The 112,845-nt window shown below is 68.5% G+C and carries 111 protein-coding genes, 2 pseudogenes and 1 riboswitch (1 of these 114 running past the window's edge); of the genes and pseudogenes, 65 read left to right on the forward strand and 48 right to left on the reverse strand.

All coding sequences use genetic code 11. The annotated features are described in order from the left end of the window. Positions 1-310: 310 nt before the first annotated feature. The 5 genes from ACIA03_RS11125 (at position 311) to ACIA03_RS11145 (ending at position 6,489) form a co-directional block, all read left to right on the forward strand. A complete protein-coding gene (locus tag ACIA03_RS11125) occupies positions 311-526 on the forward strand; it encodes a transposase (protein ID WP_396982232.1) in 216 nt (71 codons plus the stop codon). 273 nt (positions 527-799) lie between these two features. Next, positions 800-2,257, forward strand: a complete 1,458-nt coding sequence (locus ACIA03_RS11130; RefSeq protein WP_396982234.1) for a class I adenylate-forming enzyme family protein — start codon at positions 800-802, stop codon at positions 2,255-2,257. Between the two features lie 76 nt (positions 2,258-2,333). Further along, positions 2,334-4,121 (forward strand): DUF3556 domain-containing protein, encoded by a 1,788-nt coding sequence (locus tag ACIA03_RS11135; RefSeq protein ID WP_396982236.1) that lies wholly within the window; start codon positions 2,334-2,336, stop codon positions 4,119-4,121. Beyond that, a complete protein-coding gene (locus tag ACIA03_RS11140) occupies positions 4,118-5,563 on the forward strand; it encodes a phytoene desaturase family protein (protein ID WP_396982238.1) in 1,446 nt (481 codons plus the stop codon). The genes ACIA03_RS11135 and ACIA03_RS11140 overlap by 4 nt, the downstream gene beginning before the upstream one ends. A gap of 59 nt (positions 5,564-5,622) precedes the next feature. Further along, positions 5,623-6,489, forward strand: a complete 867-nt coding sequence (locus tag ACIA03_RS11145) for an amidohydrolase family protein (protein WP_396982240.1) — start codon at positions 5,623-5,625, stop codon at positions 6,487-6,489. Positions 6,490-6,545: 56 nt separating this feature from the next. On the opposite strand, the gene ACIA03_RS11150 is transcribed toward ACIA03_RS11145, so the two are convergent. From ACIA03_RS11150 to ACIA03_RS11165, 4 genes are all read right to left on the reverse strand, one after another. After that, positions 6,546-7,679, reverse strand: coding sequence for an AraC family transcriptional regulator (locus ACIA03_RS11150; RefSeq protein ID WP_396982242.1), 1,134 nt, complete (start codon positions 7,677-7,679; stop codon positions 6,546-6,548). A gap of 455 nt (positions 7,680-8,134) precedes the next feature. Continuing rightward, positions 8,135-8,539 (reverse strand): iron-sulfur cluster assembly protein, encoded by a 405-nt coding sequence (locus ACIA03_RS11155; RefSeq protein WP_396982244.1) that lies wholly within the window; start codon positions 8,537-8,539, stop codon positions 8,135-8,137. Next, entirely contained in the window at positions 8,539-9,465 is a 927-nt protein-coding gene (locus ACIA03_RS11160; RefSeq protein WP_396982247.1) for a sugar phosphate isomerase/epimerase family protein, read from the reverse strand. Before ACIA03_RS11160 ends, ACIA03_RS11155 begins: the two co-directional genes overlap by 1 nt. Before the next feature lie 98 nt (positions 9,466-9,563). Continuing rightward, a complete protein-coding gene (locus ACIA03_RS11165; protein ID WP_396982249.1) occupies positions 9,564-10,367 on the reverse strand; it encodes an enoyl-CoA hydratase/isomerase family protein in 804 nt (267 codons plus the stop codon). Between the two features lie 170 nt (positions 10,368-10,537). On the opposite strand from ACIA03_RS11165, the gene ACIA03_RS11170 reads away from it, so the two are divergent. The 8 genes and pseudogenes from ACIA03_RS11170 to ACIA03_RS11205 all read left to right on the forward strand — a co-directional run bounded on the left by ACIA03_RS11170 (position 10,538) and on the right by ACIA03_RS11205 (position 20,153). Beyond that, positions 10,538-11,509, forward strand: a complete 972-nt coding sequence (locus ACIA03_RS11170; protein WP_396982251.1) for a zinc-binding dehydrogenase — start codon at positions 10,538-10,540, stop codon at positions 11,507-11,509. 19 nt (positions 11,510-11,528) lie between these two features. Continuing rightward, complete coding sequence (locus tag ACIA03_RS11175; protein WP_396982253.1) at positions 11,529-12,362, forward strand: alpha/beta fold hydrolase; 834 nt, start codon at positions 11,529-11,531, stop codon at positions 12,360-12,362. 248 nt (positions 12,363-12,610) lie between these two features. Further along, entirely contained in the window at positions 12,611-13,768 is a 1,158-nt protein-coding gene (locus ACIA03_RS11180; RefSeq protein ID WP_396982255.1) for a cupin domain-containing protein, read from the forward strand. Between the two features lie 2 nt (positions 13,769-13,770). Continuing rightward, positions 13,771-14,601 (forward strand): fumarylacetoacetate hydrolase family protein, encoded by an 831-nt coding sequence (locus ACIA03_RS11185; protein WP_396982257.1) that lies wholly within the window; start codon positions 13,771-13,773, stop codon positions 14,599-14,601. Positions 14,602-14,603: 2 nt separating this feature from the next. Further along, positions 14,604-15,239 (forward strand): maleylpyruvate isomerase N-terminal domain-containing protein, encoded by a 636-nt coding sequence (locus ACIA03_RS11190; RefSeq protein WP_396982259.1) that lies wholly within the window; start codon positions 14,604-14,606, stop codon positions 15,237-15,239. Positions 15,240-15,599: 360 nt separating this feature from the next. Then, a pseudogene (locus ACIA03_RS11195) lies at positions 15,600-16,001 on the forward strand (beta-ketoacyl synthase N-terminal-like domain-containing protein); the annotation flags it as partial. Positions 16,002-16,136: 135 nt separating this feature from the next. After that, complete coding sequence (locus ACIA03_RS11200) at positions 16,137-18,194, forward strand: thioredoxin domain-containing protein (RefSeq protein WP_396982261.1); 2,058 nt, start codon at positions 16,137-16,139, stop codon at positions 18,192-18,194. Positions 18,195-18,257: 63 nt separating this feature from the next. Further along, a complete protein-coding gene (locus tag ACIA03_RS11205) occupies positions 18,258-20,153 on the forward strand; it encodes a helix-turn-helix domain-containing protein (RefSeq protein ID WP_396982264.1) in 1,896 nt (631 codons plus the stop codon). Positions 20,154-20,159: 6 nt separating this feature from the next. Here ACIA03_RS11205 and ACIA03_RS11210 read toward each other — a convergent pair whose 3' ends face one another. From ACIA03_RS11210 to ACIA03_RS11230, 5 genes are read right to left on the reverse strand one after another with little or no spacing between them, the layout of a single operon-like run. Continuing rightward, on the reverse strand, positions 20,160-21,158 hold the full coding sequence (locus ACIA03_RS11210) for a branched-chain amino acid ABC transporter permease (RefSeq protein ID WP_396982266.1): 999 nt from the start codon (positions 21,156-21,158) through the stop codon (positions 20,160-20,162). After that, positions 21,155-22,027: a branched-chain amino acid ABC transporter permease gene (locus tag ACIA03_RS11215; protein WP_396982268.1), complete on the reverse strand. Its 873-nt coding sequence runs from the start codon at positions 22,025-22,027 to the stop codon at positions 21,155-21,157. Before ACIA03_RS11215 ends, ACIA03_RS11210 begins: the two co-directional genes overlap by 4 nt. Before the next feature lie 23 nt (positions 22,028-22,050). Further along, a complete protein-coding gene (locus tag ACIA03_RS11220; RefSeq protein WP_396982270.1) occupies positions 22,051-23,298 on the reverse strand; it encodes an ABC transporter substrate-binding protein in 1,248 nt (415 codons plus the stop codon). A gap of 46 nt (positions 23,299-23,344) precedes the next feature. Then, positions 23,345-24,037 carry an ABC transporter ATP-binding protein gene (locus ACIA03_RS11225; RefSeq protein WP_396982272.1) on the reverse strand — a complete coding sequence of 231 codons (693 nt, stop codon included), beginning with the start codon at positions 24,035-24,037 and terminating at the stop codon, positions 23,345-23,347. After that, positions 24,030-24,803 (reverse strand): ABC transporter ATP-binding protein, encoded by a 774-nt coding sequence (locus tag ACIA03_RS11230; protein ID WP_396982275.1) that lies wholly within the window; start codon positions 24,801-24,803, stop codon positions 24,030-24,032. Before ACIA03_RS11230 ends, ACIA03_RS11225 begins: the two co-directional genes overlap by 8 nt. A gap of 189 nt (positions 24,804-24,992) precedes the next feature. Between ACIA03_RS11230 and ACIA03_RS11235 the strand changes: the two genes are divergently transcribed. Both ACIA03_RS11235 and ACIA03_RS11240 read left to right on the forward strand, forming a co-directional pair. Then, the gene (locus tag ACIA03_RS11235) at positions 24,993-26,663 is read left to right on the forward strand and encodes a tannase/feruloyl esterase family alpha/beta hydrolase (protein WP_396982277.1); all 1,671 of its coding nucleotides are present in this window, start codon (positions 24,993-24,995) and stop codon (positions 26,661-26,663) included. Positions 26,664-26,718: 55 nt separating this feature from the next. Next, on the forward strand, positions 26,719-28,218 hold the full coding sequence (locus ACIA03_RS11240) for an amino acid permease (RefSeq protein ID WP_396982279.1): 1,500 nt from the start codon (positions 26,719-26,721) through the stop codon (positions 28,216-28,218). Between the two features lie 55 nt (positions 28,219-28,273). On the opposite strand, the gene ACIA03_RS11245 is transcribed toward ACIA03_RS11240, so the two are convergent. After that, positions 28,274-29,236, reverse strand: coding sequence for a DUF5937 family protein (locus tag ACIA03_RS11245; protein ID WP_396982281.1), 963 nt, complete (start codon positions 29,234-29,236; stop codon positions 28,274-28,276). Positions 29,237-29,292: 56 nt separating this feature from the next. Between ACIA03_RS11245 and ACIA03_RS11250 the strand changes: the two genes are divergently transcribed. After that, complete coding sequence (locus ACIA03_RS11250) at positions 29,293-30,564, forward strand: MFS transporter (RefSeq protein WP_396982283.1); 1,272 nt, start codon at positions 29,293-29,295, stop codon at positions 30,562-30,564. Here the strand turns inward: ACIA03_RS11250 and ACIA03_RS11255 are convergent. Then, on the reverse strand, positions 30,525-31,265 hold the full coding sequence (locus tag ACIA03_RS11255) for a hemolysin III family protein (protein WP_396982285.1): 741 nt from the start codon (positions 31,263-31,265) through the stop codon (positions 30,525-30,527). The two genes, ACIA03_RS11250 and ACIA03_RS11255, sit on opposite strands and share 40 nt — an antisense overlap. A gap of 88 nt (positions 31,266-31,353) precedes the next feature. On the opposite strand from ACIA03_RS11255, the gene ACIA03_RS11260 reads away from it, so the two are divergent. From ACIA03_RS11260 to ACIA03_RS11270, 3 genes are all read left to right on the forward strand, one after another. Further along, entirely contained in the window at positions 31,354-32,130 is a 777-nt protein-coding gene (locus ACIA03_RS11260; RefSeq protein WP_396982287.1) for an isoprenyl transferase, read from the forward strand. A gap of 300 nt (positions 32,131-32,430) precedes the next feature. Continuing rightward, the gene (locus ACIA03_RS11265; protein ID WP_396982289.1) at positions 32,431-33,822 is read left to right on the forward strand and encodes a PhoH family protein; all 1,392 of its coding nucleotides are present in this window, start codon (positions 32,431-32,433) and stop codon (positions 33,820-33,822) included. A gap of 196 nt (positions 33,823-34,018) precedes the next feature. Next, a complete protein-coding gene (locus tag ACIA03_RS11270; protein WP_396982291.1) occupies positions 34,019-34,729 on the forward strand; it encodes a lytic transglycosylase domain-containing protein in 711 nt (236 codons plus the stop codon). Positions 34,730-34,744: 15 nt separating this feature from the next. On the opposite strand, the gene ACIA03_RS11275 is transcribed toward ACIA03_RS11270, so the two are convergent. Together ACIA03_RS11275 and ACIA03_RS11280 are read right to left on the reverse strand one after the other, a co-directional pair. Then, complete coding sequence (locus ACIA03_RS11275; RefSeq protein ID WP_396982293.1) at positions 34,745-36,133, reverse strand: class II fumarate hydratase; 1,389 nt, start codon at positions 36,131-36,133, stop codon at positions 34,745-34,747. 18 nt (positions 36,134-36,151) lie between these two features. After that, positions 36,152-36,823, reverse strand: coding sequence for a spermidine synthase (locus ACIA03_RS11280; protein ID WP_396982295.1), 672 nt, complete (start codon positions 36,821-36,823; stop codon positions 36,152-36,154). A gap of 36 nt (positions 36,824-36,859) precedes the next feature. On the opposite strand from ACIA03_RS11280, the gene ACIA03_RS11285 reads away from it, so the two are divergent. The 4 genes from ACIA03_RS11285 to ACIA03_RS11300 are packed head-to-tail and all read left to right on the forward strand — an operon-like array spanning position 36,860 to position 39,759. Further along, positions 36,860-37,726 carry a glucose 1-dehydrogenase gene (locus tag ACIA03_RS11285; protein WP_396982297.1) on the forward strand — a complete coding sequence of 289 codons (867 nt, stop codon included), beginning with the start codon at positions 36,860-36,862 and terminating at the stop codon, positions 37,724-37,726. After that, a complete protein-coding gene (locus ACIA03_RS11290; RefSeq protein ID WP_396982299.1) occupies positions 37,726-38,208 on the forward strand; it encodes a DUF6328 family protein in 483 nt (160 codons plus the stop codon). The genes ACIA03_RS11285 and ACIA03_RS11290 overlap by 1 nt, the downstream gene beginning before the upstream one ends. 60 nt (positions 38,209-38,268) lie before the next feature. Beyond that, positions 38,269-38,715 carry an NfeD family protein gene (locus ACIA03_RS11295; protein ID WP_396982301.1) on the forward strand — a complete coding sequence of 149 codons (447 nt, stop codon included), beginning with the start codon at positions 38,269-38,271 and terminating at the stop codon, positions 38,713-38,715. 15 nt (positions 38,716-38,730) lie between these two features. Then, positions 38,731-39,759 (forward strand): SPFH domain-containing protein, encoded by a 1,029-nt coding sequence (locus ACIA03_RS11300; protein WP_396982303.1) that lies wholly within the window; start codon positions 38,731-38,733, stop codon positions 39,757-39,759. A gap of 97 nt (positions 39,760-39,856) precedes the next feature. Here the strand turns inward: ACIA03_RS11300 and ACIA03_RS11305 are convergent, their stop codons facing one another. Continuing rightward, positions 39,857-40,708: an endonuclease domain-containing protein gene (locus tag ACIA03_RS11305; protein ID WP_396982305.1), complete on the reverse strand. Its 852-nt coding sequence runs from the start codon at positions 40,706-40,708 to the stop codon at positions 39,857-39,859. A gap of 89 nt (positions 40,709-40,797) precedes the next feature. Between ACIA03_RS11305 and ACIA03_RS11310 the strand changes: the two genes are divergently transcribed. Further along, complete coding sequence (locus tag ACIA03_RS11310; protein WP_396982308.1) at positions 40,798-41,370, forward strand: GNAT family N-acetyltransferase; 573 nt, start codon at positions 40,798-40,800, stop codon at positions 41,368-41,370. Here ACIA03_RS11310 and ACIA03_RS11315 read toward each other — a convergent pair. Next, entirely contained in the window at positions 41,345-43,033 is a 1,689-nt protein-coding gene (locus ACIA03_RS11315; RefSeq protein ID WP_396982310.1) for a fumarate hydratase, read from the reverse strand. The genes ACIA03_RS11310 and ACIA03_RS11315 overlap by 26 nt on opposite strands. 87 nt (positions 43,034-43,120) lie before the next feature. Further along, positions 43,121-44,236, reverse strand: a complete 1,116-nt coding sequence (locus ACIA03_RS11320; protein ID WP_396982312.1) for an NDMA-dependent alcohol dehydrogenase — start codon at positions 44,234-44,236, stop codon at positions 43,121-43,123. 274 nt (positions 44,237-44,510) lie between these two features. Here ACIA03_RS11320 and ACIA03_RS11325 point away from each other — a divergent pair, with 274 nt between their 5' ends. The 8 genes from ACIA03_RS11325 to thiC all read left to right on the forward strand — a co-directional run bounded on the left by ACIA03_RS11325 (position 44,511) and on the right by thiC (position 51,896). Next, positions 44,511-46,055: a sigma-54-dependent Fis family transcriptional regulator gene (locus tag ACIA03_RS11325; RefSeq protein WP_396982314.1), complete on the forward strand. Its 1,545-nt coding sequence runs from the start codon at positions 44,511-44,513 to the stop codon at positions 46,053-46,055. A 59-nt stretch (positions 46,056-46,114) separates the two neighbouring features. Then, positions 46,115-46,224, forward strand: a riboswitch (TPP riboswitch). Continuing rightward, positions 46,218-46,823, forward strand: coding sequence for a thiamine phosphate synthase (locus ACIA03_RS11330; RefSeq protein ID WP_396982895.1), 606 nt, complete (start codon positions 46,218-46,220; stop codon positions 46,821-46,823). Its footprint overlaps the riboswitch before it by 7 nt. Then, positions 46,823-47,830 carry an FAD-dependent oxidoreductase gene (locus tag ACIA03_RS11335; protein WP_396982316.1) on the forward strand — a complete coding sequence of 336 codons (1,008 nt, stop codon included), beginning with the start codon at positions 46,823-46,825 and terminating at the stop codon, positions 47,828-47,830. The genes ACIA03_RS11330 and ACIA03_RS11335 overlap by 1 nt, the downstream gene beginning before the upstream one ends. After that, positions 47,827-48,027: a sulfur carrier protein ThiS gene (gene thiS, locus ACIA03_RS11340; protein WP_396982318.1), complete on the forward strand. Its 201-nt coding sequence runs from the start codon at positions 47,827-47,829 to the stop codon at positions 48,025-48,027. Before ACIA03_RS11335 ends, thiS begins: the two co-directional genes overlap by 4 nt. An 11-nt stretch (positions 48,028-48,038) precedes the next feature. Continuing rightward, positions 48,039-48,803: a thiazole synthase gene (locus ACIA03_RS11345; RefSeq protein ID WP_396982320.1), complete on the forward strand. Its 765-nt coding sequence runs from the start codon at positions 48,039-48,041 to the stop codon at positions 48,801-48,803. Next, positions 48,800-49,435, forward strand: coding sequence for a thiamine phosphate synthase (locus ACIA03_RS11350; protein WP_396982323.1), 636 nt, complete (start codon positions 48,800-48,802; stop codon positions 49,433-49,435). Before ACIA03_RS11345 ends, ACIA03_RS11350 begins: the two co-directional genes overlap by 4 nt. Beyond that, positions 49,432-50,211 carry a bifunctional hydroxymethylpyrimidine kinase/phosphomethylpyrimidine kinase gene (gene thiD / locus ACIA03_RS11355; protein WP_396982325.1) on the forward strand — a complete coding sequence of 260 codons (780 nt, stop codon included), beginning with the start codon at positions 49,432-49,434 and terminating at the stop codon, positions 50,209-50,211. The genes ACIA03_RS11350 and thiD overlap by 4 nt, the downstream gene beginning before the upstream one ends. Continuing rightward, the gene (thiC, locus tag ACIA03_RS11360) at positions 50,208-51,896 is read left to right on the forward strand and encodes a phosphomethylpyrimidine synthase ThiC (protein ID WP_396982327.1); all 1,689 of its coding nucleotides are present in this window, start codon (positions 50,208-50,210) and stop codon (positions 51,894-51,896) included. Before thiD ends, thiC begins: the two co-directional genes overlap by 4 nt. Before the next feature lie 59 nt (positions 51,897-51,955). On the opposite strand, the gene ACIA03_RS11365 is transcribed toward thiC, so the two are convergent. Next, positions 51,956-52,846 (reverse strand): NAD(P)-dependent oxidoreductase, encoded by an 891-nt coding sequence (locus tag ACIA03_RS11365; protein ID WP_396982329.1) that lies wholly within the window; start codon positions 52,844-52,846, stop codon positions 51,956-51,958. A gap of 145 nt (positions 52,847-52,991) precedes the next feature. Between ACIA03_RS11365 and ACIA03_RS11370 the strand changes: the two genes are divergently transcribed. The 4 genes from ACIA03_RS11370 (at position 52,992) to ACIA03_RS11385 (ending at position 57,422) form a co-directional block, all read left to right on the forward strand. Beyond that, on the forward strand, positions 52,992-53,660 hold the full coding sequence (locus ACIA03_RS11370) for a DUF1707 domain-containing protein (RefSeq protein WP_396982331.1): 669 nt from the start codon (positions 52,992-52,994) through the stop codon (positions 53,658-53,660). A gap of 55 nt (positions 53,661-53,715) precedes the next feature. Continuing rightward, entirely contained in the window at positions 53,716-54,402 is a 687-nt protein-coding gene (locus tag ACIA03_RS11375; protein WP_396982333.1) for a DUF1707 domain-containing protein, read from the forward strand. A 120-nt stretch (positions 54,403-54,522) separates the two neighbouring features. Beyond that, complete coding sequence (locus ACIA03_RS11380; RefSeq protein WP_396982335.1) at positions 54,523-56,247, forward strand: sulfatase-like hydrolase/transferase; 1,725 nt, start codon at positions 54,523-54,525, stop codon at positions 56,245-56,247. A gap of 104 nt (positions 56,248-56,351) precedes the next feature. Next, positions 56,352-57,422 (forward strand): ABC transporter ATP-binding protein, encoded by a 1,071-nt coding sequence (locus tag ACIA03_RS11385; RefSeq protein ID WP_396982337.1) that lies wholly within the window; start codon positions 56,352-56,354, stop codon positions 57,420-57,422. 16 nt (positions 57,423-57,438) lie between these two features. Here ACIA03_RS11385 and ACIA03_RS11390 read toward each other — a convergent pair whose 3' ends face one another. The 11 genes from ACIA03_RS11390 to ACIA03_RS11440 form a co-directional block, all read right to left on the reverse strand. Further along, a complete protein-coding gene (locus tag ACIA03_RS11390) occupies positions 57,439-58,416 on the reverse strand; it encodes a cytochrome c oxidase assembly protein (protein ID WP_396982339.1) in 978 nt (325 codons plus the stop codon). 45 nt (positions 58,417-58,461) lie between these two features. Further along, a complete protein-coding gene (locus tag ACIA03_RS11395) occupies positions 58,462-59,373 on the reverse strand; it encodes an alpha/beta fold hydrolase (protein WP_396982341.1) in 912 nt (303 codons plus the stop codon). A 17-nt stretch (positions 59,374-59,390) separates the two neighbouring features. Further along, positions 59,391-59,894 (reverse strand): hypothetical protein, encoded by a 504-nt coding sequence (locus tag ACIA03_RS11400; RefSeq protein WP_396982343.1) that lies wholly within the window; start codon positions 59,892-59,894, stop codon positions 59,391-59,393. Further along, positions 59,891-61,681, reverse strand: a complete 1,791-nt coding sequence (locus ACIA03_RS11405; RefSeq protein WP_396982345.1) for an alpha/beta hydrolase — start codon at positions 61,679-61,681, stop codon at positions 59,891-59,893. The genes ACIA03_RS11400 and ACIA03_RS11405 overlap by 4 nt, the downstream gene beginning before the upstream one ends. Beyond that, positions 61,678-61,983, reverse strand: a complete 306-nt coding sequence (locus tag ACIA03_RS11410; RefSeq protein WP_396982347.1) for a hypothetical protein — start codon at positions 61,981-61,983, stop codon at positions 61,678-61,680. Before ACIA03_RS11410 ends, ACIA03_RS11405 begins: the two co-directional genes overlap by 4 nt. Further along, the gene (locus ACIA03_RS11415; RefSeq protein ID WP_396982349.1) at positions 61,980-62,447 is read right to left on the reverse strand and encodes a hypothetical protein; all 468 of its coding nucleotides are present in this window, start codon (positions 62,445-62,447) and stop codon (positions 61,980-61,982) included. Before ACIA03_RS11415 ends, ACIA03_RS11410 begins: the two co-directional genes overlap by 4 nt. A gap of 189 nt (positions 62,448-62,636) precedes the next feature. Then, entirely contained in the window at positions 62,637-63,656 is a 1,020-nt protein-coding gene (gene glpX / locus ACIA03_RS11420) for a class II fructose-bisphosphatase (protein WP_396982351.1), read from the reverse strand. 43 nt (positions 63,657-63,699) lie between these two features. Next, entirely contained in the window at positions 63,700-64,398 is a 699-nt protein-coding gene (locus ACIA03_RS11425) for a sulfate/molybdate ABC transporter ATP-binding protein (protein ID WP_396982353.1), read from the reverse strand. Positions 64,399-64,477: 79 nt separating this feature from the next. Then, on the reverse strand, positions 64,478-65,239 hold the full coding sequence (locus ACIA03_RS11430) for an ABC transporter permease (protein WP_396982355.1): 762 nt from the start codon (positions 65,237-65,239) through the stop codon (positions 64,478-64,480). Positions 65,240-65,297: 58 nt separating this feature from the next. Beyond that, the gene (gene modA / locus ACIA03_RS11435) at positions 65,298-66,053 is read right to left on the reverse strand and encodes a molybdate ABC transporter substrate-binding protein (protein ID WP_396982357.1); all 756 of its coding nucleotides are present in this window, start codon (positions 66,051-66,053) and stop codon (positions 65,298-65,300) included. Continuing rightward, positions 66,050-66,439, reverse strand: a complete 390-nt coding sequence (locus ACIA03_RS11440; protein ID WP_350830385.1) for a helix-turn-helix transcriptional regulator — start codon at positions 66,437-66,439, stop codon at positions 66,050-66,052. The genes modA and ACIA03_RS11440 overlap by 4 nt, the downstream gene beginning before the upstream one ends. Before the next feature lie 130 nt (positions 66,440-66,569). On the opposite strand from ACIA03_RS11440, the gene ACIA03_RS11445 reads away from it, so the two are divergent. Continuing rightward, positions 66,570-67,190: a DUF4245 family protein gene (locus tag ACIA03_RS11445; RefSeq protein ID WP_396982360.1), complete on the forward strand. Its 621-nt coding sequence runs from the start codon at positions 66,570-66,572 to the stop codon at positions 67,188-67,190. Positions 67,191-67,325: 135 nt separating this feature from the next. On the opposite strand, the gene ACIA03_RS11450 is transcribed toward ACIA03_RS11445, so the two are convergent. Continuing rightward, on the reverse strand, positions 67,326-67,526 hold the full coding sequence (locus ACIA03_RS11450) for an exodeoxyribonuclease VII small subunit (protein WP_396982362.1): 201 nt from the start codon (positions 67,524-67,526) through the stop codon (positions 67,326-67,328). After that, on the reverse strand, positions 67,519-68,766 hold the full coding sequence (gene xseA, locus ACIA03_RS11455) for an exodeoxyribonuclease VII large subunit (RefSeq protein WP_396982364.1): 1,248 nt from the start codon (positions 68,764-68,766) through the stop codon (positions 67,519-67,521). The genes ACIA03_RS11450 and xseA overlap by 8 nt, the downstream gene beginning before the upstream one ends. 238 nt (positions 68,767-69,004) lie before the next feature. Between xseA and ACIA03_RS11460 the strand changes: the two genes are divergently transcribed. Continuing rightward, positions 69,005-70,003, forward strand: coding sequence for a 4-hydroxy-3-methylbut-2-enyl diphosphate reductase (locus ACIA03_RS11460; RefSeq protein WP_396982367.1), 999 nt, complete (start codon positions 69,005-69,007; stop codon positions 70,001-70,003). 33 nt (positions 70,004-70,036) lie between these two features. Continuing rightward, positions 70,037-70,666 (forward strand): L-threonylcarbamoyladenylate synthase, encoded by a 630-nt coding sequence (locus ACIA03_RS11465; RefSeq protein ID WP_396982369.1) that lies wholly within the window; start codon positions 70,037-70,039, stop codon positions 70,664-70,666. 18 nt (positions 70,667-70,684) lie between these two features. Here the strand turns inward: ACIA03_RS11465 and ACIA03_RS11470 are convergent, their stop codons facing one another. Both ACIA03_RS11470 and ACIA03_RS11475 read right to left on the reverse strand, forming a co-directional pair. Further along, entirely contained in the window at positions 70,685-71,128 is a 444-nt protein-coding gene (locus ACIA03_RS11470; RefSeq protein ID WP_396982371.1) for a DUF6542 domain-containing protein, read from the reverse strand. 162 nt (positions 71,129-71,290) lie between these two features. Next, complete coding sequence (locus ACIA03_RS11475; RefSeq protein WP_396982373.1) at positions 71,291-72,382, reverse strand: DNA recombination protein RmuC; 1,092 nt, start codon at positions 72,380-72,382, stop codon at positions 71,291-71,293. A 60-nt stretch (positions 72,383-72,442) separates the two neighbouring features. Between ACIA03_RS11475 and ACIA03_RS11480 the strand changes: the two genes are divergently transcribed. Then, positions 72,443-72,769 (forward strand): TfoX/Sxy family protein, encoded by a 327-nt coding sequence (locus ACIA03_RS11480; RefSeq protein ID WP_396982375.1) that lies wholly within the window; start codon positions 72,443-72,445, stop codon positions 72,767-72,769. A gap of 10 nt (positions 72,770-72,779) precedes the next feature. On the opposite strand, the gene ACIA03_RS11485 is transcribed toward ACIA03_RS11480, so the two are convergent. Further along, complete coding sequence (locus ACIA03_RS11485; RefSeq protein WP_396982377.1) at positions 72,780-73,562, reverse strand: exodeoxyribonuclease III; 783 nt, start codon at positions 73,560-73,562, stop codon at positions 72,780-72,782. A 45-nt stretch (positions 73,563-73,607) separates the two neighbouring features. Between ACIA03_RS11485 and ACIA03_RS11490 the strand changes: the two genes are divergently transcribed. From ACIA03_RS11490 to ACIA03_RS11500, 3 genes are read left to right on the forward strand one after another with little or no spacing between them, the layout of a single operon-like run. Further along, positions 73,608-74,414, forward strand: coding sequence for an ABC transporter ATP-binding protein (locus ACIA03_RS11490; RefSeq protein ID WP_396982379.1), 807 nt, complete (start codon positions 73,608-73,610; stop codon positions 74,412-74,414). After that, a complete protein-coding gene (locus tag ACIA03_RS11495) occupies positions 74,411-75,169 on the forward strand; it encodes an ABC transporter permease (protein ID WP_396982381.1) in 759 nt (252 codons plus the stop codon). The genes ACIA03_RS11490 and ACIA03_RS11495 overlap by 4 nt, the downstream gene beginning before the upstream one ends. A 21-nt stretch (positions 75,170-75,190) precedes the next feature. Further along, positions 75,191-76,279, forward strand: coding sequence for an ABC transporter substrate-binding protein (locus ACIA03_RS11500; RefSeq protein ID WP_396982383.1), 1,089 nt, complete (start codon positions 75,191-75,193; stop codon positions 76,277-76,279). A 131-nt stretch (positions 76,280-76,410) separates the two neighbouring features. Here the strand turns inward: ACIA03_RS11500 and ACIA03_RS11505 are convergent, their stop codons facing one another. Next, the gene (locus ACIA03_RS11505; protein WP_396982385.1) at positions 76,411-78,270 is read right to left on the reverse strand and encodes a glycoside hydrolase family 3 protein; all 1,860 of its coding nucleotides are present in this window, start codon (positions 78,268-78,270) and stop codon (positions 76,411-76,413) included. Positions 78,271-78,432: 162 nt separating this feature from the next. Between ACIA03_RS11505 and ACIA03_RS11510 the strand changes: the two genes are divergently transcribed. After that, on the forward strand, positions 78,433-79,485 hold the full coding sequence (locus tag ACIA03_RS11510) for a WD40/YVTN/BNR-like repeat-containing protein (RefSeq protein WP_396982387.1): 1,053 nt from the start codon (positions 78,433-78,435) through the stop codon (positions 79,483-79,485). Between the two features lie 3 nt (positions 79,486-79,488). Here ACIA03_RS11510 and ACIA03_RS11515 read toward each other — a convergent pair whose 3' ends face one another. From ACIA03_RS11515 to ACIA03_RS11525, 3 genes are read right to left on the reverse strand one after another with little or no spacing between them, the layout of a single operon-like run. Beyond that, positions 79,489-79,896, reverse strand: a complete 408-nt coding sequence (locus ACIA03_RS11515) for a VOC family protein (RefSeq protein ID WP_396982390.1) — start codon at positions 79,894-79,896, stop codon at positions 79,489-79,491. A gap of 39 nt (positions 79,897-79,935) precedes the next feature. Next, on the reverse strand, positions 79,936-81,522 hold the full coding sequence (locus ACIA03_RS11520) for a PH domain-containing protein (RefSeq protein WP_396982392.1): 1,587 nt from the start codon (positions 81,520-81,522) through the stop codon (positions 79,936-79,938). Beyond that, the gene (locus ACIA03_RS11525) at positions 81,519-82,037 is read right to left on the reverse strand and encodes a PH domain-containing protein (protein WP_396982394.1); all 519 of its coding nucleotides are present in this window, start codon (positions 82,035-82,037) and stop codon (positions 81,519-81,521) included. Before ACIA03_RS11525 ends, ACIA03_RS11520 begins: the two co-directional genes overlap by 4 nt. A gap of 131 nt (positions 82,038-82,168) precedes the next feature. Between ACIA03_RS11525 and ACIA03_RS11530 the strand changes: the two genes are divergently transcribed. Together ACIA03_RS11530 and ACIA03_RS11535 are read left to right on the forward strand one after the other, a co-directional pair. Further along, complete coding sequence (locus ACIA03_RS11530; RefSeq protein WP_396982396.1) at positions 82,169-82,528, forward strand: PadR family transcriptional regulator; 360 nt, start codon at positions 82,169-82,171, stop codon at positions 82,526-82,528. After that, positions 82,525-83,886 carry a permease prefix domain 1-containing protein gene (locus tag ACIA03_RS11535; protein WP_396982398.1) on the forward strand — a complete coding sequence of 454 codons (1,362 nt, stop codon included), beginning with the start codon at positions 82,525-82,527 and terminating at the stop codon, positions 83,884-83,886. The genes ACIA03_RS11530 and ACIA03_RS11535 overlap by 4 nt, the downstream gene beginning before the upstream one ends. Positions 83,887-83,898: 12 nt before the next feature. On the opposite strand, the gene ACIA03_RS11540 is transcribed toward ACIA03_RS11535, so the two are convergent. After that, positions 83,899-85,227 carry a GH1 family beta-glucosidase gene (locus tag ACIA03_RS11540; protein ID WP_396982400.1) on the reverse strand — a complete coding sequence of 443 codons (1,329 nt, stop codon included), beginning with the start codon at positions 85,225-85,227 and terminating at the stop codon, positions 83,899-83,901. Between the two features lie 79 nt (positions 85,228-85,306). Between ACIA03_RS11540 and ychF the strand changes: the two genes are divergently transcribed. Continuing rightward, the gene (gene ychF, locus ACIA03_RS11545) at positions 85,307-86,380 is read left to right on the forward strand and encodes a redox-regulated ATPase YchF (RefSeq protein ID WP_396982402.1); all 1,074 of its coding nucleotides are present in this window, start codon (positions 85,307-85,309) and stop codon (positions 86,378-86,380) included. A gap of 190 nt (positions 86,381-86,570) precedes the next feature. On the opposite strand, the gene ACIA03_RS11550 is transcribed toward ychF, so the two are convergent. Continuing rightward, the gene (locus ACIA03_RS11550) at positions 86,571-87,992 is read right to left on the reverse strand and encodes a ricin-type beta-trefoil lectin domain protein (RefSeq protein ID WP_396982404.1); all 1,422 of its coding nucleotides are present in this window, start codon (positions 87,990-87,992) and stop codon (positions 86,571-86,573) included. A gap of 747 nt (positions 87,993-88,739) precedes the next feature. Between ACIA03_RS11550 and ACIA03_RS11555 the strand changes: the two genes are divergently transcribed. Continuing rightward, the gene (locus tag ACIA03_RS11555) at positions 88,740-89,528 is read left to right on the forward strand and encodes a TIR domain-containing protein (RefSeq protein ID WP_396982406.1); all 789 of its coding nucleotides are present in this window, start codon (positions 88,740-88,742) and stop codon (positions 89,526-89,528) included. Between the two features lie 375 nt (positions 89,529-89,903). Here ACIA03_RS11555 and ACIA03_RS11560 read toward each other — a convergent pair whose 3' ends face one another. From ACIA03_RS11560 to ACIA03_RS11570, 3 genes are all read right to left on the reverse strand, one after another. After that, entirely contained in the window at positions 89,904-91,796 is a 1,893-nt protein-coding gene (locus ACIA03_RS11560) for a hypothetical protein (protein ID WP_396982409.1), read from the reverse strand. A 1,304-nt stretch (positions 91,797-93,100) separates the two neighbouring features. Next, positions 93,101-94,105, reverse strand: coding sequence for a phosphotransferase enzyme family protein (locus tag ACIA03_RS11565; RefSeq protein ID WP_396982411.1), 1,005 nt, complete (start codon positions 94,103-94,105; stop codon positions 93,101-93,103). Next, the gene (locus ACIA03_RS11570; protein ID WP_396982413.1) at positions 94,002-94,742 is read right to left on the reverse strand and encodes a TetR/AcrR family transcriptional regulator; all 741 of its coding nucleotides are present in this window, start codon (positions 94,740-94,742) and stop codon (positions 94,002-94,004) included. The genes ACIA03_RS11565 and ACIA03_RS11570 overlap by 104 nt, the downstream gene beginning before the upstream one ends. Positions 94,743-95,181: 439 nt before the next feature. On the opposite strand from ACIA03_RS11570, the gene ACIA03_RS11575 reads away from it, so the two are divergent. Continuing rightward, complete coding sequence (locus ACIA03_RS11575; RefSeq protein ID WP_396982897.1) at positions 95,182-96,306, forward strand: twin-arginine translocation signal domain-containing protein; 1,125 nt, start codon at positions 95,182-95,184, stop codon at positions 96,304-96,306. Further along, on the forward strand, positions 96,303-97,181 hold the full coding sequence (locus ACIA03_RS11580; protein ID WP_396982415.1) for an aminoglycoside phosphotransferase family protein: 879 nt from the start codon (positions 96,303-96,305) through the stop codon (positions 97,179-97,181). The genes ACIA03_RS11575 and ACIA03_RS11580 overlap by 4 nt, the downstream gene beginning before the upstream one ends. A gap of 354 nt (positions 97,182-97,535) precedes the next feature. Here ACIA03_RS11580 and ACIA03_RS11585 read toward each other — a convergent pair whose 3' ends face one another. After that, positions 97,536-98,558: a 1-aminocyclopropane-1-carboxylate deaminase gene (locus ACIA03_RS11585; protein WP_396982417.1), complete on the reverse strand. Its 1,023-nt coding sequence runs from the start codon at positions 98,556-98,558 to the stop codon at positions 97,536-97,538. Between the two features lie 18 nt (positions 98,559-98,576). Beyond that, complete coding sequence (locus tag ACIA03_RS11590) at positions 98,577-99,260, reverse strand: GntR family transcriptional regulator (protein WP_396982419.1); 684 nt, start codon at positions 99,258-99,260, stop codon at positions 98,577-98,579. Positions 99,261-99,451: 191 nt separating this feature from the next. Between ACIA03_RS11590 and ACIA03_RS11595 the strand changes: the two genes are divergently transcribed. From ACIA03_RS11595 to ACIA03_RS11605, 3 genes are read left to right on the forward strand one after another with little or no spacing between them, the layout of a single operon-like run. Continuing rightward, positions 99,452-99,946 carry an HIT family protein gene (locus ACIA03_RS11595; protein WP_396982421.1) on the forward strand — a complete coding sequence of 165 codons (495 nt, stop codon included), beginning with the start codon at positions 99,452-99,454 and terminating at the stop codon, positions 99,944-99,946. A 33-nt stretch (positions 99,947-99,979) separates the two neighbouring features. Further along, positions 99,980-100,261: a type II toxin-antitoxin system RelE/ParE family toxin gene (locus ACIA03_RS11600; RefSeq protein ID WP_396982423.1), complete on the forward strand. Its 282-nt coding sequence runs from the start codon at positions 99,980-99,982 to the stop codon at positions 100,259-100,261. Then, positions 100,236-100,550 carry a HigA family addiction module antitoxin gene (locus tag ACIA03_RS11605; RefSeq protein WP_396982425.1) on the forward strand — a complete coding sequence of 105 codons (315 nt, stop codon included), beginning with the start codon at positions 100,236-100,238 and terminating at the stop codon, positions 100,548-100,550. Before ACIA03_RS11600 ends, ACIA03_RS11605 begins: the two co-directional genes overlap by 26 nt. Before the next feature lie 135 nt (positions 100,551-100,685). Here ACIA03_RS11605 and ACIA03_RS11610 read toward each other — a convergent pair whose 3' ends face one another. After that, positions 100,686-101,000, reverse strand: coding sequence for a hypothetical protein (locus ACIA03_RS11610; RefSeq protein WP_396982427.1), 315 nt, complete (start codon positions 100,998-101,000; stop codon positions 100,686-100,688). A gap of 110 nt (positions 101,001-101,110) precedes the next feature. Further along, the gene (locus ACIA03_RS11615) at positions 101,111-103,936 is read right to left on the reverse strand and encodes a helix-turn-helix transcriptional regulator (RefSeq protein ID WP_396982429.1); all 2,826 of its coding nucleotides are present in this window, start codon (positions 103,934-103,936) and stop codon (positions 101,111-101,113) included. A 205-nt stretch (positions 103,937-104,141) separates the two neighbouring features. On the opposite strand from ACIA03_RS11615, the gene ACIA03_RS11620 reads away from it, so the two are divergent. The 10 genes and pseudogenes from ACIA03_RS11620 to ACIA03_RS11665 all read left to right on the forward strand — a co-directional run bounded on the left by ACIA03_RS11620 (position 104,142) and on the right by ACIA03_RS11665 (position 109,223). Then, positions 104,142-104,408, forward strand: a complete 267-nt coding sequence (locus ACIA03_RS11620; protein WP_396982431.1) for a hypothetical protein — start codon at positions 104,142-104,144, stop codon at positions 104,406-104,408. A 27-nt stretch (positions 104,409-104,435) separates the two neighbouring features. Then, positions 104,436-104,732: a putative quinol monooxygenase gene (locus tag ACIA03_RS11625; protein WP_396982433.1), complete on the forward strand. Its 297-nt coding sequence runs from the start codon at positions 104,436-104,438 to the stop codon at positions 104,730-104,732. A gap of 63 nt (positions 104,733-104,795) precedes the next feature. After that, positions 104,796-105,143, forward strand: coding sequence for a hypothetical protein (locus ACIA03_RS11630; protein WP_396982435.1), 348 nt, complete (start codon positions 104,796-104,798; stop codon positions 105,141-105,143). 2 nt (positions 105,144-105,145) lie between these two features. Next, a pseudogene (locus ACIA03_RS11635) lies at positions 105,146-105,293 on the forward strand (DUF933 domain-containing protein); the annotation flags it as partial. A 329-nt stretch (positions 105,294-105,622) separates the two neighbouring features. Then, positions 105,623-106,189, forward strand: a complete 567-nt coding sequence (locus tag ACIA03_RS11640) for a hypothetical protein (protein WP_396982437.1) — start codon at positions 105,623-105,625, stop codon at positions 106,187-106,189. Further along, positions 106,186-106,647 carry a nucleotidyl transferase AbiEii/AbiGii toxin family protein gene (locus ACIA03_RS11645; protein ID WP_396982439.1) on the forward strand — a complete coding sequence of 154 codons (462 nt, stop codon included), beginning with the start codon at positions 106,186-106,188 and terminating at the stop codon, positions 106,645-106,647. The genes ACIA03_RS11640 and ACIA03_RS11645 overlap by 4 nt, the downstream gene beginning before the upstream one ends. A gap of 283 nt (positions 106,648-106,930) precedes the next feature. Beyond that, positions 106,931-107,425, forward strand: coding sequence for a diadenosine tetraphosphate hydrolase (locus tag ACIA03_RS11650; protein ID WP_396982441.1), 495 nt, complete (start codon positions 106,931-106,933; stop codon positions 107,423-107,425). Positions 107,426-107,483: 58 nt separating this feature from the next. After that, the gene (locus tag ACIA03_RS11655; RefSeq protein ID WP_396982443.1) at positions 107,484-107,942 is read left to right on the forward strand and encodes an SRPBCC family protein; all 459 of its coding nucleotides are present in this window, start codon (positions 107,484-107,486) and stop codon (positions 107,940-107,942) included. 98 nt (positions 107,943-108,040) lie between these two features. After that, complete coding sequence (locus tag ACIA03_RS11660) at positions 108,041-108,526, forward strand: hypothetical protein (RefSeq protein WP_396982445.1); 486 nt, start codon at positions 108,041-108,043, stop codon at positions 108,524-108,526. Positions 108,527-108,557: 31 nt separating this feature from the next. Then, complete coding sequence (locus tag ACIA03_RS11665) at positions 108,558-109,223, forward strand: hypothetical protein (protein ID WP_396982447.1); 666 nt, start codon at positions 108,558-108,560, stop codon at positions 109,221-109,223. Positions 109,224-109,257: 34 nt separating this feature from the next. Here the strand turns inward: ACIA03_RS11665 and ACIA03_RS11670 are convergent, their stop codons facing one another. Then, entirely contained in the window at positions 109,258-110,163 is a 906-nt protein-coding gene (locus ACIA03_RS11670) for an SDR family NAD(P)-dependent oxidoreductase (RefSeq protein ID WP_396982449.1), read from the reverse strand. A 98-nt stretch (positions 110,164-110,261) separates the two neighbouring features. Between ACIA03_RS11670 and ACIA03_RS11675 the strand changes: the two genes are divergently transcribed. Beyond that, positions 110,262-110,927, forward strand: a complete 666-nt coding sequence (locus ACIA03_RS11675; protein ID WP_396982451.1) for a TetR family transcriptional regulator — start codon at positions 110,262-110,264, stop codon at positions 110,925-110,927. Here the strand turns inward: ACIA03_RS11675 and ACIA03_RS11680 are convergent, their stop codons facing one another. After that, positions 110,928-111,152, reverse strand: coding sequence for a rhodanese-like domain-containing protein (locus ACIA03_RS11680; protein WP_396982453.1), 225 nt, complete (start codon positions 111,150-111,152; stop codon positions 110,928-110,930). It lies immediately after the preceding gene. Between the two features lie 133 nt (positions 111,153-111,285). On the opposite strand from ACIA03_RS11680, the gene ACIA03_RS11685 reads away from it, so the two are divergent. Further along, a protein-coding gene (locus tag ACIA03_RS11685) for an LVIVD repeat-containing protein (protein WP_396982455.1) crosses the window boundary here: on the forward strand, positions 111,286-112,845 show its 5' portion. It continues 339 nt past the right edge of the window; the window shows 1,560 of its 1,899 coding nt (coding positions 1-1,560); it begins with the start codon at positions 111,286-111,288; the stop codon falls past the right edge of the window.

The following is a 112,845-nucleotide window of genomic DNA, read 5'->3' on the forward strand; positions in this document are numbered from 1 at the left end:
CTGGCCCGGGCCAGCCCGGACCTGCTGCGTGAGCTGATGCAGGCTTCATCAACACGTTGTTGTCTGCGCGTGCCGACTCGGTCTGTGGCCGGGGATCTCGACGAGCTGGTCCGCGACTTTCGCGAACCGGCCCTCGATCAAGGCCTTGATCAAGGTCCGCACACGTTCGTGGCCGCCGAGGCACTGACGATGAAGGTCCGCGAAGGCGGGCGGCTCATCAGATCGCGGCCATGGTCGCCACCAGCGTCAACACTGACGGTCCCGCGAGGTCCTCGGCGTCGCCACCCAGCACCGCGGAGCTCGGTGGCGGATGGAATACCATCTTCAAGGACCTGTGGTCCGCGGCCTGTCCGGGGTCGCGACGGTGACCTCTGACGCCCACGCCGGACTGGTCGACACGATCGGGGCCGCGCTGCCCGGTGCGTCATGGCAGCGGTGCCGGCCCCTTCACCGCGAACCTGATGTCGATCTGTCCCATCCATGCCTGGGACGGAGTAAAGGTGATGCTGCACAGTTCAGCGCCTGAAACATCAACATCAACGACGGATCACCGTCGTACACCACCCCGGGGGGACTTGCCGCGCCGCTACTTCGCGCGTCATGTGGCGTGCCTCACCTCAAGTGGCCGGAACAAGTAACTCCTCGGCCTTCCAGCACCTGTAGTTCAAAGTGCCGCCTCATTACGTTCGTCTCACGGTCGTACGCGGCTTCGTCTCCGTCTTGACCTGGCTCGACGGCTGCGGGACCACCCCACGTCACCGCTGCAGGTGACGGTACTACGAGCACGAGAGGTGCACCGATGGACATCGACTATCTGCCCTGGACGAAGTCGGCCGCCGATGAGGAGCGGATCTGCCTCCGAGATGAGGAACGAGAGTTGACCTACGCCGAGGTCAGCCGTCGATCTGCTGCTGTCGCAGAACAGTTCGCGGAGGCCGGGATCGGCCGCGGCGACGTCGTGGCCATCATGCTGCCCAACCGCCTGGAACTGCTGATCGGTCTGTTCGCCGCGTGGCGTCTCGGCGCCACAGCCACGCCGATCAACCCGGTCTTCACCCCGAACGAGGCTGGGTACCAGATCAAGGACTCGGGGGCGACGTTGCTGCTCACCGTCGCGGCTGACGCCGAGTACGGGATCCCCGTGATCACCGCAGACGAGTTGAGTCACACCCACGCGACGCCATCTGACCCATCGGTGGCACCTGACGCTTTGGCGCTCCTGATCTACACGAGCGGCTCGACCGGGCGCCCCAAGGGAGTGATGCTCGACCACGCCAACCTGGTCGCGATGATCACCTCGCTCGTCGACGCGATGGGAGTCGGACGCGAAGACCACTCTCTGCTCGTGCTTCCCCTGTTTCACGTCAATGCGCTGGTCGTCAGCTGTCTGATGCCTCTCTTCGTCGGTGGGCGTGTCACGGTGCTGGAGCGGTTCGCTCCGACCACCTTCCTCGACGCCATCACCCGGCACCGACCGACCTATTTCTCAGCCGTGCCCACCATCTACGCCCGGCTCGCCGAGCAGCCCGAGGACCTGCCCGTGGACACCACGTCGGTGCGCTTCGCAGCCTGCGGATCCTCCCCCGTCGCCCCGGAGCTCCTGAAGCGGATCCACCAACGCTTTGGCTTTCCCATCGTCGAGGGATACGGCCTGACCGAGGGCACCTGCGCCTCGACCTTCAACCCGGCGGACGGATCGGGCAAGCCCCGCACCGTGGGCCGGGCACTGCCCGGGCAGGAGGTCGGAGTGATGTCACCCGAGGGCGAACTCCTCGGAACAGGTGTGCGCGGCGAGGTCGTCATCCGCGGGGCCAACGTGATGCGTGGCTACCTCGGGCGGCCCGAGGCGACCGAGGAGACGATCGTGCACGGCTGGTTGCACACCGGCGATGTGGGTGTGATCGACGATGACGGCTACCTCACCATCGTCGACCGAATCAAGGACATGATCATCCGCGGCGGCGAGAACCTGTACCCGAAGGAGATCGAGTCGGTGCTCACAAGGCACCCCGAGGTTCTCGAGGCAGCCGTCGTAGGAGCACCGGAACCGTTCCTCGGCGAGGTCCCCGTTGCCTACGTCGTGACCTACCCGGACGCCACGGTGACCGTGGACGAGCTGATCGCGCTTTGCCGGGTGGAGCTCACCAAGATCAAGGTGCCCACGGCTCTGCACCTCGTGCAGGCGCTTCCTAAGAACCCGATCGGCAAGATCGACAAGCCAGCTCTGAGGCAGGGGCTCTCCGAGCCAACCCGTTGAGCCGCCCGACCACCGGTGGCGGCACCGCTGCCACCGTCCCGTTCCAGATCAGATGCACCTAGCCCAGGAGAGTCTCATGGGATTCACCACGCCCAACTACCCGCCAATCAACCCCAAGCAGTTCCTGGCCCAGCCTCTGATGGAGCGCATGAAGCTCCTCACCGTCTTCTGGGTCGAGAACGGCTTCGGCGCCCCCAAGATCGTGTACGCCATGTATCTGACAAAGCTGCTGTTCTTCTACGCTGTCGGCGGCGTGCTGGTGGCCACACTGACTTCCGGTCTCACGCCGTGGGCGGTCTCCACATGGTGGAACGAGCCGATCGTCTATCAGAAGGCCGTGCTCTGGACGGTCCTGCTCGAGTCCATCAATGTCGCGGGATCCTGGGGACCGTTGGCCGGTAAGGCCAAGCCGATGACCGGTGGCATCCGCTTCTGGCTTCGACCAGGGACGATCCGGTTGCGGCCTTGGCGGTTGCCCTTCACCGCCGGAGACCGGCGCACGTGGTTCGACGTGGGGATGTACGCCGCCCTCCTGCTGAGCCTCGTGACCGCCCTCGCGCTTCCAGGCGTGGTCAACTCCGAGCTGGCCAATGCACTGCCCGGCGCGAATGCCGGCCTCGTCCGCCCCGAGGTGGTGCTGGTCCCGGCTGTGTTGCTGGCGCTGATCGGTCTGCGCGACAAGATCATCTTCCTCGGCGCTCGAGGTGAGCAGTACCTTCCGGCGATGCTGTTCTTCGGTCTGCTCCCGTTCGTCGACATGATTATCGCGCTGAAGCTTCTCATCATCACGGTCTGGTTGGGTGCGGGCTTCTCCAAGTTTGGAAAGCACTTCGCCCACGTGGTCCCGCCAATGGTCAGCAATGGTCCGTTCGTGGGGTCCAAGAGGCTCAAGCGGGCGCATTACCGTGACTACCCGCGTGACCTCGGGCCGTCCCGTGTCGGCAGCCTGCTGGCGCACGGCGGCGGCACCGCCGTCGAGATCATCACTCCCTTGGTGCTGCTGTTCTCGACCAACCATTGGGTGACCTTGGCTGCGATCGCAGTGATGGTGATCTTCCACCTGTTCATCACGTCCCTGTTCCCGCTGGCGGTTCCGCTGGAGTGGAACGTACTGTTCGCCTTTGCCACGATCTTCCTGTTCGGCGGGTTCCCGGCCAGCGACGGCTACGGGGTCACGGATATGTCTCCGCCCTGGCTGGCGGTGCTCATCGCCGCCGCGCTTCTGTTCTTCCCGGTGCTCGGCAACTTCCGCCCTGATCTGGTGTCGTTCCTGCCCGCGATGCGCCAGTACAGCGGCAACTGGGCAGCCGGGATGTGGGCCTTTGCCCCCGGCGCGGAGGAGAAGCTGTACGCGGTCCAACGTCCTGTGGGCAACCAGATCGACCAGTACCAGGCGATCGGGGTCGAGCCGGAGTGGGCCGAGGTCTCCCTTCAGCAAGGTATCGCCTTCCGGTGCATGCACACCCAGGGGCGCGGACTGGTGTCGATCCTGCGACGTCATCTGCCGGACATCGATCGGCGGTCGCTGCGCGAGGGTGAGTTCGTCTGCAACTCGTTGGTAGGCTTCAACTTCGGTGACGGCCACCTGCACGCCGACAATCTCATCGCCGCGATGCAGAGCCAGGTCGGCTTCAAGCCCGGCGAGGTGCTGATCGCTTGGGTCGAGTCGCAGCCAGCGCACCGTAGCGTTCAGGAGTACAAGCTGATCGACCCCGCTCTCGGGGTGGTCGAGCGTGGCACCTACCGGGTCGCGGACGCGGCCGCCGAGCAGCCTTGGCTACCGAACGGCCCCATCCCCACCCAGGTGACCTGGACCCGCGAGCCTGTCGACGTCGGCCGGGAGTCAGGGGCGACAGCGCCGTGACCACCGCAACCGTGGTTGGCGGCGGGCCCAACGGGCTCGCCGCCGCTGTGGCCCTGGCCCGGGCGGGGGTAGAGACCACCGTACTGGAGGCGGCAGATGAGGTCGGAGGTGGAGCTCGCTCGAGCGAGGCGATCGTGCCCGGCCTCCTGCACGACCACTGCTCGGCCTTCCACCCGATGGCGGTCGGATCCGCCTTCCTGGGCGAGCTGGGGCTCGACCGCTACGGACTGTCGTGGGCCTGGCCGGAGATCGATTGCGTGCATCCGCTCGACGGCGGTGGGGCCGGGGTGCTGCACCGGTCGGTGGGCCGGACGGCGGCCGGTCTTGGCCCGGACGGGCTGACGTGGCGCCGGTTGTTCGAGCGCACCTCAACGCGGTTCGACGCGCTCGCCGAGGACATCATGGGCCCGCTGCTGCGGATTCCTGACCACCCACTGACCCTGGCCCGCTTCGGTGTGCCCACGTTGCTGCCGGCGTCCGTACTCGCCAGGCTGTTCCGCACCGAGGAGGCCAGGAGCCTCTTCGGAGGCGTGGCGGCGCACGCCTTCCGGCCGCTGCACCTTCCAATGACCTCGGCCATCGGTCTGGGCATTCTCACGGCGGGCCACCGGCACGGCTGGCCGGTGGCAGCCGGAGGCTCCGGCGCCATCACCACTGCGTTGGCCGCACTACTGGTCGACCTTGGTGGAAAGATCGAGACCGGGGTGCCCGTACGCGCCGCCAGCGACCTCCCGACGACCGACATCACGATCTTCGACCTCGCCCCCGGCGCCGTGGCCGATATCCTTGGAGATCGGCTGCCCCGACACGTCGCCCGGGCCTATCGTCGCTACCGACACGGGCCCGGTGCGTTCAAGGTCGACTTCGCGGTGCAGGGCGGAGTCCCCTGGACCAACCCCGCCGCCGCACGTGCCGGCACGGTGCACCTCGGTGGCACGTATGCGGAGGTCGCGGCGGCCGAGCGGGAGATCCACGCCGGCCGGATGCCCGAGCGGCCGTTTGTCCTGGTGGGCCAGCAGTACCTGGCCGACCCCGGGCGTTCGGTCGGCGACGTGCACCCGGTGTGGAGCTACGCCCACGTGCCGCACGGCTACACCGGCGACGCCAGCGAGGCGATCATCGCGCAGATCGAGCGGTTCGCACCAGGGTTCCGGGACCGCATCATCGGTACGGCCGTCCGGTCGACCACGCAGATGGAGTCCTACAACGCGAACTACGTGGGCGGAGACATCGTCACCGGTGCGAAGGACATCCGCCAACTGGTGTTCGGCCCTCGTATCACCCTCTCCCCCTACCGGGTCGGAGTGCCAGGGATGTTCCTGTGCTCGGCGGCCACGCCGCCCGGCCCGGGAGCCCATGGCGCAGCTGGCGCGAACGCCGCTGCACTGGCCTTGCGCGACCTGGAGCGACGACCTAGCCGTCACGCGACCTCCATCCACTGACGCACGGCCCGTCGCGGCCCGTTACTGCCCTGACCATCTGCTGCACAGAAGGACCTCACATGAATCTCGACGCCCTCATCGCTATCGACATGCACACGCACGTCGGCCAGGACAGTGACGGCTGCTTCGCGCTCGATCAGGAGCTGCTGGATGCCTCCGCACAGTACTTCCGTGCCGACCAGGATCCCGCTCCCACGGTTGCGACCATCGCCGAGCACTACCGCGAGCGGAACATCGCCGCCGTGGTGTTCACGGTGGACGCCACCTCGGGCATGGGTCATCCAGCTCTGTCCAGCGAGGAGATCCTGGACGCCACAGCCGAGTTCGACGATGTGCTCATCCCGTTCGGATCAGTAGATCCCCACTCCGGAAAGGCCGCGGTGGCCCGGATCCGCGAGCTCGCACGCCGCGGGGCAAAGGGCTTCAAGTTCCACCCGTCGATGCAGGCCTTCGAGCCGAATGACCCACGGCACTACCCGCTCTACGACGCCATCGCCGAAGCCGGCGTGCCTGTGCTGTTCCACACCGGACAGACCGGGATCGGGGCGGGCCTGCCGGGTGGACACGGCATCAAGCTGCGCTACTCCGCACCCATGCTCATCGACGACGTGGCGGCGGACTTCCCTGACCTGACCATTGTGATGGCGCACCCGTCGGTGCCGTGGCAGGACGAGGCGATCTCGATCGCCACCCACAAGTCGAACGTGTATATCGACCTGTCCGGTTGGCGGCCGAAGTACTTCCCCCCGCAGATCGTGCAGGCAGCAAACACAATGCTGCGGGACAAGTTCCTGTTCGGGTCGGACTTTCCCGCGATCACTCCGGACCGCTGGCTCGCCGACTTCGCAGAGCTGGAACTCAGAGACGAGGTCCGTCCCCTCATCCTCAAGGACAATGCTGCACACGTCCTGGGTCTGGCCACCTAGAGGCCTGGCGACGGGCCGTTCCGGGTCGGCGGCGCGCGATCCGGCTTACGGTCGGTTCAACTCACGGCCTGGCCGACGACAACTCTCGCTGCGGATCGGGCGCCGGCGGGTGTCCGGTCCGCAGCGACCATCGGGATCGCGTGGAGGGAGCGGTATGCCCGTGGCCCGATGCCCTTCCACCGCCTGAACGCCTGGGAGAAGCTAGAGACCTCGAGATAGCCCAACCGGGCGGCCACCTCGCTCACCGTAAGCCCGGCGGTGACGAGCAGCTCTTCCGCGAGCTGCTCCCGACACTCGTCCAGCAGGCAGCGGAAGGTGGTGCTCTCGTCGGCGAGTCGCCTGCGCAAGGTCCGATCACTCACGTTCAGGACGGCCGCGACCTGCTCCAGACTGGGCGGCTGCGAGGGCTGCGCCAAAAGTAGGCTACGCACCCGGCCGGCCATGCTGGAGTAGGCGTTGCGGATCGCGAGCAGCCGACGGCATTGGTCCTCAGTGATCGCCGCCGTGTGTTCGTTCGCCTGCGGGAGCGGCCGATGCAGCATCTCGTGATCGAAGTAGACCGCGTTCTCGTCTGCGTCGAACTCCGGAGTGACGCCGAAGACCTCCGTGTATCGCTCGCGGGCACCCTCTGACCCGAAGTTGAAACGGATGCGGTTGATGGCCGAGCCGGTGCCAAGCAGCTCACGCTGAATCCTGTGGAGGGCGGCCGTCTCCCGCTCGATGACGAAGCGTCGCACGCCGAGCGGGAGGCCCTGGGTGTCGAGCACGATGCTGGCGACACCGTCGCGCTCGCGCATCTGGAACTGGCAGAACGTGAACGACAGATCGACGAATCGCAGGCTGAACCGCAGTGCCTCCCACAAGGAAGGGCTGCTCATCAAGGCGTAGCCCCATATCCCGAAGGTGGTCAGGTGATAGCGGACTCCGGCCTCGAGCCCGAGGCCCGGCGGATCACCGAGCTCGCGCACCACGTTGTCGATTACTGCCAGCTCGTCCCTCGCAGAGACGACCGAGCTTGGCTCGTGCAACACTTCTTCGGTCAGCCTGATGCCAGACAGGCATGTCTCGATGGACACACCGTGATCCGCGGCCAGCCCCACGAGCAACTGTGCGCTGCACGGGGTACGGTTAACGTCCCACATGACTATCGCATGACCTCCTCGGCTTGTTGCGCGGAGAGCGTCGGGCATACGTTCGGCGTCCAGGCGCGGCTCTCGATCGGCGTTCGGGTCCCATTTTTCGCCACGGCTCTCTGTGTGACGCGCATCACGACGCGGATTCCGTCTGTCGGAACGACACCCGTTAGACGGCAGTGCCAGTGGGCGATGTCGCGGAGGGCCACTGCGCAATGACGACCGGCAACCCAACCCACTTCCTCCGGCCCCGCACATCGTCCCGCAGCAGGATCATTCGTCCCGCATGGCCCTGAAGAAGCCGGTCCCCGCCTGGGCGGCGGCAATGCTGCGCCGCCGGAAGGTCACCCAAGTGCCCACGACCTAGACGCGGTGTTCATCATTCGAAGTGCCCTGGCGGTGCCGGATTACGCCAAGCATTCGGCATTGCGCGTGCATGAGCAGCAATGCGAAAGCGGCTGACCAGCGGAACGCTGGGCAGCCGCTACGGACGCCTTCGGTGGTCGCAGGCGCTACCCGTTGAGCACGGTCAGCGGGAACGGGCGGCGCTCACGCAGCGCCGTACGCGACCGGTCGGCCATCATCGATGGGAGCCATTCGGCCTGGTGATCGATGTCCACCACGACCGTCTCGATCCCATCGACGGCACCCACCTCGTCATAGATCTTTGCCTCGATGATCCCGATCTGGATGCAGACGTTGCTGGTCAGCTGGAGTTTGACGTTGGCGGTGCTGCCGGATCGGCTTGCTTCGAGGACCAGGCCCATGTCGACGAGGTCGATCGGGACGCCGGTCGCGATGCTGCAGGGGTCGGCGATGCGTCGCAGTGCCGACTCGATGCTCGGATCGAAACCACTGGTGTCCGGGGGGCCGTCCTCCGGGGTGAGAGCCATGGAGAGGCCGCTGTCGGTCGTCATCAGCTCAGCTTTCCTTCGGCGCGGAGTTCTGCGAGGGCCGTGAAGTACAGCTTCTCGAATTCCTGCTTGGTCTCCTTGATGAAGTCCAGGTGAGGCATCTTCCAGTACGAGTCGGGGTAGTCGTTTCCGTAGCTTCCGTCGTCGGAGAAGACCTCCATCTCCCAGTAGCTGCGGTACCCGGCGTCGAGGAGCGCTTTGATGATTGGTCCGGCAGTCGCACGTCCTCGACCCGGCAGCTCCCGGTCGAAGCCGCTGCGCTCGTCGACCTTCGCGTCGCAGACCTGGACGCTGTTGATGTAGGGCGCATAGGTGTGGATGCGCTCGAGGAGGTCGGGCTCTGGCCAGCTGTGGAACACGTCAAACATGACGCCCACATTGGGGCTGCCGACCTGGTCGATCACCTCGACGATCATGGGTAACTCGTAGACCGGGTTGCCTCGTCGCTGGGCGAGGAGTTCGAATCCGATCAACACGTCGTTCGCCTCGGCGACGTCTGCGATCTTGCGGAGGTTGGGAACCAGCGCCTCGACCGGACCGGCGGGGGTCTCCGCGCTTCCCGAGGTGCCGGGGGCGACCGCGATGACGGCTGGCTTGAACTTCGCAAGCCGTTCCACGCTGCGACAGATCAGGTCGGTCCGGTCGGCTGGGTCCTTGGGCGTCCCGGGGAGGTCAAATGGGATCCCCAGGATCGAGTGCCGTTCCGGGACTGCGGTGCTGGTTGCCAGGCCCTTGGCCTCCATGAGCTCCAGCAGCTTTTCGTCCTCGCCCTCGACGAACTTGCCCTCCCAGAGGCCCACGGCTGCAGCGCCGGCCTCCGCCGACTGCTCGACGTCGTCGTAGATCGAGTTGTGCGGTGTCGAGTACGAGCACATCGCGAACCGCGGTGCATCGACATCAGGGAATGAGCGTGGCTCAAGGGGCGTCATCGGATCCTCCGTTGTACTCGAAGACTATTGATCTGACGCTACATACGCCTCGCCCGATGGTCCGGGTGGCATGCCTCGATTCCGCAGCCCGGAACCGGTCAGCGTCCATGGAAGCGGGCCTTTCGTGGACCATCTACCACGAAGGATGAGAGACCGGCCCCGGCGTCCTGAGTCGAGAAGATCGATCCGAAGAGTGTGGCCTCGAGCACGAGGCCGGCGGCCAGGTCGCGTTCGACGCCAATGTCGATGGCCTGCTTGGCGGCACGCATGGCGAGTGGCGCTCGGCTGGCCAGTTCGGTCGCGAGAGCGGTCGCTGCCGCGAGTACCTCGTCGGCTGGCACGCCGTCGTCGGCGAGGCCCCACTCGACTGCTTCTGCCCCAGTGATCGTGTCGCCGAGGTAGATCAGCTTCTTCGCCCGCGCCGTCCCGACCAGCCGAGGCAGGCGCTGTGTGCCGCCGCCGCCGGGAATCAGGCCGAGGTGGATCTCAGGCAGTCCCCAGGTGGCGTCGATTGCAGTGATGCGGAAATCGGCGGCGAGCGCGAGTTCACATCCACCACCGAGCGCGAACCCGGTCACCGCGGCGACTACGGGTACAGGGATGGCGGCGATCGCGGAGACGGCCTCGGAGATTCGCTCATGGCCCTGGACTGCGAAGCCTCGGTCGAAGGTCGCCATCTCCTTGATGTCGTCGCCTGCGGCGAAATGCCTCGGCCCGTGGAGCACGACCGCGCCGAGGTCGTGGCGGTCGGCCAACTCCCCAGCGACGCTGATGATCTGATCCTTCGTGGGGCCGTCGATCGCGTTGACCGGGGGTCGGTCGAAGGTGACGAGGGCGATCTGGGGGCCAGCCTCAGTCTCCTCGAAGGCGACCTTGATTCGCTGCTCGCTCGGGTTCGGCATGGATAAGCACTCCTTGTCCTGGTGGCGTGGCGCTCACGGTAGGGAGGCGGGCCCGGCAAGCGCTGATGCGGGAGGTCGGTTTCTCTAGGTGGAACCGGTGTGAGGCACCCTCGAGGCGACGTGCGGCGCCCCTACAGTCGGTGTACTCATGCGCCTAGAGGAGGTTGTTCGTGCAAGCCGTCTACGCCAAGTCCATCGACCCCGATGATCCTCTCGACGGGCTCGTTGTTGGCGAGCGACCCGAGCCCGTCCCTTCGGCAGGCTGGGCGGTGGTCGAAGTGAAGGCAGCCGGTCTCAACCACCACGACCTGTGGAGCTTGCGAGGCGTCGGGCTGAAGTCTGAGCAGTTGCCGATGACGCTGGGTTGCGATGCGGCGGGTATCGACGTCGAGACCGGCGACCCTGTGATCGTCCACTCCGTGGTCGGCAGCGCCGGTTGGACAGGGGATGAAACTCTCGATCCGGAGCGGACCATCTTCTCAGAAAGGCACCAGGGCACGTTCGCGCAGTACGTGGCGGCACCGCGGCGCAATCTGGTCCGCAAGCCCGAGAGCTTGTCATTTGTCGAAGCGGCGTGTCTGCCGACGGCATGGTTGACCGCCTACCGGATGCTGTTCACACGGGGTGAAGTTCGTCCCGGTCAGACGGTGCTCGTGCAAGGAGCTACCGGCGGCGTCGCCTCTGCGGCCATCGCACTCGCACGCTCCTCAGGGTGCCGGGTATGGGTGACGGCGCGGACGGAATCCAAGTTGAAGGCGGCGCTCGACATCGGCGCTGACGCGGCCTTCCTGACCGGGGAACGCCTGCCGGAGCCGGTCGACGTCGTGATCGAGACGGTCGGCGAGGCGACCTGGGCGCACTCGGTGCGCTCGCTCAAACCCGGCGGCACCGTCGTCATCTCCGGTGCCACGACGGGCCCCAACCCTCCCGCTGTCCTGAACCGGATCTTCTTCCTCCAGCTGAAGGTGATCGGTTCGACGATGGGGACGCGGGCCGAACTCGGCGCGCTGCTGACATTGCTTGACTCGACCGGCCTTCGTCCCCGCGTCGATCGAGAGGTACCGCTGTCTGCCGCCCGTGAAGCCTTCGAAGCAATGGCCGCCGGCGAGCTCGTCGGCAAGGCCGTCCTGACCCTTCCATAAGACCGCAGAGGAATGAGCCGTGACCACACCCGCAATCCCCATCTACAGCCGCTTCGTGAACGTCGGCGGGATCAGGACGCATTACCTCGACGCCGGGGACGGTCCTGCCGTCGTCCTGCTGCACTCTGGAGAGTTCGGGGGCCGAGCCGAGTTCACCTGGGAGTTCAACATCGCTGCGCTCGCAGTGGACCACCGGGTCATCGCCCCGGACTGGCTGGGCTTTGGAAAGACAGACAAGATCCGCGACTTCGTCTCTGGCTCGGACCGCATGGTGCGTCACATGGCGGCATTCCTGGAGACGTTGGCGATCGATGAGGCCGACTTCGCCGGCGTGTCGATGGGCGCCACCACCTTGCTGCGCGAGGCTGCCTCAGGCCGATGCCGCTTTCCGATCCGGCGTATGGCTGTCGCCAGTGGTGGAGGCTTCGTGCCCGACAACGAGGAGCGTCGCAAGAGCCTCAACTACGACGGCACGCCCGAGATGATGAGGGCGATCCTGAGCTCGAACTTCGCCGATCCCAAGTGGTACGAGGACGATGAGTACGTATCGCGTCGCGTGGCGGCGAGCTTGGAGCCGGGAGCCTGGGAGGCGGTGGCCGCTGCTCGGTTCAAGTCGCCTGCCGTCCCGGCAAGGTCGCAGTTCGGGCAGCCCGACACCATTCGGTACGAGAACATTCCGTTCCCGACACTCGCAATAGCAGGCGGTGCCGACCAGCTCCGAGAGCCCGGCTATCACCAAGTGCTGTACCGCATCCCGGATTCCAAGGTGCTCGTTCTTGAGGGGGCAGGTCACCTCCTGAACATCGAGCGCGCTGACGAATACAACGAACTCGTGCGCGAGTTTTTCGCTTGAGCGGGATCAGACCACGCAAAGGCAACACGCAAGAGGGGACGACGGCTCACTTGGAAGAAAAGCATGGTCGCAGCTACAGCCGTGACGAGATTCTGTTTTTGGAGCAGTAGTCCCCTGTCGGCTATCCGGCTACCGGGGCGCCCCGGAATCCACGACGCTGGGCGCCCAATGACTGCATGTCTGTTCTCCATCGCGGAATGTGCTCCGCTGTCGCATGCGACAGCCGGTTATCAAGAGACTGTGGTGGCATGAGCAACATCGATACCCCCGTCCGGCTGAAGGCCGTAGACGCTCCTGACCAGCCGGACGTGACACCGGCTCTCGAACAGCTCTACCGCGGCTTCGAACAGGAACTGCTCGTGCCCTTGTGGACCGAGATCGGCGACCTCATGCCTGCGCACCCGCGGTCGCGGGCAGTCCCTCACGTGTGGAAGTGGGACAAGCTGGTCGCCCTCGCCGACGAAGCGGGGCACATCGTCCCGGTTGGTCGTGGCGGGGAACGCCGCGCCATCGCGCTGGCCAACCCCAGCCTGGGTGGCCGCCCGTTCGCGACCCCGACCCTGTGGGCCGCGATCCAGTACCTGATGCCCGGCGAAGACGCCCCGGAACACCGTCACACCCAGCACGCCTTCCGCTTCGTCGTGGAGGGCTCCGGCGTGTGGACCGTCGTCGGCGGCAGCGGTGACACGCCTGATGGCGACGCGATCCCCATGCGTCGCGGTGACTTCCTGCCCCAGGCCGGGTGGAACTGGCATGCCCACCACAATGCCTCCGCGACGCCGATGGCCTGGATCGACGGCTTGGACATCCCGTTCCAGTACGTGACCGAGGCGCAGTTCTTCCAGTTCGGCCGCAACGAGATCAGCGACGCTGAACGCATCACGCCCGAGCACTCCCGCGCTGAACGGCTTTGGGGTCACCCCGGGCTTCGACCACTTGCGGTCAGCCACACCTCGAAGGGCTCGCCGCTACTCGCATACAGGTGGGAACACACCGACGCGGCGCTCACCGATCAGCTGCAGCTCGAGGCTGCCGGATATGCCGGCACCGTCGAGCCCGGCCATGCGGCGGTCCGGTTCTCCAACCCCCACGACGGCAGCGACGTGCTCCCCACGATCCGCGCTGAGTTCCACAGATTGGCCCGAGGCGCCGAGACTGCACCTGTACGCGAGACCGGGTCATCGGTGTTCCAGGTCTTCGACGGTTCTGGCACCGTGACCGTCGGCGAGAAGTCATGGTCCGTCGCCCGGGGCGACTTGTTCGTCGTGCCCTCATGGGAGCCGTTCTCGGCGAAGTCCGAAGCCGGAGCGACCGACTCCGACTCCGGCGCGCTCGACCTGTTCCGATTCAGCGACGCCCCCATCTTCGAGGCCCTGCACCTCAACCGAACCAGCAAGGATGCCTAACCGTGAAACTCGCCACCATCCGCGTCGGTGACGCAACCCGCGCTGTGCGCCTCGACGGCAGCGAACTGGTCGACCTCGGCGTCGCCGACCTCGGCACGTTTCTGTCTGGCCCCGACTGGCAGACCGCGGCCGGCGAGGCAAACGGTCCCCGGTACGCGGTCGAGACGGCGGACTTTGCGCCCGTGGTGCCCAACCCGTCGAAGATCGTGTGCGTCGGTCACAACTACACGAACCACATCAAGGAGATGGGTCGCGAGCTGCCGACCTACCCGACCCTGTTCCCCAAGTTCGCCGACACGCTGGTGGGTGCCAACGATGACATCGTCAAGCCGGCCGAGACCGACGCCCTCGACTGGGAGGTCGAGCTCGTGGTCGTCATCGGCAGGGAGGTCCGTCGCGCTACCGAGGAGCAGGCCGCCGACTCGATCGCTGGCTTCACCGTGATGAACGACGTCTCGGTGCGGGACTGGCAGTTCCGCACCGTGGAGTGGACTCAAGGCAAGATCTGGGACTCTTCGACTCCGGTCGGCCCCTACGTCGTCACGCCGGATGAAGTGGGCGGAGTGCGTCCGGCCCTGCAGGTCAAGACCGTCGTCGACGGCGAGGTCATGCAGTCCGATGACACCGGCACCCTCCTCTTCGACCCGGTGTTCCTGGTGCAGTACGTCTCGACCATCATCACCCTGCGTCCTGGCGACCTCATCGCCACTGGAACTCCGGCCGGGGTCGGCCACGCACGCGACCCGAAGGTTTACCTCCTCGGCGGCGAGACCGTGGTCACCGAGATCGGGGGAGTGGGAGTGTGCACCAACCGCATCGTCAAGGTCGACTGAGGATGCTCCGAGACTTCGCCGACGGCCGTCGATGGATGGTCGAGGGCACCAAGGTCTTCCTCGACGCCGTCGTCGGCCTCGATGAGGGCGCCTTCGGCGAGAGCACGGGGCTTCCCGGGTGGACGCGCAAGCATCTGGTGGCGCACGTCGCTGCCAACGCAGACGCTCTCGGCAACCTGGTGCACTGGGCTGCAACCGGCATCCACACTCCGATGTATGCCACCAGCAAGGAGCGTGCAGCGGGCATCGCCCGCGGGCCGGGGCTCACCGCTGCGGCGCTGCGTGAGTGGCTGCAACGCTCGGCAGAGAGCCTCGAGCAGGCGATGACGCAGCTCAGCCCGGTCCAGTGGGAGCACGAGGTGGTGACCGCCCAGGGACGGACCGTACCGAGCACAGAGATCCCATGGTTGCGGGCACGCGAAGTGTGCGTGCACACCGTCGACTTGGGTCTGGACGTCACCTTCGCGGACTTGCCGTCCGGCTTCAACGCCGCGCTGTATGAGGACATCCGTACCAAACGGGGTATGGCGGATCCTCCCGCCGAACTCGCCGACGCACCCCTGGACCAGGTGACCGCATGGCTCGCCGGACGCCCCCACTTACTCGAGCGAGCGCCCGCTATTGGGCCGTGGCTCTAACGGGTAAAGCGTTTCGTGGTCCCGGCGCGGCTGACTGACCTCGGCGTATCCGTCACGGCATGCGACAGCCACCACCCTGTTCGCCGCGCTCGAGATCGACACCGGCCAGGCGGTCGCAGCGGCTCTCCAATTCGGCAGCCCGACTTCGTCCGCTTCGACTCAGCAGACGTGAACTCTTGGATTGGCCACTCTGCCGTTCGACGCGAAATTCTTGGCTAGGTAGGTGTTCGACGGTGGTGACCCGGAGGGCGCGACCCGCAGGAGCGAGTTGTCGCACTCTGGAACAGATTCTCGAACACGAGAGCAACCGCTCGTAGCGTCGTCCCCATCCTGACCGCCCATGAGAGACGTGGTTCTGCCGTGACCGAAGAGGCATACATCTACGACGCAATTAGGACGCCCCGTGGACGCGGACGCGCCTCAGGGGCGCTCCACTCGGTGAAACCGATTGCCCTGATCGCCGATGTGATCAAAACGATGCTCGAGCGCAATCCGCAGCTCGACCCGGAGCTCATTGACGATCTGGTCCTCGGCGTGGTGTCCCCCGTCTCAGAGCAGGGAGCAGACCTGGCGAAGACCGCCGCTATCGCTGCCGGGCTGCCGGACCAGGTCGCGGGGGTGCAGATCAATCGCTTCTGCTCGTCCGGGCTGGAAGCGGTTAACATGGCGGCCCAGAAGGTCCGGGCCGGCTGGGAACAGTTGGTCCTGGCGGGCGGCGTCGAGTCCATGTCTCGTGTTCCCATGGGTAGCGACGGCGGTGCCCTGCGCGTTGCGTGAGAGCGGCCCGGATCTGGTGCCGGGATGGCCGCTCCGCGGCGCCGGGTGCAATTTCTGTCCCAAATTCCTGTCCTGGGACAGGTTTGCATCACTTGTTCACGTGCGTGCAAGGCTGGGGTCGTGGCCAATCGACTCGCCCTCGCGACATCGCCCTACCTCCTCCAGCACGCTGAAAACCCCGTGGACTGGTGGGAGTGGGGGCCCGAGGCGTTCGAGGAGGCGAGGCGTCGGGAAATTCCTGTCCTGCTGTCCGTCGGCTATGCCGCCTGCCACTGGTGCCACGTAATGGCCCACGAGTCGTTCGAGGACGAGACGACGGCGGCGTACATGAACGAGCACTTCGTCAACATCAAGGTCGACCGGGAGGAGCGGCCGGATGTGGACGCGGTCTACATGGCGGCGACGACGGCGATGACCGGGTCGGGCGGGTGGCCGATGACGGTGGTGCTCGACCACGACGGCAACCCGTTCTTCGCGGGCACCTACTTCCCGGACATGCCGCGCCATGGGCAGCCGGCGTTCACGCAGGTGCTGCAGGCGCTCTCGGAGGCGTGGACGCAGCGGCGCTCGGAGATCGGGGCGGTGGCGGAGAACGTACGTCAGCACCTGGCCAACATCTCCGGGGCCGCTGGGTCCGCGGGCGACTGGCAGGTCGATGTCGACGCCGCGGTCGAGACGCTGGCGGGGGAGTTCGACCCGATGGCGGGCGGGTTCGGGGGTGCGCCGAAGTTCCCGCCGTCGATGGTGCTGGAGTTCCTGCGGCGGGTCTCGGGCGTGGATTCGCGGGTCCCCCAGATGCTCGCGCGGACCGTGGCCGCGATGGCCGGCGGAGGGATGTATGACCAGGTGGGAGGCGGTTTCGCCCGCTATGCCGTCGACCGCGGCTGGGTCGTTCCGCACTTCGAGAAGATGCTCTACGACAACGCCCAGCTGATCGGGCTCTACGCCCGGCTCGGCACCGAGCTCGGCGACCGGGTCGCCCGGGAGAGCGCCGACTGGATGATCCGCGAGCTCGGCACCGCCGAGGGCGGCTTCGCCTCCGCGCTCGACGCCGACAGCGAGGGGGTCGAGGGGAAGTTCTACGTCTGGACCCCGGCCGAGCTCGTCGAGGTCCTCGGCGCCGAGGACGGCGCCTGGGCCGCGGAGGTCTTCGAGGTGACGCAGGCGGGCACGTTCGAGGAGGGCGCCTCGACCCTGCAGCTGCGCCACCGGCCCGACGATCTCGAGCGGCTCGAGTCGGTCAAGGCGCGGCTCCTGGCCGCGCGTGCGGAGCGGGTCCGTCCGGCACGCGACGACAAGGTCGTCGCGGCATGGAACGGGCTGGCGATCAGCGGGCTGGTCGATGCGGGGCTGCTGCTGGGGGAGCGGCGGTACGTCGACGCCGCGGTCGCGGCGGCGGAGCTGCTGTGGCGCGTGCATGTTCCTTCGTCAAGGTATGCAGGCGAAGGAGCACATCCCGTGCGGAGCTCCGCAGGGGATGTGAGCGTTCGGCTGCATACCTCGACGAACCGTTCCGCCCGCCTCCTCCGCGTGAGCCGCGACGGCGTGGCCGGCCCGCATGCAGGAGTGCTGGAGGACTACGGCTGCGTCGCGGCTGGCTTCCTCGCGCTGACCCAGGCGACCGGCGACGCCATGTGGCTCGACCGGGCGACGGCGCTGCTCGACACCGCGCTGACCCACTTCCGTGCCGAGGACCGCGGTTTCTACGACACCGCTGACGATGCGGAGGCACTGGTCACCCGGCCCCGGGACTCCTCCGACAACGCCAGCCCCAGCGGCACCAGCGCGATGGTCCACGCGCTGGTCACCGCGCACGCGCTCACCGGAGAGGGCCGCTACCGCACGGCCGCGGAGGAGGCCCTGGCCGCCACGAGCACCCTGATGACGAAGGCACCGAGGTTCGCGGGCTGGTCCCTGGCGGCCGCCGCCACGATGGCGGACGGCCCGCTCGAGATCGCGGTCGTCGGACCGCCGGGGCCCGACCGCGACGCCCTCGAGGCCGCCGCCCGGCGCAAACCGGGCGCGGTGGTGGTTGTCGCCGACGAGGCCCGCGACGACATCCCGCTGCTGAGCAGCCGGACGCCGGTGGACGGTGAGGCGGCGGCGTACGTCTGCCGGGGTTTCGTCTGTGAGCGCCCGGTGACGTTGCCGGAGGAACTGGCGACGACGCCTACCTGATCCGGGCGAACTATGTGGTCATCCCATATGTCGGCGAGCGCGTAGAAGTGTAACTTCGGTCACATGACGGTCGATGTGGTCGCGTTCCTGGAGCTGCTGGCCGGGGATGCCGCGGAGGCCGACTTCGAGGGGCCGTCGCAGGCCGCGCGAGCGGCGGGGGCGACTGTCGAAGAGCAGGAGCGGATCGACTACGCCAAGAGGCTCGCGCTCGAGGTCCGGGCGACCCTGGAGGCGCGCCGCCGGCGTGAGGGTGAGCTGGGGGCGCTGTTCGAGTCGGCCAACGACCTGGCGATGCTGACCAACCTGGAAGCGGTTCTGCAGGCGATCGTGACCCGGGCCAAACAGCTGCTGAACAGCGATGTCGCCTACCTGACGCTCAACGACGAGCGTCGCGGCGAGTACATGCGGGTGACCGAGGGGATCCTGACTGCGGCCTTCCGCTCGACCCGGATCCCCTACGGCATCGGGCTCGGTGGCCTCGTCGCCCAGACCACCAAGCCCTACTCGACCGCCGACTACATCCCCGACGAGCGGTTCCGGCACGCCCCCGACATCGATGCCGCGGTCAGCGGCGAGGGCATCCGCGCCATCATCGGCGTACCTCTCCTGCTCGGCACCCAGGTCATCGGCGTCCTCTTCGCCGCCAACCGCACCGTACGTCCCTTCGGCGCCGAGGCGAGCGCGCTGCTGGTCTCGCTGGCCGCCCACGCCGCGATCGCCGTGGACAAGGCCCGGCTGCTGGAGGAGACCCGCGCCGCGGTCGCCGAGCTCGAGGTCACCACCCGCAAGCTGCAGGCGCGCAACGAGGTGGTCGAGCGCGCCGCCGACGCCCACGACCGGCTCACCCGGATCGTCGTCGAGGGTGGTGGCGTCGACGATGTCGTACGCAGCGTCGCCGAGGTCCTCGGCGCCCGGGTCGTGGTGCTCGACCTGAGCGGCGAGACCATCGCCAGCAGCGCCCCGGACCAGCCAGTCTCCGACTACGAGGCGGCCGTGACCAGGCGGAGCCTCGACCTGAGCCGCACCGCCGGCAGCGGCGACATCTACGCCACCCCGGTGCTCGCCGGGGCCGAGCAGCTCGGCTCGATGCTCCTGGGCCCTCGTTCGGCCGACCGCGAGGACGGCGACCTGGACGATGGCGACCAGCGGATCCTGGAGCGCGCGGCCCTGGTGACGGCGCTGCTGCTGCTCTTCCGCCGCAGCGTCGCCGAGGCCGAGGGACGCGTACGCGGCGAGCTCCTCGACGAGCTCCTCTCCGGCACCACCCCCGACCCGGAGACGCTGCGCGAGCGCGGCCGACTGCTGCAGGCCGACCTGTCCAGGGCGTACGCCGTCGTGGTGGCAGACGTTCCCGGCGACCGCGCCCGGGTCGGTCAGGCGGCGACGTTCGTCGCCGCCACCCACGACGGGTTCGCGGCGGTGCGCCAGGGACAGGTCGTGCTGATCTTCCCCGACTGCGACGCGCGTGCCGCCGGCGAGCTGGTCGTCGAGGGGCTGCGGCTGTCCGCGGGCGCGCCGGTGACGGTCGGCGCCGCCGGCCCGGTGCCGGGACCGCTGAGCAGTCCCGACGCCGTGGTGAGGGGCTACGACGAGGCCCGTCGCTGCCTGGCGGCCGCGATGACCCTGGGGCGCGAGGGCCAGGTGGTCACCGCTGACGACCTGGGTTTCGTGGGGCTGCTCCTCGGCTCGGACGGGAACCCGGCGGCGTACGTCACCTCCCGGCTGGGTCCGGTGATCGACTATGACGCCGCGAAGGGATCGAAGCTGGTGGAGACCCTGCAGGCCTACTTCGCCGCCGACCGCAACCTCACCCGTACCGCGGCCGGGCTGCACGTGCACGTCAACACCGTCACCCAGCGGCTGGAGCGGGTGACCCGGCTGCTGGGCAAGGGCTGGCAGGAGCCGGAGCGCCAGCTCGAGGTGCAGCTGGCGCTCCGGCTCCATCAGCTGGTCGCCTAGAACGGGCTAGGAACGCCGCCGGCTCAGCCAGAGATGACGGGCGGTGCCCCAGATCCCGCGCCGGAAGAGCAGCACCACGGTCACGAACACGGCGCCGGTGACGATCCCGATCCCGTCGAACCCGGACGAGGCCAGGTAGTCGGCGAGCATCACGATCAGGCCGGCGCCGATCACGCCGCCCCACAGCGTGCCGATCCCGCCGAGCACGGTCATCAGGACGACCTCGCCCGAGGTGGCCCAGTGCAGCTCGGGCAGCGCGACGAACCCGTGCGAGACGGCGAAGACGCCGCCGGCGAGCCCGGAGAGCCCGGCCGAGAGCACGAAGACGATCAGCTTGTAGCGCTCGACGTCGTAGCCCAGCGCCCGAGCCCGCGGCGAGTTGTCCCGGATCGCGACCAGCACCCGCCCGAAGGGGGAGTGGACGATCCGCCAGGCGACCCACATCCCGAGCAGGATGATCGGCAGCGCGGCGTAGTAGAAGAAGAACGAGTCGGTCTCGACGACGTCGATCCCGAAGAAGGAGCGAGGCACGCCCTGGAGCCCGTTCTCACCGCCGGTGAGCGATGAGGCCTGGTTGGCGATGAAGAAGAGCATCTGCGCGAAGGCGAGGGTGACCATCGCGAAGTAGATCCCCGACCGCTTCACCGACAGGTAGCCGATCGGCACCGCCAGGACCATCGCGAACAGCGCCCCGCCGAGGACCGCAACCGGGAACGGGACGCCGAGGTGGATCGCGATCAGTCCCGTGGCATAGGCGGATCCGCCCCAGAACGCGGCGTGGCCGAACGAGAGCAGCCCGCAGTAGCCCAGCAGCAGGTCGAGGGCCACCGCGAAGAGCGCCCACGCGGCGATGTCCATCGCCACCGGCGGGTAGACGAACCACGGCAGCCCCAGCGCCACCACCAGTCCCACGGCCAGCAGGACCAGTCGCTGCCACGGGCGTGCCCCCGCGATCGCCGCATGCTGCTCGGTGACGCTCGCACCGGCCGTCGCGATGGACGTCATGCCGTCGCCTCCTCTCGTCCGAAGAGCCCGGCCGGCCGGGCCAGGACCACCACGGCCATCAGCACGAAGATGAGCACCTGCGCGAACGTCGGTGCGTACGCCTGCCCGAACGCCTCCACGAGCCCGACCAGGAACCCACCGACGACGGCGCCCACGATCGAGCCGAGCCCACCGATCACCACGACCGCGAACAGGATGATGATGAAGTCGCTGCCCATCTCGGCGGTGATCGCCCGGAACGGTGCCGCCAGCACCCCGGCCAGACCGGCGAGCGCGACCCCGAAGCCGAACACCGGCGTCACCCAGCGCCCGACGTTGATCCCGAGCGCACCGGCGAGCTCGGGCCGCTCGGTCGCGGCCCGGACGATCATGCCCACCCGCGTACGTGTCATCAGCAGCCAGACGCCGAGGCAGACGAGCAGCGCGACACCGATCACGAAGAGCTGGTAGACCGGCAGCCCGACGCCACCCACCTGCACCCGGCCGGACAGCACGTCGGGGCGCTCGTAGGGCAGGCCGCTCACGCCGTAGCGGCGCTTGACGAGGTCGACCAGCAGCAGGGTCAGCCCGAAGGTGAGCAGCAGGTTGTAGAGCGGGTCGAGCGGCAGCAGCCATTGAACCAGCAGCCGCTCGACCAGCATCCCGAAGACCAGCATCAGCAACGGCACCACGATCAGCGCCAGCCACAGGCTCATCCCGGCGGTGTCCAGGAGCACCGCAGCGGCGACCGCTCCCAGCATGTAGAAGGCGCCGTGTGCGAAGTTGACCACGCCCAGCACCCCGAAGATGACCGCCAGGCCGAGCGCTGCCAGCGCGTAGAAGCTGCCGGCCGCGAGCCCTTGGACGGTGTACTGCAGAACCGCGTTCATACCAATCCCTCTAGACCTCGCGCCTACATCGAGCAGCCGGACTCAGCCGCCGGGCGGAACGCCTCCTCGGCCGGGATCGTCTTGATGATCTCCTCGTAGTCCCAGTCCTCCTTGACGTCGGCCGGCCCCTTGACCCGAGCCAGGTAGACGTCGTGGATGACCCGGTGGTCCTCGGCGCGGATCTCACCGTTGCGCAGGAACATGTCCTCGATCTTCTTGCCCTCGAGCTCCTCGACGACCTTGTCGGCGTCGTCGGTGCCGGCCGCCTGGACCGCCTCGAGATACTGCTGCGCCGCGGAGTAGTTGCCCGCGTGGGCGTACGTCGGCCGGTCGCCGGTCTCCTCCATGAAGCGGTCGGCCCACTCGCGGGACTTCTCGTCGAGGTTCCAGTACCAGGCGTCGGTGAAGATCGTGCCCTCGAACGCCTCGACGCCGAGCGAGTGGATGTCGGAGATGAACATCAGCCCGACGGCCAGGTCGATGCCCTGATCCTTGAGCCCGGACTCGTTGTACTGCTTGACCAGGTTGATCAGGTCGCCACCGGCGTGCATGGTGCCGATGACCTGCGGTTTCGCGGATCCCGCCTTGGTGATGTACGTCGCGAAGTTGTCGTTCGGGAACGGCGTCGCGATCGTGCCCGCGACCTTGCCGTCGCCGGCCTCGATGGCGCCGGTGAACGACTTCACCATGTCCTGGCCGAAGGCGTAGTCGGGGTAGATCAGCTGCCAGTTCTTGCCACCCTCCTCGGTCACGACGGTGCCGGTGCCGTTGGCCAGCATCCAGGTGTCGTAGGCGTAGTGGAAGGTGTACTTGTTGCACTGGGCGCCGGTCAGCTCGGTCGTGGCCGCGCCGACGTTCATGTAGAGCTTCTTCTTGTTCTTCGCCTGCGTCGCGACGGCGAGCGCCGCCGAGGAGGTCGGCACGTCCAGGATCACGTCGGCGCCCTCGCGGTCGTAGAGCTCCTGGGCCTTGGTGTTGGCGATGTCCGGCTCGTTCTGGTGATCGGCCGAGGTCACCTCGATGTCGTCGACGACGGCCTCGTCGCCGTACTTCTCCTGGTAGTCGTCGATCGCCATCTGGATCGCGATCTTCGAGTTGGGACCGGAGACGTCCTTGTAGACACCGGAGGCGTCGTTGAGCAGGGCGAGGACCACCTTGTCGTCGGTGAAGTCGCCCCCGCCCGCACTCGGACCGCCGGCGCCGCAGCCTGCGGTGACCAGGACACCGGACATCAGTACGGACGCGCTGGCAACAAAGCGTTGCTTGTTCATCGTGTCTCTCCTCGCGGGGTTGGGGGACTGCGATATCTGCTTGGGGTCAGATCCCGAGGTGTTCGAGGAGCTCGTCCTGACGTTCGACGAACTCGGCGTTGTCGAGGCTCTCGACCAGGCGACCCTGGGCGAGCAGGTAGTGGCGATCGGCGACGGTGGCGGCGAAACGTACGTTCTGCTCGATCAGGAGCACGCCGATCCCGGACTGCTTCGCGGTCCGCACGATGTCGCCGATCTGGGCGACGATGACGGGGGCGAGCCCTTCGGAGGGCTCGTCGAGCAGGAGCACGCGCGCGCCGGTGTGGAGCACCCGGGCGACGGCGAGCATCTGCTGCTCACCGCCCGAGAGCGTCGTCCCACCCGCTCGCCGGCGGCTGCCGAGAGCCGGAAAGGCGTCGTAGACCTGCTCCAACGTCCACGCCGACTCGGAGACCTGCGGAGGCAGCAGCAGGTTCTCCTCCACGCTCAGGTTGGCGAAGATGCCGCGGTCGTCCTGCACCCAACCGAGCCCGGCGCGGGCCCGCTTGTGCGCAGGCAGCGAGGTGAGGTCGCGACCGTCGAGCCGGACCGATCCGGTCAGGTGCTTGTGGAGGCCCATCAGGCAGCGTACGAGCGTGGTCTTGCCGGCGCCGTTGCGGCCGACGAGGGTGACGACCTCGCCCTCGCCGACGCTCAGGGTGGCCTCGCGCAGGGCCTGCGCCTCGCCGTACCACGCGCTCAGGTTCTCTATGTCAAGCACTGTGAGCCTCTCCGAGGTAGGCGGTGATGACGCGCGGGTCGGCACGCACCTCGTCGTAGGGTCCCTCGGCGAGCACCGAGCCCTGCTGCAGGACGGTGACCCGGTCGGCGAGGTGGGCGACGACGTGCATGTTGTGGTCGACGAAGACGACCGTGCGGCCCTCGGCGATGCGCCGGACGAGCTCGATGGTGCGATCGACGTCCTCGATGCCCATCCCCGCCGTCGGCTCGTCGAGCAGCAGCAGCCGGGGCTCGACGGCGAGGACGAGGGCGAGCTCGAGCGCCCGCTTCTGGCCGTAGGCCATCAGCCCGGTCGGCTTGTCGGCCAGCTCGGTCAGGCCGACCTCGGCCAGCAGCCGGTCGACCTCCTCGCCGCGCCGGCCCAGCAGTTTCTCCGACCGCCAGAACTTCAAGCCCTGATTGGTCAGCCCCTGGAGCGCGATCTCGACGTGCTCGCGCGGGGTGAGGTTCTCGAAGAGGCTGGTGATCTGGAAGGAGCGGGCCACCCCGTGTCGGGTGATCCGCTCCGGCGCCATCCCGGTGACGTCGTCACCGAAGACCGTGATCCGTCCGCTGCTGGGTCTCAGGAACCCGGTCAGCAGGTTGAACAGGGTCGTCTTGCCGGCTCCGTTCGGGCCGACGAGCGCGTGGACGGTGCCCTCGGCGACCTCGAGGTCGACGGAGCTGACCGCGCGGAAGCCACGGAAGTCCTTGGTGAGACCCTCGGTCCGGAGTGCGCACCTCGGGGTCGATGTGGTGCTCGTCACATGGGTGACGCTAGGGAAGTGGTGAGACGTACGCCATAGCGGTTCACAACACACTGAGCCCATCCACTGTGTAGGTGAGAGCCACTTCTGCCTCCCGCAGTGCGGCTCGCGGCCGACCACATCTCGAGCCCCGGAGTTGTGTGCGGCAGCCACATGGCGCAGGTCACACCGCGTCGCGATCCTTGAGCAATGGCCCCCCACCACGTACGCAGATTCCTGACCGTCGGTTCCTCGCTCGCCCTCGCCGCCGCGGCTCTGGTCATCGGCCAGGTGCCCGCGAGCGCCACGCCGTCGACGGGCACCGCCGACTGCTCCTCGCTGGTCGGGCTGAGGATCCCCGCGCACCGGATCGGCCTGCCCACCACCGGCGCCGAGGTCACCGCGACGACGTCGATGCCGGCCTCCGGGGCCGGCCCGACCGCGATCCCGGCATACTGCCGGGCCGACATCGCGATCCACCCGGTCGATCCCGCCGCCCCTGACATCCGGATGGGCCTGGCGCTGCCGGAGGGGTGGAACGGAAGGACGATGATGTTCGGCGGCGGTGGCTACAACGGCACCGTCCCCAACCTCGCCCAGAACGTTCCCTTCGGGCCGGTCGACCAGCGCACGCCGCTCGGCCGCGGCTACGCGACCTATGCCAGCGACTCAGGTCACCAGGCCGACACCAGCCGCCACCCGATCGCCAGCCTGGACGGCTGGTTCGGCCGATCCGACGAGGCGCTGCGCAACTTCTCCGGCGACGCGCTCAAGAAGGTGCACGACACCGCGACGTACGTGATCACGAAGGCCTTCGGTCGTGCCCCGGGAACCACCTACTTCGCCGGCGGGTCGACCGGTGGCCGTGAGGCGCTCGCGGTCGCGCAGCGCTGGCCGCGCGACTTCGACGGGGTGATCTCCGCCTACCCCGCCTGGAACGCGGCGACTCTCGACCTCTTCTTCGGCCGGATCACCCACGAGTTCGCCAAGCCCGGCGCGTTCCCGTCGAAGGTCCAGCAGGACCTCGTCGCCCAGCGGGTCCTGGCCGCCTGCGACGGCGACGACGGTCTCGAGGACGGGGTGATCTCCGACGAGGCGGGCTGCGACTTCGACCCGGAGACGCTGCTGTGCGGCGAGGGCGAGACACCGGGTGCCACCTGCCTCGCGCGCGAGCAGGTCGACGCGGTCGTCGCCGCCGACAGCAGCTGGCGGCTGCCCTATCGGGTGGCGAGCGGGGAGTGGGGCTACCCCGGCTTCCCGCTGCTGTCGGGCGCGCGGATGTCGACGCCGGTCCTCGGCTTCGGCACCACCGCGCCGGCCGACCCGATGCAGGTGACCGCCGGCTACGGCATGCAGTTCTGGAACCAGTGGGCGAAGTACTTCGTCGCCCGTGATCCGCAGATCAGCCCGTTCGCGATCGACCCGGCCGACCCGGGGGAGTGGCAGCGCCGGATCAGCGAGCTCACCGCGCTCCAGGACGTCAACGACGCTGACCTGCGCCCCTTCGCCCGCTCCGGCGGCCGGCTGATCCTGGTCCACGGTGCCGCCGACGAGCTGGTCAGCCACCGCTCCACGATCGACTACTACCAGCGGGTCCAGCGGGTGATGGGCCAGCGGGCGACGGCAGAGTTCTCGCGGTTCTACCTGGTGCCCGGCGCCAACCACGCCAACTTCGCCCCGGTCGCGTACTCCGCCTCGTACGACTCCCTCACGGCGCTGGAGAAGTGGGCCGAGCGCGGCGTCGCGCCGGACGAGAACCAGGTGGTCGCCGACGGCAACGCAGGCGCCGACCGCACGCGGCCGCTGTGCGCGTGGCCGACCTGGCCGGCGTACGTCGGCGGGCCCGCCTCGGAGGCGAGCAGCTTCAGGTGCGAGATGTGACGGCCGACACCCCCGAGCTTTCCAGTCCAACGGTCGGGATGGTTTCCTATCCCTCATGTCTGTTTGGCGCACCAAGTCCATCGAGCAATCTCTTGCCGATGCCGAAACCCCGGAGTTCCAGCTCAAAAGGCGGCTCACCGCGGTTGACCTGACGGTCTTCGGGATCGGCGTCATCATCGGCGCGGGAATCTTCACCCTGACGGGCCGGGCCGCGGCCCAGTACGCAGGACCCGGCGTCGTCTTCTCCTTCGTCATCGCCGCGATCTGCTGTGGCCTGGCGGCACTGTGCTACGCCGAGTTCGCCTCGACCGTGCCGGTGTCGGGGTCGGCGTACACGTTCTCCTACGCGACTCTCGGCGAGATGCTCGCCTGGATCATCGGCTGGGACCTGATCCTGGAGATGGTGCTCGGTGCGTCCGTGGTCGCGCAGGGCTGGAGCAGCTATCTGGTGACGTTCCTCGAGGAGATCGGCCTCGGCTGGCCCAAGGGCTACGGGCCGGACGCCAACGCCGACTTCGGTCAGCCCAACCTGGCAGCTCTGCTGCTCGTGGTCGTCCTGGTCGGCCTGATCGCGATCGGCATCAAGGAGTCGCTGCGGGTCAACCTCGCGCTCGTCGCCGTCAAGCTGTTCATCGTCCTGTTCGTCATCGTCGCCGGCATGTTCTACATCTCCGGCTCCAACTACGACCCGTTCGTCCCCGAGCGCGCCGGCTCCGTCAGCGGCGAGGGCATCCACCAGCCGCTGATCCAGTGGGCCTTCGGTCTCGAGCCGCAGACCTTCGGTGTCCTCGGCATCATCTCGGCCGCCTCGGTCGTCTTCTTCGCCTACATCGGCTTCGACGTGGTCGCCACGACCGCCGAGGAGGCCAAGAACCCCCAGCGCGACCTGCCCCGCGGCATCATCGGCTCGCTGGTGATCTGCACGATCCTCTACGTCGCCGTCGCGCTGGTCATCACCGGCATGGTGAAGTACGACCAGATCGACCAGAGCGCCGCACTCGCCACCGCGTTCCGCGACGTCGGCCGCGGCGGCTTCGCCACCCTGATCTCGGCGGGCGCCGTCGCCGGTCTGACCACCGTCGTGATGACGCTGATGATCGGCGCCATCCGGGTCATCTTCGCGATGAGCCGCGACGGCCTGTTCCCGGTGAGGTTCGCCCACGTCAACCCGAAGACCGGCACCCCGATCCGGATCACCCTCACCGTCGGTGTCTTCGTCGCGATCGTGGCGACCTTCACCCCGATCGGCAAGCTCGAGGAGATGGTCAACATCGGCACCCTGACCGCGTTCGCGCTGGTCTCGATCGCCGTGCCGATCCTGCGCAAGCGTCGCCCGGACCTGCCGCGCTCCTTCACGGTGCCGCTCAACCCGGTGCTGCCGATCGTGGCCGCGCTGATCTGCATCTACCTGACGCTCAACCTGAGCGTCGAGACCTGGCTGCGGTTCCTGATCTGGATGGCGATCGGCTTCGCGATCTACTTCGTCTACGGCTACCGCAACTCGCGGGTCGGCAAGAGTGGCGACGACAAGGTCGTCGAGCCGCTGCACATGTGACACTCCGACAACCAGCAAGGGGCGCGCGGCCGGTGGCCGCGCGCCCCTTCTCAGTTCACCGCACCGCGTCCAGGAGGCGATCGCCCAGGTCGGAGCGGAGGTAGAGGACCGATCGGCCGTGGCGGGCCGAGGTCAGCAGGCCGGCCGCGCGCATCGCCCGCAGGTGCTGGTTGACGGCCGTGGGCGTCACCCCGAGACGTACGGCCAGCTCGGTCGAGGAGGCGGGAGCCGCCAGCAGGGCGAGCAGCCCGGAGCGGGTCTCGCCGATGAGATCGCGCAAGGCGTGTGGCGCCTGGGGCCGGTCGGTGGTCCACAGGGTCCCGAGGCCGCGCGCCGGGTAGAACATGACCGGCGGCTCCTCGGGCGAGATGGGGGTCGACGGGTTGCGGGTGAACAGGGTCGGCACCAGGGTGAGCCCGACCCCCGCGGTCGTACGCCGGTAGTCGACCTTCGAGGTGGTGAGCCGGATCGCGAGGACGTCGTCGGCGAAGGTGACCCGCGGCGAGATGTCGCCGAACATCGCCGCCATGCCCGAGTGCACGATCGTGCGGCCGCGGTGGACGATGTCGGCCTCCAGCACCGCTCGCATCCGCTGCCAGTGGGGCTCGAAGCACGCCTCCCAGTAGTCGCGGAGGGCGGTGAGGACGCGGCGCAGCACCAGCCGCGGAGACCCGCTCAGGACCGCCGGAGGGCCGCCCTCGAAGTGGACCGCGTCCAGGTCGGCATGGACGCGGTGCGCAGGGGTGGCCGCGATCACCTCGAGCTCGTCGTCGAGCCGGGCGAGCGGGTTCCGTGGGCGGGGGTTGAGGAAGTCCGGCGTCCAGAGCCGGTCGTTGGTCAGCGCCAGCAGGGTCTCGCGGTCCAGCTCCGCGGCGCCGACGGTACGCAGCCAGGGCAGGTGGAGCGGGAACCGGCCCGGGTCGCGCAGCGCACGCAGCGAGAGGGTGAGCTCGTTGAGCGGCGAGATGGCGAACCGGACCTCGCTCAGGTCGGGGCCGGCCAGCTCGTACCTGATCATGAAGCAATACGCTACATCGTTAGCGCGCGCGGGCGCGGGGTGCGACAACTGGGCCCATGATCCGCCTTCCCAGCGACCCGGTCGAGCGCCCCCTCGTCGGTGCCGTCGCCGCCCTCTCGCTCGCCCGTGGCATGTTCTTCGCGGTCAGCGCGCTCTACTTCACCCGCACGGTCGGCCTCTCGGCGGTCACCGTCGGCATCGGCCTGACCGTCGCCGGGGGAGTCGGCGTCGTGGCGACGTACGCAGGTGGGCGGCTCAGCGACCGGTGGGGCGCCGACCGGGTACAGCTGTGGGCGATGGCCAGCTACGGCGTCGCCCTGCTCGCCTACGCCCTGGCCCGGGACGTGGTCGCATTCGTGCTGGTCGCGACCTGGGTCTCGGCGTCCCGTGGCTTCCAGTCGAGCGCCCAGTCGACGCTGGTCGCGCGCTGGTTCGACGGCCCCGACCGGGTGGCGGTGCGCGCCCGGTTGCGGGTGGTGATGAACGTGATGATCGGCGTCGGGACGCTGCTCGCGGCCGTGGCCCTGGCGGTGGACACCGGGACGGCCTACCGCACCACGATGGTGCTCGTCGGTGTGCTCACCACGCTCGCGGCGGTGCCGCTCGTCGGGTTGCGGCGGCGGGTCGCGGGGCTGGGCGAGACGATGGACGCCGGCTTCGGGCCGACGGCGGCCGCGGGTCCCTCACCGCTGCGCGATCGCACCTACGTGACCGCGACCGTGCTCAGCGGGGTGATGGCGATCCACTTCGGGCTGACCTCGATCGGGGTGCCGCTGTGGGTGGCCGACCACACCGATGCCCCGACGGTCCTGGTCTCGGTGATGCTCGTCGTGAACACCGTCTACGTCGCGCTCTTCCAGGTGCGGGCCTCGCGCGGGACCCACGACATCGCCACGGCGGGACGGGCCGTGCGTGGCGCCGGCTTCCTGCTGCTGGCGGCCTGCGTCCTCTTCGCCGCGGCGGCCTACGCCGGTCCCGCTTTCGCCACCGCGCTTCTGCTGCTCGCCGCGCTCGCCTCCTCGGCCGCGGAGACGCGTGGCGAGGCGGGCAGCTGGGGGCTGGCCTTCGAGCTGGCCGACCAGGAGCGGGCCGGCGCCTATCAGGGGGTCAGCCAGATGGGCTACGCGCTCGCCCACATGCTCGCGCCGCTGGTCGTGACCGCCACGGCGATCGACCACGGCACCGGCGGCTGGATGGCGCTGGGCGCGCTCTTCGCGGTCACCGGGATCCTCACCGCCGTGCTCGCCCGGCACGCCGCCGCGGCGCGCGCCCGGGACGAGGCTCAGGCTCAGCGCAGCGCGTACGTCGCCAGCGAGACGCCGGTGTAGTGCACGATGAACGCGAGGATCGTGAAGGTGTGGAAGACCTCGTGGAAGCCGAACCACTTCGGCCACGGGTTGGGCCGCTTGAAGCCGTAGATGACACCGCCGGCGGTGTAGAGCGCGCCGCCGACGCAGATCAGCGTGAACGTGGCGATCCCGATGCCGACGCCCAGCGCGACGGCGCCGTCGAAGAAGGACGGGATGAAGAAGATCGCCGCCCAGCCGAGCGCGATGTAGTTCGGGACGTACAGCCAACGCGGGGCCTCGGGCCAGAACACCCGGAAGAAGACGCCCAGGATCGCGCCGGTCCAGACCACCGAGAGCAGCACCACCTGGGTGACGCCGTCGAGGAGCAGCAGCGAGAAGGGGGTGTAGGAGCCCGCGATCATCAGCATGATGTTGGCGTGGTCCCAGCGCTTCAGGATGGTGTGGGAGCGAGCGCTCCACTTACCCATCGCGTTGCCGCGGTGGTAGACCGCGGAGACCGTGAAGAGCAGCAGCGCGGCCATCGTGAACACCGCCGCGCCGAGGCGTGGCGCGCCCGAGGGGGCGAGCACGATCAGGACGATGCCGGCGGCCAGGGTGAGCGGGGCGCTGGCCAGGTGGATCCAGCCGCGCATCTTGGGGAGGGCCTCGTGAACGGTCGAGGAGACCGAGTCGGTGATGTTGCCGACCTTGACGCGCATCGCGTCCGTCATCTCGCTCATGACAGGCAAGAGTATCGCCCCACCCTGAAGATCAAGTGAATCCCGTCCCGCTGGGTGATGTCGCCGCGCCGCCGATACCCTTCTCCTCGTGGCAGACTGGAAGGACGGCGTACGTCGAATTCTGTATCCCGCCTACGAGGCGCGGATGCTTCGCAAGCTCGACGTCTCCAAGCTGCCCAAGCATGTCGGAGTGATGCTCGACGGCAACCGCCGCTGGGCCAAGGCGGTCGGCCAGTCGACCGCCCATGGCCACCGCGCCGGCGCGGCCAACATCGAGCCGCTGCTCACCTGGTGCGACGAGATCGGCATCGAGGTGGTCACCCTGTGGCTGCTCTCCACCGACAACCTCAACCGTCCCGCCGAGGAGCTGGCACCCCTCCTCGAGATCATCGCCGACGCGGTCGACTCCCTGGCAGACGTACGCCGCTGGCGGCTGCACCCGGTCGGCGCGCTCGACCTGCTCCCGCCGTGGCTGGCCCAGCGGCTCAAGGCCGCCGAGGAGGCCACCCGCGACGTCGACGGGATGCTGGTCAACGTCGCCGTCGGCTACGGCGGCCGTCGCGAGATCGCCGACGCGGTGCGCGCCCTGCTCAACGAGCACGCCAGCCGCGGCACCTCGCTGGAGGAGCTCGCCCAGATCATCGACGTCGAGCACATCGCCGACCACCTCTACACCAAGGGCCAGCCCGACCCCGACCTGGTGATCCGTACGTCGGGGGAGCAGCGCCTGGGCGGATTCCTGCTGTGGCAGAGCGCGAAGTCGGAGTTCTACTTCTGCGAGGCCTACTGGCCCGACTTCCGGCGTACGGACTTCCTGCGTGCCCTGCGGGCCTACGCCCAGCGCGAGCGTCGTCTCGGAAGGTGACCGCTGGCCGGAACGATTGGCTGGCGTCACCAGGTGTTAACCGAGAAAAATCCTGCGTGTTGCCACCGACCGTTGGTCCGGCGTCGTAGCGTTGTACCAACGGCGGGGAACAAAATCCCGTCGCACCTGGAGGCCCGTTACGTGAGTAGTCACGAACCGAACCTGCGTCAGGATCCCATCGATCCTGACGGGTGTGAGGCGGTCGGCACCCCGACTGACGGTCCACCGTCCGGTCCATCTGATTAACGATGAAATGACCGGACTCATGGGTGTATGAGCCGGTCGCGAGAGGTGATCCGCGTGGCCAACCGAACCACGAACGAGCATGTCACCGAGGCCGACACGTCGGCCGCTCCGACACCGGCGTCGGAGTCCTCCCCGGAGAGCGAGTCGCCTTCTGTGCGTACGTTCGTTCTCGACACCAGCGTCCTGCTCTCGGATCCGAAGGCCATGACGCGCTTCGCCGAGCACCAGGTCGTGCTCCCGGTGGTGGTGATCACCGAGCTGGAGGGGAAGCGGCACCACCCGGAGCTGGGCTACTTCGCCCGCTCCGCGCTCCGGCAGCTCGACGAGCTGCGGGTCACCCACGGCCGCCTCGACACGGCGGTCCCGGTCGGTGAGGAGGGCGGCACCATCCGTGTCGAGCTCAACCACACCGACCCGTCCTCGCTGCCGAGCGGCTTCCGGCTCGGGGACAACGACACGCGGATCCTCGCGGTCGCGCGCAACCTGAAGGGCGACGGGCTCGACGTCACCCTGGTCTCCAAGGACCTGCCGATGCGGATCAAGGCGTCCGCGGTCGGGCTCGAGGCCGAGGACTACCGCGGCGAGCGGATCAACGATTCCGACCCGGGCTACTCCGGGATGGCCGAGCTGGATGTCACCTCTACCGAGCTCGACGAGCTCTACGACGACGGCGTCCTCGACCTCGACGCGGCCCGCGACCTGCCCTGCCACACCGGCCTGGTGCTGATGTCGGACCGGGGCACCGCGCTGGGCCGGGTCGGCTCGGACAAGCAGGTCCACCTCGTCCGCGGCGACCGGGAGGTCTTCGGGATCCACGGCCGCTCGGCGGAGCAGCGGATCGCGCTCGAGATGCTGCTCGACCCCGAGGTCGGCATCGTCTCCCTCGGTGGCCGGGCCGGCACCGGGAAGTCGGCGCTGGCGCTGTGCGCGGGGCTGGAGGCGGTCATGGAGCGCAACCAGCACAAGAAGGTCGTCATCTTCCGCCCGCTCTTCGCCGTCGGCGGCCAGGAGCTCGGTTATCTCCCCGGCACCGAGAACGAGAAGATGTCGCCGTGGGGCCAGGCGGTCTTCGACACCCTCTCCGCCGTGACCACGCAGGACGTGATCGACGAGATCATCGACCGCGGCATGCTGGAGGTGCTGCCGCTGACCCACATCCGCGGCCGGTCCCTGCACGACTCGTTCGTGATCGTCGACGAGGCGCAGTCGCTGGAGCGCAACGTGCTCCTGACGGTCCTCTCCCGCATCGGGTCCAACTCGAAGGTCGTGCTCACCCACGACGTCGCCCAGCGCGACAACCTCCGGGTCGGGCGCCACGACGGTGTGGTCGCGGTGATCGAGAAGCTGAAGGGTCACCCGCTCTTCTCGCACGTCACCCTGACCCGCTCCGAGCGTTCGCCGATCGCGGCGCTGGTGACCGAGATGCTGGAGAACGTGGTCCCGTGACGCCGTAATCATTGTCACGTCAACGGCCCCAGACCCGTGAGGTCTGGGGCCGTTGTGATTCTTGTGACTCATGTTACGGAAGTGATGCTCAGGACGGTCATTTCTGACCTACAAACGGTGCGTCCGGTTTGATACGGGGTCGGTGCTCATGCATTGTTTGCGGGTCTGCAATGCCTCAGCCCCCGAATGAGAGCCCGTGACCAAGCCTGTTCATCGTGCCCCGCGACATCGTGGTGCGCCAGCGAATCCGCTTGTCGACGTTCCGCACAAGGCTGCGCGTACGACCGCCAAGACAACCCTCCTCCTCTCCGTCCTCGCCCTCGGCGGGACCGGTGCCGCAGTTGCCGGCGGGGTGGCATACACCGGGCCGGCCCCAGACGACGCCACGCTCAGCGCCGGTGAGTCGGCAGCCGCCGACCTCCCCGAGCTCAGCGACGCCCAGCGCGCCGCGATCGAGGCCGAGTCCGCCGCCCGCGGCAGCGAGACCTCGCTGTCGCGTTCGTCCGGTGACCGCCGTGAGGTCGCCGACCCCGGCAAGCTGGCCGCGCTGTCGGACTCCGGCGACGTCCGGGCGATCGCCGGTGTCGAGGAGATCGAGCTCGACCTGCGCGACCCCAAGGACATCGCCCGGTCGATGCTCGCCGACTTCGGCTGGAGCCTCGACCAGTTCTCCTGCCTCGAGCCGCTGTGGGAGAAGGAGTCGGGCTGGAACGTCAGCGCCGCCAACCCCTCCTCCAGCGCCTACGGCATCCCGCAGGCCCTCCCCGGCTCCAAGATGGCCTCCGCCGGCGACGACTGGGAGACCAACCCCGCCACCCAGATCGAGTGGGGCCTCGGCTACATCAACGACCGCTACGGTTCCCCCTGCGGCGCCTGGAGCCACTCCCAGTCCGCCGGCTGGTACTGAGCCGACTCGACGTTGTCAGGGGTGTGTCATCGACTCGACGTCGAGGGCCTTGTCGAGGTCTTCCTCGGTGATCGTGCCGTCGGCGACGTAGCCGAGCTTGATGACGGTGTCCCTGATCGTGGCTCCCTCGGCGAGGGCCTGCTTGGCGACCTTGGCGGCGGCCTCGTAGCCGATGTACTTGTTGAGCGGCGTGACGATCGAGGGGGATGACTCGGCGTAGGCGCGCAGCCGCTCGGGGACGGGCAGGATCCCGTCGACGGTGCGCTCGGCGAGGACGGTCATCGAGGTCGAGAGCAGACGGATCGACTCCAGGATGTTGCGGGCCATCACCGGCATCGCGACGTTGAGCTCGAAGGCACCCGAGGCTCCGGCGGCGGTCACCGCGGCGTCGTTGCCGATCACCTGGAACGCGACCATCAAGGTGGCCTCCGGTACGACCGGGTTGACCTTGCCGGGCATGATCGAGGAGCCCGGCTGGAGGTCGGGCAGGTGGATCTCGGCCAGGCCGGTGGTCGGGCCCGACGACATCCAGCGCAGGTCGTTGTTGATCTTGATCAGGCCGACCGCGATCGTCTTCAGGACGCCGGAGAGCTCGACCAGCGAGTCGCGGGTGCCCTGGGCCTCGAAGTGGTTGCGGGCCTCGGTGAACGGCTGGCCGGTGCGGGCAGAGAGCTCGGCGATCACGGCCTGCGGGAACCCGGCGGGTGTGTTGATGCCGGTGCCGACCGCGGTGCCGCCCAGTGCCAGCTCGCGCACTCTCGGGAGCACCGCCTCGAGTCGCTCGGCCGCGTAGCGGATCGTGGCTGCGTACCCTCCGAACTCCTGGCCGAGGGTGACCGGGGTCGCGTCCATCAGGTGGGTACGCCCCGACTTCACCAGCCCGGCGAACTCCTCGGCCTTCGTCTCCAGCGAGGTGGCCAGCACGTCGATCGCGGGCAGCAGCTGCTCGCTGACGGCGACCGCGGCGGCGACGTGGATGGCCGTCGGGAAGGTGTCGTTGGAGGACTGGGAGGCGTTGACGTGGTCGTTGGGATGTACGTCGCCCCCAGCGAGTGCCACCAGCGACGCGATCACCTCGTTGGCGTTCATGTTGGAGGACGTGCCGGACCCGGTCTGGAAGACGTCGATCGGGAACGCGTCGTCGTGACGCCCTTCGGAGACCGCGCCCGCGGCCGCGATGATCGCCTCGGCCTTGTCAGCGGGGAGTACGCCGAGGTCGAGGTTGGCCTTGGCGGCGGCAGCCTTCACATGGCCGATCGCATGGATCAGCGCCGGCTCGATCGGCGTGCCCGAGATGGGGAAGTTCTCCACGGCCCGCTGGGTCTGGGCGCGCCACAGGGCGTCCTTCGGGACCCGGACCTCTCCCATGGAGTCGTGCTCGATGCGAAAGCTCATGTCGTCCATGTCTGGTTCAACCTTTGACTAGTTGGTGCCATTCCCCGGGGAGACCGTCCCCACATAGAGCCAGTACGTCTCCGAGTGTCCCTGCAGGTCGACGGGGTAGGAGAGCGCCTCGGCGTCGTCGAAGACCTGCGCCATCACGTCCAGCAGCGCCGGAGCCTCCGCCGCCGACCACACCACCACCGTGCCGCCCGGGGCCGTGGCCCGCCGCGCGTCGGCCAGCGCCGGCGCCTCGTAGAGCGCCCCGTTGGCGTCGTGCACGAGATAGCCGGGCCCGTTGTCCACGTCCAGCAGCACGACGTCGTACGCCTCGCTCGGGCTCTCCCGCAGGACCACGGCCACGTCGGCGACCTCGATGTGGATGCGCTCGTCCTTCAGGAGCCCCGGGCCGTGGGGGATCCGGCCGGCGCGCATCCACTCGACCAGGCGCGGCTCGATCTCGACGACCGTGACCGCCTCGACCCGCGGATCGGTCAGCACGGCCTCGAGGGTGAACCCGAGCCCGAGGCCGCCGATCAGCACATGTCCCGGCTCCGGGTGCAGCTCGAGCGCCCGCGTCGCGAGCGCCTTCTCGGTCGAGGTCTCCCGGGTGTCCATCACGAAGATCCCGTTGGCCCGCAGCTCCAGGTGTCCGTCCGCCCGGTGCTTCAGGACCAGGCCCCCGTCGACGATCACCGATTCCGTCCCACTCACGCTTCCATTGTGTCCGATGTGGGTACCGGGCCTCTCATGAGTAACGACAAGACCCAGTTCCCAGCCCAGCAGCAGGAACCTCCCGGGCTCACCGGCGAGATGGACCCCCTGCCCGACCACGGCGAGTCCAGCTACCAGGGCCACGGCCGCCTCGAGGGCAAGGTCGCGCTCATCACCGGTGCCGACTCCGGCATCGGCCGCGCGGTCGCCATCGCGTACGCCCGCGAGGGGGCCGACGTGGCCTTCACCTATCTTCCGGAGGAGGAGCCGGACGCGCAGGCGACCTCGAAGCTGATCGAGGAGGCCGGACGTACGTCGCTGGCCATCCCGATCGACCTGCGTGAGCGCGAGGCGTGCGACGAGGTCGTGGAGCGCACCGTGCAGGAGCTCGGCGGCCTCGACATCCTGGTCAACAACGCCGGCTACCAGTTCGCCCGTGACAAGGGTCTGACGGACATGGACGACGAACGGATCGACCGGACCTTCAAGACCAACCTGTATGCCCTGCTCTGGCTGACCCGGGCAGCCGTCCCGCACCTGCGGAAGAGCTACGGCTGCGTCATCAACAACGCCTCCATCCAGGCGTACGAACCCTCGACCAGCCTGCTCGACTATGCCGCGACCAAGGCCGCCATCAACAACTTCACGGTCAACCTCGCCGCCGAGCTCGGCCCCGACGGGATCCGGGTGAACGCGGTGGCGCCCGGGCCGATCTGGACTCCGCTGCAGCCCGCCACGCAGGCGCCGGAGAAGGTGGAGCGGTTCGGGGCCAACACGCCCTTGGGGCGCGCGGGCCAGCCGGCCGAGGTCGCGCCGGCGTTCGTCTTCCTGGCCTCGCCGGCCGAGGCGTCCTACGTGTCCGGAACCGTCCTCGGGGTGACCGGAGGACGGCCGGTGTTCTGATGGGCGAGAGCAACTTCGGCGGAGGGCCGGACGAGACGCCGGACGAACGCATCACCCGCAACTGGAACGAGCTGCTCCAGGAGCTGCGCGTGCTGCAGACCGGCGTCCAGATCCTGACCGGGTTCCTGCTGACGGTGCCGTTCTCGCCGCGCTTCCCCGACCTGGCCGACCACCAGCAGGCGATCTACCTCGTCGTGCTCGTCGGCGCGGTCGTCACCACCTGCCTCATCATCGCCCCGGTCTCCTTCCACCGGATGCTCTTCCGGCGCCGCCAGCGGAGGTGGCTGGTCACGGCCTCGCACATCTGCGCGCGGGCTGGTCTGGTGGGCTTCGGGATCGTCTCGGCGCTGGTGGTGCTGCTCGTCTTCGACATCGTCCTCTCGTTCGGGGCCGGAGTCGTCGCCGCGCTGGGCGTCGTGGTCCTGTTCCTCTCGCTGTGGGCCGGCCTGCCGCTGCTGAACGGGCGAAACAACTCCCACTGACCCCGTGTGATGACCACCACACCCGGAGTACGCTAGGGGAGAACCGAGTCGGGTGGGCTTATGTGGTCGATCTTCTGGATCCTGGTAGCGGTGCTCCTCGGAGTCGCCGAGGCGTTCACGATGACGCTGGCGTTCGCTTTCGTCGCCGGCGGGGCGCTGCTTGCCGCGGGGAGCGCCGCCCTCGGCGCTCCCGTGCTGGTGCAGCTGCTCGTCTTCGCGCTCGCCGGTGGTGGCAGCGTGCTGCTGGTGCGGCCGGTCGCACGCCGTCACATGGCGCTGCCGCCGCCGGTGCGTGATGGCACCGACGCCCTGATCGGCCGTCAGGCGGTCGTCCTCGCGGAGGTGAGCTTCGCGCACGGGCTGGTGCGGCTCGCGGGGGAGGACTGGACCGCCCGGCCCTATGACGAGGACCTGGTCATCCCGGTCGGGTGCCGGGTCGATGTGCTCGAGATCGAAGGCGCGACGGCGCTCGTGCATCCGCGTGACCCGCTGTCGCTGTCGCCCTAGAGGAGGACGTACGACATGGAACTTCTGCTGATCGTGCTGGTGCTGGTCGGTCTGGTGGTCGGGGGAGTCGCCTCGACGGTCCGGATCGTCCCGCAGGCCCGGCGCTACAACATCGAGCGGTTCGGGCGTTACCGGATCACGCTGCAGCCGGGGCTCAACTTCGTGATCCCGCTGGTGGACCGGGTCAACAACAAGCTGGACGTACGCGAGACGGTCTACTCCTCCAACCCACGTCCGGTGATCACCGAGGACAACCTCGTGGTCGCCATCGACACCGTGCTCTACTACCAGATCACCGACCCGCGGGCGGCCGCCTACGAGGTGGCCAACTACCTGCAGGCGATCGACCAGCTCACCGTGACGACGCTGCGAAACCTGATCGGGTCGATGGACCTGGAGACGACCCTGACCTCCCGCGAGACCATCAACACCCGGCTGCGCGAGGTGCTCGACGACGCCACCGGGAAGTGGGGGATCCGGGTCAACCGGGTCGAGATCAAGGCGATCGACCCGCCCGCCTCGATCAAGGAGGCGATGGAGAAGCAGATGCGCGCCGAGCGCGACAAGCGCGCCGCGATCCTGCATGCCGAGGGCAAGCGGGCCTCGCTGATCCTCGAGGCCGAGGGCACCCGGCAGAAGTCCATCCTGGAGGCGGAGGGCCACCAGCAGGCCCGGGTGCTCGAGGCCGACGGTGAGGCCAAGGCCCTCGAGCGCGTCTTCCAGGCGGTCCACGCCAACGACGCCGACCCCAAGGTCCTGGCCTACAAGTACCTCGAGATGCTCCCCTCGCTGGCCGCGCACGGCAACTCGTTCTGGGTCATCCCCGGCGAGCTCACCGAGGCGATGCGTACGGTCACGGGCGCCTTCGCCGACAGCGCCTCGAAGTCGGACGTGAACGGCAACGGCGAGGAACGACGTACGCCGCCGCTGCCCGGTCCGCGCAACGCCATCGAGCAGGCCCAGCGTGAGGCCCACGAGGAGGCGGTCAAGGCCGTCGAGGAGGCCAAGGAGGAGTCCGCCCGCGCGGACCGCATCGTCGGCTGAGGCCGGCGCGCGGCGGCCATTACTAGGGCTCAACAGGGGTGCGACACGCCGAGTGTCGGCGTGTCGTGGACCTTTCCGGGGCAGTTGTGGCCGCCCCTCAGGCCGCAGCCCGCTGTGCCAGCGCCATCTCGATGCACCTCAGCACATACTCGGGCTGGAACATGACCTGGTCGTAGGTGAAACGCAGCACGATCCAGCCGTCGGAGGTGAGCATCGTGTAGCGCTGACAGTCGCGGTCGTGGGCTTCCTTGTCGGCGTGGAAGCCCCAGGAGTCGGCCTCGATGATGATGCCGTTGATCGGGTCGACGAGATCGGGGTGCACCGTCAGTGCACCGACCCGCACCTCGTACTGCGGGATGAACTCGACGCCGGCAGCCGCGGTGATCGCGCGCAGGCCGGACTCGAACGCGTTGGCAGCCAGGCCGTTGGCATGGACCGCTACCTTCTCGACCTGGTCCTTGTTGCCGCCACACCAGGCATCGCTGGCCGCGACGAGGTCCTCATGCGCCATCGCCTCGTGACGTAGCGCGGAGTCGGCGACGGTCAGTGCAGCGGCGAACGGCAGGTCGCGGGCGCACAGCATCACGGTCAGCAACGGCCCGGTCGCCCAGCCGTCCAGTTCCTCGCGCCGGGCGTCGTACGTCCAGAACCTGGCCTTGCTTGTGGGTCGCTCCTGTCCGCTCGGCAGAAGGAGGTGCGGGAGGCTGGGAGACGTACGGACTTCCCAGCCGTGATGGAGCGCGGCGCTGAGATGGGTGAGGTGGAGGTTGTGCTCCACCGCGAGCCGACGGCCGAGGTCGGTCACGGGGAGGGCGTAGCGATCGCGGTCGACGTGGACGATCGCCTTGTTCGACACTGCGGTGCGGAGGCGACGGCGACTGGAGAGCGTGACGATGTCTGCAGCGCCGGCGATCCCGCCCAGCTGCTCCAGAGCCTCGACTGCGTCCATGCCGGCCAGTATGAGCGGGACCACCGACAGTCTTCGGTGCGCCGAAAACGTGATGCCTCGGGCAACAGCGGACTGACACGATGGTGCGCATGCGACTGCCCACCCCGACGCTCGTCACGACGCGGCTGAGGTTGCGTCCGTTCGCCGACTCCGATGCCGACGAGCTCTTCGCGTTGCAGAGCGACGCTGAAGTGCTGCGCTACTGGGACTCCCCGCCGTGGACCGAGCGCACCCGCGCGGACCAGTTCATCGCCAGGTGTCGCGAGATGGCGGAGGAGGGCAGCGGAGCCCGGGTCGTGATCGAGCGGGCCGATCATGGAGGGTTTCTCGGCTGGTGCACGCTGAACTCGTGGAACCCTGAATTTCGCAGCGCATCGCTGGGCTACTGCCTCGGCAGGCCTGCTTGGGGACAGGGTTTCGCGACCGAGGCCGCGGGTGCGCTGTTGGGCTGGGCGTTCGACGCGTTGGACCTGAACCGGGTGCAGGCCGAGGCCGACACCCGCAACGCCCCCTCGGCCCGCGTGCTGGAGAAGCTCGGGTTCAGGCTCGAGGGGACGCTGCGCGAGGACTGCGTCGTGAACGGCGACGTCTCGGACTCGTGGGTGTTCGGGCTGCTGCGGCGCGAGTGGCGCCCGCTCAGCGCTCCTTCGACCGCACCCTGATCCCGGTGAGGGGGACGGTGGTGGTGCCGGAGGGGTCGGTGAAGAAGTCGTTGCCCTCGCCGTCGACGACGATGAAGGCGGGGAAGTTCTCGACCTCGATCTTCCAGACCGCCTCCATGCCCAGCTCGGGATACTCGAGCACCTCGACGGACTTGATGCAGTCCTGGGCGAGCCGGGCGGCGGGGCCGCCGATGGAGCCGAGGTAGAAGCCGCCGTAGGTGCCGCAGGCCTCGGCCACGACCTTGGAGCGGTTGCCCTTGGCGAGCATGACCATGGAGCCGCCGGCGGCCTGGAACTGCTCGACGTAGGAGTCCATCCGGCCGGCGGTCGTGGGGCCGAAGGAGCCCGACGCCATGCCCTCGGGCGTCTTGGCGGGGCCGGCGTAGTAGACCGGGTGGTTCTTCAGGTAGTCGGGCATCTCCTCGCCGGCGTCGAGGCGCTCCTTGATCTTGGCGTGCGCGATGTCGCGGGCCACGACCATCGGGCCGGTCAGCGAGAGGCGGGTCTTGACCGGGTGCTGCGAGAGCGTCGCCAGGATCTCCGACATCGGCTGGTTGAGGTCGATGTCGACGACCTCGCCGGCGGAGATCTCCTCGGCCATCCCGGCGTCGGGCATGTACTGCGCCGGGTCGGTCTCGAGCTGCTCGAGGAACACGCCGTCGCGGGTGATCTTGCCCAGCGCCTGACGGTCGGCGGAGCAGGAGACCGCGATCGCCACCGGACAGCTCGCGCCGTGGCGGGGCAGCCGGACGACGCGTACGTCGTGGCAGAAGTACTTGCCGCCGAACTGCGCGCCGATCCCGAAGGACTGGGTCAGCTCGAAGACCTTCTCCTCCAGCTCCGTGTCGCGGAAGCCGTGGGCGCTCATCGAGCCCTCGGTCGGGAGGTTGTCGAGGTAGTGGGCGCTCGCGTACTTCGCGGTCTTGAGCGCGAACTCCGCCGAGGTCCCGCCGATGACGACGGCGAGGTGGTACGGCGGGCAGGCGGCGGTGCCGAGCGAGCGGATCTTCTCGTCGAGGAAGGTCAGGATCCGGTCGGGGTTGAGGATCGCCTTGGTCTCCTGGAACAGGAACGACTTGTTGGCGCTGCCGCCGCCCTTGGCCATGAAGAGGAACTTGTACTCCGGGCCGTTCTCGCCCTCGGTGGTCGAGTAGATCTCGACCTGTGCGGGCAGGTTGGAGCCGGTGTTCTTCTCCTCGTACGTCGTCAGCGGGGCCAGCTGGGAGTAGCGGAGGTTGAGCTTGGTGTAGGCGTCGAAGACACCCCGCGAGACCGTCTCGGCGTCGTCGGAGCCGGTCAGCACGCCCTCGGACTTCTTGCCCATCACGATCGCGGTGCCGGTGTCCTGGCACATCGGCAGGATCCCGCCGGCGGAGATGTTGACGTTCTTGAGCAGGTCGAGCGCGACGAAGCGGTCGTTGCCGGAGGCCTCGGGGTCGTCGATGATCTTCCGGAGCTGCTTGAGGTGGGCCGGGCGGAGGTACTGGTTGATGTCCTTCATCGCCTCGGCGGTCAGCCGGCGGATCGCCTCGGGGTCGACCTTGAGGAACTTGCGCCCGTCGACCTCGATCTCTTCCACCCCCTCTGACGTGATCAAGCGGTAAGGAGTGTCGTCCTTGCCGGTCGGGAGGAGGTCGGAGTACCGGAACTCAACGTCAGCCACGGAAGAGAATCGTACGCCGCCACGGCCCCGGTCCCCGCGTCGGCTCCAGCGCCGAGACCGGGACCGGGACCAGGGGTCACGGCATCCTCAGGAGTGGTCGTGGACGACCACGCCGCGGATATTGGCGCCGTTGAGCAGGTCGTCATAGCCCTCGTTGACCTGCTCGAGCGTGTAGGTGCGGGTGATCAGCTCGTCGAGCTTGATGTCGCCCTTCTGGTAGAGCCCGAGGATCTTCGGGATGTCGTACGTCGGGTTGCAGTCGCCGAACAGGCTGCCCTTGATCGTCTTGCGGAACAGCGTCGTCACCGCGCCGGAGAGCTGGATCGTCGGCTCGGTGAGCTTGTTGAGACCGGTCAGGACCAGGACGCCGCCCTTGCCGATCACGTCGAAGCCGTCGGTGACGTTCTCGGCCGTGACGAGTCCCTGGGTGAGGATGGCGGAGTCGGCGAGCTGGCCCCGGGTCAGGTTGGTGACCTCGGCCAGCGCGGAGCCGGCGTCGGCGAAGGCGTGCGTCGCGCCGAACTGGAGCGCGGCCTCGCGCTTGTTCTCCAGCGGGTCGACGGCGACGACGTACTTGGCGCCGGCGAGCCGCGCGCCCTGGACGGCGTTGATGCCGATCCCGCCGATGCCGTAGACGACGACGGTGTCGCCCGCCTTGACCGCGGCGGTGTTGACCGCGGACCCGAAGCCGGTGGGTACGCCGCAGCCGACCAGCACCGCCGACTCGAGGGAGAGGTCGTCGTCGACCTTGACCGCCGAGTTCTGGTGGATGACGCCGTACTGGCTGAAGGTGCCGAGCATGCACATCGCGCCGTACTGGCCCGCGGGGCCGGTGATCGGGAACCGCTCGCCGGGCAGGTAGCCCTCCAGGATGGTCGCACCCATGTCGCAGATCGACTGCTGGCCGTTGGCGCAGTAGCGACAGGTGCCGCAGTTCGGGATGAAGGAGCACACCACGCGGTCGCCGGCCTTGACCCGGGTGACGCCGGGGCCGACCTCCTCGATGATGCCGGCGCCCTCATGGCCGAGGACCATCGGGAGCCGAGCCTCGAGGTCGCCGTGGGCGATGTGGACGTCGGAGTGGCACAGCCCGGCGTGCGTGTAGCGGATCAGCACCTCGCCCGCCTGGGGCTTGTCGAGGTCGAGCTCCTCGATGACGATCGGCTTGCCGGTCTCGTAGACGACTGCGGCCTTGGTCTTCATGCTGACTCCTTGATGTCGCGGGGATGGGAGCGGGGGATCCCTGCCACGGTCGCAGCGCAGCGAGTCGTCGGGTGTTCAGAACCTGAACAGTTCCCTTTCGGTGGCCACACCGCCGGACTAATGTGACGTGAGCCACATTCAATGGGGGGATGTTGTGCCGACCTCGACGTCATCACCTGAACCAGCATCACCTGAACCGACATCACCTGAACCGTCAGCGCCCGAGCGGATCGCCGCGTCCTGGCACCGCTCCCGGCTCGCCGGGGTGGACCCGGTGCGCGCCCATGGCTCGCTCTCGCCGGTCGACATCGACCCGCACGGATCCCTGTACGAGGCGGCCGGCCCGGTCCTGACGGAGCTGGCCGAGAATCTCGACGGCACGACCTACGCCACGCTGCTGGTCGACCGGGACTGCCGGATCGTGCATCGCTGGTGCGGCCGGGTGCAGGTGGCGAGGGCGTTCGACGGGCTCGGGGTGGACCTGGGCGCCAGCCTGCTCGAGGAGCGTCTGGGCACCAACGCGCCGGGCACGGCGCTCGAGACGAGGCTCCCGGTGCAGGTGCACGGTGCGGAGCACTTCGCCGAGATGCTGCGTGACTTCAGCTGCTTCGCGATGCCGATCCGGCATCCGGTGACCCACCGGATCGAGGGCGTTCTCGACATCTCCTCCCTGGCCAACGACGCCAACCCGCTCCTGCGGCCGGTGGTGCAGCGTGCGGTGACCGACATCCAGCGGCGTCTCCAGGACGGCAGCCGCACCACCGACAAGCAGCTGCTCCTGGCCTTCCACGAGTCCGTGGTGGCTTGCCGGGGTACGCTGCTCGCGGTCGGGGAGAACCTGACCGTGGCCAACCAGACGGCCCAGGACACCCTGACCGCGGCGGACATCGCCGTGCTGCGGATCCTGCTCCAGGACGTACATCTGCCGGGGGAGACGGTGATGGACATGAGCCTGGAGTCGGGGGAGTCCGTGCACGTGCACGCCGAGGTGCTCGACACCCGCCGTCTGGCCGCGCTGGTACGCATCGAGCCCCGCGAGCCACGACGCGGGCTCTCGGTCAGCGCGCTGTCCGAAGCCGCGCGGGAGCCGGGAACGATCCTGGTGGCGGGACCACCGGGATCGGGACGTACGTCGCTTGCCCGGGAGCTCGCGCCGTCGGCGCCGATCACCCTGCTCACCGGTGCCACGACGGTTCTGGAGGGCGACGGCAACTGGGCCAAGCAGTTCCGCCGGCGGATGGCCGCCGGGGTGGGCACGGTCGTCATCGACGGCCTCGAGCTGCTGTCCGACGCGCTGCTCGGCGTCGTCGCGGAGGCGCTGGAGCGGCCGGACCGGGCCCACGTGGTGATGGTCTCGGCCCCGTTGGCCGAGCTGTCCGAGCACACCGCGGCGGTGGCCGCGCTGGCCTCCCGAGTCGAGGAGAAGCTGCCGCTCGCGGCGCGGCGCGACGAGATCCCCGGGCTGGCCCGCGACCTGCTCTCCGCGATCAACCCGGATGTCTTCCTGACGCCGGGCGTCGAGCGGATGCTGGTCGAGCACCGCTGGCCGGGCAACGTACGCGAGCTGCGGGCGGTGCTCGTCCATGCGGCCGCGCGGCGCCGGTTCGGCGCGATCGTCGCCGCCGATCTGCCGCCGAAGCTGGGGTCGGTGCCGGGGCCGCGGGTGGTCGTACGGCCGCTCGACCAGGCCGAGCGCGACGTCATCCTGCACGGACTGATCAAGCACGACGGCAACAAGGCCGCGGTCGCGCGCGAGCTCGGGATCTCCCGCACGACGCTGTACGCCAAGATGCGGGCGCTGCGGATCTCGACCTACTAGGGGTATCCCGTTGTGCGGGCCCTCGGGCTGCGAGCTCGTGTGTTGCGCGCTATGGTCGTGGACGTCCACACGGGAGTCCGCGGCAGCGGGCTGAGAGGGAGCTGGAGCCGCTCCGACCGTTACACCTGATCCGGATCATGCCGGCGAAGGAAGTGATTGGTTGTGCTTCTTCCACGTATTTTCGTTCTTATCTCCTCGCGCGATGATCTCGCGCTGCTGCCCGCATTCGCCGAGGTCGGCGTCACCGGCTTCCAGGTGCGCGACAAGACCGCGACCACCCGTGAGCTGCTCGCGCTGACGGCGACCGTGATCGAGCAGGTCGGGACGTACGACGCGTGCGTGGTCGTCGACGACCGGCTCGACGTGGCGCTCGCGGCCGGTGCGCACGGCGTCCATCTGGGCGCCTCCGACCTTCCGGTGACCGAGGCCCGGCGGATCGCCGACGCGGTCGCTCCGGGGCTGGTCATCGGCGCGACCTGCCGGGACCGTGCCTCGGTCGAGGCGGCCGCCGTCGCGGGCGCGGACTACGCCGGGTTCGGTCCCGTCTTCGCGACGACGTCGAAGGCCGGGCTTCCCTCTCCTCTGGGGGTCGCCGCCGTTGCGGATGCCGCCGGCGTGCTCCCGCTGATCGCGATCGGCGGGATCTCGCCGGCGTCCGCCGGGGCGGTGCGTACCGCCGGCGCCCACGGGGTCGCCGTGATCGGCGGGCTCTGGCGACAACCCGACCCGCTCCAAGCCGCGAAGGAGCTCATGGAAGCGGTCGGCTGATGCGGGTGCGGATCCTCGGTGCCGGGATCGTCGGGCTGTCCGTGGCCGACGAGCTGATCCGCCGCGGGCACGACGTCACGGTGGTCGATCCGGCGCCGGGCTCGGGGGCGTCGTACGCCGCGGCCGGCATGCTCAGCCCGGCCGGCGAGGCCTGGTACGGCGAGGAGGACCTGACCCGGCTGTGCCTGTCGTCGCTGGCGCTCTGGCCGGAGTTCGCGGGACGGCTCGGGGTGCCCGTGCACACCCGCGGGACCCTGCTCGTCGGTGCCGACGCCGGCGACGTCCAGCAGGTCGAGCGCCAGCTGTCGGTGCTCGACCTCGCCGGGGTCTCCTACGAGCGGTTGGGGCGGAGGGAACTGCTGGGCCATGAACCCGGGCTCGGCCGGGTCGCCGGTGGCGCCTTCCTCGCCGAGGACCACTCGGTCGACCCGCGTGCGGTCGTCGCGGCGCTGCTCGCGCGGGTCGAGGGGCGGTTCCGCGACCGTGAGGAGGTCGCCGGCGTGACCGTGATCGCGACCGGAGCGAAGCTCCCCGCTCCGTACTCCTCCCTCATCCGCCCGGTGCGCGGCGACGTGGTGCGCGTGCGGACGCAGGAGCGGGTGGAGCGGACCGTGCGGGCGTGGGTGCACGGCGAGCAGGTCTACGTGGTGCCGCGGACCGACAGCGACGAAGTGGTCATCGGTGCCACCTCCGAGGAGCGCGACGGTCCGCTGCTGCCGACCGTCGAGGGCGTCTGGCGGCTGCTCGACTCCGCGCGCCGGGTGGTGCCGGCGCTCGACCGGGCCGGCGTGGTGGAGGTGACCTCGCGGGACCGGCCCGGCACCGCCGACAACCTCCCGCTGGTCGGGCCGACCGACGAGCCGGGGGTGGTGCTGGCGGGGGGCGCCTACCGCAACGGGGTCCTGCTCGCGCCGCTCATCGCGCGGCTGGTCGCCGATCACATCGAGACAGGATCAGTGGAGCCCGCGGTCGACCCGCGCCGGTTCCGGATGAAGGAGGACGGATGAGGATCACCGTGAACGGCGAGCCGATGGAAGTCGGTGGCACCGTCGCCGACCTGCTCGAGACCAGGACGGGCGACCGACGGCCGAGCGGTGTCGCGGTCGCCGTCGCCGAGGAGATCGTTCCCCGCGACGACTGGGCGGCACGGTCGCTCCAGGACGGCGACGTGGTCGAGATCGTGACGGCGGTGCAGGGCGGATGACCACCCCACCGATGACCAGCTTGAAGATCGCCGGCCGGGAGCTGTCCTCGCGCCTCTTCCTCGGCACCGGCGGCCTGCCCAACCTGGCGCTGCTGCCCGGCGTCATCGACGCGGCCGAGCCGGGCCTGGTGACCGTCTCGATGCGGCGTACCTCCTCGACGGCGACGGGCGGGCTGCTCGAGACGCTGCGCGCGGCGGAGGTGCCGATCCTGCCCAACACCGCGGGCTGCCTCTCGGCGCGCGAGGCGGTGCTGACCGCCGAGCTGGCCCGGGAGGCGCTGGAGACCGACTGGGTGAAGCTGGAGGTGATCGGTGACGAGACCTCGCTGATGCCCGACGCCGTCGAGCTCGTCGAGGCGGCCGAGCAGCTGGTGCGCAAGGGCTTCACGGTCCTCCCGTACGCCACCGACGACCCGGTCCTCGCCCGCCGGCTCGCGGACGCCGGCTGCGCGGCGGTGATGCCGCTCGGCTCGCCGATCGGGTCGGGCCTCGGCATCCTCAACCCGCATGCCATCGAGGCCGTGGTGGCCGCCGTCGACGTACCCGTCGTGCTCGACGCCGGTGTCGGCACCGCCTCGGACGCCGCCCTGGCGATGGAGCTCGGCTGCTCCGCGGTCCTCGCCGCCACCGCGGTCACCCGCGCCGACGACCCGGTCGGGATGGCCCGCGCGCTGCGGCTGGCCGTCGAGGCCGGCCACGCCGCCCGCGGCGCCGGCCGGATCCCCCGCCAGGCGGTCGCCCGGGCATCGTCACCGATGGAGGGCCGGATCGCATGAACGCGCTGCCGCGACTGCTCGTCCTCACCGACCGCTCCCAGCTCCGCCTCGGCCGCGGCCTGCTCCCAACCCTGGCCGAGTGCGCCGACGCCGGCCTGACCCATGTGGTGCTCCGCGAGCTCGACGAGCCCCACGAGCAGCGCGCGCGGCTGGCGCAGGCCGCCACCGAGCTCGGCCTCGTGGTCATCGCCGCCCACACCCTTCTGCCAAGCGCGGTTGGCCTCCACCTGCCGGCCTCCGCGAGCTGTAACACGTCGTTCGTAGGACTACTCGCCCTATCAGAACGACCGGATAGTCGGTGTAACAGCGTGTTACACCGCGGCCGCAGCTGCCACAGCCCCGCCGAGGTCGCCGCCGCAGCGGAGGACGGGTTCGACTACGCGATGCTCAGCCCGTACGCGATGACCGAGTCCAAGCCCGGTTATGGGCCACCACTCGCGGCCGACGCGTTCGGCGACCTGCCGCTCCCGACGTACGCCCTGGGCGGGATCACGCCCGCCAACGCCGCCGAAGCGGTGGCCGCCGGGGCCCACGGGGTCGCGGTGATGGGGGCGGTGATGCGGGCCGACGAGCCAGGACAGGTGGTACGCGACCTCCTGGCCGCCCTCCCCGCACCGGAGGTCGTCCCATGAACCCGCCGGTCGCGCTCACCATCGCCGGCACCGACTCCGGGGGAGCGGCGGGCACGGCGGCCGACCTGGCCACCTTCGCCGCGCTCGGGGTCCACGGGGCCTGTGTGATCACCGCCGTCACCGCTCAGGACACGACCGGCGTCAGCGACATCCACGCCGTCCCGATTGCCACGGTCGCGACCCAGCTGCACGCCGTCTTCGACGACCTTCCCGTCGCGGCGGTCAAGACCGGCATGCTCGGCAGCGCCGAGGCCGTCGCCCTGGTCAGCCGCCTCTGCGCCGACCGCCCGCTCGTGGTCGACCCCGTCCTCGTCGCCACCTCCGGCGCGGTGCTCGGTGGGGAGGACGTACGCCGCGCCTACCTCGACCACCTCCTCCCCGTCGCCACCGTCGTCACCCCCAACCTCGACGAGGCCCGGGCCCTGGCCGGTCACGACGGCTCGCCCGAGGAGATCGCCGCGGAGCTGGCAAGCGCGAAGTCGGCGGTGATCGTCACCGGCGGTGACCCGGAGGCCACCGGCACATGCACCGACTGGCTCGCAGAGCCGGGGAGACCGCCGATCCCGCTCACCCATCCCGCCGTCCCGACCAAGAACGACCACGGCACCGGCTGCACCTACAGCTCGGCCCTGGCCGCCCACCTCGCCCATGGCGCCCCGCTGCACGAAGCGGCGGAGCAGGCCGCTGCGTACGTCACCCGACAGCTCACCAGAAGCCAGCACTGGACCCTCGGCCGTGGCCGAGGACCGATCGCTCACACCAAGGAGACAGCATGACCGTCCACCCCGCCCACACCCGCCTCGAGCTCGGGGACCTGAAGGTCCCGGTGACCCGGGTCGCGCTCACCAACGGCGAGACCTTCGACCGCTACTGCACCGAGGGCCCGGGATCCCAGCCCGAGCAGGGCCTCCCGCCGCGTCGCGACGAGTGGATCGAGGAGCGCGGCGACACCGAGGCCTACGAGGGCCGCCGGACCGAGCTGCTGGACAACGGCAAGGCAGCCGTACGCCGCGGAGCGGCCCGCCAGGAGTGGCAGGGCGAGCGCCGGCAGCCGCGCAAGGGCAAGAACGTCACCCAGATGCACTACGCGAGAAAGGGCATCATCACCAAGGAGATGGCCTATGTCGCGGTGCGCGAGAGCTGCGACCCCGAGCTGGTCCGCGAGGAGGTGGCCGCCGGTCGCGCCATCATCCCCAACAACGTCAACCACCCCGAGTCCGAGCCGATGATCATCGGCAAGCGGTTCCTGGTGAAGATCAACGCCAACATCGGCAACTCCGCGGTCACCTCCTCCATCGCCGAGGAGGTCGACAAGCTCACCCACGCGATCACCTGGGGCGCGGACACGGTGATGGACCTGAGCACCGGCGACGACATCCACACCACCCGCGAGTGGATCCTGCGCAACTCACCCGTCCCGATCGGCACCGTCCCGATCTACCAGGCCCTGGAGAAGGTCAACGGCGAGGCCGACAAGCTGACCTGGGAGGTGTTCCGCGACACCGTCATCGAGCAGGCCGAGCAGGGCGTCGACTACATGACGATCCACGCGGGCGTACTCCTGCGCTACGTCCCGCTCACCGCCAACCGCGTCACCGGCATCGTCAGCCGCGGCGGCTCGATCATGGCCGGCTGGTGCCTCGCGCACCACCAGGAGAGCTTCCTCTACACCCACTTCGACGAGCTGTGCGAGATCTTCAAGCAGTACGACGTCGCCTTCTCCCTCGGTGACGGCCTCCGCCCGGGCAGCACCGCCGACGCCAACGACGAGGCCCAGCTCTCCGAGCTGCGGACGCTGGCCGAGCTCACCGAGCGGGCCTGGGAGCACGACGTCCAGGTCATGGTCGAGGGCCCCGGGCACGTCCCGCTCAACCTCGTGGAGGAGAACGTACGACTGCAGCAGGAGTGGTGCCACGGCGCGCCGTTCTACACCCTGGGCCCGCTCGCGACGGACATCGCTCCCGGCTACGACCACATCACGAGCGCCATCGGCGCGGCTACGATCGCCATGCACGGCACCGCGATGCTCTGCTATGTCACCCCGAAGGAGCACCTCGGCCTGCCCGACAAGGACGACGTGAAGACGGGCGTGATCACCTACAAGCTCGCCGCCCACGCCGCCGACATCGCCAAGGGTCACCCCGGCGCCCGCGACCACGACGACGCCCTCTCCCGGGCGCGCTTCGAGTTCCGCTGGCGTGACCAGTTCGCGCTCTCGCTGGACCCGGTCACCGCGGAGAGCTTCCACGACGAGACCCTGCCGGCGGAGGGCGCCAAGACCGCCCACTTCTGCTCCATGTGCGGCCCGAAGTTCTGCTCGATGAAGATCAGCCAGGACGTACGCGACCGCTTCGGCGGCAGCGACGGCGCGTCCCCCGAGGAGGTCGAGGCCGGGATGATGGAGAAGTCGAAGGAGTTCGCGGCGGCGGGGAGCCGGGTCTACCTCCCGCTCGCCGACTGACCTGCCGAGCCCGACGATGCCCTGGCCGTCTGCGGCCAAGGCATCGTCGTGGCTGTGCCCTAGCCGTCGGCGCGCAGGCTCTCGTAGACCCTCGCGAGCCCTTCCGAGCCGTAGCCCGCGGCGATCTGCCCGCCGATCAGCGCCTGGACCATGGCGATCGGGGTGGCGTCGACGCCTTCCTCCTCGCTGGCGCGCACGATGTGCGTCAGGTCGGAGAACTCCAGGCTCTGCTGGCCCGCGACGGTGTAGTCGCCGCCGTCGATGACCTTCGCGTAGCCGTCGAACCCTTCGGTCATCGCGGCCAGGAAGGGAGCCTGCCGGGCGGCGAAGTCGGCAGCGCTCATCCCCATGGAAGCGACCATCGCAGCGCCGTGGAAGAAGCCAGTGAACATCTGATACATCCCTGACAGCATCGCCAGGTCCACCAACGACGCCCGCCCGGCATCCTCGCCGTGGAACTCGCTGGTGGCCCAGATGTCGAGCGTCGGTAGAAGGACGTCGTACGCAGCCCGCGATCCGCTGTAGAAGATCTGACTCGCGCGGGATCCGATCATGGCGGGGATGGCCATGATCGCGCCGTCGAGGTAGTCGACACCGTTCTCGGCGGCCCAGGCCGCGAGCTCACGGGACTCGGTCGGCGTCGTGGTCGTGACGTTGAGGAGGGTGCGGCCGCGGAGCTGGGCGGCAGCCGGGCCGAGGGTCTCCACGACGGAGGAGTGATCGATGAGGCACGCGATGACCACGGGGCTCGCCAGCGCCGCGTCGCTGACGGAGGTCGCCTCCTCGGCGCCGCGGTCCACCAGATCCGAGGCACGGCCGGGAGTGCGGTTCCAGACGGTCACGGAACGGCCGGCGTCGAGCAACGCGGCCGCCAGGGCGCTGCCCATCGCGCCGAGGCCGAGCATGGTGACGTCGGTCAGGTGGGTGGAGTTTCGATTGGATTCGGACACGCATCCATGCTGGCTGACGTCGTCGCGTCGCGGGAGTACCCACTATTTACTGGGGTACGCACCTTCTGGTGCGTGGCATCCGGGTTAAAGCCTCAGGGTTGAACCTGAGAGACGGATGCGGCGTGCGCCGATAGCATCGACAGTCATGGGACTCCCCGAACCGCACCCCGGCCAGCCCCGCCGTGCCGACCTGCGCGTCAGCGACGCCGACCGCCACGCGGTGGCCGACATCCTGCGCGAGGCGGCGGGGGAGGGCCGGCTCGACATCGACGAGCTCGAGGAGCGGCTCGAGGAGACCTACAGGGCCAAGACGTACGCCGACCTGGAGCCGATCACCCAGGACCTCCCGGTCGCGGGGCAGATGCCGCCGGCACCGGTGGCGCCCGCCGCCTCGGTGGTGCCGGTCGTCTACGGCCAGGGCGATGCCTCCGACAGCGCCAGCGCGTTCCTGAGCAACGTCCAGCGCAAGGGCGTGTGGGTGGTCCCGCAGCACCTCTCGGTCAACGCGGTGCTGGGCGATGCCGACATCGACCTGCGCGAGGCGCACTACTCCGCACGCGAGGTGGTCATCAACGCCACCTCGATCCTGGGCAGCGTGAAGGTCACCGTCCCGCCGCACGTGCACGTGATCGTCGAGGGCAACGGTGTCCTCGGCGACTTCAAGGAGCCGTCCGCGAAGGTGCCCGAGGTGCTTTCCGTGGACTCGCCGGTGGTGCGGGTGCGTGGCGTCGCGGTGCTGGGCGACGTGACCGTCAGGCGCCGCGGGCCTCGCGGTCCGAAGCGCACCCTGAAGCAGCATCTCGGACTGGAGTGATGTCGTAGGGGGATTGTTGAGGCACGGTCTCGATACCCCCACTACCATTCGCCCCATGGGAACGACCCCCGAGCCATTTCGTGGCCAGAATCCTGATCCGAATCTGCGGATCAGTGATGCCGACCGCCACAAGGTGGCCGACATCCTGCGCGAGGCCGCGGGCGAGGGACGCCTGGAGATCGACGAGCTCGACGACCGCCTCGAGGCGACCTTCAAGGCCAAGACGTACGCCGACCTGATCCCGATCACCGTCGACCTGCCGGTAGCCGGCACCCCGGCACCGCCGGTCCCGCAGACCCAGCCGGCCGCCGGCAGCAGTCCCGCGGTGTTCGCCGCGAACCCGATCGAGAGCCAGCTCTACGTCGCGATCATGAGCGGTGTCGACCGGCGCGGGGTCTGGACGGTGCCGGCGACCGGCAACGTGATCGCCCTGATGGGTGGTGCCGATCTCGACATGCGCCAGGCGCAGTTCTCCGCGCAGGAGACCGTGATCTACGCCAACGCGATCATGGGCGGGGTCAACATCACGGTCGGCCCCGACGTCCAGGTCGTGATGCAGGGCGTCGGGATCATGGGCGGCTACGTCGGTCCGCGCGGCGTCGAGCCGACCGGCGGTCCGGTGCTTCGGGTGAAGGGCCTGGCGCTGATGGGCGGCGTCGCCGTCGTCCGCAAGCCGTTGAAGGGGGCCAAGGGCCCCGGGCAGTTGCGGATGCCGCCGCCGCCACCGCACGAGCTGCACTGAGCAACACATTCTCGGGGATGGTCCGCTCCGCGGACCGATCTTGTCGTGCCTGGAAATGAGGCACTAACCTCACCTGAACCAGGTATTGTGTAGTTATATAATAGACAAAGGAGTCTCGGGATGAAGCCGAAGTGGAGCGCACTGCTGGGTGCCGCACTCCTGGCCCTCGTGGCCGTGATCGCCGGACTCCTGGTCGTCGGCCCGAAGACCATCGCCGCCGGCTCCGCGGCCGCCGACCCGTCGGCCGCACCGGTCAAGGACCCCGCGGCCGAGCTGGCCGCCGCGACCGACGAGCGCCGCAACATGGTCCTGATCCTCATGGACGACTTCTCGCTGGAGCTGCTCCGCACGATGCCGGAGGCGACCAGGATGGCCGCCGAGGGCGCCACGTACGAGAACGCCTTCGTCATCGACTCGCTGTGCTGCCCCTCGCGCGCGGCGCTGCTGACCGGACAGACGCCGCACCACACCAAGGTCCTCACCAACACGGAGAACGACCCGGAGCACCCGGTCGGCGGATGGTCGGCGTTCCAGCGCTACGGCAACCTCGAGAAGCAGTTCAGCATCGGGCTCCAGAAGGCCGGCTACACGACCGGGTTCGTGGGGAAGTACATCAACGCCTACGAGGCCACCCTCGACGCCGACGGCAACCGGGTCCCACCGCCCAAGGTGCCCGGCTGGGACTCCTGGAACGCGCTCCTCGGCGGCGCCTACGGCGGCTGGGGCTACCAGAGCACCTTCCTCGACGGCAACGGCGACGTGCAGCTGCGCAACCACCCGCAGCCCGCGCGGAATGCCTCCGTGGAGGAGAAGGACGCCTCGTACGCCACGAACGTCACCCGCGACTACGCCCTCGACTTCATCAATGCGCACCGTGACGACGAGGATCCCTACTTCCTCGAGATCGCCGCCTACGGGCCGCACTCCCGCCTAGGCCACCACTACCCGGGCCTGGACACCTGGTTCCCGCCCGCCTTCGCCGATCAGGCGCCGGCCGGTGACCCGGCGGGCGGCAACTGCGGCCGCGTCGCGTGCGCGGACCTGACCTTGAAGGACCTGGTCGGCTACGGCGACGACCGCTGGGACAACGTCCCGACCTACCTCGGCCGCGGAGGACGTACGTCCCAGGCTCCTGCCTGGCGCACCAACAAGGTGTCGCTGAGCGACGAGACGGCGCTGAGCCAGTACCGCGACCGTGCCCGCATGGTGCAGTCGATCGACCGGATGATCGCCCAGGTGCGCGAGGCTGCCGGCGAGGACACCTACACCGTGCTGACCTCCGACAACGGCTTCCACCTGGGTCAGCACCAGCTCAACGGCGGCAAGGGCGCTCCCTACGACTCCGACACCCGCGTCCCCCTGGTCGTCGTCGGCCCCGACGTGGTGCCCGGCAAGCGCAGCCAGTTCGTCAACAACATCGACCTCGCGCCGACCTTCCTCGACCTCGCGGGCGCCCCCACCCCGGCGTACGTCTCCGGCACCTCGTTCGCGGAGACCTTGAGCCGGCCGCGGCTGCCGGGCGGGAGATACGCCTTCTTCGAGCACACCTACGCCAAGTCGCATCCCGGCGAGGTCGACCTCGACAGCGGCTCGGGCGGCACCATCGACATCATCCCGTCCTACATCGCGGTGCGTGGCTCGCAGGGGCTGCTGGTCCGGTTCGACCTGGACAAGTCCTGGAAGGGCACCGACCACGCCTACGAGCTCTACCGCTACGACCGGCCGTGGGAGGACCGCAACGTCTTCGCCGAGGATCACGCCAAGCCCTACGCCCGCGACCTGATGCGCCGGCTGAACGCCTACGAGGGCTGTGCCCCGACTGTGTGCCGGGCTTTGACCCGCTGATTCCGAATCTGGGCTATCGTGTCCCCGCCGGGGCAAATGTGGCCCCGGTCACTTCACAACGGATCGTCCGGCACGTGCCTGCCGGTGAAGGAGACAACGGAATCATGGCAACAGTTACGTTCGAGAAGGCGCAGCGTTGGTACGCGGGCGCCGCCGAGCCCGCGGTCAAGGGCATCGACCTCGAGATCAAGGACGGCGAGTTCATGGTGCTCGTCGGCCCGTCCGGATGCGGTAAGACCACCACCCTGCGCATGCTCGCCGGGCTGGAGGAGGTCAACTCGGGCGCCATCAAGATCGGCGACCGCGAGGTCACCAACGTGGCGCCCAAGGACCGCGACATCGCGATGGTCTTCCAGAACTACGCGCTCTACCCGCACATGAGCGTCGCCGAGAACATGGCGTTCTCGCTGAAGATGGCCAAGGTCCCGAAGGCCGAGCGTGACAAGCTCGTCGCCGAGGCCGCCAAGACCCTGGGTCTGACCGACTACCTCGACCGCAAGCCGAAGGCGCTCTCCGGTGGTCAGCGCCAGCGCGTCGCCATGGGCCGTGCGATCGTCCGCCAGCCGCAGGTCTTCTGCATGGACGAGCCGCTCTCCAACCTCGACGCCAAGATGCGCGTGCAGACCCGCACCGACATCGCCAAGCTCCAGGCCGACCTCGGCATCACCACCGTCTACGTCACCCACGACCAGGTCGAGGCGATGACGATGGGCGACCGCGTCGCGGTGATGAACAACGGTGAGCTGCAGCAGGTAGACACCCCGCTCAACCTCTACCGCAAGCCGGTCAACCTCTTCGTCGCCGGCTTCATCGGCTCGCCGCAGATGAACCTCATCAAGGCCATCGCGGCCGACGGCGGCGCCAAGATCGAGGAGTACGTCGTCCCCGTCGGCGCCCACGACCTGCCCAAGGAGATCACCATCGGCGTGCGTCCGGAGAGCTTCCGGGTCATCGGCGAGGGCCAGGGCGGGCTGCCGGTCCAGGTGACCGTCGTCGAGGAGCTGGGCTCCGACTCCTACGTCTACGGCACCAGCGACGTCGAGGGCGTCCCGTCGACCCTGATCGTCCGGGTCTCCTCCAAGGACCACGTCAGCAAGGGCGACACGATCTACGTCACCACCGACCCCGAGGACGTCCACGTCTTCGACACCGAGTCGGGCCTGCGCGTCAACTGACGCTCAACCGAAGCACTCAGTGCTGCTGGTTCATCCGAGCCAGCATCGCGTTGTAGGCATCGAGGGCCTCGTCGCTGTCGGGATCCACGGATCCCGGCTCGGCGGGGCCCTCCGTCGTACCCCGGGCGCTCTCCTGGGCGAGCCGGCTGCTGCGTACGCCGTCGAGGAAGCGGCCGGTCATCTTGGTGCGGCGCTCGGGTGAGGAGACGACGGCGATGACCAGGCCGATGGCGAGCAGCATCATGCCACCGTCGCCGCCGGCCCACATCAGGCCGCCGGCGGTCTGGATGTCGCGCACCGCGTCCAGTGCCCACTCCGGTCGGGCGCCGGAGTAGACCGGGTAGAGGTCGCGCTCGGTCTGCAGCATCACGATCCCCACGATCGTGTCGGGCACCATGCCGACGACCAGGAGCGCGATCCGGCCGAGGTAGGGGAGGTCGGGACGTACCTTCTCCTCGCCGATGGTGCCGGTCAGGAAGAGAAAGCCGGAGACGACGTACGCCACTTGCTCGCCGACCATCAGCGGCGTGCTCTGCGCCATCGAGTCCATGAACCCGGACAGGTGGGTGCCGATGATGACCAGCGAGTAGAGCAGCATGCCGGTGGCGGGGTGGACCAGGATCGTGACCGGGAGCGAACGCATCGCCTGCTCGGCGCGCGGGCCGGTCTCGGCGATGACGGTGAGCGGGTGACCGAGCACCAGGAGCGCGGGTACGACCATGATCAGCGTCAGATGGAGCACCATGTGCATCCAGGCCAGCGCCATCGCGTAGCCGTTGATGGCCGAGGCGACCACGACGTACATCAGGCCGAGCCCGGTCAGGAACGACGCCACCCGCCAGCCCTTGACCGTCGAGGCGGGTCCGGCGGCGTTGCGGAGCGTGAGATAGCCCGCGCCGAGGATGACCACGGCGAGCAACCAGCCGGGCTGGAGACTCCAGGTGGTGAGGAACTCGGACCAGCCGAGCGCGGGCAGGGAGCCGTGGTCGTGCATGCTGCTCACGGTATCTCTGGCGCGTGGAGGAGCGTGATTTCCCGGCTACGCCGTGACAGCGCGGTCGGCGGTGCGGCGGACGACCTTGATGAAGGCCGGCCACAGCGGCCGGGGCAGGTCGTGGCCCATGCCCTTGATCAGGGTGATCTCGGCGCCGGGAACGGCCGCGGCCGTCGCGCGGCCACCGGAGACGTGGACCATCTTGTCGGCCAGGCCGTGGATCACGCTGAACGGGACCTCGAGCCGCCCGAGGTCCTCGGTGCGGTCGGGCTGGGTGAGGATGGCGAGCATCTGCCGCGCCACGGCCGGGCCGCTGACGCCGCGGTTCCAGGTGTCGATCGCGCGCCGGCGCACCTCGTCCTCGGGCTCGGGGTAGGCAGGCGAGCCGATCTGGATGCCGCCCTTGATCTGGCGCTCGATGTAGCCCTCCAGGCCGGGCTTCTTGATGACCAGCGCGGGCAGCAGGGTCGGGTGCTGGAAGCCGACACCGCGCCGGCCGGTCGTGGACATCGTCGAACAGACCGAGCGCACCCGGTCGGGATGCCGGATGGCGAGGGTCTGGGCGATCATCCCGCCCATCGACACACCCCACACGTGCGCGGAGTCGATGTCGAGATGGGTCAGCAGCGCGGCCGCGTCGTCGGCGAGATCGGCCAGGGCGTACGGCGACGGCGTCGGCAGCCCCACGAACGCCCGGGCCAGCCGCGCGAGCGTGATCCGCTCGTCGCTCGGGTGGGGCGAGGAGTGGCCGACATCGCGGTTGTCGTAGCGGACCACGTAGAACCCGGCCTCGGCCAGCTGCTCGCACAGGCCGGCGTCCCACCAGGTCATCGGGCCGCCGAGCCCCATGATCAGCAGCAACGGGTCACCGCCGGGATCGCCGAACGTGTCGTACGCAATCTCTACTCCTCCGGGGAGGAAGGCGGTTGACTCGGTCGGCTCGGCGGCGGTGGTCATGTGCCGACTTTACCGGGTCATTCCAGGTCGACCGGTTCGCCGATGACGTAGCCGTCCCAGTCGCTCATGTCTTCCTGGTCGATCTCGATCGGGGGCCCCTCGACGACGAGGCCGACCGCACCGGGGGCCTTCGGGTAGGTCTGGAAGTGGGCGGTCAGATCACCGTGCGAGAGCCGCAACGAGTTACCGCTGAACGTCGGGCTGAACTCCTCGAGCTCGTCGCGCAGCGCGTTGAGCGGGTCCTGCTGCTCCGTGACGAAGTCGGCCTGGACGTCGTACCTGTAGGACTTGTACTTGTCCGAGTACCCCTTCTGATCCACGCCGTCGTACGCCTCCGTCGCGTCCTCGGGGGACGCGCCGAGCGTCGTCGAGGCGACGGCGGACAGCTCGCGTGCCCAGGTGAGCACGTCGTCTCGCTGGTGTTCGAGCTCGGCGTAGGTCTTGTCGCTCACTCCACCACATCCTCCGGCAAGCAGGATCGTCAGTGCCGCCGCCGTCGCGGCCAGGATCCGGGCGGTCATCGGCCGTCCGTGTCGGGGCTGGTCGGGGTGCGGTCGCTCTCGGGGTCGACCGGGCCGCGGTACCACGGGTCGTGCACCTGCCCGGCGCGTACGACCTCGTCGTACTGGCCGTTGACGATGTGGGCCATGTTGGCGAGTGACTCCGTGTCGTGGTCGTAGTACTTGACGTGGTCGTCGATGTTGGGGATCGACCCTCTGCTGGTGCTCTCGGCCTGGAAGCGTACGGCACCGAAGTCGTCCTCCGCCGGGTTGTGGCCGAGACCGGCGCCGGCCATCTGGGCGACGACGCCGCCGAGGGGGCCGGTGAGCACGCCCGCGCCGATGGCCGCGGGGCTGACCCATCCGGTCTGCCCCAAACGGCCGACGAGGTCCTCGCTGTTCGTGCCGACGAAGACATGTCCCGACCCGACGCCGAGGTCGTCGGCCGAGTCGGCATCGTCGCCGGCGCCAGGGCTGCCGAGCAGGACGACGTCGTCGGCACCGGGGTGGTGGTCGGTCATGGCGTGGGCGACGGTGGTGGACCCGTAGCTGTGGCCGATGGCGGTGAGGTGGAAGTCGTCGGAACGCATGGCGTTGAGACCGTCGAGGGTGTCGGCGAGACGTTCGCCGCCAGCGGCGGCCATACCTTCGGCGGCGACCCCGACCGAGTCGGCACCGCTGGGCGCGTCATAGCCGATCCAGAACATCGTGGCGGTGCTGGTTCCGCCTTCGAACGCCGCCGCCTGCTGGAGGTTGATGGCGTTCTGGGCATTGCTGTCGGCGGACTCCATGTCGGTGGTGAGTCCGGGCACGTTCACCGAGACGTTCTCGGCGGTGTCGAGGTCGCCGACGGCCATCGCGACGGCGCCGTCGCCGCCGAACGCCATCGGATCGTAGGCGTAGATCTGCGGCACGTAGTTCTCGCCCGTCATCGGGTCGATGCCTCTCTCGATCCTCCGCCGCGCATCGTCCGCGGCCCGGGCGTTGTCGTAGCGGGTCTGCTCGTCGTCGGTGCGCTGGTCCTCGGGGATGGCGCCGAGCTCGGCGAGGTCACGGTCGAGCGAGATGGTGTTCGCCGCGCTGCGATCGGCCGCCGGGATGCCGTCGGTGTTCCCCACGATCTCGGGGTCGGCAGCGATCATGGCCGCTCGCTGCTCTTCGGTGAGGCTGTCCCACCACGCCTTGACCGCGGTGGGGTCCTTGCCCGTCGGCATCGAGTCCCTGGCGGCGTCCGCGGGGTCGGCGACCCCGGCGTACTTCTGGTCGACCTGCTGCTCGGTCATCGCACCGCGGAGCGCGGCGGCGACCCGCTCCTCGCTGGCCCGGAGATCCTCGGCCCACCTCACCAGATCGGATTCGTACGCCTCGATCTGACTGGTGCAGCGGTCGCAGTCCGACTTGAGGAGCTGGAGCGCGGCCTCGTCGGTGGGCAGCGGGTTCGCCCGGGCGGAGAGGGCGGCGACCTCGCGGGCCAGGTGCGCGCGGTCGGCCCTGAGCTGTTGATGACGCTTGCTGAGATCGACCAGGTCGTCGCCGTGGCCCAGCACCGCGTTGGCCGCGGCGCGCAGCGCCAGCGAGCAGGCATCGGCGTGCCTGCCGATGGGGCTCAGCGCTTCGGCGTATGCAGCGGCGGCCCGGCCGTCGAGGAGGCCGGACTCCTTGGCCTTCCCGCCCACGAACGAGCCGTGGTCGTCGAAGATCGACGAGGAGGTACGCAGGGCGGTCCCCGCGTCCTGGACCTTCTGCCCGTCCGCGTCGAACTCGGGCGTCTCGCTCGGCGTCGGCGGCAGCGAGATGGTGATGGTCACCGGATCTCCTTGATGCTGCTCAGCGCCAAGGATGCGTCGAAATCGGTCTTCGCGTCGGTCTCGAGGATGTCGATCGCGGTGCTCCTCAGCCCGTCGGCCTGGGACTCGGAGGAGCGGGCGGACTTGGTGGCGATCGCCTCCCACGCCTCGATGAACCGTCCGACCAGACTCGCCACCGCTGGTGTGAATCCACCGGTGCCGACCCCGATGATCTGCTTCGCCGCGGCGGTGAGGTGGAGATTCTCCGTGTCCCACGCGGCAGCCGTGGACCTGACCTTGGCCGGTTCGACGTGCAGCGTCATGTCAACGCCTCCTGCGCCTCCGCCGCGGGACGGAGAACCCGGCCGGTCACCGTCACCACGAGTGCGTGATGGCTCTCGGACCAGGTGCCGACGATCTGGACATCCGGTTGCGAAGCCGTCCACCGGTGGAATGCCTTCACTGCGAGCGCGGAGTGCCACCTTGCGTCCCGGAACGCCTGATCGAGGCCGGCCAGGATCGCGCCGCCGTCGGCTGCTCGCGCCTCGAGCTGGGCCCAGCGACGTACGTTCTCGCGGTCGTACGTCTCCCACCGGGGGCCGTCCTCGGTGTGACCCGGTACGCGCGCGGCGATTGCTGCGAAGGCTGCGTCCACCGCTTGCGCCGACCGGCCCAGGTCATCGGTCGTCGCCTCGGGTGAAGGTCCGAGAGGGTCCTCCGGCGGCAGGATCACGATGTCGACGTCCGGGCGACGTGCCCGCAGGGCAGCGAAGAATGGGTCCGTCACGTCGATGCCTCCCCGAATGACATACACCTGAGACGCTCATCAATGCTCGTGTCGCACCACAAGATAGCAACAAAATGGCACCGCGGGCGGTCGCTCTGGGGACTCCGGGAACAACGAGCTCAACGAGAAACGCGGCAAGGACCAGGAGGTCCTTGCCGCGTCCGGTCCGGCGCACGCGCCGGGCGAGGATCAGAAATCGATGGCGCTGTAGGCCTTGAGCTTGGCGAGCTGGTGCTCGGAGGTGACCTTGCGGATCGTGCCCGAGCGGCTGCGCATGACGAGGGAGTCGGTGACGACGGCGCCGTGGGGGAGGTACTGCACGCCCCGCATCAGGTCGCCGTCGGTGATGCCGGTGGCGACGAAGAAGCAGTCGTCGCCGGTGACCAGGTCGTTGGTGTGGAGCACGAAGTCGGGGTCGAGGTTGTGGCCGGCGTCGAGGGCGCGCTGGCGCTCCTCGTCGTCCTTGGGCCACAGCCGGCCTTGGATGGTGCCGCCCAGGGCCTTCATCGCGCAGGCCGCGACGATGCCCTCGGGGGTGCCGCCGATGCCCATCAGCAGGTCGGCCCCGGAGCCGGCACGGGCGGCCGAGATCGCGCCGGCGACGTCACCGTCGACGATGAACTTGATCCGGGCGCCGGTCTCGCGGATCTCCTCGACCAGCTTGTCGTGGCGGGGCCGGTCGAGGACGATCACGGTGATGTCGGAGACCGTGGTGTCCTTGGCCTTGGCCACCGCGGCGATGTTCTCGGCGACCGGCAGGCGGATGTCGACGACGTCAGCGGCCTCGGGGCCGGTGACCAGCTTCTCCATGTAGAAGACGGCGCTGGGGTCGTACATGCTGCCGCGCGGGGCGACCGCCATCACCGCGACGGCGTTGCTCATGCCCTTGGCGGTCAGGGTGGTGCCGTCGATCGGGTCGACCGCGACGTCGCACTCGGGTCCGGTGCCGTCGCCGACCTGCTCGCCGTTGAAGAGCATCGGGGCGTTGTCCTTCTCGCCCTCGCCGATCACGACGGTGCCGTTCATGGCGACCGTGGAGATCATCGTGCGCATCGCGTTGACCGCGACACCGTCGGCGCCGTTCTTGTCACCACGCCCCACCCAGCGAGCCGCGGCCATCGCTGCCGCCTCGGTGACGCGCACGAGCTCCAGGGCCAGGTTGCGGTCAGGAGCGGTGGGGGCGACGCCGAGCGGCTGGGTGTCGTTCATGGGGTTCAATCTATCCGCCGGGCGCGGTGGAGTCCCCGCCGCGTCACTTGATCGATCCAGAGACAAGCCTGACGGCGAACGGTGTTTGCGGTTCGTTCAGCACTCGTTCGGTCGGGCCGTCCTCGACGATGTGACCGTGCTCGATCACCACCACCCGGTCGGCGAGCGCACGGGCGTCCGCGGCGTCGTGGGTGACGATGATGGCTGTCCTGTCCTGGAGGGCTTCGCGGAGCGTCTGGCGAAGCGCAGGACGTACGTCGACATCGAGCGAGGCCATCGGCTCGTCGAGCAGGAGCAGCTCGGGGTCGGCGGCGAGTGCCCGGGCCACCGCGACCCGCTGGGCCTGGCCGCCGGAGATCTCGGACGGCTTGCGCCCGGCGAGCGTCTCGGCGCCGACCTCGGTGAGGTGGCGGGTGGCGAGCTCGTTGGCCTGGTGGCGGCGTACGCCTCGGGCCCGGGGAGCGAAGGCGACATTGGCGAGCACCGACAGGTGCGGGAAGAGGAGCGGGTCCTGGGCGAGGAGGGCGACCCCACGGGCGTGCGGGGGAGTGGTGTCGATGATGCGGTCGCCGAGGCGTACCTCTCCCTCGTCGGGGCGAAGGAGACCGGCGATCACGCCCAGGATGCTCGACTTGCCGGCACCGTTGGGGCCGGTGAGCGCGACCGTCTCGCCGGCGGCGACATCGAGGGTGACGTCGATGCCGCGCTGGGCGATCACCGCCCGCAGGTGGAGCGCGCTCACGCCGCCACCTCCGTTGCGCAAGCGCCATCGTACGGAGATGGCGGCGTGTGGATCGGATGGCTCGCTCGCTTGCGCTCGCTCACAAGGCCCTCCCGTGCCGGGCGAAGCCGATCACGGCGATCGCGACGACCACCAGCACCAGCGAGAGGGCGACGGCCGCGTCGGGGTCGTCGACGCGGAGCAGGTACACCTGCAGCGGCATCGTGCTGGTGACGCCGGGAAGGTTGCCGGCGAAGGTGATCGTGGCGCCGAACTCGCCCAGGCAGCGGGCGAAGGCGAGGACCGCGCCGGAGAGAAGTCCGGGGCCGACCAGCGGAAGGGTGACGCGGCGGAAGACGGTGGTGGGGCGGGCGCCGAGCGTGGCCGCGACCGCCTCGTAGCGGGTGCCGCTGGTGCGCAGCGCCCCCTCGAGGCTGATCACCAGGAACGGAAGCGCCACGAACGTCTGCGCCATCACCACGGCGAGGGTGGTGAACGGGATCTGGATGCCGACCAGGTCCAGCGACTGCCCCAGCAGGCCCCGGCGGCCGAACGTGTAGAGCAGTGCCAGCCCGCTGACGACCGGCGGCAGGACGAGCGGAAGGAGCACCAGCGACCGCACCAGCCCCTGGCCGCGGAAGCTGGTCCGCGCCAGGACGGTGGAGAGAGGTACGCCGAGGACGATGCACAGCGTGGTGCTGGCCGCCGCGGTGCGCAGGCTGAGCCAGAGCGCCTCCAGCGCGGAGGGCGAGGTGATCAGGCCGGGAAAGCCGCCCAGGTCGACGCGGAGGATGATCGCGACAAGCGGGACGATGATGAACGCCGCGGCGATGGCCGCCGGGAACCACAGCCAGCGGGGCATGCCGACGGACGGACCGGCCCCCCGCTGCCGGTCCGTCCGTCGGGCGGTCCCGAGAAGATCAGGGCTGGCCGAAGCCGGCATCGCTCAGCACCTTCTGCCCTGCCTCGCTCCGCACCAGGTCGACGAACTCCTGGGCGAGGTCGGCGTCGTCGGCGCCGTCGAGGGCGCTGATCGGGTAGGTGTTCACGACCTCGTCGGACTCCGCGAACTCGACGCCGGTCACGGTGTCTCCGGCGGCGGTCACGTCGGTGACGTACACGAGCCCGGCGTCGGCGTCACCGGAGGTGACCTTGGCGAGCACGTCGCTGACCGACTGCTCCTCGCTGACCGGCTTGATGTCGACGCCGGTCTTGTCCTCCATCTGGGCGGTCGCGCTGCCGCAGGGGACCTCGGCCGCGCAGACGACGACCTTCGTGCCGGCCTTGGCCAGATCCTGGAAGCCAGCGATCTCGGCCGGGTTGCCCGGAGGCGTGGCGATCTCGAGCGTGTTGGAGGCGAAGTCCTGCGGGTCGGTGGCCAGGTCACCGAGCTTGTCCATGTTCTTGGTGTCGGCCGAGGCGAAGACGTCCGCCGGGGCGCCGTCCTCGATCTGGGCGACCAGGTCCGAGGAGCCGCCGAAGCTGGTGGTCACCTTCACGCCGGGATGGTCCTTCTCGAACTCCTCGGCCAGCTCGGTGAACGTATCGGTCAGCGAGGCCGCCGCGAAGACGGTCAGCTCCTGCTTCTCGGACCCCTCGCTCGAGCTTCCGCATCCGGCGAGTGCGAGCAGGGTGGTCACGGCGACGACGGCGGCGATTCTGGGCTTCGTGATCATGGGCGCTCCACTACGACGTTGGTCGACTTGATCGATGCCACGGCGCTGACGCCGGGCTCGAGCCCGAGCTCGATGGCGGCCTCGGCGCTCATCAGCGAGACGATCCGGTAAGGGCCACAGACCATCTCCACCTGGGCCATCACGGTGTCCAAGGTGGTCTTGGTGACGATCCCGAGCATCCGGTTGCGGGCACTGACCGCCTTCGTCCGGTCCGGGTTGGGTGCGTCGGCCAGCTCCGAGGCCAGCGTGGCCAGGACGATGCCGTCGATGACCGCACGACCGTTCTCGGTGCTCGCCTCGATCCGTCCCGCGTCGACCCAGCGGCGCACGGTGTCGTCGCTGACGCCGAGGAGATCGGCGGCTTCGGCGATACGGTATGACGTCACCGGAGGAGTATCGCATCTGCGGAGTGATTGTGCGACAAATGTCCTCATCTGCGGAACACGTGGTCTCGGTGGTCGAGCTTGTCGAGACCACGATTCGAGGGAACATCGGCCGAGTGGGACCATGGAGGACGTGAGCGACACCGATCAGCAGCCCGCCCAGCCGTCGAACCAGTCGACGAGCGAGCAGCCGGAGACGCCGGCGCGCAGCTACCCGCGTACGTTCGGCGCTCTCATCGGGTCGATGATCTTCCTGCTCGTCCTGGTCGTCCCGATCGTGCTGATCGTGCAGTGGCGCGGCAACCTCGAGCGCGAGGTCAGCGGTGCCAACGAGACCTACAAGGCCGACTGGGCCGAGGCCGTACGCAGTGCCCAGGTCGCCGATCTCGACGTCGTCTACCCGCGCGAGCTGCCCGCGGGCTGGTACGCCAACACCGACCCGTCCTACAAGGGCGGCGAGGAGCCGTCGTGGACCATGTCGTTCGTCAAGGGCGAGACCTCCTACGTCGGCCTGGAGTTCTCGACCCGCTCCGCGCAGGCGCTGGCCCAGAAGAACGTCGACTCCCAGGCCAAGAAGGGCGACGAGGTCAGCATCCCGACCGATGTCGCCACCACCTGGACCGAGTGGTCCGACTCCGACGGCGACACCGGCTACTCCACCAACGTCGACGGCCAGACCCTCATGCTCTGGGGCCCCAAGGACGGCGACGTCCGCGACTACCTCGCGCTCCTCACCACCCAGCCCCTGAAGTAGCGAGAAGTCACCCCCGTCGGCCGAGAAGTCACCCCCGTCGGCCGAGAGGTCACGTACGTCGGTCGAGTTGGCAGCGTCGTGACGACTCGGCCAGCGGGAGTGACGCTTCGGCCGACCGGGGTGACGCCTCGGCGATCAGTCGTCGGCGATCGCGGCGTCGATCTTCTTCCGGGCGCCGTCGAGCCACTCCTGGCACAGCGTGGCCAGCTTCTCGCCGCGCTCCCACAGGGCCAGGGACTCCTCGAGGGTGATACCGCCGGCCTCGAGCTTGCGGACGACCTCGACCAGCTCCTCGCGGGCCTGCTCGTAGGACAGGTTCTTGTCGTCATCAGTCATCGGCTACGTCCTTGGTGGGCTCAGTCTTCTCGGTCGAGGTGATGGTGGCGGCCAGGCGGCCGTCGGCGAGGCGGATGCTGACGGCCGCGCCCTCGGCGGCGTCGGCGACGCTGGTGAGTACGTGTCCGTCGGCATCCTGGGCGACGGCGTACCCCCGCCTCAGCGTCTCCAGAGGTGAGAGTGCGCGGGCGCGGGCACGGTGGTGGCCGATGTCGTCGGCGGCCCGGTCGAGAGCGTGCCCGACAGTGCGGCGGGCACGGTCGCGCAGCGAGGTGACCTCCTCGCGCCGGGCGTCGATCAGCGAGCGCGGGTCGGCCAGCACCGGACGCGAGCGCAGGGCGTCGAGGAGCGTCTGCTCGCGGTGGATCAGCGCGGCGATCCCGCCGCGGAGGCGGTCGCGACCGGTCGCGACGATCCGCTGCTCCTCGACCACGTCGGGCACGACGAGCTTGGCGGCATCGGTCGGCGTCGAGGCACGTACGTCAGCGGCCAGGTCCAGCAGCGGCGAGTCGGGCTCGTGGCCGATCGCCGAAACGATCGGGGTGCGGGCCGCGTGCACCGCGCGGATCAGGTGCTCGTCGGAGAAGGGCAGCAGGTCCTCGACGGAGCCGCCGCCGCGGGCGACGACGATGACGTCGACCTCGGGATCACGGTCGAGCCGCTGCAGCTTCTCGACGACGTCGGCGGCGCTGCGCGACCCCTGCATCGCGGCGTACGCCACCTCGAACCGCACCTGCGGCCACCGTCGCCGCGCGTTCTCGAGCACGTCGCGCTCGGCCGCGGAGTTGGCCGCGGTGACCAGCCCGACCTTGGCCGGCAGGAAGGGGAGCGGGCGCTTGAGCTCGGCCGCGAAGAGCCCCTCGGCGGCGAGGAGCTGGCGGCGCTGCTCGAGCCGGGCGAGCAGCTCGCCGAGCCCGACCGGACGGATGTCGCGGGCCTGCAGCGACAGGGTGCCGCGGTTGGCGTAGTAGGACGGCTTCGCGTGGATGATCACCGACGCGCCCTCGACCAACGGCGGGTTGAGGCTGTCTAGCAGGAACCGCGTGCATGTCACCGGCACCGAGATGTCGGCCACCGAGTCGCGCAGGGTGAGGAAGACGGTCTGCATCCCGGGCCGCCGGCTCAGCTGCGCCACCTGCCCCTCCACCCAGACCGCACCGAGCCGGTCGATCCAGTTGCCGATCGCGTTCGCGATCTGCCGCACCGGAGCGGGCGACTCGGGTGAGGTCTCGAGGGCCATGCCGCAACCCTAATGCCCGCCGAGTCGGCGCGTCTGTCCCGTGTGAGCGCGTCGAGTCGGCGCGTCTGTTTCGGGTCGGCGTGTCGAGTCGGCGCGTCTGTCCCGCGCTACGGGCAGACCTGGGACATTGGCGCCGAGTCGGCGTCACCAGGCGGGACTGACGCGCCGGCTCGGCATGGACATGTGAGACAGACGCGCCGAGTCGGCGTGCTCGGGTGGGGTCTCTAGACTGTTGCCCATGAGCATCGACCTCGGCACCCCACGCCTGATCTCCGACGACGAGAAGGCTGTCCTCCTCGCGGAGCCGCGCGGTTACTGCGCCGGGGTGGACCGGGCCGTGATCACGGTGGAGCAGGCGCTGGACCTCTACGGCGCGCCGGTCTACGTGCGCAAGGAGATCGTGCACAACAAGCACGTCGTCGACGACCTCCGCAACCGCGGCGCGGTCTTCGTCAACGAGCTCGACGAGGTGCCCTCGGGCGCGACCGTCGTCTTCTCCGCCCACGGTGTCTCCCCGGCGGTCCACGCCGATGCCGCCGTGCGCGAGCTGAAGACCATCGACGCGACCTGCCCGCTGGTCACCAAGGTCCACCTGGAGGCCAAGCGGTTCGCGCGCGAGGGCTACAGCATCCTGCTGATCGGCCACGCCGGTCACGAGGAGGTCGAGGGCACCATGGGCGAGGCGCCGGAGGCGACCACGCTCGTCGAGGGCCCCGGTGACGTACCGAACATCGAGGTGCCCGACCCCTCCAAGGTCGTCTGGCTCTCCCAGACCACCCTCTCGGTCGACGAGACCATGGAGACGGTCGCCGCGCTCCGGGAGAAGTTCCCCGAGCTGCTCGACCCGCCCAGCGACGACATCTGCTACGCCACCCAGAACCGTCAGCAGGCGGTCAAGGAGATCGGCGCGGCCAGCGACCTCGTCATCGTCGTCGGCTCCGGCAACTCCTCCAACTCGGTCCGCCTGGTCGAGGTCGCGCTCGAGGCCGGCGCCAAGGCCGCCTACCGGGTCGACGACGCCGGCGAGATCGACGAGTCCTGGCTCGATGGCGTACGCAGCGTCTCGGTCACCTCTGGGGCCAGCGTCCCCGAGAAGCTGGTCGAGGGGGTCGTCGAGTTCCTCAAGGACCGAGGCTTCCCGGACGCGCTGGCGCACAAGAGCGCCGAGGAGTCGCTGATCTTCGCGCTCCCCAAGGAGCTGCGAAAAGACCTCAAGGCAGCCTCCGCGAGGGGTTGATCCCCGCCCGCCCGTGGGCGTTAGGGTCGAGGGGTGGCCCGATTTCTCGACGTACACCCTGACAACCCGCAGCCCCGTCTGATCAGCCAGGTCGTCGATGCCCTGCGCGACGACCAGCTGATCGCGTACCCGACCGACTCCGGCTACGCGCTCGGCTCACGGATCGGCAACAAGGACGGTCGCGACCGGATCCTGCGGATCCGCGGACTCGACGACCGCCACCACTTCACGCTGATCTGCAAGGACTTCGCCCAGCTCGGCACGATGGTCCACGTCGACAACAGCGCCTTCCGGGCGATCAAGCACGCGACCCCGGGGCCCTACACGTTCATCCTCCCGGCGACCCCCGAGGTGCCGCGACGCCTGATGCACCCGAAGAAGAAGACCGTGGGCGTACGCATCCCCGACCACGCGGTCGTGCAGGCGCTGCTCGAGGAGCTCGGTGAGCCGCTGCTGTCCTCCACGCTGATCCTGCCGGGGGAGACCGAGCCGGAGGTCTTCGGCTGGAACGTCAAGGAGGCGCTCGACCACCAGGTCGACATCGTCATCGAGGCCGGTGAGACGCCCGCCGAGCCGACCACGGTGATCGACTGGTCCGACGGCCAGCCCGAGATCATCCGTGAGGGTGCCGGCGACGTGTCCGGCTTCCTCGCCCTGGACTGACGGCTCAGGCCTGATCGCTCAGGAGGCGAGCGCGCTCTCGTGCTCGACCTCGTCGCTCTCCTCGGTGCGCTGTCTCAGGACCCGTCGGCGCATCGCCAGGCTGCCCAGGCAGCCGGCGTAGCCGATGAAGAGGCTGATCGCATGATGGCCCAGGCCGCTGAACACGGCTTGGACGAATCCGTCGTCGGGATCGGCGATCGACCCGGGCTGGGTCGCGGCCAGCAGGATGAAGATGCCGAGCATGATCAGCGGTGGCAGCACGCCGACCACGAAGAAGTCGCTGGGGCGGACGATGAGCGCGAGCGTCAGCGCGATCGCCACGAAGGTGAGATCGAAGAGCAGGCCGATCTTGTCGTCGATGAGCAGGTCGACGAAGGTCACGGTCAGCGAGGTGGCGGATCCGAGCGCGACAACATGGCGGCCGGACTCGCGTCCTTCCTCCCAGATGGTGCGCTGACTCATGCCCTCGCCTCCCCGCTTCGCGGGGTGACTCCTTCGCTCGGTGCGAGCGGACGAGCAAGCTCGCCGCTCGACCTCGCTCCGGTCGTTGCCGAGGCGCAGGCGCCTTCATGCGGACGCGACGGCATGACGCCTATGGTCGCTCGCTGGCGCTCGCTCATGGGGTCACGATCTCTCGTATGCAGCCTGTGTATCAGAACCCACGGTAGGGCCCGGCGCACCGTCATTCTCGGCGGCGCGCCGATCATCTTCCCGCACGCTGCTGAGCCGCTCCACGGCGCGGATCTCGACGGGACGCGGCGTCTCGAGTTCATCGTCGGTTACCGATAATTCATTGAAACGACGCGCGGCCACCAGGACCCGGTTGTCGAGGGATCCGATCGCCTGGTTGTAGCGTGTCACCGCCGTGTTGAGCGAGCGTCCGATCCCGTCCAGATGGCTGGACATCGTGGAGAGACGTTGGTGCAGATCTCGGCCGAGGCGGTGGATCTCTCTGGCCTGCTCGGCGAGCGCCTCGTGGGACCAGCCGTGCGCGACCGTGCGCAGCAGCGCGATCAGCGTGGTCGGCGAGGCCAGCACGACACGGCGCTCCGCGGCGTACTCGATCAGGCCGGGCTCGGTCTCCAGCGCCGCCGAGAGGAACGACTCCGCGGGCACGAAGAGCACGACGAACTCGGGCGACTCATCCAGGAAGCGCCAGTAGGCCTTCGAGGCGAGCTGGTCCACATGCGTACGCAGCTGGGCGGTGTGTCGACGCAGGTGAGCGCGGTAGTCGTCCTCGTTGTCCGCGGCCGCGGCGTCGAGATAGGCGTCGAGGGGGACCTTGGAGTCGACGACCAGCTCCTTGTTGCCGGACAGGTGCACCACCAGGTCGGGGCGCAGCCGCCCGTCCTCGAGGTGGACCTGCTCGGAGAAGTCGCACTTGTCCACCAGGCCGGCCAGCTCCACCGCGCGGCGCAGGTGCATCTCTCCCCAACGGCCCCTGACCTGGGGCTTGCGCAGCGCCGTCGAGAGCGACCTGGTCTCGGTCTGCAGCCGCCCGACCTCGGTCTCGAACTGTCCCTGCCAGCGCGCCCGCTCGCGGTCGAGGTGCTGCATCTGGTCACTGAGCCGGTCGAGCCCCTGCATCACCTCGGCCTGGTCCACCATCCCGGCCGCGACCGTCTCCACGCTCCGCGCCCGCGCCCAGAGAACGCCGAGGAGCGCACCCAGGGCGAGACCGATCGCCAGCCCGAGCACAAGGATCCAGATCTCCATGTCAACGATCCTTCCAGGGACCACCGACAGTTTTGCGGCAGAACGTGGTTGCATGAGGACATGGCTTACGACGCCGAGCTCGCCGAACGTGTCCGGGACCTGATGCCTGCCGAGGCCACCGAGGTGAAGATGTTCGGTGGGCTGGCGTTCATGGTGAACGGCAACATGGCCTGCGCGGTGGGTGCCGACGACCTGCTCGTACGCACCGGCAAGTCGGCCTACGAGGCCGCCATCGCGGCGGGCGCCGAGCCGATGGTCATGGGCGCCCGGACGATGTCCGGCTACGTCAACGTCGCCGCCGAGCTGCTGCAGGGCGACGCGCTCGCCGACTGGGTCAGGCGCGGCGTCGTCACCGCCGAGTCACTCCCGCCGAAGCCGCCGAAGTAGCCGCCGTGCCTCAGTCGGCCAGGTCGACGATCACCGGAGCGTGGTCGGAGGGGGAGCCGGTGCCGATGGCGGGATTGCGCTCGTCGAGGTCGACGAAGGCACCGGTGACCCGCTCGGCGAAGGTAGGAGAGCCAAGGACGAAGTCGATGCGCAGCCCGCGGTTGCGCTCGAAGCGCTGCCGGTAGTAGTCGAAGTAGGTGTAGGCCTCGGGGCCGGGCACGAAGGGGCGTACGACGTCCTTGAAGTCCTTCTCGATGGCGAAGAAGGCGTCGCGCTCGGCGGGGGTGAGATGGGTCTTGCCGACGAACTGCTTGGGGTCGAAGCAGTCCTCGTCGAAGGGGCAGACGTTCCAGTCGCCGACCATGGCGGAGGGGCCGTCGTGCCATGCCTGCGCGGCCTTCTGCAGCGCGGCGAGCCACTCCAGCTTGTAGGCGTAGTGGGGGTCGTCGGGCTTGCGGCCGTTGGGGACGTAGACCGAGGTGACGCGTACGCCACCGCAGGTCGCCGTGAGCGCCCGCGCTTCCGCGACGTCCTTGAACGACGGCATCCCCTCGAACCCGACCTGGATGTCGGACATCCCGACCCGGGAGAGCAGCGCGACGCCGTTCCACTGGTCGTAGCCCACCGACGCGACCTCGTAGCCGCGGGCCTCCAGCCCCATCGTCGGGATCTGGTCGGGCTTGGCCTTGGTCTCCTGCAGGGCGAGCACGTCGATCGAGTGCCGTTCGACGAAGGCCTCGACGCGGTCGATGCGGGAGCGGATGGAGTTGATGTTCCAGGTGGCGATACGCACGCCCGTCAGACTATCCAGAAGGCGTCGTGGACTACGGTTTGAGGCGTGGGCAGCGCGACGATCGAGATGCACGAGGTGCGTCGTCTCTACGAGCAGGCCGACCTCTCCGAGCTGATCGCCCTCGACGACATCGAGCTGACCATCGAGCCCGGAACGTTCGTGAGCATCATCGGGCCCTCGGGATGCGGCAAGTCGACCCTGTTGCGGCTGATCAGTGGGCAGGAGAAGCCGGACGCGGGCACGATCACCGTGTGCGGCCTGACCCCGAGGGAGGCCGCGGAGGCGAAGGCCTTCGGGTTCGTGCCGCAGTCACCGGCGCTGCTGCCCTGGCTGAGCGTGCTCGGCAACGTGACGTTGCCCCACAAGGTCAACCGCCGCGGGGCCGACCGCCGTAGCGACCGCGGCCGCCCCGACCTCGAGGCGATGCTGCGCGAGGTCGGGCTGGGGGAGTCGCTCCACAAGCTCCCCGCAGAGCTGTCCGGCGGCATGAAGCAGAGGACCGCGATCGTACGCGCCTTCGGGCTGCGCCCCGACGTACTCCTTCTCGACGAGCCCTTCGGTGCGCTCGACGAGTTCACCCGCGAGGCTCTTCAGGAGCAGCTGCTGGAGCTGTGGGAGCAGACCCGCGCGACCGTCGTCTTCGTCACCCACTCGATCTCCGAGGCGGTCAGGCTCTCGGACAGGGTCGTGGTGATGGCCCCGCGACCGGGCCGGATCACCGACGTCATCGACATCGACCTGCCCCGCCCGCGGCACCAGGAGATCATCACCTCGCCGGAGTTCCACGCCTACGAGCTCACGCTGCGCGAGCGGCTCAAGGACGCCTTCAGCGGCAGCGAGTTCCTGCGGTGAACCGGCGGATGCTCCGGCCGGCGTACTGGCTTCCGTTCATCCTCCTTCTCGTCGTGCTCGCGCTCGGATGGCAGCTGGGAGCGCGCCGCGTGCCTTATCTGTTCGCGCCGCTGGGCGACGTCGCGGGCGTGCTGACCGACGACCCCGGCTACTTCCTGACGAACACCCTGGTCACGCTGCGCGAGGCGCTGGTGGGGCTCGGGGTCGGTTTCGTCGCCGCCTTCGCGCTCGCCGTCGTGGTGAGCGAGGTCGGGGTGGTGCGGCGCGCGGTGATGCCGGTGGCCGTGGTGCTCTCGGTGACGCCGCTGGTGGCGATCGCGCCGCTGCTCGTGGTCGCGCTCGGGTTCGGGATGGGCCCGAAGGTGGTGCTGACCGCGCTGGTCTGCTTCTTCCCGATCCTGATCAACGTGGCGACCGGGCTCCGCGCGGTGCCGGCGCCGGTGCTTCAGGTCTACCGCACGGTGGCCGCGAGCCGGCTGGAGGTGCTGCGGCACCTGCGGGTCCCGGCCTCGCTGCCCTACGTCTTCGCGTCCCTGCGGATCGTCTTCCCGCTGTCGATGATCGGTGCCGTCGTCGCGGAGCTCTCCGCCGCGGGCTCGGCCGACGGGCTCGGCAGCGTGATACAGGTGGCCAGCTCGCAGAACAGACTGGCTACGGTGTGGGCAGCGATCTTCGTCCTCGCGGCGCTCGGATCGCTGCTGTTCTGGGTCGTGACCCTCGCCGAGCGGCGAGTGCTCCACTGGCACCAGTCCTGACCTGACTCGAAGGAGCCCTTGATGTCTCGCGTACGTCCGATCGCCGCTGCCCTCACGTCGGCGGTCGTCCTGCTGGGTGCCCTGACCGCCTGCGGGTCCTCGCAGGACTCCGCCGGTGAAGAGGGCAGCGCGGTCTCCGCCGACCGCTGCGAGCAGAACCGAGATGCCGGGAAGATCACCTACATGTCGGGCTACTACTGGCAGGCGTCGGCCTCGATCATGGAGGCCATCGCCGCGGATCGGCTGGGCTACTTCGACGATCTCTGCCTCGACGTCGAGCTCCAGCCGGGCTCGGGCGACGTCTCCCAGAACGCCAAGCTGATCGCCGCCGGAAAGGTCCAGGTCGGACCGCTCTCCGAGCAGGACATCATGACCTCCAACGCGAGCGGCCTGAAGGTGCTCGGGGTCTCCTCCTACTCCAACGCCGGCCTCGACGTGCTGATGACCGGCACCTCGATCACGGATCTCAAGCAGCTCGAGGGCAAGACGCTCGGCCACAAGGGCTGGGTGCCGGTCGGCGTCCAGGCGATGCTCGCCGAGGCCGGGGTCGACATGGCCGAGGTGAAGCAGGTCAAGGTCGGCTACGACCCCGGCATCCTGCCCCGCGGCCAGGTCGACGCGCTGGTCGGCTTCGTCTCCAACGAGCCCAACCAGCTGAAGGACGCCGGCGAGAAGGTCACCGTCTGGGAGCCGACCGACTTCGACGTGCCCGGCTCCCTCGGCGCCTACTCCGTCAACCCCGCCTGGGCCAAGAAGCACCCCACCGCGGTCCAGGACTTCCTGCGCGCCGTCTTCAAGGCCTACGCCTACTGCGCCGCCGACGAGCACGTCGAGGAGTGCATCGGCTACCAGCACGACCTGGCCGGCGCCGAGTCCGACGAGAAGCACGAGACGGCCATCTGGCGCACCGAGGTGAAGGTCGCCGCCGACAACCCGCTCCCGGGCAGGTTCGGCTCGGTCGACCCCGACAACGTCGCCGCGCTGGCCGAGGTCGTGACGGCGTACGCAGGGCAGAAGGTCACCCCCGAGCAGGCCGCTACCTGGTTCGACCCGTCCTTCGCCGAGGCCGTGGTGGACGACGACAACAAGGTGATCTGGCCGGCTCCCTAACCGCCGAGACGTCAGTTCTTGACCGCGAGAGGTCAGAAATTGGCGTCGAGAGGTCGGGTTCTGGCGAGTGGGCCATCGTTCGCCGTCAGAAACTGACGCTTCGCCGTCAGAAACTGACGCTTCGGGGCGGGTCAGTAGGACAGCCCGTGCCCGAGCGGGAAGAGACCCGGGATCTCCACCGGGAGCCTGCCGCTCGGGTTCACCTCGCCGTAGAGCACCCGCACCAGCGACTCGAGCTGGTGGGAGGTGTAGCCGTAGGTGTCGAGGACCGTGGCGGCCTCCGGGAAGGACGTGACGTCGTAGGGGTTGCGCATCGCCGTCACGATCACCGGCGTATCGGTGGCGAGCAGCGCCTTGACCAGCTTGGTCTGGGCGACGGCCGCCGGGGTCGGCTGGCCCGTCGCCGGGTTGATCTGCCAGGCGTTGTTGGTCGGCAGCACGACCAGGTCCTTGCCCTGGGCGGCCTCGACGGCGGCGTTGATCTGCGCGTCGGTCGGCGTGGTGCCCGACTGCAGCACCTGGGTCGTCGCTCCGCGCTTCTGCAACCCGGCCGCGATTCCGGCGGTCGTGTCGACACCCCAGCCCGCGACCAGGACGTTCTTCGCCCCGGGAGCCAGCGGAAGCAGGCCGTCGTCGTTCTTCACCAGCGTCGTGGTGCGGTCTGAGATCGCCTGGGCGTCGGCCTTGTGCACGGGGTTGCTGAAGACGGCCGATGCGGCGGTCGGGTCGACGTAGGGGCTCTCGAAGATGTCGTTGTCGAGCTTGTGCTTCAGGATCCGGTAGACCGACGCGTCGAGCCGCTGGCGCGAGATCCGGCCGTCCTTGACGGCCCCGAGGACCGCGGCGTACGCCGTGTCCATCTGCGGCGGGATGAGCAGCTGGTCCGCGCCGGCGAGGAAGGCCTCGACCGGGGCGACGTCGGGCGGGTACGTCGCGCTCGCGCCCTGCATGTCGAGAGCGTCGGTCACGATCAGGCCGTCGAAGCCGAGCTCCTCGCGGAGCAGGCCGGTGAGGATCGGCTCCGACATGGTGGCCGGCTCACCGCTCGGGTCGATCGCGGGCACGGTGACGTGGGCGGTCATGATCGCGTCGATCCCGGCGTCGATCGCGGCCTCGAACGGCGGCAGGTCGATCGACTCGAGCTCCTCGCGGCTGTGAGTAACCTCGGGCAGGCCGTAGTGGCTGTCGGTGCCGGTGTCACCGTGTCCCGGGAAGTGCTTGGCGATCGAGGAGAGGCCGCCCGCGTCGAAGCCGCCGACCTCGGCGGCGACGATGTCCGAGACCGCGGCGGGGTCGGCGCCGGCGCTGCGGATGCCGATGACCGGGTTGTTGGGGTTGAGGTTGACGTCGGCGACGGGCGCGTAGTCCTGGGTGACCCCGACCGCGGCCAGCTCGGTGGCGATCACCTCGGCGGACCGGGCCGCGTCCGCGGTCGAGCCGTCGGCACCCAGCGCCATCTGGCCCGGCATCTGGGTCGCGCCGCTGGCCGGGCCGAAGCGGGCCACCAGGGCGCCACCCTCCTGGTCCACGGCGATGTTGAGCGGGATCTTGGGCCGTTGCTGCAGCGCGGCGCTCTGGAGACCGTTGGAGAGCGTCGCCACCTGGGTGGGGTCACCGATGTTGTCGGGACCGCGGGTGGTGAAGTAGATGACCCCACCGGGCTGGTATTTCGCGATCGCCTGCGCCGGGGTGTCCACGCCGTAGAGCTTCTGGTTGCCGGCCTTCGCGGTGTCGCTGACGTTGTTGGCGTCGCGCCCGTAGACCTCGATCACGAAGAGCTGGCCGACCTTCTGCTGGAGCGACATGTGCCGCATCAGCGAGACGATCTGGCGGTGCTGGGCGGAGGCCATGTCTGCGTCGGACTGGGCGGTCGCCGTGGGCCGGTCCGGCGCGGCGGCGTGGGTTGCTGCGTACGGCATCGCAACCGCCACCGCGGCGGCAAGTCCCGCAGCCGCCAGCCGTCCACCTCTGGTCAGTGTCGTTCTGCTCATGACAACCTACCCATCTGCGCCGCCGCTGTGCGGCACGGCGATTCACTTTAGGCGCTACCAGCGGGTCACGGAAGAAAATTGCCGACTCCGCGCCGATGGCAGCCGGACGATTTTCGCTGGATCGGTGGACAGAACGCCCGGGCAGGGCCAAGGTGAACCCTCGTGCGCATCGTTGTCGGAGCCGCAGCGGCGGCCACTCTCGCTCTCACCACCCTCACTCTCGCGCCGGCGGCGCAGGCCGTGCCGTCAGGGGGTGCGTACGACTGGACGCCGGTGAACGTCGACACGACGCAGGGGTTCCGGGCGCTGGATGCCGTCGACGCGGAGACCGCGTGGGTCGGCGGGGACGGCGGGGGAGTGTTCCGTACGACGGATGGTGGTGAGACCTGGGACGAGGTCTCGCCGCCGGGATCCGAGGGGCTGCTCTTCCGCGACGTCGAGGCGCGGTCGGCGAGCGAGGCGGTGGTGCTCTCCATCGGCGAGGGCGAGGCGAGCCGGATCTACAAGACCGTCGACGGTGGTGCGACCTGGACCGAGACGTTCCGCTCCACGGAGCCGACGGCGTTCTACAACTGCGTCGACTTCTGGCCCGGCGGCAAGCGGGGCATCGCGATGAGCGACCCGGTCGACAGCGAGTGGCGGATCATCACCACATCCGACGGCGGCGACACCTGGCAGATCGCGGACACGCGTGGCCTGGAGGCGCCGGGCGAGTACGGCTACTCGGCCAGCGGGACCTGCCTGGTCACCGCCGGCGCCCACGACGCCTGGATCGGCGGTGGCGGCGCCGCGGCGAAGATCTACGCCACCCACGACGGCGGCCGCTCCTGGTCCGCCGCCGACTCCACGATCGCGACCGGCGAGGCCGCCGGGGTCTTCGGGCTCGGCTTCCGCAACCCTCGCCAGGGGATCGCGGTCGGCGGCGACTTCGGTCTCGAGGACGACGGCGCCGACCGCGCGGCCTACTCCACCGACGGTGGCCGCACCTGGACCAACTCCACCTCTGACCTGGGCGGATACCGCGAGGCGGTGGCCTGGGTCGGCGGTCGCACCGCGATCGCCGTCGGTCCCAACGGCAGCGACGTCAGCCACGACAACGGCCGCTCCTGGGAGCCGTTCGGCGCCGCCCAGACCCGCTTCCACACCGTCGACTGCACCGACGGCACCTGCTGGGCCGCCGGTGCGGGTGGACGGGTCGGGGTGCTCAGCCGCTGACGGTCAGATCGTGAGCCCGATGGTCATCGGGCCGCGTGCGGCCATCTCGTGCTCGCCGCGCTCGACGCAGAACTCGTTGCCCTCCGGATCGCGGAGCGCGACGAAACCGGAGCCGTCCTCCTTGCGGTGGTCGCCGTAGACGGTGGCGCCGAGGGACAGCGCGCGCTCGACCAGCTCGTCGCGGGTGGTGTCCTCGGGCTTGATGTCGATGTGCATCCGGTTCTTGGCCGACTTCGCCTCCGGCACCGGGATGAACAGGAACGACGTCTCGGTCGACGGGAAGCTGGGCGCGACGATGACCTCGGGGTCCTCGTCGTAGAAGAGGTGCCAGCCGGTGAGCGCGGACCAGAACTCGCCCAGCTTGCGGGCGTCGGTGCAGTCGAAGGTGAGGTGGTGGATCTGGATCGTCATGGGCGGATCATCCACCGAAGCCGGTCGGAAGTGGAACGGTTATTCGAGGAACCCCGAGACCGTACGCGGCGTGGCCGCTGCCGCGAGCGCGACGGCCGTCTCGAGCGGCACATCCGGGATGGCGACGTACTCCTGGCCGGCGGCGGTCATCGCGGTGACCTGGGCCAGACCGATGCGGCGGTCGAAGAAGGTCTGCTTGACCCGCCAGCCGATGACGCCGTCGGTCTGCAGCGCGGTGCGCACGGCGGTGTAGGAGCCGGAGCGGACCACCAGGTAGCGGTCGGTGAGGGTGTGGCCGAGGTGGCGGTGGCGGAGCTCGGCGCCGACCAGCCCGAGGCCGAGGGCGATCACCATCACGGTGACCGGGAGCCACCAGATCCAGGTGTCGCCGAAGACGCCGATCAGCACGGTCGGGACGAGCGCGACCAGCGTCCAGATCACGGTTGCCACGGCCGCGCGGAACCAGTAGCGCCGGCGCGGCCTCGGGCCGTGGCCGGTGAGCTCCGCCGTGAACGCGTCCTCGCCGAGGATGTTGGTCCCGACGGCAGACACCACAGACTCCGGCGCGGTCGGCAGGACCGCGGGGGAGTTGTCGTCGAGGCCGGTCGTGAGCAGGTTGAGGTCGGCGCCGCCGGCCAGGCCGATCAGCGGGCCGACGGCGGAGGTGGCGCCGCGTACCTTCGCCTCTTCCACGGTCGTCGCGCGGGTGCTCGTCAGGCCGAAGCTACGCCGCAGCGTGGTGCCTTCGCGGCCCTGCTCGCGCACGACCTGAAGGTCCCACCAGCGCACCGCGTAGCCCACGCACGAGCCGACCGCCCACACGATCGCCGCGGCGACCAGGGCGATCGGGATGGCGAGGACCAGCATGTGCAGCAACGAGTCGATCGGTCGTCCGTTGATCTCGCCGTCCTCGACCCGGATCCCGATCATCCGCTCCCACGGGATGACGTCGGAGAAGGCGCCGAAGAACGCGGCCAGACCGCCGAGCGCGATCGCGAGGTTCTTGAGGTTGAGCGGGGCGTACTTGATCCAGGACCAGTCGAGCTTGGCGACGACCTCACCGGCTGCCGGCGCCTCCTCGACCGAGCTCGCGTCGGCCGCGACCTCCGCGGGGCCGGCGGACGTGGCGGACGTGGCGGGTGTCGAGGGCGCCGCGTGGAGCAGCTCGCGCCGCAGCCGCGCGGCCGCCTCCTTGGTCAGCGAGTCGAGCGTGATCTGACCCTCGTCGACACCGGTGCCGACGTTGACCTTGGTGACCCCGAGGGCACGATGGATGAGGGTCGAGCTGAGGTCGACGCTGCGCACCCGGTCGAGGCGGGCGGTCAGGGCGGTGCGGTTGAGCAGCCCCTTGCGTACCTCCAGATGGGTCGGCGTCACCCGATAGGTCGTGGTCAGCCACGGGACCAGACCGGCCAGGGCGGCGACCGCGGCGATGCCGAGCGCCACGAGCAGACCGATGAGGACGTTCGCCTGACCGGCGCCGAACGCGCCGACCGCGGCCGGGATGATCGCCTGGCGCAGTGTCGAGAGCGGGCTGACGATCGCGGTCCAGCCGGCCAGCCGCTGCCACTCCGCGTCCGGGATCTCGGGGACCTCGGGGGTCTCGGGGACCTCGGGTGTGCTCACGTCGCGTCCTCGGGCGTCGCGGCGGTGATCGCGACCAGCTTGGCGACCACCTCGAGCGCGAGCGCGTCGTCGAGGCAGGCGATCTGGACGATGCCGGCCGAGGAGGCGGTGGAGACCTTGACCGTACGCAGCCCGAACTGCCGCATCAGCGGCCCCTGCGTCGAGTCGACCGTCTGCACCCGGGAGAGCGGCACGATCTCGTCGACGACGGTGAGCCAGCCGTGGCGTACGTGGACGGCGATGTCGGTCACCTCCCACCGGTGGATCCGGAACCGGATCGAGGGCACGAAGGTCAGCCCCGGCACCGGCGCCAGGACGAAGACCACCGCGGCCAGCCAGAGGATCCAGGTCCAGAAACCGCCCGGCACCAGGACCGCGGCCGCCACCGCACCCACCGCGAGGGCAAGCCAGATCACGGCGCCGATCGCCTCGGCCGTACGCCAGTAGGCCGGTGCCCGCTCGGAGACCTGATGGGCGGGTTCGCGCAGTCGCTGAGGTGCCTCGGGGTGGCTCACGGTTGGCGAGCCTATTGGGTGGTCGGTCTTGACCGTCGGATATGTGCAGATTCGGTGCAGACGCCGCTGACGCACCCCTAGAACAGCTAGGGTTGATGCCTAGAAGAACTAGGTATGGGAGGCGGGTGCGCATGCGCATCGACAAGGATCTGGTCGCCGCCTCGGCGACCCCGCTCGTGCTCGGCATCCTGGCCGAGGGCGAGTCGTACGGCTATGCCATCGGCAAACGGGTCGCGGAGCTCTCCGGGGGCCGGATGGAGTGGACCGACGGGATGCTCTACCCGTTGCTGCACCGCCTGGAGCGACTCGGCCACGTCGAGGCGAGCTGGGGTCGGTCGGAGACCGGCCGCCGGCGCAAGCACTACGCGATCACCGACCTCGGCCGTCAGGCGCTCGCCGAGCGGCAGCGGCAGTGGCAGGTGGTCGCCGACACCCTGGACAACGTGTGGCGCAGCTTCGGCACGCCTCCGGTCGCGGAGGGACTCGCATGAGCGTGGACCTGGAGGCACAGATCGACCAGTGGCGCGGTTTCGTGGCCGGCCGGCCGGCCATCGCCGCCGACGACATCGTGGAGATGGAGGACCATCTCCGCAACCAGATCGCCGATCTCGTCGCGGGCGGCCTGGCCGAGGACGAGGCGTTCCTGGTCGCGGTCAAGCGGATGGGCAACCTCGACGACGTCTCGCGCGAGTTCGCCCGTGAGCACTCCGAGCGGCTGTGGCGCCAGCTGGTGCTGATCCCGGAACCTGGCGCCGGTGTCGTCGGATCACGCTGGCGCGACCTGGGCCTGGTCATCGGCGTGGCGCTGCTGGCGGGCGTCGCGCTCAAGATCCTGATCGAGTCCTTGGACGAGTTCGCGCTCGTCCGCAACGTCGCGTTCGTGCTGGTCCCGTCGGTGGCGGGCTGGCTGGCGTACAAGCGCCGGGTCTCCTGGAAGGTCGCCGCGGTGCTCACGGCGGTGGCGGCGGCGCTGGTGCTCGTGGTCAACCTCTACCCGTTCGACATGTTGCCCGGCCCGGGCGAGGATCCGGGCATGACCGCCGTGCTCGTGGTCATCCACACACCGGTGGTGCTGTGGCTGCTCACCGCGGTGGCGTACGCCGGTGGCGACTGGCGCTCCCACGGCCGCCGGATGGACTTCGTCAGGTTCACCGGTGAGCTGGCGATGTATCTCGCCCTCATCGCGGCGGGTGCCGGGGTGCTGATCGGGCTCAGCGTCGGGGTGTGGAACCTGGCCGGCTTCGACCTCGAGCCCTACCTGGAGGACTGGATCCTGCCCTTCGGCTTCCCCGGCGCGATCATGGTCGCCGCCTGGCTGGTCGAGGTGAAGATGAACGTGGTCGAGAACATCGCCCCGGTGCTCACCAAGGTGTTCACCCCGCTCGCCCTGGTGATGCTGGTCGCGATGTTCGCGGTGATGGTGCTCGGCGACTCCTTCGACGCGGTGGACCGCAACCTGCTGATCCTGATGGACGCGGTGCTGATCCTGGTCGTGGCGCTGCTGCTCTACTCCATCTCCGCCCACAACCCGATGGAGCCGGCCGGCGTCTTCGACTGGCTCCAGCTCGGGCTGGTCATGGCTGCGCTCGCGGTCGACGCGATCGCCCTGACCGCGATGCTGACCCGGATCGCGGAGTTCGGCTGGACCGCCAACAAGACCGCGGCCCTCGGCCTCAACCTGATCCTGCTGGCACACCTCGCGCGGACCGGTTGGCTCACCCTGGGTTTCGTACGCCGCACCGGCACGTTCCACGACGTGGAGCGCTGGCAGACCCGCTACCTGCCGGTCTACGGCCTGTGGGCGGCGGTCGTGGTCGTGGCCTTCCCGCTCATCTTCTCGTTCGACTGATTCGCCGGTCGGTCATCGCCGCGCCTGGTGTGCGGCGATGACCGAGGCGTACCAGTCGAACGACTTTCGCGGGGTGCGGACCAGCGTGTCGTAGTCGACGTGCACCAGCCCGAACCGCTGGGTGTAGCCCTCGGCCCACTCGAAGTTGTCCATCAGCGACCAGCAGTAGTAGCCGGTGACGTCGATGCCGTCGGCGACGGCGCGCTCGACCTGGCGCAGGTGCAGGTCGAGGTAGGCGATCCGGTCGGCGTCGCCGTCGCCGGGGGAGGTGTTGTAGGAGGCGCCGTTCTCGGTGATCACGAACGGCGGGTGCTCCGGGTAGCGCCGGTGCAGCGAGGTCAGCAGCTCGTGGAGCCCGTCGGGGACGACCGGCCAGCCGAAGTCGGTGGTCGGGTAGCCGGTGATCGGCGGCTGCTCGATCGGGTTCGCGGCGCCCTCGGGAGCGGCGGCCGCCGCGGTCGGGTTGTAGTAGTTGAGCCCGTAGAAGTCGAGCGGCGCGCTGATCACCTCCAGGTCGCCGTCCTGGACCGGGAACAGCGCGGCAAGGTCCTCGGGGTAGTGGCCGAGCAGCACCGGGTCCGCGAAGGAGTGGTTCCACAGCGTGTCCAGCAGCCCGGCGGTCGCGACGTCCGCCTCCGAGTCGGTCGCGGGCCAGACGGGCATGTGGTTGGTCGCGGTGCCGATGCTGGTGGCGCCCGCGGCGCGCAGCGCCTGGACCGCCAGCCCGTGCCCGAGCAGCAGATGGTGACCGGCCGGCAGCGCGTCGAAGACCAGCGCCTCGCCAGGGGCATGCATGCCCAGCGCGTGGCCGAAGACGGTCACCACGTTCGGCTCGTTCACCGGGCACCAGTGGGCGACGCGGTCGGCGAGCCGATCGCCCATCACCGCGGCGTACTCCCCGAACCGCTGCGCCGTCTTCCGGCTCAGCCAGCCACCGTGGGCGTCCTGCAGCACCTGCGGGGTGTCCCAGTGGAAGAGCGTCGCCATCGGGGCGATGCCACGCTCGAGCAGCCCGTCGACGAGCCGGTCGTAGAAGTCGAGGCCGCATTGGTTGATCTCGCCCGAGCCGGTCGGCAGGACGCGGGACCAGGAGATCGAGAAGCGGTACGCATCCAGCCCGAGCCGTGCCATCAGCGCCAGGTCCTCGTCGAGCCGGTGATAGTGGTCGCAGGCCACCTCGCCGCTGCTGCCGTCGATGATCCTGCCGGGCTCGGCGCAGAAGGTGTCCCACACCGAGGGGCCCCGGCCGTCCTCGGTGGCCGCCCCCTCGATCTGGTAGGCGGCGGTGCTCGCGCCGAAGCGGAAGCCGGTCGGGAGGCTGGTGCCGGGAAGCTCGCTCACGCTGCAGAGTTTGCCGCGCGGACCCCGGTCCCGTCCGCGTTTCGGCCGTGGTCGGCGTACGACTCTAGGATTGTCGATCGTGGCACTCACCATCGGCATCGTGGGACTTCCCAACGCGGGCAAGTCGACCCTCTTCAACGCTCTGACCAAGAACGACGTACTCGCGGCGAACTACCCCTTCGCCACCATCGAGCCCAACGTCGGCGTCGTCGGGGTCCCCGACGAGAGGCTGGCCGAGCTGGCGAAGATCTACGGGTCCCAGAAGCTGCTGCCGGCCACGGTGCAGTTCGTCGACATCGCCGGCATCGTGCGCGGCGCCTCGCAGGGTGAGGGACTGGGCAACAAGTTCCTCTCCCACATCCGTGAGTCCGACGCGATCTGCCAGGTCACCCGCGTCTTCCGCGACGACGACGTGACCCACGTCGACGGCAAGGTCGAGCCCGCCAACGACATCTCCACCATCCAGACCGAGCTGATCCTCGCCGACCTGGAGACGGTCGAGAAGGCGATCCCGCGGCTGGAGAAGGAGTCGCGCAAGCAGCCCGACCTGAAGGCCAACCTGGCCGCCGTGGTCGAGGCCAAGGAGGCCCTCGAGGCCGGCACCCCGATCATCGCCACGAAGATCGACCGCGCCCTGATCCGCGACCTGATGCTGCTCACCGCGAAGCCCTACATCTTCGTCTTCAACTGCGACTCCGACGAGCTCGCCGACGAGGCCCTCAAGGACTCGATGCGCGAGCTGGTCGCCCCCGCCGAGGCGATCTTCCTGGACGCGAAGTTCGAGTCCGAGCTCGTCGAGCTCGACGAGGACGAGGCCCGCGAGTTCCTGGCCGATGCCGGCGTGGAGGAGCCCGGCCTGGACATCCTGGCCCGCGTCGGCTTCGACACCCTCGGCCTGCAGACCTACCTCACCGCCGGCCCCAAGGAGGTCCGCGCGTGGGAGATCCCCAAGGGCGCCACCGCCCCCGAGGCCGCCGGTGTCATCCACACCGACTTCCAGAAGGGCTTCATCAAGGCCGAGATCGTCTCCTACGACGACCTCATCTCCGCCGGCTCCGTAGCCAAGGCCCGCGACCTCGGCAAGGTCCGCATGGAGGGCAAGGACTACGTCATGGCCGACGGCGACGTTGTGGAGTTCCGCTTCAACGTCTGAGCAACACCCGGGTTTCGGCTTGGTCACGTGACCTGGCAACCGCACCGCTTGCCTTCTGGTAGGGCCCGATCGCCTTGACTATCTGACCGCCGCTCGCTGGACGCGAGGTCTACCTGAGGAAGCTGGTGGTGGAGCTTCCGTCGTGCCACTTGAGCGTGTACCCGAACTGGGGAGAGAAGCCCAGGCCCCGCTACGCCGAGCGCGTCCAATGCTGGGTCGTGGCCCCCGGGTCACAGCTCGCGAGCGTGAGCCCCCAGGAGTCCGCCGGGGTTGCCAGGCACAGGGCCGGATCGGCGACGCTGCTGATCGTCGTGTCGGCGTTGAGCTCCCACTGCTGGTCGGCCGTGCCCGTGCATTCGGCGATGACGAGCGTGCCACTGGCGGTGAGTGTGCCGCTCGGCGCGACGCACAGGTCGCCGTAGACCGTGAGCTGCCGGTCCGCGGTCCAGTTGAACGACTGGTTGCCGCCCCCGTTGCAGTACCAGAGGCCCAGCGTTGTGCCGGGCGTCGTCGAGAAGCCAGGCACGTCGACGCACACGTTGTGGTGGACGCTGACAAGCGGCTCACCTGGCGGTGCGGGCGGCAGGTCGTTCAGGGCCTCCTTCTTGAGCAGTCCCCAGCCCCACTGGATCTGGGCCAGCCCCGAGGCGTTGGTGACCTCGAGGTCGCCGTCGCCGACGACCTCGGTCAGCGTGTAGGCGTCACCAGTGCGCAGGCCGGGCCAGTAGACGATCCCGATGCCCTGGTCCCTTGCGACCTCGGTCAGCGCGCCGAGGTACGAGGTGAAGACGTCGCCCTCGTGGTTGCCGTAGTTGAGGCCCGTCGTCATCGGCGAGCCGGCCTCGCTGACGACCGTGCGCCAGCCGTACTCGCCGAGGCGCGGGAGCAGGTTGGCCTTCCACTCCTCCTCGGTCGTGTGGTTGGCCCAGAACCCGTAGAAGTGCAGCGAGAGCAGCGTCCCCTTCAGCTCCTCGGCCGCGCCGACACCGGTGACGTTGTCGTTGTAGCCCGTCCCCGAGATGATCACGCGACCGCGGGGCACGTCGTCGTGGTCATCCAGCCACCCGGCGGTCAGGTCCACCCATGAGTCGAGGGTGTAACCGAACGGCTCGTTCATGGGCTCGAAGTACACCTTCGGGTTCTGCCCGTACTCCGCCACGACCGTGTCCCACATCGCGTCGAAGGCGGCGGGGTCGTCAGCCAGGCCGTCCTTGGCGTTGTCCCCCTCCCAGTAGCTGAGGATGACCTTGAACCCGTTGTCCGTGGCCGCGTCGATGGCGCCCTGGTACGAGCCCCACCACTCGGTGCCGACGCTCGAGGGGTTGATCGGCAGCCGCACCGTGTTGGCGCGCACCTCGTGCCGGAACTCGAGGAGGATGTCGGACGACTTGTCGTACGTCGTGCGGTAGTCGTCCTCTGTGCTCAGACCGGAGGGCACCACCTCGTCGTCCGCGTAGTTGTCGCGCGGGTCCGCCCAGTTGACCCCGCGGAACTCGCTGGTGCCGGCCGGCCCGGTCGACGGGACGGCAACAGCTGGGCCGGGGACCACCGCCATCGCCGCCGCGAGGAGGCCGACGGCCACCAGGGCGCCAGTCCGGATTGCTCGTGTCATGGGGGACTCCGATCTGGGGGCGCGTCGTTGCGCCGCCGTCCGTGACATCGAGGCGGCCAGTGCCGGCCCGACGCCGATGTTTGCGCAAACATTCGCAGGTCGATCCACGGTCCGCAAGAGCGCTTCGCCCCGAGACCCGGCCAGAGAGGCCAAGCCGGCCGCCAGCGCCGTGGCGTGCTGGGTGGCAGCGGCGACACGACGAGAGCAGGCCGCGATCGACGGGCGGAACCCTACGGTGCTCGCCGAGCTCGACGCTTCCTTCGCGGTAATCGGAGATGCTCAGTTGACGGCTCTCGGCCCGGGCCATGACGAACTTCGGGTTGACCTCACCTCAGAGGTTGATCGGCTACGGAACTCGGTGGAGTTCCGCTTCAACGTCTGAGACGTTCGTGCTGTCCGATCTGAGCGTCGCTTGCGATCAGGACGGGGTCGCATGCGTGGAGTTCGTGCGTCGGAAGGTCCGAGAGGGTGCCTCAGCTGATCTGTGAAACCTTTCGAGCCGGAAAGATGTGGGTCGCAGGCGCGCTCTACGGCAGATACGTGCAAAGGCCCAGTGCCGTGATCGCAAGGTCGTCACGCACGCGCGATCTCGACTTGAGCGCACCAGAATCGAGATCGGGCTAACTGGCGGCCTCTTCGCGGAGCGAGCTGATAGTTGGACCCTGCGACGAACCAACCCGAGAACGCTACGAGCTCGTGCTTCTCGAAATCGCTGATATGCACGGCCCGAGTGGCTAGCCTGAAGTCGTGGATCTCGCTCGAAAAATTGAAGTGCTCGACGTGCAAGTCACCGAGGCTAACAACGGCAACCCCGCCGACTTCGAGCGATGGCGCACCGCGACGGAAGTCGCACTGCGGACAGTCATGGGTGCCGATTCACCGTTGCTCGCCCAATTCGAGAAGGTGAACTATTCGCCCTCCGTCTGGTACTCGGGCATGGACACAAGCGGCTATCGGCCTGCCGGGGTCAAGAACGTCATAGCCATCTTGGAAGCCGCGAAGAGAGAGCTCGCTCTTCGGGCGGAGCTCGAGGAAGTCGTCGAGACCGAGGAAACCCCCGAGGAGAAGGCGACCGCCGAAGAGCGCGGTCGCGTGTTTATCGTGCATGGCCACGACGATGCCCATAAGCACGAGCTGGCCCGCGTGCTTCAGGACCTGACCAGCACGACGCCGATCATCCTGCATGAGCAGCCGAGCGGTGGCCGGACCATTCTAGAGAAGCTGGAGGCATTCGCTGCCTCAGCCGGCTTCGCAGTTGCGCTCCTCACCGCCGATGACCTCGGTCGCGCGAAGGGTGCCGAGTCGGAATCTGCCCGCGCACGGCAGAACGTCGTCTTCGAGGCCGGATACTTCGCAGGGCGTCTTGGGCGAGAGCGTGTAGTCATGCTTCACGAGACAGGTGTCGAACTCCCGAGCGACCTCAGCGGCGTCGTCTACGTCGGCCTCGACGCCGCCGGTGCGTGGAAAATGAAGCTCGCCCATGAGATGTCCAATGCGGGCATGACGGTGGACTGGGGCGGTCTCGCGGGGCAGTAGGGACAAAGGTCGGGCACCAGCACGTGGCGAACGGAATCAGCAGAAGCACTGATTGCGTCTCAGTTCAGTTCGCGGTCCATGCGGGTCCATGCGGGTCCATGCGACGCAGGCACGAGGTTGCGTGTCCTCGTGCGGCTTTGGCGTGGTGTCCCAACCCTACTCATCGGCAGGTGCAAGCGGCGGGATTGCGCCGAGTGACGGAGGTAGCGGTCCAGCAAGACTTCGATGGACGCTGGAGACGAGCTGGCAGCCCGACGGTCACTTCGGCACGGCTGCCCGCGAAGTTGCGGCTGTGTGGTGTCGCTTGCGAGGGTGCGCCATGCCGGCGATCGCAGCGTGCTTGCGTCTTGATGCCATCAAGACGTACAAGCTGCATCACCATGTCGACTCCGGTAGCTTCCAGATCACAGGACGTCTACCGTCCTGGACAGTGACCGATAGGTGAACGAGGAGCCTCGTCCGGAGGCTCCCACGAAGTTGGGCCTCTTCACGCCGTGGTCGCTCTTTCCGGCCAATAATCTCGCTCATCTCCTCCGCTGGAACCTCACTCACTCCGACAATGACCCCAAGGTCGTTGTACGCCCTATCCCCTTCGATCTCAGGCGCGAGAGGAGAAAGCTGAACTGTTGGGCTTCCTGCCGCCGATAGAAGCGCCACATACGGGTTTCGATCATCGAAAACGCGGAACACCGATCCTTTGGTAAATTCTTCCGCGGAAGCGTCGATATTATCTAAACGGCGACCCTTCAATAGTGCGTGGGCCTGAAAACTGTTGGTCACAACTACTGGTCGAGGGAGCTTTTGCTTGTTGATCGCTTGTTCGAGGTTTGCCTCTAACGACTCGAGAGTTGTGTCGGCCGTGATCGTGTCGTCGTCGACGACGACCTCAAGGATGCGATCCTCAATTCCCCTGAAAAGAGCGCCGACCAACTGGTCCGCGAGATCCGCTGCTGAAGCAAAGACCCTCGTTTCGGCGAAATACCAACGGGGAACCAGTCTGTCAATCCCAAAATTGGAACGGGCTGGCACGACTTTCGATGCAGGCTCCGACCTGAGGGAATATACCAGCGATCTACTTCGCTGCTCAACGAGCTTCTGCCGAACGGAGTCAACGAATGTCTCGACACGACTGGGATCGATCTGGCGCCGGGAGTCCTCCTCTTCGAGGATTGCGTCTCCTTGACTGATAACCCTTGTAAGGTGCGTCTTGAGATGCCGGAGGAAGTCGTCGGAGACCGAAATCATCTCTCGCGCGCTCGCAAACGATCCCGTTTCTATCGAGTCGATGACGTCCACAAGTTCACGAGCGGAGGCGACATCGTCACTGCTTGTTGGGTCAAAAGGCTCCTGGAGTAGACGCCTTCCTCCGACAAGAATAAAGGCCAATGAGATGTACGTTCCGATTTCGATGATCCCAGAGCTGATCGGACCACGATCACGCATCTCCCACCAATGGACCCCAAGTTCATCCTCGTGCCGATGAGATGCCCGTAGCATCGGGATCAAGGCTCGAACATCCTCGAAGGAAGTAGCAATTTGGCGGCAAGTTTCTTTATATGCCTCTGTCCTATTTCCGTGGTCGAAACCGTAGAGAATCCAGCCGTAGAGAGCGAGGAGACCTGCGCCGACGATCGAGTTCATTTGAAGTCTCGGAGAGGTCGTCCCATATAGAAAGTATCTAATGGCGACGCGGGCGGCCTCGGGGTCATCTGAATCGATCGCGCTCTTGATCACGTCCAAGAACGTCCGCGTGTAGATAGCCGCGATTCCAAGAGGTACTGCTTCTTCTGCACGGTCGAGATGAAGATCGAAGTTTCCAATCTCGGCAAGTCGAAGGAGGAGTGCGTCCTGACGCGCTGCCACGTCGGCCCCTGGAGCAACCAACTCTTGGCGCCATGCGGACGCGAATAGTGTCAGAATGGATCTGAGTGCGTTCGCCATTCCGCGATCGGCGCACAAGACAGATATTTTGCGGACCCACGACATAGCGTCGATCCAGAGTAGCCGAGAGTCGCTTGCGCTCACGCTGTCAATGACGCCGTGGAGATCGCGGATCACAAGGTCCCACTCTCGACCGAAACCGTCCTCCGGGGTAGCCGAATTAGCGGACAATGTCTGCAGGCGAAGCTGCTCGTCGATGATCGTTTCAATTAGGTGCATGTATACGTCAAGGCCATCTTGAACGACGCCAACTTCCCGCCGCTCGATTGCCATTACGACGTTATCGCGAAGAGCTGCGAGGGAGGATTCGAATGCCGACTTAGTCATCCCTGCCACTCCCAGCGCAATGTCCTGTGAAGTTGACTCTGTAGCTGGTCCCGATCGCCCGTGTAAGATTCTGAAGACTTGAGGATGTAGATTCCCTGACCGGCCGAAATTGCGGCCCCAATTGAGGCCAAGATGCATAGTTTCGGCGAGTTCAAGGTGAGTGGCTCATCCTGAACCTCTGGGGCCGCGGCGGCGGTGAAACTGCTAGAGTCTTCACAAGTTATGTGGCGCACGACGTCATGGAGTAGGTCGACGTCAACGTCCGCCAGGCGCCCAGGTCGACTCGCCGCGACTATCACATCTCCCTCGATCGCCGGGCTTGATGGCCATGACCATGCTCGCGGTACGACGTTATGGAGTCTGGACTCGGCGATTGCGCGTGCACGCGCTTCTCTCATGCTTGCCTTAAGGTCCCGCAGAAGCGCCTGCTCACCGAGTCGAAGCGCCTCGCCAGGATTCGCGTATACCTTGGCCACTTTGGCGTATGACCAGCCAATCCAAAGCACCGTCAGAGCGACAACCGCTACCTCGACGACTGCCGCTTCTGGACGTCTAAGAAGCAGGGTTGCAAGTCCTACCTGGACAGCTCCGCATATCGAGAATGCGAGGATGGGTCGAAACTGGCTCACTTGAAAGAGGACCTGCCGAACACTTCGAGAAGTAACCACGGGTTCCGATGTGAGTTGCATAAGGACAGCGAGACCGGCGAACGCAATGGAAGCAAACCCAGCCAGAACCTGCCACGCCGTACCGATGACGGTTGGTGCGTCGCCGATCTTGAATAATGTGACGTTCGGGGCCGCCGCCGTGATCGCGCTGGCGCTCCACGCAATGGCGAACGCGATAAACTGCGCTGCACTGCTCCAGGCGAAGGGCCGTCGATCCCAGGAGAGATGGATCGCTTCTATCATACGCCGGACACGTCCAACCTCCGACGCACTCTGCTGTACTTCCCAACGAACTTCCTCAAGAACCCATGGTGAATGAGACCATGAGAATCCCTCCGACTCGGACACAGTGCCATTCAACCAGTGCTTCTCGCTCGGTGGCAGCAAATCGGCGTCTCGTGCAATGCAGCTCCTTGCGAGGCACTGTGTTTCGCTCACGCACCGAGATGGTGTCACCATCACCGCGCGTCGAGTCCGTGAGTGGCGTCCGACAGCTCCCGCGTACTCAAGCCAAGGCTGCGTCAATCTGCGCGGAGTGACGTGTTCGGAGGCGTTGAGTGGCTGGGCCCGCAACCCTCACTCCGTGCGAGCGGTGACGTCGGGCCCGGGCCCGCTGCACAACGATTGCCTGCTCACTTAGAAGGCCGCCCAATGCCAGGGGCGGGGGACCTCGCCTTGCAGACAGGCGAGGCGGTGGGACAGCTCATCGGCTGCGGTCGGATCGTGTGCTGCCTTGTCGGCAACGAATGCCGTCCAGCGCAGTTCTTGTAGGTCTGCGAGCGTACGAAACCATTGGGCTTGGCGTACGTCGTAGCCGCCGTAGGCGGAGACGAAGGCCGCGTAGTCGTTGCTGCTGATCCGGGCGAAGTCTTCGTGGTCGACGGCGAGTGGGATCAAGTCCCAGGCAAGGTGTCCGATCGAGACGTGGTCGAAGTCGAGAAGGATCGGTGAGCCGCCGTCCGGTACGACCAGGTTTCCTTGCCAGGCATCGCCGTGCACGACGTGTCGGGACTGGAGGTCCTCGGCGGCTGCCAGGTCCTTGGCCAACCTGGTGAGTTGATCTCGAAGCCAGCGGCGGTCAGTGCTGGCGAGGGCCGTTGCTGAGTCGATGCGCGCGACGATGTAGCCGACGATGTCGAGGGACGGTAGATCAAGAACGGTCGGGACCGCCACGGTGTGGAGCTTGCGAAGTACGGCGCCCAGTTCTGCCGGTGTTGCGTGGCGGTGGGCTGCGATGGGCGTCCACCAGGTCACGGGTCTCCCGTCGATGGTGACCAGTTCCACGCCATCGATCGGGAGGTTTGTTGCGATGTCGTTGGCAGACAACCAAGAAGCGATTCGCATCTGGCGGGAGGCGTTCTCGGCGGTGTCGGGACGACCGACGCGGGCCACAGTTTCGGCGTTCGGGAGCAGGTAGATGGCATTCGAGCCGTGCCTCAGGAGCCGGGCACCATCCGCATCCAAGCCCGCTTGCAGGGCAGCGCTCTGCAGGAGGTCGAGGGTTTCGGCGTTACTCATCGACGTCAATGTCAGCAGATCAATCCGTGATCTCGTTGCTACCTTCTCGACTCGTCGCGAAATCGACCAGCCTCTCTTGCGCGACCGACCGTGCGACGAGGAGGTCTTCCGCGCCGACGCCACATAGCCGGAGGCAAGATGACGCGATCGAGCGGGCTGTCGAGGTGGTGATGGCGCGTCCCCTGGCGCGGATCCTGATCACACCCTCGACGAGTTGCAGGACCAGTTCACCGAGGTCCTCGGGGTCGAGGTCGTCTGTTCCCGACTCGGTCGCAACGGTGTGGGCCAGGTCGCGATAGGCGTTGAGCAGGTCGTTCCGGCTGGCGACGTACGCCTCAGCGGCGGGGGAGGACACGATGTCGGGTACGCCGGCGAGGAGCCCGATGTTGTGGGGTGCGGTCGCGAGGGTGTCGATGTCGACCAGTGCCAGGAGGTAGAGCGCTGTCGGGCGCGGATCCTCGGCGGTAAGCGCCAGAGTCTGGTCGACCTGGTCGAGCGTGGGCCGGAGGGTGCGTTCCAGGAGGGCGGCGAGGATCTCGTCCTTTCCGGCGAAGTGATAGTAGAGAGATGCCTGCCGGATGCCGACCTTCTCGGCGATCTCGCGGGTCGAGGTGGCTGCGAATCCGCGGGTGACGAAGAGCCGCCCAGCCGCGTCCAGGACCTGGTCGCGCGGGCTCAAGGTCGACGAGACGGCGGAGTGTCGTGGCCGTCCGACCCCGCGCCGTCCTGAGGCTCCGGAGACAGGGATGGCGAACGACATGGACGAGCCCTTCGGTAGACGGTGTGCTGTTGGTGGTCCCAGCCGAGTGGCGCGTTCGGTTGGACCACACGGCCGGGACCTACGGCTACTCTGGTGAGGCACAGGCCGTCCGGGCAGGGCACTCAGCAGTCTGCCGGGAGGGCATTCTGCGTAGCGCGGTCCGGCAATCTGGCGGTCAAGAGGACTCGGGATGACAGAGGGCAACACCCAGTTGCGGGCTCGTCGTGAGGCGACGAGGTCCCCGACGCGCGCCGGGATGCCCATGTCCCGGGCGGAGCTCGCCGACGCGGTCAACGCCTACGTCTGGGAGACGACGGGTAAGAGGTCGTGCCTCGACGCCGAGACGATCGGACGTTACGAGCGCGGGGTCATCCGATGGCCGCGCGCTGACTACCGTGAGGGTCTTCGTGCGGTGCTCGGTGCCGCGTCGGACGCCGAGATGGGCTTTCACCCGACTCCTCGCGGTCGGGCATCGATTCCGAAGGCATCGATAGGGTCAGCATCGCGCGCCGAGGGACACACGAACCCGGAGGAGGTCGACTCTGTGGACCGACGAGACTTCCTGCGTACGCTCGCGGTCACCGGCATCGGAGTGGGGCTCGGGGAGTCGCTGGATCTGCTCTCCCTCGAGTTCGACGATCGCTCGCCTACGGCGATCAGCGAAGCCGACATCGCACACCTCCAGTCCGTCGCGGCCTTTCTGATGTCGTGGTCGCACGTGCACGGCGGCCAGAACATGGCGCCAACGGTTTCAGCAGAGGTGTCTCGCGCCGCTGACCTGCTCAAGGTGCCCTGCCCGCCGCGATTGCAGTCGAGCCTGTTTGCGGCCGTGGCTCAACTGGGTGTGTCCGGAGGACACATCCTCTTCGATGCCCATGACCACCGTCTGTCCGAGAAGATCCTCGCGTTCGCCACCGCTTGTGCTGAGGAGGCCGATGACTGGCACCTGCGAGCCAAGGCGCTCTCGATGCGCGCCCGTCAGGCGGTCTGGGTCGGCGACGCTGATGCCGGCCTGACGCTCGCCCAGCTCGGCCTCGTCCGCAACGACAGGCTCACCGCCACCGAGACAGCGATGCTTCATACCGCGACGGCGCGCGCTCATGGGCGGCTGGGGAACATCGATGACACGGTTCGCGCTGTGGGCGCAGCAGACGACTCCTACGCGCACGTCGATCGCTCGAATGATGTGCCGTGGATGGCCTACTACGACGACGCCCAGCACAACGGAGACACCGGGCACGCGCTGTTCGAGCTGGCGATCCACGGGCTACGCGCCGAGGAAGCGACCCGACGACTTGCCGGTGCCGTAGGCGGCCACACCGATGCGTACATCCGCTCGCGGTCGTTCTCCGGGTTCAAGCTGGCGACTCTCACGATGCACTTGGGCGAGTCGGAGAAGGCAGTCGCGATCGCCAATGCGGCCATACGCGATGCGGAGGGCATCCGCTCACCGCGGTTGCGCCGCACCGCGCTCGAGATCCAGCCTCTCGCGGCCGCCCACCAAAGCGATGACCAAGTCGACGCCATGCTCGAAGCCGTCGCGAAGGTGAGCTCGGCCGCGTGAATCCAGGCCCAAACCCTCACCTCGTCCAAGCAGCTCATCAGGTCGGCCTCGATTCCACCGAGGCAACAGTCATCCGCGCGGGGGAGAACCAGATCTACCGCCTGCCCGGGCAGGTCATCGTCCGAATAGCACCACCGGGCCAGGAGAAAGCGGCTAGGCGCGAGATCTTCCTTGCGCGCTGGATGAACAACAACGGCGTACGTGCCGTCGAACCCCTCGACATCCCGCAACCGGTCATCACCGACGGCGGACCCGTGACCTTCTGGCACGAGTTCGGTCCTCACGAGCACGGAACGCCCCGCCAGATCGCCAGCGCCATCAAGAAGCTTCACGCCCTGCCCATCCCCGATGAACTCGTCCACGACCAGATCGCTCCCTTCGTACGTCTCCAAGAACGCATCGACGCCGCGACGTGGCTGGCCGAGGACGATGCCGCCTGGCTCACCGACCGCCTCCGCGACCTGGAGACCCAGTGGGGCCAACGACCGGCCGGCATGCCCGAGTCGGTCGTTCACGGTGATGCCTGGGCTGGCAACGTCGTCGACGTCGAAGGCGTCGGAATCACCATGCTCGACCTGGAACGCTGCTCGGTCGGGCCGCCGGAGTGGGACCTCACCTCGGTCGCCTGCCGATTCACCAGCTACAGCACCCTGAGCGAATCGGACTATGCGGCGTACTGCGACGAATACGGCTTCGACGTCACCACCTGGGACGGCTTCCCGCTGTTGAGAGACATCCGCGAACTGCGGGTGACCTGCTACGCGGCTTACGTCGCAACGGCGAAGCCCGAAGGACGTCACCTTGCCCAGCAGCGAGTCGATTGCCTTCGAGGCAAGCGCGGATTGCGTCCATGGCACTGGCCGCCAATCATCTAGGGCTTCGGAATCACCGAGAACCTGGCGGGGTCGACTGCTATGCCGCCCCGTGATGAGTGGCCTGCTGAGGTTGTTCGAGCGTGGAACTTGGTGGAGTTCCGCTTCAACGTCTGAAACGACACCGTCTCCGCAGGTCACAGCGCTGTCTCCTCCCCGTGGGGCGCGGAGGGGGCACAAGGACCAGGCGCTGTCGATCGCACGACGGGTCCGGTCCTCGGAGTCGGGCATCAGGTGGCCGTACGTCGACAGCACCAGTGATGCATTGTGCTGCCCCAGTCGCTCAGCCACCGGTCTCGGTGACCTCAGCGCCACCAGGGCGAAGTCCTCATGAGGTGGGGGCTTCGCCCCTGTGCGTCATTCGAAGGCCGCGCTGTAGGCGTTGAGCGCCGGTTGCCCACCGAGGTGCGCGTACAGCACGGTCGAGTCCCGACCGATCTCGCGCGAGGCGACCAGGTCGATGAGCCCGGCCATCGACTTCCCCTCGTAGACGGGGTCGACGATCATGCCCTCGAGCCGGCCGCACAGCCGGATCGCCTCGATGGTCGAAGCGACGGGAATCCCGTAGTGTTCCCCGGCCCAGCCCTCGAGGACCGTGATTTCGTCGTCGCGCAGGTCTCGGTTCAGGCCGATGAGCTCCGCGGTGTGACGGGCGATGCGCGCCACCTGGTCGCTGGTCTGGTCGAGGGTGGCCGAGGCGTCGATGCCGAGCACCCGGCGTGGCCGGCCCCCGGCGGTCTCCTCGAGGGCGGCGCAGCCGGCGATCATCCCTGCGTGGGTCGAGCCGGTCACGGTGCAGACGATGATGGTGTCGAAGAAGACCCCGAGGTCCTTCTCCTGTTCGGCGACCTCGTAGGCCCAGTTGGCGAAGCCGAGGCCGCCCAGGTGGTGCTCGGACGCGCCGGCCGGGATGCCGTACGGTTTGCCGCCCTCCTTCTCGACATCGGCGATCGCGTCCTCCCACGAGGTGCGGATGCCGATGTCGAAACCGGACGGGTCCAGGCGTACGTCGGCGCCCATGATCCGCGACAGGAGGATGTTGCCGACCTTGTCGCTGACCGGGTCGTCCCAGTCGACCCACTTCTCCTGGACCAGGCGGCACTTGAGCCCGAGCTTCGCGGCGACCGCGGCCACCTGGCGGGTGTGGTTGGACTGCACGCCGCCGATCGACACCAGCGTGTCGGCGCCCTGGGCGAGTACGTCGGGGACGATGTACTCCAGCTTGCGGACCTTGTTTCCGCCGAAGGCCAGGCCGCTGTTGCAGTCCTCCCGCTTGGCCCAGACCTGGGCTCCGCCGAGGTGGTGGGTGAGGCGGTCGAGCGGGTGGATCGGGCTAGGCCCGAACGTGAGCGGGTAGCGCTCGAAATCGTGAATCGACATCTGCGTCTCCTTGGAGAGTCATGTCGTGGACTCGGGAGCCTCGATGAGGCTCCCGATCAGGGGCTTCAGGGTTTCCCAGGTCGCGTGCGAGACGGCCGCTGCTCCCTCCACGTCGCCGGCCTCGCAGAGGTCGACCAGCGTGTTGTGCAGGCTCACCGAGTCTCTCCCGGCCAGGGAAGAGAAGCGCAGACGCTCGAGCCGGCGCAGCACGGGGGTGTACTGCTCCAGCACGGACTCGAGCGCCGTGTTAGCGGCGGCGCGGACCGGGATGCCGTGGAACTCGTCGTCCGCGGCGATCGCCGCGCCGGCGTCGCCGCGTCGCAAGGCGGCGGCGAACCGCTTGTTGGCCGAGCGCATCGCGGCCAGGTCCTCGGCCGTCAACTGAGGCACGGCCTGCTCGACGGCGAGCCGGTGCATCACCGCGACCACGGACTGGGCGTCGTGGATGGCGCGGGCGTCCAGGGTCGACACGGTCGTCGAGCGGCCGGGCGACGACTGCACCAGACCGGCCTGCCCGAGCTTGAGGAGGGCCTCACGGACCGGGGTGCGACTGACCCCCAGCCACGCGGCCAGGTCCTGGTCGCGCAACCGCTCCCCGGGCTCCAGCGTTCCGTCGACGATCGCATCGCGCAGGCGGGTGTACACGTCGTCGCGGAGGAGCGACCGCGGGAGTGATGGAGCGGTGTACGCCGGGATCGGCATGCAATATATTGCACATCGCAACTCGCCTCATGTCAAGCTCTTCCCAGTCCTCCGCGAGGTACTCGCCCGGTGCCAGCAGAGCGCTAGTATCCGGTGGTGCTATCGGACCCCCAGATCCTGCCGGAAAGCGGCTCGGTATCGGCACAACCGCACTTGTGGGTCGATGCGATCCAGCCGATCCGGGCCGTGTCGTGACCGACTGGCGTGCCGAGCGCGTCCAGAGCGCGATCGACGGGCGTAACCCGACCGTCGTGGCCGAGCTGGACGCGGCGTACGCAGTCATCGGTGATGTCCAGTTCCTGCCCGGTTACAGCCTGGCGCTCACGAAGGTGCCTGGGGCCGATCGGCTGTCCGATCTGCCACGGCGAGAGCGGCTCGGTTATCTGGCTGACGTCGATCTGCTCGCGACCGCGGTCGAGACCGTCTGCAAGCGGTTCGACTCCGCGTATCGGAGGGTCAACGTCGAGATCTTGGGCAATACCGACGCGTTCCTGCACTGTCATATCTGGCCGCGGTACGAGTGGGAGCCGGAACACATCATCGGCAAACCGGTGTGGCTGTATCCGGCCGAGCGGTGGCGTGATCCGGCGGCGGTCCTCGGCCCGGCGCACGACAACCTGCGGATGGCGCTCAGTGAAGAGGTTGCTCGGCTCCGCGACTCGGTCGAGTTCCGGTTTAACGTCTAGCGTTATTAACGCCTTGCGTTATACACTGGTGGTGTGATCAGGTCGTTCGGGGACAAGAACACGGAACGGTTGTGGAACCGTGAGCGTGTTCCCTCGTACGACCAACGGATCTTGCAGGTGGCTCTTCGGAAGCTCCGGCAGGTCGGGTCGGCGACGACCCTCGATGACCTGCGGGTGCCCCCAGGTAATCGGCTGGAGGCGCTGAAGGGCGACCGCCAAGGCCAGCACAGCATCCGTGTGAACGACCAGTGGCGAATCTGCTTCATATGGAAGGACGGAGGTGCGGAGGATGTCGAACTCGTCGACTACCAGTGACAAGATCCCGCCGATCCATCCCGGTGAGGTTCTCATGGCGGACTTCATCGAGGGCTTCGGGATCACCCAGAACAAGCTGGCAGTGTCGATCGGTGTGCCGCCACGTCGGATCAACGAGATCGTCCATGGCAAGCGTTCGATCACGGCTGATACGGCGCTTCGGCTCGGCCGCTACTTCGGCACATCGGCGGAGTTCTGGCTCAACCTACAGGCGCACTATGACCTCGATCTCGCGGCGGACCGTGCGGCCGAGCAGATCGCCGCGATCACGCCCCTGAAGGTCGCGTGACGCTAGCGGGCCGCCGAGAAGGTCTCAGGAAACGTCAGCACCGCTCCCGATGCCCGCAGGCGCGGACATGAAGGGGCCGCGTTCGATGCGGTGATGGGGTGGTCGAAAGGTCGTCCCATCGCCGGGACCGGCTGATCATCCCGCCGGCTGCGCCGCGGCGAGGAGGTCGGCGATCACCTCGCTGAAGTTCGCCATCGCGGCCTTGGGCTCGAGCACCGGCAGGATCTCGACGTCCATGTACGGGGTGAACGGGTTCTCGGCGAGGATGCGGTTCAGCTCGGTCGTGTCGTCGAAGTCAGCGAGCACCAGGCCGCCGCCGGCGACGAAGAACTCCAGAACCTCGAAGCGCTTCGAGTGCGTCTCGACCCACTGTCCCAACGCTCCCATGAGCATCGGGCCGACCTCGACAGGTGCAGCGTTCCTGGGACGATAGATGATTGCGACTCGCATGACGTGTCCTTTCCTCGTTCGCGGGTCATCGCGCGCCCCGGGAGACGAGTATCGGGTCATACTCCTTCGCATCGATACGTCGATCGTGCTCGCAACCGACGACGAAGTCATCACTCGGTTGAGTGATGCACCGCGGCCGCGAGCTCGACCCGGTTCGACACGCCGAGCTTGGCGAACACGTGCCGGAGGTGGGTGTTCACGGTGTGCGGCGAGATGTACATGCGCCGGCCGACGGAGCCGTTCGTGAGCCCTTCGGCAACGAGCTGTGACACCGTCCGCTCCGTCGCGGTGAGACTCTCCCAGCCTTCCGTGGGCCGGCGCCTGGAGCCGCGCGTGCCGGGATGCGCGCCGACGGATCGCAGCGCGGCCCTGACCCGGCCGGCCCAGGCGTTGGCGCCGGCCTGCTCGTAGCGATCCAACGCTTCGTGCAGCAGCGCCGCCGCTTCGTCGCGCCGGCCATGCTGCGCAAGCAGCCGCGCCGCGTCCTCGCACGCACCGGCGTGCTCCACCAGGAGAGGCGCCCGGCGGGCGAGTCCCACCGCCTCGATCAGCGGTTCCACATCCCCGTCGACCAATCCCCGGCAGCGCAAGGCCAGGCTGCGCACCGTGGGCACCTCCGGTGCCAGCTCGACCCCGGCCGCCACGCTGTCGGCCACCTCGGCGGCGACGTCGCCGTGCCCCAGCGCCAGGGCCAGACGTACGAGGTCCGGGGCTAGGCAGCGGTGGTAGAAGCGGCTCTCCCGGGCCGCGTCGACGCGCCAGCACCGCAGCAACAGGTCGTACGCAGCCTGCCGGTCGTCCTCGGCCGCCTTCAGCCCGGCGGCCGCGAACGTCAGGACTCCCGCGTTGTAGCTCAGCTGCTCACCCTCCAGCGAACCGGCGAATCCGTCGGCCAGCTGGCGCGCGGTGCGGAGATCTCCGGTGGCCGTCGCGATGATGGTGCGGTAGGCGAGCGACTGTGACACCAGGAGCTGGTTGCCCTTCTCCTGCGCGGCCTGGCCGCCGGCGATCAGGCCGGGCACCGCGTCGTCCCACTCGCCGATCGCGAAGGAGGCCTGGGCGTCGGCCAACAGCGTTTCCGACAGCCACCACGCGGAGCCGAACTCGTCGTCAAGGGCTGCCCGGAAAGCGGCCCGGGCCTCCCCGACGAGGTCACAGTCGAACAGCGCCAGGCCGAGGAAGAACTTCGGCTGCAGAGGCAGTGACCTCGTGTCGGGCGACCCCGCTGCGAGAGTGGCCGCGCGGCGAGCATGTCTCAGCGCCTCGTCGAATCGGCCTTGCCGACCCACCGCCACCAGCATCGCCGTCAGCGCCCACACCGACATCGCCGTGTCGCGTGCTCGCTCGGCGATGTCGAGCGCTCGGGCCGCGGCTGCCTCGCCCGCTCGGGGGTTCCCGGTGAAGGTGAGAGCCCAGCTCTGCTGGGCCAGCATCAGTGCCTGTTCGGCCGGCCGGAGCCGGTCGGGATCGCCGAGGCTGGCCTCGACCACGGCGGTGAGCTCCGCGGCACGGTTCTGCAGGGCGAGCGCGCCGACCAGTGCGACCCGCAACGGGGTGTCCACCTCGGTGGCGTGCCGTCGGGCCAGCACGGCTTCGGCGCGGGCCGATGCCTCGGCCACGCTCCCGGCGCGCAGCAACGCCTGCACGACCTCCGTCGACACGACGTCAGCGTCGCGGTGACCACCCGGCAACAGCGCCTCGGCGCGCCGGGCGAGCTCCAGGGTGACCAGGGGCGCCTGCCCCGACGCCTCACGGGCGGCCTCCCGCAGCCACTCGACGGCCTGCTCGTCGCCCCGCTCGGCGCCGAGCATCAGATGGTCGGCCACGTCCAGCCGGTCGGCGCCGGCGGCCATCAGCGCAACCGCGGCCTCGCGATGCAGCAGGCGGCGAGCCGGCGCCGGCACATGCTGGTAGACCGCGTCGTGCACGAGCTGGTGCCGGAACACGACGCGCTCGTCGACCTCCTCGAGCAGCTGGGCGTCGAACGCCTCACCCAGCTGCTCGGCGACATCGACCGGCGTACGGCGGGCAACAGCGGCCACGTCGCGGAGCGACACCGTGTCGCCGAGCACGGCCGTGACCTGCAGCAGGTCCAGTGCCGGCCTGGACAGATCCCGCAGGCGGCGGACCACGAGCTCGCCCAGCGAGGTCGGCAGCTCCGAGCTCGTCACATCGATGCCGTCGGATGTACGGCGCAGCACCCCTTCGTCGACCAGGGAACGCAGTATCGCGGTGGCCCAGAGCGGGTTCCCTCCGGCCTTGGCCAGCATGGCGATCAGGCCGGGACCAGGAGTCGCCCCGAGCAGGTATGAGGCCAGGGCAGAGACGTCGTCGGACTCGAGCGGTTCCAGGCGCAGGGTCTGCCCGCCACCGGCCGCCAGGTCGTCGAGCAGCCGGATCACCTCCCCCGGGAGCGGCGACGGCCGGGTGGCCACCACGGTCAGCAGAGGAGCGAGCGACAGCCGGCGTACGACCGACAGGATCGTCAACAGGCTCGCGGTGTCCGCCCAGTGGATGTCCTCGGCGATCAGCAGCACCGGGTGCTCGGCGCACGCGGTCTCCACGAGCTCGACGATGTCGTCGACGACGCGGTACTGGATGTCGCCGACAGGCTCCGATGTGCTGGCGCCCTGGCCGGCCAGCAGCCCGCCGATCCTGGCGCTGCGGGGGTCGGGTGATCGTGCACTCAGACCCAACGCAGCAGCCACCACGCCGAACGGACGCGTTCTCTCAAAGGGATGAGCCCGGCCGTAGAACACAGTCATGCCACGGGAACGCGCATCGTCGACAATGCTCTGGACGAGTCGGGTCTTACCGATGCCGGCTTCACCCTCGATCGCCAGCACCGCCGGCCGTCCTTCGCTCAGCCGCCCGACCGCAGCGGAAGTCAGAGCGAGCTCGGCATCCCGCCCCACCAGTCCGTCCGCAGACGCCATCACGACTCCGCCACGCGAAAAGTCTGCGCCTCGCCATCGCCATAGTCCAGCGTGGTACGCGCGTAGGAACCCTCTCGACCTCGCACGATCGAGTGATGTCTCCGCTGCCGGTCGAGAGCACGATCGAAGGTGCAATCACGTGACCGTCGACCTGCCCACGTGGCCCTCGGCGGGATCACGACCCTACTCGCGCAAAGGACGAACAATGCCACGAATCGTCATCACGCACGACGTCGCCGAACTCGAGCGCTGGCTCAAGGGCAAGGACGAGCGGGCGGCGGCCATCGGAGCGTTCGGCACGGACGTCACCGACCACCTCGCCGCGGACGGCAGCAACCGTGTCGCCGTGAGCGCCACCATCAACGACCTGGACGTTTTCCAAGAGCTGCTCGACTCGCCTCCTCCGGAGGTTGCCGCCCTGATGGAAGCACACGGCGTACTACCGCCCCTGACCGTCTACGTCGAGAGCTGACCCTCATTGGTCACCAGGAGGAACTCCATGGCAGTCAAGGTGATCGTCGAGCTGAGAGCCCAGCCCGGTCGGCGCGATGAGCTCAAGAGCGTGATTCACACGCTGCTCGCCGACCTCGGCCCCGCCCTCAAAGACAAGGGCTCCCTGGGTAGCAGCCTCTACGAGATGGTCGACGACCCCGACACACTGGTGGAGATCGCCGACTGGGAGACAGCCGACGCGCGGAACGCCGTCATGGGCGACCCCGCTACCGCCCAGGCGATGGCGCCAGTGCTCGCGCTGTTGGCCGGGCCCTTCAAGGCGACGGTCCTCGACCTCGTCTGACTTCGGTGGCTGTCCGCACGCTACCGATGAGCTAGTCCGCAAGACCATCTAGGAAGGACTGACATGCCCAGTGTGGGATTTGCCGTCCCGGTGCTCCCCGGCAAGACCGACGTCGACCGCGACGCCATGGGTTCCTGCTGGAAAGGAGAGCGCCGAGCGGCGTACGAGGACGCCCGTCGACGTGCGGGCGTGACGAAGGAAGCCGTGTGGATCCAGGCCACGCCGATGGGCGACATGGCCGTGATCTACCTCGAGGCGGACGACCTCGAAGCGGCATTCGGCACCATCGGAGGGTCCGGTGAGCCGTTCGACCAGTGGTTCCGTGACCACGTTCAGGACGTGCACGGCGTCTCGTTGGCCGACGGTATGCCGATCCCCGAACTCATCCTCGACTTCGACAGCGAGGTGTGAACCGCCCCGAGGCCGCCGGTGCCATCACACCGACTTCCAAAGCGCTTCATCAAGGCCGAGATCAACTCCTGCGACGACCTCATCGCCGCCGGCTCCGTCGCCGAGGCCCGTGACCTCGGCAAGGTCCGCATGGAGGGCAAGGACCTCATTAGGTCTTCGTGCCGAACACGAGGCCCTGCTCTCGCAGCCTTTGGTCGTCAGACCAAGGGCTTTTGCGTATCAGTTGTCAGTCGAGATGGACGCGGCGTACGCCGTCATCTGACCTCTGCGGGCAGGTCGAGGTGGACAGTTGCCGGGCCAGGGTCGCTGCGCTGCCTGCGATCGAGGATGTTGGAGCAACGGAACGCATGGTCGGTGGACGTGCTTTCCATTCCTGACGCCTGACGCCCTTCGGCACAGTCGCGATCTGAAATAGTTACAGGTATGCTCTATCTGTTACTAAATCCGTCCACGAGGGGGAGGGCATGAGAACCGGTCCGATGCCTGACCTGTTGGGCTACCAAGACCTTCCAGGCGCAGGTCTCACGCGCCGGCAGTTGGAGCGAATGGTTGAGGCGGGTGAGTACGAGCGGATCGCGCCAGGCCGGTTTCTGCGTGTCGGCGCGACGGACGACACCACAGCGGCGTGGATGGCGATCGCGTCCAAGCGCCCGCAAGCGACGCTCAGTCTGCTTACGGCGCTGTCGATCCATGACCTGACGGACGAGATTCCGACGCGCAGCGAGATTGCGATCCCTCGGGGAACGAAGCCGGTCACCGTCTGGACCGCGCCGATCGCGTGGCATCACTTCGATACCAGTACCTTCGATATCGGTCGCACCGAATACGCGCTGCCTGGAGGGAAGACGATCGGGCTGTACTCCCCCGAGCGCACGATCATCGACCTGTTTCGGCTCCGCCATGACTGGGGCAGCGACCTCGCCGTCGGCGCACTCAAGCGCTGGCTCCGGGGGCCGGGCAACAGCCCGTCGAAGCTTCTTGCACTGGCCACGCGGTTCCCGAAAGGAAAGCCGGCACTGCAGAACGCATTGGAGATCTTGCTATGACACCGAAGCTGCAACACGGAACGCCGGCCGGCGACGCGACCTTGGCGATCCAAAGGCTCGCTCGTGAGACCGGAGCAGACGTCCAAGAGTTGCAGACGCTGTACGTGCTCGAAGCCCTCCTCGCTCGCATCGCCGCGTCAGAACACCGGAGTGACTTCGTCCTCAAAGGCGGCGTGCTGCTGGCCGCATTCGCCGCGCGACGCCCCACCAAGGACATCGACCTGCAAGCCACTGGGTTCTCGAACGACGCCGAGGAGGTCGCCGAACGCGTCCGTGCGATCGTAGTCATCGACCTGCCAGACGGTGTGGAGTTCGATGTCGACAGCATCACTGCATCCGCGATTCGGGACGGCGCCCTCGACGAGTACGCGGGCGTGCGCGTCCGCCTCGTCGGACGCCTTGGTCGGTCCAGGCTCACGGTCGGGGGACGTCCTTCTCGCGGTTGCCGACTTTGCTGACCCTGTCATCCGCGGAGAAGCATCAGGCAGGTGGCGCTCGACCGAACAGAGGTGGTGACGACACGACGCGCCCAGGTCGGAGTTGTATGACTGGTTCACCGAGGTGCAAGGACACGGAACGGTTCTGGAATCGTGAACGCCGCCAAGGTCAGCACAGCAAGTGCTTCGGTACGTCGCTGGAGTTCTGGATGAACCTGCAGGCGCATTACGACCTGCGTGTCGAACGCCGGAATTACCTTGCGATCGATGGGATCGATGCGATCCAGCCGATCCAGGCGGCTTCGTGATCGACTGGCGCGAGGATCGCGTACAGAGCGCCATCGCTGGCAGGACCCCGACCGTCCTGGCCGAGTTGGAGGCGGCGTACGCCGTCATCGGTGATGTTCAGTTCCTGCCGGTTTATAGCCTGGCGCTCACGACGGTGCCTGGGGCCGATCGGCTGTCAGATCTGCCACGACCAGAGCGGCTCGGCTACCTGGCCGACGTCGATCTGCTCGCGACCGCGGTCGAGACCGTCTGCAAGCGGTTCGACTCCGCGTATCGGAGGGTCAACGTCGAGATCGTGGGCAAAACTGACGCGTTCCTGCACTGTCATATCTGGCCGCGGTACGAGTGGGAGTCGGAACACATCATCGGCAAACCGGTGTGGCTGTATCCGGCCGAGCGGTGGCGTGATCCGGCGGCGGTCCTCGGCCCGGCGCACGACAACATGCGGATGGCGCTCACCGAAGAGGTTGCTCGGCTCCGTAGCTCGGTGGATTACCGCTTCAACGTCTGAGCAGACGGGTCATCCTTGATCGCCTGGGTGGCGTGTCGTGGAAACCTACGATCATCGTGTGCCACGAATCCAGCTCACCACCGAGATCTCGGCGACGCCGGAGCGGTGCTTTGAACTGAGCCTCTCCGTGGACGCCCACCGGTCTTCCATGTCCGACTCCGGTGAGCGCGCGGTCGCCGGGGTGACCTCGGGCGTGATGCGCCTCGGGGATTCGGTGACCTGGAAGGCCCGCCACTTCGGGCTTCCGATCACGATGACCTCGGTGATCAGCGAGTACGACGCCCCACACCGATTCGTCGACGCGCAGCGATCGGGGCCGTTCAGGAGATGGTGGCACGAGCATCGATTCGAGCCGACCGCCGGCGGCACGTTGATGACGGATGTCGTGGAGTTCGAATCGCCCGCCGGGGCGGTCGGGCGGTTGGTGAACGTCCTCGTGCTGACGCGGTACATGACGACGCTGTTGGAGCGGCGGAACGCATGGCTGGCGGATGCTCTCTCCCGTGCTGAGGTCTGACGCCCGGGGCACTCACAAGGCTTACCGAGTTCGCTGTCGACGGCCGGCGAACCGCGGCTAGGATCGGCCGAGGTCCCAGCTGACGGAGTGGAGCTGCGATGGATGCCCAGAGCGACGCGATGTGGATCGCGGCGTTGGCGCTGTGGTACGTGCCGACGATCGTCGCACTGGTTCTGATCGTCCGCAGTATCTCTGTTCGGGGACGCATGACCGGGCTGGACGTCCTGGATATCGTGATGGTCCTGGTCTTCTGCTGGGCCGGTGCCCTGGTCTACTTCCTCATCGCGTTCCTGCGTCGCCGCGAGGAGGCCCGGGCCGTGGCCGCCGTGTCGCCCTCGATCGTGGAGAGCGAGGCGACCTTGAACCGGGTCGAGGAGGCATACGCGCGCGCCTGGGCCGAAGCGCGTACGGCGGCCGACGACGACCTGATCGGCGCGCTCCACCAGGCAGGACTCGGGCCGAGCTGGACCGTGCCGGGCGGGCCGCGGGCGGACCTGCTGCTCGCCATCTGGCGGGCGGGCGCCACCCCGCGGTCCGCCTCGAGACAGCTTCGCGAAGCACTCGGCGCACGGTCTGGTGCTTGACCCTGGTGCGGACCAGGAGAATTCTGGAGAGATGACTAGCCGTTCGGTCGATGACTCGCATTCGCTGCTGACGCTCGGCCGGGTGGACTCGGTGCGGGTCCAGGTCGGCTATCGGGCCAGCCCGGACGACCAGGTGGATCGGCACTACCTGCTCGACCTGGCGGTTCCGGAGCCGGACGGCGGGGGAGGCGAGGGTGTCCTCGACGAGCGGGGGGTCCTCGCCGCACTGGAACCGGTCCTGTACGCCGGGGCCGACGCGCGGCGGCACTACTCGCTGCACCAGCACCGATGGCACACCAGCTGGGGCGCCAGTCCGGGCGCCCTCGAGATCGGGCTGCTGGTGACCCTCGGGCCCCGGACCACGGCGGTCTCGGAGGCGTCGTTCGACGGTGTGACCCGCGCCTTTCGCGACGTGATGGAGGTCGTCGGCCGGCCGGAGCGGACGCCGATCTCGCGGGAGTCGGCGGTCCAGCGTGCCCGGCGCGAGGCCGCGACGGCGTACGCCCTGGACCCGGACGTCCTGTCGCTCCGCGCGGAGGAGCACCATCCGGCCGACAGCTCCTGGACGCTCACCCTGCGCTCCACCGCGGGGGATGAGTACGACGTGGTGGTCGGCTTCGTCGAGGGGTACGCCGGGTCGGTGTCGGTGCGGCACGCTCACCGGATCGAGGCGTCCGACTCCATCGGCCCCGAGTGACCCGGAGCCCATAGGTCGCCCGATCGCCGGCGGCTCAGTCGTCGAGCGGGAAGCGTACGCCGGTGAGCTCCTCGGACACGGTCCACAGCCGCTGCTGGGTCGTCAGGTCGTAGGACGCGGGGCTGGAGGTGACCAGCTTCGGGTAGCCACGGGCCTCGCCCAGACCGCTGGGTCCGTAGTACTGGCCGCCGATGACGGCGGGGTCGGTGGCGGCGCGGAGCGTGGGCAGGGCGCCCATCGCGGGCGTCTGGGCGAGCAGCGGTGCGAGCCAGCCGAAGACCACCCGAATCGCGCTGGGGCTGTTGCGGGCGAGCTCGGTGTTGGAACCACCGGGGTGGGCGGCCACCGCGATGGTGGTGCCATGCGAGGTCAGCCGGCGCTGGAGCTCGTAGGTGAACATCAGGTTGGCGAGCTTGGCCTGACCGTACGCGGCGACGCGGCTGTAGGACCGCTCCCACTGCAGGTCGTCGAAGTGGATGTCGGCGCGGATGCGGTGGCCGATGCTGCTGACCGTGACGACCCGGGAACCGGGGACGGGGAGGAGCTGGTCCAGCAGCAGGCCGGTGAAGGCGAAGTGGCCGAGGTGGTTGGTGCCGAACTGCATCTCGAAGCCGTCGGCGGTGGTCTGCTTCGGCGTGTACATCACGCCGGCGTTGTTGATCAGCAGGTCGATCCTCGGGTGGCTGGCGCGCAGGTCGGCCGCCGCGGATCGGATCGACTCCAGGGAGGCCAGGTCGAGGACCTGGACGGAGACGTCGCCGTCGATGCGGGCCGCTGCCTGCTTGCCCTTCTCCACGTCGCGTACGGCCATGACCACCTGCGCCCCGTGCTCGGCGAGCATCCGGGCGGTCTCGAAGCCGAGGCCGGTGTTGGCGCCGGTCACGACCGCCACCCGGCTGTGCTGGTCGGGGATCTGCTGCTCGGTCCAGGTCTCACTCATGTCCACTCCTAAGGAACCATCGGTCTGTTATGCCTTCAACGTAAGAGACCGATGGTCTGATGTCAAGGGACCGGCGGTCTTTAAGCTAGTCTGGAGCGGTGACATTCCAACGGGCGCGAAGCGACGAGCAGCGTGAGATCCGCCGCCGGGCGATCCTGGAGACGGCGGCGGCGATGCTCGACGAGATGCCGGTGGCCGAACTGAGCCTCAACGAGCTCAGCCGACGGGTGGGTCTGGCCAAGTCGAATGTCCTGCGTTACTTCGAGTCGCGCGAGGCGGTGCTGCTCGAGCTGCTGGACGACTTCCTGGGCACGTGGCTCGAGGACCTGGCGGAGGAGCTGGCTGACGGCATCGAGGCGAGCGCCTCGGCTGAGGTGCGGGCCGGCCAGCTGGCCGAGGTGCTCAGCCGTTCGTTGGGGGAGAGGCCGGTGCTCTGCGACCTCGTCGGCGCGCAGGGCGGCGTCCTCGAGCACAACGTCTCGGTCGAGGTCGTCAAGCGTCACAAGCGCTCGTCCCATGCGAAGCTGGAGACGATGGTCGAGCTCGTGCGCCATCACCTGCCCGAGATCGGCGACGGCGCCGAGACGTTCTGTCTGATCGGCATGATCTCGGCGGGCGCCCTGGCGGCGTACGACCCGCCACCGCCCAGCCTCGTGGCCGCCTATGCGGACGAGCCCGACCTCGGCGTTCTCCACCTGGACCTGCGTGAGACCCTGCGGACCGCCTGCACCGCAGCCCTCATGGGTGTGCTGCCGCGCGCCTGATCACTTCCGGAGCGCCGCGATCGGAAGGCGGTACGCGGCCCACTCGGGATAGCCGTCCTCGAGCCTGACGGCCTCGCGCCCCGCGGCCTGGAGAGTCCGGACGACGTCGTCGGCGTAGACGCAGTAGGGGCCGCGGCAGTAGGCGACCACGGCGGTGCCGTCGGGCAGCTCGGCCAGGCGGCTGCGGAGCTCGGTGGTCGGGATCGAGATCGCGCCGGCGCCCAAGGGTCGGTTCGGGCCATTTTGCCGGCAAAAATGCCCAAATATCGGTGCTGACGGAGGCCACGGATGAGTGGCATGCTCAGAAGTTGAGCACCCTCGGGGCAGCGCGCTCGATCGGCATCGAGAGGAGCCTGACATGAGCCGACTGGGTCGTTCTTCGTTGGCGTTGGTGGCGGCGGCATTGCTGCTGTGGGGAGCTGGGCCGCTCAGCGCACATCCGGGTCAGCACGGCCCCACGGATGGGCACCTGTTGGGGTCCGGTGAGTTCGGCAGTATCGACCTGCTGTCGGTCGAACGCCTCACGAGCACGCCTGAACTGGTCGCGGACGTCGCCGTCAGTCCGGACGGCCAGTGGGCGTATCTCGCGAACTGGGGCGAACCGGACTGCGCGGGACCCGAAGTGGGTGGCCAGACGTCGCCCGACGCCGGAGTGTGGGTGGTCGACATCAGTGACCTCGAGGACCCGAAGCAGGTCGGCTTCATCCCCTCCAGCCAGGACACCCGGCCCGGGGAGGGCATGCAGGTGGTCACCATCACCACGCCGAGGTTCAGCGGCGACGTCCTCGTCATGAACAACGAGCACTGTGGCAAGAACGGCAAGGGCGGCATCTCCCTGTACGACGTGACCAACCCGCGCAAGCCGGTCAAGCTTTCGGAGCACTTCGGCGATCGCGCCAACCTCTCGCTGGGTGACACGAACGACATCCACAGCGCCTTCGCCTGGGATGCAGGAGCCAAGGCCTACGCGGTGATGGTCGACAACTTCGAGACGACCGATGTCGACATCCTTGACATCACCAACCCGAAGCGCCCGCGGCTGATCCGCGAGCTAGACCTGGACACGATGTTCCCCGGGATCACCCAGGTGCAGCTCGGGCTCGTCCAGATCTTCCTGCACGACATCGTCGTGAAGCAGATCGACGGCCACTGGGTGATGCTGCTCTCCTACTGGGATGGCGGCTACGTCCAGCTCAACGTCGACGATCCGGCCAATCCCACCCTGATCGGTGACACCGACTTCACCAACCCCGACCCCGAGCTGCTGGAGTCGACCGGCGAGGCACGCGTGCCGGAGGGCAACGGACACCAGGCGGAGTTCACCGCGGACAACCAGTACTTCATCGGCACCGACGAGGACTTCGCGCCCTACGGTGCGACCGACTTCTCGATCACCAGTGGCACGTTCGCGGGCGGCTACCCGTCGGTGCCGGTGCCTGGCTCCGCGCCGACCGTCATCCTCCCCGACGAGACCCTCAACGGCCCCGTCGTGTACGGCGGCTACGGCTGCCCGGCCTCGGCGCCGATCCCGTCGCCGAGCTCCATCCCGGGCTACGAGGCCTCGCTCGTGGCGGGTGAGGAGAAGATCGTGGTGCTGCAGCGCGGACCGACGGGTGACCCGAGCGCGACCGAAGGTGCCTGCTTCCCCGGTGAGAAGGCGCACGAGGCCGTGCTCGCCGGCTGGGATGCGGTGGTCTTCGTCCAGCGCCACGGTGGCACCGAGAACCCGCCGTTCTGCGGATCCGGCGCGTTCGTGGACCAGGTCGTGGGTGTGTGCACCAACCACGAGGCGTACCACAAGATGTTCAACACCCCGCCGTTCGCGCCGCCGTGGACCTACCCCGACGGGCCGCCGATCGGCACCGTCGGCGAGCGGATCCGGGCGACCGCCGCGTTCGACGGTTGGGGCTACGTCCAC

The sequence above is a fragment of the Nocardioides sp. NPDC051685 genome, assembly GCF_044453405.1.
In the GTDB taxonomy this organism is placed as follows: Bacteria; Actinomycetota; Actinomycetes; order Propionibacteriales; family Nocardioidaceae; genus Nocardioides.

Bases quoted from the DNA above. Each gene is read 5' to 3' on its own strand.
- ACIA03_RS11125 (WP_396982232.1), top strand. From the start codon at position 311: ATGGAATACCATCTTCAAGGACCTGTGGTCCGCGGCCTGTCCGGGGTC.
- ACIA03_RS11130 (WP_396982234.1), top strand. From the start codon at position 800: ATGGACATCGACTATCTGCCCTGGACGAAGTCGGCCGCCGATGAGGAG.
- ACIA03_RS11135 (WP_396982236.1), top strand. From the start codon at position 2,334: ATGGGATTCACCACGCCCAACTACCCGCCAATCAACCCCAAGCAGTTC.
- ACIA03_RS11145 (WP_396982240.1), top strand. From the start codon at position 5,623: ATGAATCTCGACGCCCTCATCGCTATCGACATGCACACGCACGTCGGC.
- ACIA03_RS11150 (WP_396982242.1), bottom strand. From the start codon at position 7,679: ATGCCCGACGCTCTCCGCGCAACAAGCCGAGGAGGTCATGCGATAGTC.
- ACIA03_RS11155 (WP_396982244.1), bottom strand. From the start codon at position 8,539: ATGACGACCGACAGCGGCCTCTCCATGGCTCTCACCCCGGAGGACGGC.
- ACIA03_RS11160 (WP_396982247.1), bottom strand. From the start codon at position 9,465: ATGACGCCCCTTGAGCCACGCTCATTCCCTGATGTCGATGCACCGCGG.
- ACIA03_RS11165 (WP_396982249.1), bottom strand. From the start codon at position 10,367: ATGCCGAACCCGAGCGAGCAGCGAATCAAGGTCGCCTTCGAGGAGACT.
- ACIA03_RS11180 (WP_396982255.1), top strand. From the start codon at position 12,611: ATGAGCAACATCGATACCCCCGTCCGGCTGAAGGCCGTAGACGCTCCT.
- ACIA03_RS11190 (WP_396982259.1), top strand. From the start codon at position 14,604: ATGCTCCGAGACTTCGCCGACGGCCGTCGATGGATGGTCGAGGGCACC.
- ACIA03_RS11205 (WP_396982264.1), top strand. From the start codon at position 18,258: ATGACGGTCGATGTGGTCGCGTTCCTGGAGCTGCTGGCCGGGGATGCC.
- ACIA03_RS11210 (WP_396982266.1), bottom strand. From the start codon at position 21,158: ATGACGTCCATCGCGACGGCCGGTGCGAGCGTCACCGAGCAGCATGCG.
- ACIA03_RS11215 (WP_396982268.1), bottom strand. From the start codon at position 22,027: ATGAACGCGGTTCTGCAGTACACCGTCCAAGGGCTCGCGGCCGGCAGC.
- ACIA03_RS11220 (WP_396982270.1), bottom strand. From the start codon at position 23,298: ATGAACAAGCAACGCTTTGTTGCCAGCGCGTCCGTACTGATGTCCGGT.
- ACIA03_RS11235 (WP_396982277.1), top strand. From the start codon at position 24,993: ATGGCCCCCCACCACGTACGCAGATTCCTGACCGTCGGTTCCTCGCTC.
- ACIA03_RS11240 (WP_396982279.1), top strand. From the start codon at position 26,719: ATGTCTGTTTGGCGCACCAAGTCCATCGAGCAATCTCTTGCCGATGCC.
- ACIA03_RS11245 (WP_396982281.1), bottom strand. From the start codon at position 29,236: ATGATCAGGTACGAGCTGGCCGGCCCCGACCTGAGCGAGGTCCGGTTC.
- ACIA03_RS11250 (WP_396982283.1), top strand. From the start codon at position 29,293: ATGATCCGCCTTCCCAGCGACCCGGTCGAGCGCCCCCTCGTCGGTGCC.
- ACIA03_RS11255 (WP_396982285.1), bottom strand. From the start codon at position 31,265: ATGAGCGAGATGACGGACGCGATGCGCGTCAAGGTCGGCAACATCACC.
- ACIA03_RS11275 (WP_396982293.1), bottom strand. From the start codon at position 36,133: ATGGACGACATGAGCTTTCGCATCGAGCACGACTCCATGGGAGAGGTC.
- ACIA03_RS11285 (WP_396982297.1), top strand. From the start codon at position 36,860: ATGAGTAACGACAAGACCCAGTTCCCAGCCCAGCAGCAGGAACCTCCC.
- ACIA03_RS11290 (WP_396982299.1), top strand. From the start codon at position 37,726: ATGGGCGAGAGCAACTTCGGCGGAGGGCCGGACGAGACGCCGGACGAA.
- ACIA03_RS11295 (WP_396982301.1), top strand. From the start codon at position 38,269: ATGTGGTCGATCTTCTGGATCCTGGTAGCGGTGCTCCTCGGAGTCGCC.
- ACIA03_RS11300 (WP_396982303.1), top strand. From the start codon at position 38,731: ATGGAACTTCTGCTGATCGTGCTGGTGCTGGTCGGTCTGGTGGTCGGG.
- ACIA03_RS11305 (WP_396982305.1), bottom strand. From the start codon at position 40,708: ATGGACGCAGTCGAGGCTCTGGAGCAGCTGGGCGGGATCGCCGGCGCT.
- ACIA03_RS11310 (WP_396982308.1), top strand. From the start codon at position 40,798: ATGCGACTGCCCACCCCGACGCTCGTCACGACGCGGCTGAGGTTGCGT.
- ACIA03_RS11320 (WP_396982312.1), bottom strand. From the start codon at position 44,236: ATGAAGACCAAGGCCGCAGTCGTCTACGAGACCGGCAAGCCGATCGTC.
- ACIA03_RS11335 (WP_396982316.1), top strand. From the start codon at position 46,823: ATGCGGGTGCGGATCCTCGGTGCCGGGATCGTCGGGCTGTCCGTGGCC.
- thiS (WP_396982318.1), top strand. From the start codon at position 47,827: ATGAGGATCACCGTGAACGGCGAGCCGATGGAAGTCGGTGGCACCGTC.
- ACIA03_RS11345 (WP_396982320.1), top strand. From the start codon at position 48,039: ATGACCAGCTTGAAGATCGCCGGCCGGGAGCTGTCCTCGCGCCTCTTC.
- ACIA03_RS11350 (WP_396982323.1), top strand. From the start codon at position 48,800: ATGAACGCGCTGCCGCGACTGCTCGTCCTCACCGACCGCTCCCAGCTC.
- thiD (WP_396982325.1), top strand. From the start codon at position 49,432: ATGAACCCGCCGGTCGCGCTCACCATCGCCGGCACCGACTCCGGGGGA.
- thiC (WP_396982327.1), top strand. From the start codon at position 50,208: ATGACCGTCCACCCCGCCCACACCCGCCTCGAGCTCGGGGACCTGAAG.
- ACIA03_RS11370 (WP_396982331.1), top strand. From the start codon at position 52,992: ATGGGACTCCCCGAACCGCACCCCGGCCAGCCCCGCCGTGCCGACCTG.
- ACIA03_RS11375 (WP_396982333.1), top strand. From the start codon at position 53,716: ATGGGAACGACCCCCGAGCCATTTCGTGGCCAGAATCCTGATCCGAAT.
- ACIA03_RS11380 (WP_396982335.1), top strand. From the start codon at position 54,523: ATGAAGCCGAAGTGGAGCGCACTGCTGGGTGCCGCACTCCTGGCCCTC.
- ACIA03_RS11385 (WP_396982337.1), top strand. From the start codon at position 56,352: ATGGCAACAGTTACGTTCGAGAAGGCGCAGCGTTGGTACGCGGGCGCC.
- ACIA03_RS11390 (WP_396982339.1), bottom strand. From the start codon at position 58,416: ATGCACGACCACGGCTCCCTGCCCGCGCTCGGCTGGTCCGAGTTCCTC.
- ACIA03_RS11395 (WP_396982341.1), bottom strand. From the start codon at position 59,373: ATGACCACCGCCGCCGAGCCGACCGAGTCAACCGCCTTCCTCCCCGGA.
- ACIA03_RS11400 (WP_396982343.1), bottom strand. From the start codon at position 59,894: ATGACCGCCCGGATCCTGGCCGCGACGGCGGCGGCACTGACGATCCTG.
- ACIA03_RS11410 (WP_396982347.1), bottom strand. From the start codon at position 61,983: ATGACGCTGCACGTCGAACCGGCCAAGGTCAGGTCCACGGCTGCCGCG.
- glpX (WP_396982351.1), bottom strand. From the start codon at position 63,656: ATGAACGACACCCAGCCGCTCGGCGTCGCCCCCACCGCTCCTGACCGC.
- ACIA03_RS11430 (WP_396982355.1), bottom strand. From the start codon at position 65,239: ATGCCCCGCTGGCTGTGGTTCCCGGCGGCCATCGCCGCGGCGTTCATC.
- modA (WP_396982357.1), bottom strand. From the start codon at position 66,053: ATGATCACGAAGCCCAGAATCGCCGCCGTCGTCGCCGTGACCACCCTG.
- ACIA03_RS11450 (WP_396982362.1), bottom strand. From the start codon at position 67,526: ATGACTGATGACGACAAGAACCTGTCCTACGAGCAGGCCCGCGAGGAG.
- xseA (WP_396982364.1), bottom strand. From the start codon at position 68,766: ATGGCCCTCGAGACCTCACCCGAGTCGCCCGCTCCGGTGCGGCAGATC.
- ACIA03_RS11460 (WP_396982367.1), top strand. From the start codon at position 69,005: ATGAGCATCGACCTCGGCACCCCACGCCTGATCTCCGACGACGAGAAG.
- ACIA03_RS11470 (WP_396982371.1), bottom strand. From the start codon at position 71,128: ATGAGTCAGCGCACCATCTGGGAGGAAGGACGCGAGTCCGGCCGCCAT.
- ACIA03_RS11475 (WP_396982373.1), bottom strand. From the start codon at position 72,382: ATGGAGATCTGGATCCTTGTGCTCGGGCTGGCGATCGGTCTCGCCCTG.
- ACIA03_RS11480 (WP_396982375.1), top strand. From the start codon at position 72,443: ATGGCTTACGACGCCGAGCTCGCCGAACGTGTCCGGGACCTGATGCCT.
- ACIA03_RS11500 (WP_396982383.1), top strand. From the start codon at position 75,191: ATGTCTCGCGTACGTCCGATCGCCGCTGCCCTCACGTCGGCGGTCGTC.
- ACIA03_RS11505 (WP_396982385.1), bottom strand. From the start codon at position 78,270: ATGAGCAGAACGACACTGACCAGAGGTGGACGGCTGGCGGCTGCGGGA.
- ACIA03_RS11515 (WP_396982390.1), bottom strand. From the start codon at position 79,896: ATGACGATCCAGATCCACCACCTCACCTTCGACTGCACCGACGCCCGC.
- ACIA03_RS11530 (WP_396982396.1), top strand. From the start codon at position 82,169: ATGCGCATCGACAAGGATCTGGTCGCCGCCTCGGCGACCCCGCTCGTG.
- ACIA03_RS11535 (WP_396982398.1), top strand. From the start codon at position 82,525: ATGAGCGTGGACCTGGAGGCACAGATCGACCAGTGGCGCGGTTTCGTG.
- ACIA03_RS11550 (WP_396982404.1), bottom strand. From the start codon at position 87,992: ATGACACGAGCAATCCGGACTGGCGCCCTGGTGGCCGTCGGCCTCCTC.
- ACIA03_RS11560 (WP_396982409.1), bottom strand. From the start codon at position 91,796: ATGACTAAGTCGGCATTCGAATCCTCCCTCGCAGCTCTTCGCGATAAC.
- ACIA03_RS11570 (WP_396982413.1), bottom strand. From the start codon at position 94,742: ATGTCGTTCGCCATCCCTGTCTCCGGAGCCTCAGGACGGCGCGGGGTC.
- ACIA03_RS11575 (WP_396982897.1), top strand. From the start codon at position 95,182: ATGGGCTTTCACCCGACTCCTCGCGGTCGGGCATCGATTCCGAAGGCA.
- ACIA03_RS11585 (WP_396982417.1), bottom strand. From the start codon at position 98,558: ATGTCGATTCACGATTTCGAGCGCTACCCGCTCACGTTCGGGCCTAGC.
- ACIA03_RS11590 (WP_396982419.1), bottom strand. From the start codon at position 99,260: ATGCCGATCCCGGCGTACACCGCTCCATCACTCCCGCGGTCGCTCCTC.
- ACIA03_RS11605 (WP_396982425.1), top strand. From the start codon at position 100,236: ATGTCGAACTCGTCGACTACCAGTGACAAGATCCCGCCGATCCATCCC.
- ACIA03_RS11610 (WP_396982427.1), bottom strand. From the start codon at position 101,000: ATGCGAGTCGCAATCATCTATCGTCCCAGGAACGCTGCACCTGTCGAG.
- ACIA03_RS11615 (WP_396982429.1), bottom strand. From the start codon at position 103,936: ATGGCGTCTGCGGACGGACTGGTGGGGCGGGATGCCGAGCTCGCTCTG.
- ACIA03_RS11620 (WP_396982431.1), top strand. From the start codon at position 104,142: ATGCCACGAATCGTCATCACGCACGACGTCGCCGAACTCGAGCGCTGG.
- ACIA03_RS11625 (WP_396982433.1), top strand. From the start codon at position 104,436: ATGGCAGTCAAGGTGATCGTCGAGCTGAGAGCCCAGCCCGGTCGGCGC.
- ACIA03_RS11630 (WP_396982435.1), top strand. From the start codon at position 104,796: ATGCCCAGTGTGGGATTTGCCGTCCCGGTGCTCCCCGGCAAGACCGAC.
- ACIA03_RS11640 (WP_396982437.1), top strand. From the start codon at position 105,623: ATGCCTGACCTGTTGGGCTACCAAGACCTTCCAGGCGCAGGTCTCACG.
- ACIA03_RS11645 (WP_396982439.1), top strand. From the start codon at position 106,186: ATGACACCGAAGCTGCAACACGGAACGCCGGCCGGCGACGCGACCTTG.
- ACIA03_RS11660 (WP_396982445.1), top strand. From the start codon at position 108,041: ATGGATGCCCAGAGCGACGCGATGTGGATCGCGGCGTTGGCGCTGTGG.
- ACIA03_RS11665 (WP_396982447.1), top strand. From the start codon at position 108,558: ATGACTAGCCGTTCGGTCGATGACTCGCATTCGCTGCTGACGCTCGGC.
- ACIA03_RS11670 (WP_396982449.1), bottom strand. From the start codon at position 110,163: ATGAGTGAGACCTGGACCGAGCAGCAGATCCCCGACCAGCACAGCCGG.